Source organism: Ruegeria sp. R14_0, from assembly GCF_017743975.1.
GTDB lineage: Bacteria > Pseudomonadota > Alphaproteobacteria > Rhodobacterales > Rhodobacteraceae > Ruegeria.
Map to the genome: position 1 here is coordinate 57,385 of NZ_JAGHRC010000006.1, position 115,343 is coordinate 172,727.

The 115,343-nt window shown below is 56.0% G+C and carries 99 protein-coding genes and 1 pseudogene (2 of these 100 only partly in view); 43 read left to right on the forward strand and 57 right to left on the reverse strand.

Annotated features, from left to right (window positions below; all coding sequences use genetic code 11):
- Positions 1–361: the end of an SDR family oxidoreductase gene (locus J7416_RS16470; protein ID WP_209226337.1), read on the forward strand. The gene continues 368 nt to the left of window position 1, outside the view; 361 of the gene's 729 nt are visible here — the last part of the coding sequence; its start codon lies off the left edge, out of view; the stop codon is at positions 359–361.
- Positions 362–409: 48 nt separating this feature from the next.
- On the opposite strand, the gene J7416_RS16475 is transcribed toward J7416_RS16470, so the two are convergent.
- The gene (locus J7416_RS16475; RefSeq protein ID WP_209226339.1) at positions 410–1,165 is read right to left on the reverse strand and encodes an N-acyl homoserine lactonase family protein; all 756 of its coding nucleotides are present in this window, start codon (positions 1,163–1,165) and stop codon (positions 410–412) included.
- 41 nt (positions 1,166–1,206) lie between these two features.
- On the opposite strand from J7416_RS16475, the gene J7416_RS16480 reads away from it, so the two are divergent.
- The 3 genes from J7416_RS16480 (at position 1,207) to J7416_RS16490 (ending at position 4,313) form a co-directional block, all read left to right on the forward strand.
- A complete protein-coding gene (locus J7416_RS16480) occupies positions 1,207–2,325 on the forward strand; it encodes a pyridoxal phosphate-dependent aminotransferase (protein ID WP_209226340.1) in 1,119 nt (372 codons plus the stop codon).
- Positions 2,326–2,513: 188 nt separating this feature from the next.
- Positions 2,514–2,987, forward strand: coding sequence for a DUF427 domain-containing protein (locus tag J7416_RS16485; protein ID WP_209226341.1), 474 nt, complete (start codon positions 2,514–2,516; stop codon positions 2,985–2,987).
- Positions 2,988–2,993: 6 nt separating this feature from the next.
- Positions 2,994–4,313: an AarF/ABC1/UbiB kinase family protein gene (locus J7416_RS16490; RefSeq protein ID WP_209226343.1), complete on the forward strand. Its 1,320-nt coding sequence runs from the start codon at positions 2,994–2,996 to the stop codon at positions 4,311–4,313.
- A gap of 11 nt (positions 4,314–4,324) precedes the next feature.
- Here J7416_RS16490 and J7416_RS16495 read toward each other — a convergent pair whose 3' ends face one another.
- The 5 genes from J7416_RS16495 to J7416_RS16515 all read right to left on the reverse strand — a co-directional run bounded on the left by J7416_RS16495 (position 4,325) and on the right by J7416_RS16515 (position 8,716).
- Positions 4,325–4,723, reverse strand: a complete 399-nt coding sequence (locus J7416_RS16495; protein WP_209226344.1) for a DUF4149 domain-containing protein — start codon at positions 4,721–4,723, stop codon at positions 4,325–4,327.
- Between the two features lie 28 nt (positions 4,724–4,751).
- Positions 4,752–5,591, reverse strand: coding sequence for an isoprenylcysteine carboxylmethyltransferase family protein (locus tag J7416_RS16500; RefSeq protein ID WP_209226345.1), 840 nt, complete (start codon positions 5,589–5,591; stop codon positions 4,752–4,754).
- Positions 5,588–6,034 (reverse strand): DUF393 domain-containing protein, encoded by a 447-nt coding sequence (locus tag J7416_RS16505; protein ID WP_209226346.1) that lies wholly within the window; start codon positions 6,032–6,034, stop codon positions 5,588–5,590. The genes J7416_RS16500 and J7416_RS16505 overlap by 4 nt, the downstream gene beginning before the upstream one ends.
- 333 nt (positions 6,035–6,367) lie before the next feature.
- Positions 6,368–7,696, reverse strand: coding sequence for an MATE family efflux transporter (locus J7416_RS16510; protein ID WP_209226347.1), 1,329 nt, complete (start codon positions 7,694–7,696; stop codon positions 6,368–6,370).
- 255 nt (positions 7,697–7,951) lie between these two features.
- Entirely contained in the window at positions 7,952–8,716 is a 765-nt protein-coding gene (locus J7416_RS16515; RefSeq protein ID WP_348540284.1) for a helix-turn-helix transcriptional regulator, read from the reverse strand.
- Between the two features lie 105 nt (positions 8,717–8,821).
- Here J7416_RS16515 and J7416_RS16520 point away from each other — a divergent pair, with 105 nt between their 5' ends.
- Positions 8,822–9,250 (forward strand): hypothetical protein, encoded by a 429-nt coding sequence (locus J7416_RS16520; RefSeq protein WP_209226350.1) that lies wholly within the window; start codon positions 8,822–8,824, stop codon positions 9,248–9,250.
- 39 nt (positions 9,251–9,289) lie between these two features.
- On the opposite strand, the gene J7416_RS16525 is transcribed toward J7416_RS16520, so the two are convergent.
- From J7416_RS16525 to J7416_RS16535, 3 genes are all read right to left on the reverse strand, one after another.
- A complete protein-coding gene (locus J7416_RS16525; protein WP_209226352.1) occupies positions 9,290–9,538 on the reverse strand; it encodes a hypothetical protein in 249 nt (82 codons plus the stop codon).
- A gap of 241 nt (positions 9,539–9,779) precedes the next feature.
- Positions 9,780–10,364, reverse strand: coding sequence for an NAD(P)H-dependent oxidoreductase (locus tag J7416_RS16530; RefSeq protein ID WP_209226353.1), 585 nt, complete (start codon positions 10,362–10,364; stop codon positions 9,780–9,782).
- An 11-nt stretch (positions 10,365–10,375) separates the two neighbouring features.
- On the reverse strand, positions 10,376–11,308 hold the full coding sequence (locus tag J7416_RS16535; RefSeq protein WP_209226354.1) for an alpha/beta hydrolase: 933 nt from the start codon (positions 11,306–11,308) through the stop codon (positions 10,376–10,378).
- A 162-nt stretch (positions 11,309–11,470) separates the two neighbouring features.
- Here J7416_RS16535 and J7416_RS16540 point away from each other — a divergent pair, with 162 nt between their 5' ends.
- A complete protein-coding gene (locus J7416_RS16540; protein WP_209226355.1) occupies positions 11,471–12,361 on the forward strand; it encodes an AraC family transcriptional regulator in 891 nt (296 codons plus the stop codon).
- Positions 12,362–12,525: 164 nt separating this feature from the next.
- Here J7416_RS16540 and J7416_RS16545 read toward each other — a convergent pair.
- The 4 genes and pseudogenes from J7416_RS16545 to J7416_RS16560 form a co-directional block, all read right to left on the reverse strand.
- Positions 12,526–12,916, reverse strand: a pseudogene (locus tag J7416_RS16545) (tyrosine-type recombinase/integrase).
- Between the two features lie 196 nt (positions 12,917–13,112).
- On the reverse strand, positions 13,113–13,928 hold the full coding sequence (locus J7416_RS16550) for an alpha/beta hydrolase (RefSeq protein WP_209226357.1): 816 nt from the start codon (positions 13,926–13,928) through the stop codon (positions 13,113–13,115).
- Positions 13,925–14,599, reverse strand: coding sequence for an RraA family protein (locus J7416_RS16555; protein WP_209226358.1), 675 nt, complete (start codon positions 14,597–14,599; stop codon positions 13,925–13,927). Before J7416_RS16555 ends, J7416_RS16550 begins: the two co-directional genes overlap by 4 nt.
- 3 nt (positions 14,600–14,602) lie before the next feature.
- A complete protein-coding gene (locus tag J7416_RS16560) occupies positions 14,603–14,974 on the reverse strand; it encodes a cupin domain-containing protein (protein ID WP_209226360.1) in 372 nt (123 codons plus the stop codon).
- 164 nt (positions 14,975–15,138) lie between these two features.
- Here J7416_RS16560 and J7416_RS16565 point away from each other — a divergent pair, with 164 nt between their 5' ends.
- Positions 15,139–16,068, forward strand: coding sequence for a LysR substrate-binding domain-containing protein (locus tag J7416_RS16565; protein ID WP_209226362.1), 930 nt, complete (start codon positions 15,139–15,141; stop codon positions 16,066–16,068).
- A 414-nt stretch (positions 16,069–16,482) separates the two neighbouring features.
- On the opposite strand, the gene J7416_RS16570 is transcribed toward J7416_RS16565, so the two are convergent.
- From J7416_RS16570 to J7416_RS16595, 6 genes are all read right to left on the reverse strand, one after another.
- Positions 16,483–17,790, reverse strand: coding sequence for a TRAP transporter large permease subunit (locus tag J7416_RS16570; protein WP_209226363.1), 1,308 nt, complete (start codon positions 17,788–17,790; stop codon positions 16,483–16,485).
- On the reverse strand, positions 17,790–18,290 hold the full coding sequence (locus J7416_RS16575; protein ID WP_247744340.1) for a TRAP transporter small permease: 501 nt from the start codon (positions 18,288–18,290) through the stop codon (positions 17,790–17,792). The genes J7416_RS16570 and J7416_RS16575 overlap by 1 nt, the downstream gene beginning before the upstream one ends.
- A 62-nt stretch (positions 18,291–18,352) precedes the next feature.
- Positions 18,353–19,360, reverse strand: coding sequence for a TRAP transporter substrate-binding protein DctP (gene dctP / locus J7416_RS16580; protein ID WP_247744355.1), 1,008 nt, complete (start codon positions 19,358–19,360; stop codon positions 18,353–18,355).
- A gap of 99 nt (positions 19,361–19,459) precedes the next feature.
- Positions 19,460–20,071 carry a 3-isopropylmalate dehydratase small subunit gene (gene leuD, locus J7416_RS16585; RefSeq protein ID WP_209226366.1) on the reverse strand — a complete coding sequence of 204 codons (612 nt, stop codon included), beginning with the start codon at positions 20,069–20,071 and terminating at the stop codon, positions 19,460–19,462.
- Complete coding sequence (leuC, locus tag J7416_RS16590; protein ID WP_209226367.1) at positions 20,071–21,477, reverse strand: 3-isopropylmalate dehydratase large subunit; 1,407 nt, start codon at positions 21,475–21,477, stop codon at positions 20,071–20,073. Before leuC ends, leuD begins: the two co-directional genes overlap by 1 nt.
- On the reverse strand, positions 21,474–22,277 hold the full coding sequence (locus J7416_RS16595; protein ID WP_209226369.1) for a GntR family transcriptional regulator: 804 nt from the start codon (positions 22,275–22,277) through the stop codon (positions 21,474–21,476). Before J7416_RS16595 ends, leuC begins: the two co-directional genes overlap by 4 nt.
- Positions 22,278–22,423: 146 nt before the next feature.
- Between J7416_RS16595 and J7416_RS16600 the strand changes: the two genes are divergently transcribed.
- The 12 genes from J7416_RS16600 to J7416_RS16655 all read left to right on the forward strand — a co-directional run bounded on the left by J7416_RS16600 (position 22,424) and on the right by J7416_RS16655 (position 37,903).
- Positions 22,424–22,990, forward strand: a complete 567-nt coding sequence (locus J7416_RS16600; protein WP_209226370.1) for a tautomerase family protein — start codon at positions 22,424–22,426, stop codon at positions 22,988–22,990.
- Positions 22,987–24,681 carry a hydantoinase B/oxoprolinase family protein gene (locus J7416_RS16605; protein ID WP_209226371.1) on the forward strand — a complete coding sequence of 565 codons (1,695 nt, stop codon included), beginning with the start codon at positions 22,987–22,989 and terminating at the stop codon, positions 24,679–24,681. The genes J7416_RS16600 and J7416_RS16605 overlap by 4 nt, the downstream gene beginning before the upstream one ends.
- Complete coding sequence (locus J7416_RS16610) at positions 24,678–26,738, forward strand: hydantoinase/oxoprolinase family protein (RefSeq protein WP_209226373.1); 2,061 nt, start codon at positions 24,678–24,680, stop codon at positions 26,736–26,738. Before J7416_RS16605 ends, J7416_RS16610 begins: the two co-directional genes overlap by 4 nt.
- Positions 26,739–27,359: an isochorismatase family cysteine hydrolase gene (locus tag J7416_RS16615; RefSeq protein WP_209226375.1), complete on the forward strand. Its 621-nt coding sequence runs from the start codon at positions 26,739–26,741 to the stop codon at positions 27,357–27,359.
- Positions 27,356–28,222 carry an isocitrate lyase/phosphoenolpyruvate mutase family protein gene (locus tag J7416_RS16620; RefSeq protein ID WP_209226376.1) on the forward strand — a complete coding sequence of 289 codons (867 nt, stop codon included), beginning with the start codon at positions 27,356–27,358 and terminating at the stop codon, positions 28,220–28,222. Before J7416_RS16615 ends, J7416_RS16620 begins: the two co-directional genes overlap by 4 nt.
- A complete protein-coding gene (locus J7416_RS16625; protein WP_209226594.1) occupies positions 28,206–29,573 on the forward strand; it encodes an FAD-dependent oxidoreductase in 1,368 nt (455 codons plus the stop codon). Before J7416_RS16620 ends, J7416_RS16625 begins: the two co-directional genes overlap by 17 nt.
- A 686-nt stretch (positions 29,574–30,259) precedes the next feature.
- Positions 30,260–31,672: a sodium:alanine symporter family protein gene (locus J7416_RS16630; protein WP_209226377.1), complete on the forward strand. Its 1,413-nt coding sequence runs from the start codon at positions 30,260–30,262 to the stop codon at positions 31,670–31,672.
- Positions 31,673–31,676: 4 nt separating this feature from the next.
- Complete coding sequence (locus tag J7416_RS16635) at positions 31,677–32,636, forward strand: glutaminase (RefSeq protein WP_209226378.1); 960 nt, start codon at positions 31,677–31,679, stop codon at positions 32,634–32,636.
- A gap of 436 nt (positions 32,637–33,072) precedes the next feature.
- Positions 33,073–36,384 (forward strand): adenylate/guanylate cyclase domain-containing protein, encoded by a 3,312-nt coding sequence (locus J7416_RS16640; protein ID WP_209226380.1) that lies wholly within the window; start codon positions 33,073–33,075, stop codon positions 36,382–36,384.
- Positions 36,374–36,586 carry a hypothetical protein gene (locus J7416_RS16645; protein ID WP_209226381.1) on the forward strand — a complete coding sequence of 71 codons (213 nt, stop codon included), beginning with the start codon at positions 36,374–36,376 and terminating at the stop codon, positions 36,584–36,586. Before J7416_RS16640 ends, J7416_RS16645 begins: the two co-directional genes overlap by 11 nt.
- Before the next feature lie 197 nt (positions 36,587–36,783).
- Positions 36,784–37,290 (forward strand): ClbS/DfsB family four-helix bundle protein, encoded by a 507-nt coding sequence (locus tag J7416_RS16650; RefSeq protein WP_209226382.1) that lies wholly within the window; start codon positions 36,784–36,786, stop codon positions 37,288–37,290.
- Positions 37,291–37,579: 289 nt separating this feature from the next.
- The gene (locus J7416_RS16655; protein ID WP_209226384.1) at positions 37,580–37,903 is read left to right on the forward strand and encodes an antibiotic biosynthesis monooxygenase; all 324 of its coding nucleotides are present in this window, start codon (positions 37,580–37,582) and stop codon (positions 37,901–37,903) included.
- 244 nt (positions 37,904–38,147) lie between these two features.
- On the opposite strand, the gene J7416_RS16660 is transcribed toward J7416_RS16655, so the two are convergent.
- From J7416_RS16660 to J7416_RS16680, 5 genes are all read right to left on the reverse strand, one after another.
- On the reverse strand, positions 38,148–38,372 hold the full coding sequence (locus J7416_RS16660) for a hypothetical protein (RefSeq protein ID WP_209226385.1): 225 nt from the start codon (positions 38,370–38,372) through the stop codon (positions 38,148–38,150).
- A gap of 78 nt (positions 38,373–38,450) precedes the next feature.
- Positions 38,451–39,473: an adenylate/guanylate cyclase domain-containing protein gene (locus J7416_RS16665; RefSeq protein WP_209226386.1), complete on the reverse strand. Its 1,023-nt coding sequence runs from the start codon at positions 39,471–39,473 to the stop codon at positions 38,451–38,453.
- Positions 39,474–39,476: 3 nt separating this feature from the next.
- Complete coding sequence (locus J7416_RS16670; RefSeq protein WP_209226387.1) at positions 39,477–39,836, reverse strand: group 1 truncated hemoglobin; 360 nt, start codon at positions 39,834–39,836, stop codon at positions 39,477–39,479.
- 90 nt (positions 39,837–39,926) lie between these two features.
- On the reverse strand, positions 39,927–40,757 hold the full coding sequence (locus J7416_RS16675; RefSeq protein WP_209226389.1) for a class I SAM-dependent methyltransferase: 831 nt from the start codon (positions 40,755–40,757) through the stop codon (positions 39,927–39,929).
- 74 nt (positions 40,758–40,831) lie between these two features.
- Positions 40,832–41,644: an alpha/beta hydrolase gene (locus tag J7416_RS16680; RefSeq protein ID WP_247744341.1), complete on the reverse strand. Its 813-nt coding sequence runs from the start codon at positions 41,642–41,644 to the stop codon at positions 40,832–40,834.
- 286 nt (positions 41,645–41,930) lie between these two features.
- On the opposite strand from J7416_RS16680, the gene J7416_RS16685 reads away from it, so the two are divergent.
- From J7416_RS16685 to J7416_RS16700, 4 genes are all read left to right on the forward strand, one after another.
- Positions 41,931–44,162 carry an ATP-binding protein gene (locus tag J7416_RS16685; RefSeq protein WP_247744342.1) on the forward strand — a complete coding sequence of 744 codons (2,232 nt, stop codon included), beginning with the start codon at positions 41,931–41,933 and terminating at the stop codon, positions 44,160–44,162.
- On the forward strand, positions 44,155–44,868 hold the full coding sequence (locus J7416_RS16690; protein WP_209226392.1) for a response regulator: 714 nt from the start codon (positions 44,155–44,157) through the stop codon (positions 44,866–44,868). The genes J7416_RS16685 and J7416_RS16690 overlap by 8 nt, the downstream gene beginning before the upstream one ends.
- Before the next feature lie 631 nt (positions 44,869–45,499).
- Complete coding sequence (locus J7416_RS16695) at positions 45,500–47,167, forward strand: DUF1963 domain-containing protein (RefSeq protein WP_209226394.1); 1,668 nt, start codon at positions 45,500–45,502, stop codon at positions 47,165–47,167.
- 467 nt (positions 47,168–47,634) lie between these two features.
- The gene (locus J7416_RS16700; RefSeq protein ID WP_209226396.1) at positions 47,635–48,279 is read left to right on the forward strand and encodes a glutathione S-transferase family protein; all 645 of its coding nucleotides are present in this window, start codon (positions 47,635–47,637) and stop codon (positions 48,277–48,279) included.
- On the opposite strand, the gene J7416_RS16705 is transcribed toward J7416_RS16700, so the two are convergent.
- The 9 genes from J7416_RS16705 to J7416_RS16745 all read right to left on the reverse strand — a co-directional run bounded on the left by J7416_RS16705 (position 48,280) and on the right by J7416_RS16745 (position 59,398).
- Entirely contained in the window at positions 48,280–49,716 is a 1,437-nt protein-coding gene (locus J7416_RS16705; protein WP_209226397.1) for an MmgE/PrpD family protein, read from the reverse strand. It abuts the gene before it with no gap.
- Between the two features lie 5 nt (positions 49,717–49,721).
- Positions 49,722–50,786 (reverse strand): AbrB family transcriptional regulator, encoded by a 1,065-nt coding sequence (locus tag J7416_RS16710; protein WP_209226398.1) that lies wholly within the window; start codon positions 50,784–50,786, stop codon positions 49,722–49,724.
- On the reverse strand, positions 50,783–52,291 hold the full coding sequence (locus J7416_RS16715; protein ID WP_209226399.1) for a tripartite tricarboxylate transporter permease: 1,509 nt from the start codon (positions 52,289–52,291) through the stop codon (positions 50,783–50,785). The genes J7416_RS16710 and J7416_RS16715 overlap by 4 nt, the downstream gene beginning before the upstream one ends.
- Positions 52,292–52,303: 12 nt before the next feature.
- Positions 52,304–52,765, reverse strand: coding sequence for a tripartite tricarboxylate transporter TctB family protein (locus J7416_RS16720; RefSeq protein ID WP_209226401.1), 462 nt, complete (start codon positions 52,763–52,765; stop codon positions 52,304–52,306).
- Positions 52,766–52,828: 63 nt separating this feature from the next.
- On the reverse strand, positions 52,829–53,785 hold the full coding sequence (locus J7416_RS16725; protein WP_209226402.1) for a tripartite tricarboxylate transporter substrate binding protein: 957 nt from the start codon (positions 53,783–53,785) through the stop codon (positions 52,829–52,831).
- Between the two features lie 122 nt (positions 53,786–53,907).
- Entirely contained in the window at positions 53,908–54,591 is a 684-nt protein-coding gene (locus J7416_RS16730) for an FCD domain-containing protein (protein WP_209226404.1), read from the reverse strand.
- A 312-nt stretch (positions 54,592–54,903) separates the two neighbouring features.
- Positions 54,904–55,986, reverse strand: a complete 1,083-nt coding sequence (locus J7416_RS16735; protein WP_209226406.1) for a Fic family protein — start codon at positions 55,984–55,986, stop codon at positions 54,904–54,906.
- A gap of 966 nt (positions 55,987–56,952) precedes the next feature.
- Entirely contained in the window at positions 56,953–58,020 is a 1,068-nt protein-coding gene (locus tag J7416_RS16740) for a ParB N-terminal domain-containing protein (RefSeq protein ID WP_209226407.1), read from the reverse strand.
- Positions 58,013–59,398, reverse strand: coding sequence for an AAA family ATPase (locus J7416_RS16745; RefSeq protein WP_209226408.1), 1,386 nt, complete (start codon positions 59,396–59,398; stop codon positions 58,013–58,015). Before J7416_RS16745 ends, J7416_RS16740 begins: the two co-directional genes overlap by 8 nt.
- 579 nt (positions 59,399–59,977) lie before the next feature.
- On the opposite strand from J7416_RS16745, the gene J7416_RS16750 reads away from it, so the two are divergent.
- Complete coding sequence (locus tag J7416_RS16750; RefSeq protein WP_209226410.1) at positions 59,978–61,237, forward strand: replication initiation protein; 1,260 nt, start codon at positions 59,978–59,980, stop codon at positions 61,235–61,237.
- An 18-nt stretch (positions 61,238–61,255) separates the two neighbouring features.
- Here J7416_RS16750 and J7416_RS16755 read toward each other — a convergent pair whose 3' ends face one another.
- From J7416_RS16755 to J7416_RS16765, 3 genes are all read right to left on the reverse strand, one after another.
- Positions 61,256–63,562, reverse strand: a complete 2,307-nt coding sequence (locus J7416_RS16755; protein ID WP_209226411.1) for a Tex family protein — start codon at positions 63,560–63,562, stop codon at positions 61,256–61,258.
- A gap of 74 nt (positions 63,563–63,636) precedes the next feature.
- Positions 63,637–64,659, reverse strand: a complete 1,023-nt coding sequence (locus J7416_RS16760) for an Ldh family oxidoreductase (RefSeq protein ID WP_209226413.1) — start codon at positions 64,657–64,659, stop codon at positions 63,637–63,639.
- A gap of 74 nt (positions 64,660–64,733) precedes the next feature.
- Positions 64,734–65,678 carry a cytochrome c family protein gene (locus J7416_RS16765; RefSeq protein WP_209226414.1) on the reverse strand — a complete coding sequence of 315 codons (945 nt, stop codon included), beginning with the start codon at positions 65,676–65,678 and terminating at the stop codon, positions 64,734–64,736.
- Positions 65,679–65,726: 48 nt separating this feature from the next.
- On the opposite strand from J7416_RS16765, the gene J7416_RS16770 reads away from it, so the two are divergent.
- Genes J7416_RS16770 through J7416_RS16780 form a run of 3 tightly spaced genes read left to right on the forward strand, consistent with a single transcriptional unit; the run spans position 65,727 to position 68,184 of the window.
- A complete protein-coding gene (locus tag J7416_RS16770; protein ID WP_348540285.1) occupies positions 65,727–66,299 on the forward strand; it encodes an RNA polymerase sigma factor in 573 nt (190 codons plus the stop codon).
- Positions 66,296–67,045: a hypothetical protein gene (locus tag J7416_RS16775; protein WP_209226416.1), complete on the forward strand. Its 750-nt coding sequence runs from the start codon at positions 66,296–66,298 to the stop codon at positions 67,043–67,045. Before J7416_RS16770 ends, J7416_RS16775 begins: the two co-directional genes overlap by 4 nt.
- 59 nt (positions 67,046–67,104) lie before the next feature.
- Positions 67,105–68,184 (forward strand): helix-turn-helix domain-containing protein, encoded by a 1,080-nt coding sequence (locus J7416_RS16780; RefSeq protein WP_209226417.1) that lies wholly within the window; start codon positions 67,105–67,107, stop codon positions 68,182–68,184.
- Here J7416_RS16780 and J7416_RS16785 read toward each other — a convergent pair.
- On the reverse strand, positions 68,157–69,047 hold the full coding sequence (locus tag J7416_RS16785) for a LysR family transcriptional regulator (protein ID WP_209226419.1): 891 nt from the start codon (positions 69,045–69,047) through the stop codon (positions 68,157–68,159). The two genes, J7416_RS16780 and J7416_RS16785, sit on opposite strands and share 28 nt — an antisense overlap.
- A gap of 107 nt (positions 69,048–69,154) precedes the next feature.
- Here J7416_RS16785 and J7416_RS16790 point away from each other — a divergent pair, with 107 nt between their 5' ends.
- From J7416_RS16790 to J7416_RS16800, 3 genes are all read left to right on the forward strand, one after another.
- Positions 69,155–70,039 (forward strand): phytanoyl-CoA dioxygenase family protein, encoded by an 885-nt coding sequence (locus J7416_RS16790; RefSeq protein WP_209226420.1) that lies wholly within the window; start codon positions 69,155–69,157, stop codon positions 70,037–70,039.
- A 128-nt stretch (positions 70,040–70,167) separates the two neighbouring features.
- Entirely contained in the window at positions 70,168–71,292 is a 1,125-nt protein-coding gene (gmd, locus tag J7416_RS16795; RefSeq protein WP_209226421.1) for a GDP-mannose 4,6-dehydratase, read from the forward strand.
- A gap of 7 nt (positions 71,293–71,299) precedes the next feature.
- Entirely contained in the window at positions 71,300–72,277 is a 978-nt protein-coding gene (locus J7416_RS16800; RefSeq protein ID WP_209226423.1) for a GDP-L-fucose synthase, read from the forward strand.
- A 34-nt stretch (positions 72,278–72,311) separates the two neighbouring features.
- Here J7416_RS16800 and J7416_RS16805 read toward each other — a convergent pair whose 3' ends face one another.
- From J7416_RS16805 to J7416_RS16835, 7 genes are all read right to left on the reverse strand, one after another.
- Entirely contained in the window at positions 72,312–73,388 is a 1,077-nt protein-coding gene (locus J7416_RS16805; protein WP_209226424.1) for a DUF2793 domain-containing protein, read from the reverse strand.
- Between the two features lie 218 nt (positions 73,389–73,606).
- The gene (gene galU / locus J7416_RS16810; protein WP_209226425.1) at positions 73,607–74,500 is read right to left on the reverse strand and encodes a UTP--glucose-1-phosphate uridylyltransferase GalU; all 894 of its coding nucleotides are present in this window, start codon (positions 74,498–74,500) and stop codon (positions 73,607–73,609) included.
- A 311-nt stretch (positions 74,501–74,811) separates the two neighbouring features.
- Positions 74,812–76,617, reverse strand: a complete 1,806-nt coding sequence (locus J7416_RS16815; protein ID WP_209226426.1) for an ABC transporter ATP-binding protein — start codon at positions 76,615–76,617, stop codon at positions 74,812–74,814.
- Between the two features lies 1 nt (position 76,618).
- Positions 76,619–77,548 carry an ABC transporter permease subunit gene (locus tag J7416_RS16820; protein WP_209226428.1) on the reverse strand — a complete coding sequence of 310 codons (930 nt, stop codon included), beginning with the start codon at positions 77,546–77,548 and terminating at the stop codon, positions 76,619–76,621.
- A 10-nt stretch (positions 77,549–77,558) separates the two neighbouring features.
- On the reverse strand, positions 77,559–78,482 hold the full coding sequence (oppB, locus tag J7416_RS16825; protein WP_209226429.1) for an oligopeptide ABC transporter permease OppB: 924 nt from the start codon (positions 78,480–78,482) through the stop codon (positions 77,559–77,561).
- A gap of 66 nt (positions 78,483–78,548) precedes the next feature.
- A complete protein-coding gene (locus tag J7416_RS16830; RefSeq protein WP_209226430.1) occupies positions 78,549–80,177 on the reverse strand; it encodes a peptide ABC transporter substrate-binding protein in 1,629 nt (542 codons plus the stop codon).
- Positions 80,178–80,577: 400 nt separating this feature from the next.
- Positions 80,578–81,813: a lytic murein transglycosylase gene (locus tag J7416_RS16835; protein WP_209226431.1), complete on the reverse strand. Its 1,236-nt coding sequence runs from the start codon at positions 81,811–81,813 to the stop codon at positions 80,578–80,580.
- 176 nt (positions 81,814–81,989) lie between these two features.
- On the opposite strand from J7416_RS16835, the gene J7416_RS16840 reads away from it, so the two are divergent.
- From J7416_RS16840 to J7416_RS16865, 6 genes are read left to right on the forward strand one after another with little or no spacing between them, the layout of a single operon-like run.
- Positions 81,990–82,952, forward strand: coding sequence for a cytochrome ubiquinol oxidase subunit II (locus tag J7416_RS16840; RefSeq protein WP_209226432.1), 963 nt, complete (start codon positions 81,990–81,992; stop codon positions 82,950–82,952).
- Positions 82,949–85,039, forward strand: a complete 2,091-nt coding sequence (locus J7416_RS16845; protein ID WP_209226433.1) for a cbb3-type cytochrome c oxidase subunit I — start codon at positions 82,949–82,951, stop codon at positions 85,037–85,039. The genes J7416_RS16840 and J7416_RS16845 overlap by 4 nt, the downstream gene beginning before the upstream one ends.
- Positions 85,036–85,668, forward strand: a complete 633-nt coding sequence (locus J7416_RS16850) for a cytochrome c oxidase subunit 3 (protein WP_209226434.1) — start codon at positions 85,036–85,038, stop codon at positions 85,666–85,668. The genes J7416_RS16845 and J7416_RS16850 overlap by 4 nt, the downstream gene beginning before the upstream one ends.
- Positions 85,661–85,987, forward strand: a complete 327-nt coding sequence (locus tag J7416_RS16855; protein ID WP_247744344.1) for a cytochrome C oxidase subunit IV family protein — start codon at positions 85,661–85,663, stop codon at positions 85,985–85,987. The genes J7416_RS16850 and J7416_RS16855 overlap by 8 nt, the downstream gene beginning before the upstream one ends.
- Before the next feature lie 33 nt (positions 85,988–86,020).
- Positions 86,021–87,004: an HlyD family secretion protein gene (locus tag J7416_RS16860; protein ID WP_209226439.1), complete on the forward strand. Its 984-nt coding sequence runs from the start codon at positions 86,021–86,023 to the stop codon at positions 87,002–87,004.
- Positions 87,001–88,524, forward strand: a complete 1,524-nt coding sequence (locus J7416_RS16865) for a DHA2 family efflux MFS transporter permease subunit (protein WP_209226440.1) — start codon at positions 87,001–87,003, stop codon at positions 88,522–88,524. Before J7416_RS16860 ends, J7416_RS16865 begins: the two co-directional genes overlap by 4 nt.
- On the opposite strand, the gene J7416_RS16870 is transcribed toward J7416_RS16865, so the two are convergent.
- Together J7416_RS16870 and J7416_RS16875 are read right to left on the reverse strand one after the other, a co-directional pair.
- Complete coding sequence (locus tag J7416_RS16870) at positions 88,521–88,883, reverse strand: CrcB family protein (protein WP_209226442.1); 363 nt, start codon at positions 88,881–88,883, stop codon at positions 88,521–88,523. The two genes, J7416_RS16865 and J7416_RS16870, sit on opposite strands and share 4 nt — an antisense overlap.
- Complete coding sequence (locus tag J7416_RS16875; RefSeq protein ID WP_348540286.1) at positions 88,880–89,287, reverse strand: CrcB family protein; 408 nt, start codon at positions 89,285–89,287, stop codon at positions 88,880–88,882. Before J7416_RS16875 ends, J7416_RS16870 begins: the two co-directional genes overlap by 4 nt.
- A 216-nt stretch (positions 89,288–89,503) precedes the next feature.
- Here J7416_RS16875 and J7416_RS16880 point away from each other — a divergent pair, with 216 nt between their 5' ends.
- The 3 genes from J7416_RS16880 to J7416_RS16890 all read left to right on the forward strand — a co-directional run bounded on the left by J7416_RS16880 (position 89,504) and on the right by J7416_RS16890 (position 93,602).
- Positions 89,504–91,084 carry an FMN-binding glutamate synthase family protein gene (locus J7416_RS16880; protein ID WP_209226443.1) on the forward strand — a complete coding sequence of 527 codons (1,581 nt, stop codon included), beginning with the start codon at positions 89,504–89,506 and terminating at the stop codon, positions 91,082–91,084.
- Between the two features lie 62 nt (positions 91,085–91,146).
- The gene (locus tag J7416_RS16885) at positions 91,147–91,686 is read left to right on the forward strand and encodes an RNA polymerase sigma factor (RefSeq protein ID WP_209226444.1); all 540 of its coding nucleotides are present in this window, start codon (positions 91,147–91,149) and stop codon (positions 91,684–91,686) included.
- Entirely contained in the window at positions 91,683–93,602 is a 1,920-nt protein-coding gene (locus J7416_RS16890; protein WP_209226445.1) for a VWA domain-containing protein, read from the forward strand. The genes J7416_RS16885 and J7416_RS16890 overlap by 4 nt, the downstream gene beginning before the upstream one ends.
- A gap of 45 nt (positions 93,603–93,647) precedes the next feature.
- On the opposite strand, the gene J7416_RS16895 is transcribed toward J7416_RS16890, so the two are convergent.
- From J7416_RS16895 to J7416_RS16910, 4 genes are read right to left on the reverse strand one after another with little or no spacing between them, the layout of a single operon-like run.
- Entirely contained in the window at positions 93,648–94,298 is a 651-nt protein-coding gene (locus tag J7416_RS16895; protein ID WP_209226447.1) for an ABC-type transport auxiliary lipoprotein family protein, read from the reverse strand.
- Positions 94,295–95,611 carry an MlaD family protein gene (locus J7416_RS16900; RefSeq protein ID WP_209226448.1) on the reverse strand — a complete coding sequence of 439 codons (1,317 nt, stop codon included), beginning with the start codon at positions 95,609–95,611 and terminating at the stop codon, positions 94,295–94,297. The genes J7416_RS16895 and J7416_RS16900 overlap by 4 nt, the downstream gene beginning before the upstream one ends.
- A gap of 14 nt (positions 95,612–95,625) precedes the next feature.
- Entirely contained in the window at positions 95,626–96,432 is an 807-nt protein-coding gene (locus J7416_RS16905; protein WP_209226449.1) for an ATP-binding cassette domain-containing protein, read from the reverse strand.
- Between the two features lies 1 nt (position 96,433).
- The gene (locus J7416_RS16910; RefSeq protein ID WP_247744345.1) at positions 96,434–97,546 is read right to left on the reverse strand and encodes an MlaE family lipid ABC transporter permease subunit; all 1,113 of its coding nucleotides are present in this window, start codon (positions 97,544–97,546) and stop codon (positions 96,434–96,436) included.
- 249 nt (positions 97,547–97,795) lie between these two features.
- Here J7416_RS16910 and J7416_RS16915 point away from each other — a divergent pair, with 249 nt between their 5' ends.
- The 3 genes from J7416_RS16915 to J7416_RS16925 all read left to right on the forward strand — a co-directional run bounded on the left by J7416_RS16915 (position 97,796) and on the right by J7416_RS16925 (position 102,021).
- On the forward strand, positions 97,796–99,328 hold the full coding sequence (locus tag J7416_RS16915) for a sulfatase-like hydrolase/transferase (RefSeq protein WP_209226451.1): 1,533 nt from the start codon (positions 97,796–97,798) through the stop codon (positions 99,326–99,328).
- A 129-nt stretch (positions 99,329–99,457) separates the two neighbouring features.
- Positions 99,458–101,323 carry a PAS-domain containing protein gene (locus J7416_RS16920; RefSeq protein WP_247744346.1) on the forward strand — a complete coding sequence of 622 codons (1,866 nt, stop codon included), beginning with the start codon at positions 99,458–99,460 and terminating at the stop codon, positions 101,321–101,323.
- The gene (locus tag J7416_RS16925; protein WP_209226454.1) at positions 101,323–102,021 is read left to right on the forward strand and encodes a response regulator transcription factor; all 699 of its coding nucleotides are present in this window, start codon (positions 101,323–101,325) and stop codon (positions 102,019–102,021) included. The genes J7416_RS16920 and J7416_RS16925 overlap by 1 nt, the downstream gene beginning before the upstream one ends.
- Before the next feature lie 49 nt (positions 102,022–102,070).
- Here the strand turns inward: J7416_RS16925 and J7416_RS16930 are convergent, their stop codons facing one another.
- From J7416_RS16930 to J7416_RS16950, 5 genes are all read right to left on the reverse strand, one after another.
- Entirely contained in the window at positions 102,071–103,381 is a 1,311-nt protein-coding gene (locus tag J7416_RS16930; protein ID WP_209226455.1) for an HlyD family type I secretion periplasmic adaptor subunit, read from the reverse strand.
- A complete protein-coding gene (locus J7416_RS16935) occupies positions 103,365–105,512 on the reverse strand; it encodes a type I secretion system permease/ATPase (RefSeq protein WP_209226456.1) in 2,148 nt (715 codons plus the stop codon). Before J7416_RS16935 ends, J7416_RS16930 begins: the two co-directional genes overlap by 17 nt.
- Complete coding sequence (locus J7416_RS16940) at positions 105,509–106,858, reverse strand: TolC family protein (protein ID WP_209226458.1); 1,350 nt, start codon at positions 106,856–106,858, stop codon at positions 105,509–105,511. The genes J7416_RS16935 and J7416_RS16940 overlap by 4 nt, the downstream gene beginning before the upstream one ends.
- The gene (locus J7416_RS16945; RefSeq protein WP_209226459.1) at positions 106,858–107,667 is read right to left on the reverse strand and encodes a SapC family protein; all 810 of its coding nucleotides are present in this window, start codon (positions 107,665–107,667) and stop codon (positions 106,858–106,860) included. Before J7416_RS16945 ends, J7416_RS16940 begins: the two co-directional genes overlap by 1 nt.
- A gap of 62 nt (positions 107,668–107,729) precedes the next feature.
- Positions 107,730–111,551: an Ig-like domain-containing protein gene (locus J7416_RS16950; RefSeq protein ID WP_209226462.1), complete on the reverse strand. Its 3,822-nt coding sequence runs from the start codon at positions 111,549–111,551 to the stop codon at positions 107,730–107,732.
- A gap of 210 nt (positions 111,552–111,761) precedes the next feature.
- On the opposite strand from J7416_RS16950, the gene J7416_RS16955 reads away from it, so the two are divergent.
- Positions 111,762–113,813, forward strand: coding sequence for a dockerin type I domain-containing protein (locus J7416_RS16955; protein ID WP_209226463.1), 2,052 nt, complete (start codon positions 111,762–111,764; stop codon positions 113,811–113,813).
- Positions 113,814–113,827: 14 nt separating this feature from the next.
- On the opposite strand, the gene J7416_RS16960 is transcribed toward J7416_RS16955, so the two are convergent.
- The gene (locus J7416_RS16960; protein ID WP_209226464.1) at positions 113,828–115,144 is read right to left on the reverse strand and encodes an HlyD family type I secretion periplasmic adaptor subunit; all 1,317 of its coding nucleotides are present in this window, start codon (positions 115,142–115,144) and stop codon (positions 113,828–113,830) included.
- On the reverse strand, positions 115,144–115,343 hold the 3' end of the coding sequence (locus J7416_RS16965; protein WP_209226602.1) for a type I secretion system permease/ATPase. 1,498 nt of this gene lie beyond the right edge of the window; 200 of the gene's 1,698 nt are visible here — the last part of the coding sequence; its start codon lies off the right edge, out of view — the gene reads right to left on this strand; the stop codon is at positions 115,144–115,146. The genes J7416_RS16960 and J7416_RS16965 overlap by 1 nt, the downstream gene beginning before the upstream one ends.

The following is a 115,343-nucleotide window of genomic DNA, read 5'->3' on the forward strand; positions in this document are numbered from 1 at the left end:
ACGCGAAGGCATCAAAAAGATTGTAAATATCTCATCGAACGGGGCTTACAATTTCGATGTGTTCGACCCTCCGCACTACCGGGCGTCCAAAGCGGCGTTGGATACTCTTACGAAAGATCTCGCCCGTCGATACGCACAGGAAAAGATCTGTGTGAATTCTCTGGCTCCTGCCATGACTGAGACACCGTTGTTCAATGTCTTGACTGAGGAAGTCTTGGAGAAAGCCGTCAGTGCCATGCCGCATGGTCATGCGATGCTACCTGAGCAAATCGCCTCTTGGGTCGGTTTTCTCATTTCACCGGCCGGTGATGTTTCCAGTGGGAATGTGATTATTCTGAACCAAGGGCGCGACGTCAGATAACCCCTAGGTGGACCGTTGCATTGATAGAAAATGGTTCACTGGGTGGGATCATCTGTAGACTTCTGGTGCTTTCTTCAAAACAGGCCACTGCTTTGGACAATGCCCATAGATTACAAAGGCATCTCGCTCGGATGCCAGACGCATCAACCTGTCCGCGCTAGCAATCGCTGCATCCTCGTCCCAAGACCCAGCAAACTTTTCGTCGATTTCTGCTGGTCGGGAAATCGCATCACTGGTCAATAAAATCGCCCCTGACGGAAGATCGACCATTACCGCGATCTGGCCAGGCGCATGACCGGGTGCCATTAAAACGAAGATACCCGGCCCAATCTCTAAGTCGTCATCAATAACCAGGTAATCCTGCTCGGGCCATTCCATCGGCCGCATATCGCCCCAATACAAGGGGCGAGGTAAGGCTCGCTCGGCAGAGGAGATGAGAATGGGACTGTTTGGAAAGTCGCCCAATGCCCCGATATGGTCGATATGGGTGTGCGTACAAATCTGTAATGTAATGTCTGACGGAATGAGCCCGAGTTTTGCCAGTTGTGCGCGTGGCAGATTGTCTGGTTCGCACTTCAGGACTTCGCCGAACTCGAACAAACGATCTTCTTTGACTGCGGCGTCGGTATCGGTCGCGTATTTTTCAGGAAATCCAGTGTCGATGAGTATTGCTTCTCCCAAATCTGTCCGGATCAGAAACCCGCAGATCCCTATGATACGGCCAGTGGAATGGACCTTGAACAGACCGTAGTCCAAAACCGCAAGGTCAATCGGTCGCCCTTTGACAAATCCCTTTGCTTGCACAGACTCTCTCCCGGATTGACTACAAGGATTTTGAGTAGAGCATGAAAGTCAAGATACACACACTTTTTCAATACCTACTGGATACCACGGAAGCGGATCCAGAAGCTTTCGTTGGGTTTTCCTTGTCCGAGTCGCCGCTTTTGGGTGAGTTCATGGATGCGCTGGACCCAGCTCTGCCATTGGATTGGAACCAACAGAGCTTTCGGGGTCTGCCTGATTTACGACGGCATGTTTTGGACCGCGCCGGCTTGTCTGATGTTTGCAAGCCAGACGACGTTCTGATCACCGCAGGCGCCGCGGAAGCTAATTATCTTGCATTCATGCAATTGGTCCAATCGGGCGACGAAGTCGTAACGGAACGCCCGGGTTGGCCACAAGTGGGCGTATTGGCAGAGGCCGTCGGCGCAACGCTAAAAGTTGTCGACCGTGAAGAGAGTGCTGGTTGGGTATTGCCTCTAGACGAAGTTGAGGCCGCAGTAACAGCGCGCACGCGGCTCATCTTTATAACCAACCCCAATAACCCCACTGGGCAGTTGATGACCCAAGCGGAGCTGGAAAAGCTTGTTCAAATGGCAGATCGTGTCGGCGCATGGTTGGTCGTTGACGAGGTTTATGCCGGATTGGAGTGGGTCGGATCCCGCGCCCCTTCGATTGCTGGTTTGTATCCTAGGGGTATCACGACAGGCAGCGTTTCCAAGGCACTGGGGCTCCAAGGGCTGCGAACTGGCTGGATGGTTTGCCGTGATCCCGATTTGATTTGGGATGCCATCATTCTGCGAGAAAACTCTAGCGAGATTATGAATATTCTCGGCGAAGTCATCGCCGAAATCGCCTTAAGGCCTGACCGATATAGTCAGGCTTTGAAAACTGCGCGGGCAGCTGGGATGAAAACGCTGGAACGCCTGGACTGGTTTGTTGCCGATCAGCCCAGCCTCGATTGGGTCAAACCTCAGGCTGGATTGATTGGTTTGGCACGGCTCGATGGGATTGATGGCGACGTGTTCGCCAAACGCTTGCTCGCCGATCCATATCGGACATTTCTTTTACCGGGTTCGTCTTACGGGATGCAGAACCACATCCGGCTGGGTGTCGGAGGAGGTGCTGCTGCCAACCTCGACCTTGGCCTAGAGCGCATGGGCGAACTGTTGGCGAACTGGTAGATTTAGGACACTCATTTCGGTTTCTCGGCCTGCAACGCCGATCAAAGAGTGCTGCCCGGGCAAAGCTGACATTGAGCGTCTTGATGGTGCAAGTTCACCTGCCATGCGCTGGAAGCTTTTCCGCTAGAATAGCGCTGGTTGCGCGCTAGCTCGGAGATGGAAGAAACGATTTATAGCCAAGGTTCGAAATGACAGGTTGGACAACTGAAAACGTCCAAGACTACCCGCGACCACCTGCGCTGCGGGCAGTGCCCCATCGGGTGCGGATTGAGCTCGGCGGTCAAACAATCGTGGAAACCGATCAGGCCTTTCAGGTTCTCGAAACCCATCACGCCCCCACGTATTATATTCCGCCGCAAGACATTGATGCCGTTCTGACAAAGGCCTCGGGTAGATCATTCTGTGAGTGGAAGGGTGTTGCGAGCTACTGGGACGTTCAGAGCGGGGCAGCTGCGGCTAAGAAAGCTGCGTGGAGTTATGCTACACCAACCATCAAATTTGAACGGATTAAGGGCTATCTCGCCTTTTACGCCGGGCTTATGGACGCTTGTTTTGTTGGTGAGTACCGGGTGATCCCGCAACCCGGGGACTTCTATGGAGGTTGGGTCACCGAAAACTTGAAGGGTCGCATAAAAGGCGCTCCGGGCACGGAATTTTGGTGAGTATTGATGACCGACCCTAAATCCTCACCAACCCCTTTGGCAGTTCCTACAAGCCGTTTGGTCCGTGTTGCCGGTTTGAGCAGCATGACGGCAGGTATCGCAGGGAACATGGCAGCACGCGCCCTAAGAGAGATCGGTCGCGGTGCGCGACCCGATATGCGTGGTTTGTTGATGACACCCGGCAACGTGACACGAGTCGCGGATCAACTTGCTCGCATGCGAGGCGCCGCGATGAAGGTGGGTCAGTTGATTTCGATGGATGCAGGTGAGGTCTTGCCGCCTGAACTGGCTGACATCATGGCGCGTTTACGAGATCAGGCGCATTTCATGCCGCCGAAACAATTGCGTGACGTCCTGAACCGAGCTTGGGGTCCAGATTGGCGAAAATCCTTCCAAAGCTTCGATGTAAGGCCCATAGCGGCAGCGAGCATCGGGCAAGTGCATCGTGCAACTATCAAAGATGGGCGCGATGTGGCGATAAAAGTGCAATATCCCGGTATCGCGCGCAGTATCGACAGCGATGTTGCGAATGTCGCGACTCTGGTTCGGATGTCGGGTCTACTCCCAAAGAGCTTTGATCTGGACCCGTATATTCAAGAGGCGAGCAGTCAACTGCATGAAGAAACCGATTATGAACGCGAGGGACAGCACCTGCGCCATTTTGCTGACCTCCTGCAGAATGATGAAGCGTTTGAAATCCCGGAGTTCTTTCCGGATTGGAGCACTCCCGAAGTACTAACGATGTCCTTTCTGGAAGGTCGTCCTATCGAGGCCGTGAGTGATGCGACCAGCGCGGAACGCAATCGAGTCTCGGAAGCCTTGGTCAATCTCACGCTGCGCGAGGTTTTTGAGTTCGGTATCATGCAGAGCGACCCAAACTTTGCCAATTACCGATACAACCCATCCAATGGGAAAATCAGTCTCTTGGATTTTGGCGCGGCCCGCGCACTGCAACCATCTGCAATAGATGGATATGTGGATCTGTTGCGTGCCGGTTTGCTTGAAGACGGCGCGGCGCTTCGCAAGGCTGCCATGCAACTGAAGCTTATTGAAGGTGATGGCCCATTTGACGACCGGATCCTCGGAATGATCCGCAGCGTTTTCGAAGCAATTCTATCTGCGAATGAATTTGATTTCTCCGACCGAACTCTTTCCCAACGCCTGAACAAGGAAGGCATGGCTTTGGCTGAAGCCGGCTATGTCCCGCCCCAGGTGCCAATCGACGTTCTTTACCTTCAGCGAAAGATTGGGGGAATGTTCTTGTTGGCCACTCGATTGAATGCCGCGCTGCCCGTGAAGACGCTGATTGAAAAGTACGTCATATGAAAGGCCACGATTCACGCCAAACCAGAAAGTCGAACGATTACAAAACCCGCGGCTCCGATATGAACCAGTGTGATTAGGACAGAAAGCGTGTGCAGCAGCTTGAAACGGTGAGTGTCGCCCGTGTCCGTAGCGTTATTGATTGCGGGCATCAGAACCTGCCGTGCGAACACCGTTGTCACAGCAATAACTCCCATAATTGCGCTAGACACTGAATCTCTGGCGATGAGCAGGATAGTAGCTGCGCCTGCCGTGGCCATGACAAATAGGTAAAAGTGGGGGAAGGCCCGCCTTAAAAGCGGTCCTGCCGTCTCCGCTGGGAGCGCGTTAAAAACAAACGCCGCGAAACCGAACGAATAGAGTACCGTTCCACCAAACATAAGCGCAGTGATGAGTAAGGCGAGTTCAAGCATTTGTAGTCATCCCCTGATTAATCACGGCTCATAAATCGACGCGTCTCTCCGGCCGCATGGTGCTGCTGCTGGCGCATCGTGGGATCGCATAAGGAACATTGTCTCTATAGTCTCGGAAACGCTGACCATATAGCTTCTCAAATCGCCGCTCTTTTAGTTTCGGCGCAGCAAGACAGTAACTTGTCAGCGCGACGGCGAGGGCAAGCTGGTCTGGGGTCCACACTGGCACCGTCCAAAGCGTCAACGCAAAGGCGACGTAGATTGGCTGGCGTATCACGCGGAACAACCCGGTTGTGGGCATGACTGGGAAAACTGGTTTGGCGTTTCGCATTAACGACATCCAGCCCAATGCGCCTGATTGAACCTCGGCCCCGGCATCCCAGCTGGCTTTAATCAGTAACGCCCAAGATGCTACATAGAGCGCGCTAATCAGGTAGAATGCCCAACCCTCTGCCTGCCACCAGATGACACCTGTGGGGGTCCAAAGCGCAAAGAGCGCAAGCAGCTGAAGCGAGGCGATGATTGCATACGTGGATGTGCTCAACGTCGCGCCATGGGGACTTGGGACAAGGCCAGAGAGCCACTTCTTGCCGGAGCCTGACAAGAGGAATGAGTGCGTCACCGGAAATTGCAAAACCAAAATGGCGTTGACGAATGCTGCGGTTGGCCAAGGCACAGCTCCAATGCTTTTGCTCATGCCAAAAAACATGGCCACCACCATCGCAAGAACGGCGGCGGCAAAGATGGTGTGAGTGATGAATCCAAAACACAGGGCGAGTATGATGCGACCGGTGCCAGGAGCGGGCTCGAAAACCCCTTTCACGAGCCAGATTAGCCGTTTGAAATGACTATCGCCGGGGCTGATCATGAAAGCGTATCTTTCCGGCTGACCGGCTTTGCTCCGACCCAAGATGCGATCCGCGAGAGCATCGGCCTAAGCGGCAGGAAACCCCGATACGCAAGCTCTAGCAAAGGCAACATCCCCGGTAATCTTGCGATACGCGCCATCCAATGCCACTTGGGTAAAGCGCCCCATAGCTCTGTGAAACCGCGCGCGCCCGAAACAAGTTTTCCATCCGCTCGTCGTACATGAAACCGACCCATTGCATCTTGCCGCGTTAGATCGTCACCAAGACGCACATCAGGATTTGAGACGTCAACAAATCGCAGTCGATCAGCGCCCTTGCACGAGGCATAATGCTCGATCTCAACGGAACAGAGCGGGCAAGATCCGTCGTAGTACACCGTAGCGCACGCGTGATCGGCTCTATCCGATTTGACTGCAACCTCAACTCGTTCCGTTTTGTGCATTGTCTTCGACCTCTACCAGCGGGGTGAGCCAGATCTTCCTGAAGAGCTAGCGCAAATGCTGAAGAAACGAGGGCGCAGCAGCGGCAACTTGGTGTGGTACAAGGCCGCAACTTTCGGAGCAGCTGTCCAAATTCAAAGGCGGAACTGCCCGCAACTGGAGACTGCAAAGCCAAATTGTGAATCTCTGCTTTGTGCCGCAATCGCGGGGTCCGAACCCGATCTCACGTATTACACCTAAGGCCCAAGATGTCTTAGCCCAATGATCTGGTAAGTCATATCACTCCACTGCGAAGTGGCTCGCGGTTGGGTTTCCCGAATCGATCTACCCTAAATTCAAACTCGAGTTAGCGCCCAGAACCGCAAGGGCAGGGCGACGGCTGCTGCCACCAGACCCAGAGTATAACCAATCCAGACGCCGACGGCTCCGAGACCAAAGAGGAAACCCAGTGCATAGCTGGCCGGCAAGGCAAGCGGCCAATAGGCCGTCAGGGTAATGATCGTTGGCAGGCTCATGTCTGACATTCCTCTCAGCGCGCCCAACGCAGTTCCTTGAACGCCATCCGCAACCTGCAGTAGAGCCACGATAAAAAACAACGTGACCGCCAGGTCAATTACGGCCGGGTCATCCGACATCGTTTCCGCCAGCACTCGGCCAGCAGCAATGAAGACGATTGCGGCAACCGCCTGCCAGAGCGTGACCATCACAAAAGATGCTTTGAGGATCGGCCTGAGCCTTTCTTGACTTCCTGCACCGACTGCAAGACCCACACGGATCGAGGCGGCACCCGCCATGCCAAGCGGGATCATATAGGCCAGCCCCGCAAGCGCGTTGACGATCTGATGGGCGGCCAGCGCCTCGGCCCCCAACCAGCCCATCATCAGGCCCACCACAGCGTAGGCTCCGCCTTCACCCGCATAGCCAAGACAGAGCGGCAGGGCGTCTTTGGCCTGTGACCAGACATCCGCCCATGCAACGGTCACCCGCTGGCGAAAGGCGGCCAGCCCAGGCGCGCGTATCAACACATAGATCCCGGCAACCAGCGACGTACATTGTGAGAGTATGCTGGCCAGACCAGCGCCCAGAATTCCAAGATCAAGGATGTGAATGAAGGCATAGTTTGCGGGTACGTTGAACAGGACGCCCAGATAAGACAGCGCCACAGCCGTCCAGGGCCGTCCAACGGCGTCGAACAGAGCCTTCAGGCCGAAAAACAGAGTGAAAGGCACGATCCAGATTGCCATCGACATCCAGTACGGCAGCAGGATCGCCAGAACCTCCTTCGGTTGACCCAAAGGCCCAAGCAGCGGATAGAGTGCGATCATCACCAATGCCGCGGCGCCGCCGCCCAGAAGGCACAACAACAGCCCGCTGCGCAACGCCAGAGCAACACGCGCGGCATCGCGCGCGCCCTCGGCTTGGCTAATCTGTACGGAAATAGCGGTGATCACGCCCCAAAGAGCGGAAATCAGGATGATCAGAACGGCCGTGGTCACACCTGCCGCCGCCAGCGGGACTGTTCCGAGCGGAGAAATCATCGCCGTATCTACGACACCTATCAAAAGTGCGGCGGCCAGCCCGACCATCAACGGAACGGCCAACCGGATCAGCGGCGTGAACTCGGCGCGGGTGGGCGCCTGCGAAATCAGGATTTGGTCTTTCATGGGTCACCTGCCGGAAAAGATCCGGCGAAAAAGTCGCGATAAGGAGCTTTATGCTCGGAATGACGAGGGGCTGTTCAGCCCTGCGACGGGAACACCATGAAATTGGTCCTTTTTGGGACAAGTTAACAGGTACGGTTCTAGGGGAAGAATTATTCTGCGTCCAGATCGCTTTTTTGGCCTGTTTTCCTAACTCTGCCCAGGTCTAGAATGAGCGGGGTTCACCAGGATGTGGTGGGAACCTGTCCAGACTATCATCTAATTGGAAGCGGTATGGTCTAGGTCGTGCAGAAATTGGGCACTTTGGTCGTCGGCCGGAAAAAACAGCTCAATTTTCATATCGTCTAGCGTGACGTCCGTGACTGTGCTGAATTGCGCAACGGTTCCAAACATGGAAAGCCGCTGAGCACCAAAACGGTAGATCGTGAAAATTGTCGGCCCGATCACCGCGTCGCGACGGGCATGTCCCTGTTGCGATAATGTGTGCGCCGCTGCATCCAGTTCGGGTATACCGCCTGCATTTGCGCTTTCGGCACGCAGCCGCAACATGGTGTGATGCGCGACCTCGGGCCAGTTTTCGACAAGCTCAGGCATCAGCGGGCTGATCAGCAGGTCCAGCAGGCTTTGCCCTTCGCTGATCCCCAGCGGCTTGAAAAGCCTTTGCGCACCGCTGTTGAGCATTACAACCGTCCAGAGCCGATCTAACACCATTCCCGGGTAAGGGGCATGTTGCTGCAAAGTCCATTCGACCGCATCTCGGATAGGCGACATCGCCGCGTCATCAATTGGCGTTGCCGCAAATCGCGGGGCAAACCCTTCAGCGCGCATCATCTGATTGCGGGTATCGACCGGTAGATTCATGACCTCGGACAGGTGAAGGATCATATCCGGGCTGGGTCGGGACCGCCCAGTTTCAAGAAAAGAGATATGGCGTGCGCTGACCTCAGCTTCGACCGCAAGGTCTAGTTGGCTCATTCTGCGTCGCTTGCGCCACACTTTCAGCATGTCGGGATAGGGTGTCATGACCTGAGTCTAGCAAGGGTTCGAACAGAATTCACTTACCTCTGAGGTAATTGAGTTGCCCACGCCGCACGTCGCATGAAGGACGCATACCGAAAGGAGAAAGTCATGACCCAACAACAGTCAGCAATGCGAATTTCCGGTGGTGTTCTAGTCGCAACCGGGGCGCTTCTTGCGCTAGCCGCGCTTCCGTTTCTTCATATCGTTGCGCATATCTTTCTGCAAATCGCGTATTGGCCAATTCACGATGTTCCCGCGGAACTGATGGTTCCGTCGCCTTTACTGCTGGTGATCACCGGTGGCCTGACCGTTGGCTTGGGGGGAATGCAGTGGGCGCTGGGAACTTATGTTGCTCCGGTTTCAGCGGCAGCCGCGACCAAGACCGCACAGATTGCGGCGTGGTCTTGGTTTTGCGTCGATAGCTCAGGCTCCGTTCTGGTGGGTGCACCCTTCAACGTCGTTCTGAACCTGTCATTTCTGGTCTTGATCTTGATGTCCTGCCGACCCCGGACGGCAAGCGAACACGCAACACCCTGATGCGATGCGGCATCTATTGGGATAGAAAAGAAGTACCGGCTATTCCAGAAAACCGTCGATGGTCGAGGTGACTTCAACGGCGGTTTCCACATCGGACATGCGGGTGTTCTCAAAGGCGCTGCCGCTTTCGATACTTGGCCTGAGCCGCTTACATATGGGCAGGATCTCCTCTTCGGACCAGCCGGCCTTGGTTTTTTGCAGGTTGCAGGACAAGTGCGAAACGATCTCTGCGGCGGCCTTGAACAAACGGCTACGGTCGAAGGAAAGGATGCAGTGCGTCGGTACCAATCGTCTGAAAAGGTGCGACGGGGCTTCTGCGGGATCTGTGGATCTGCGATCCGATCTACCGCGCCTGGACGGCTAGGCGCAAACAACACTTACTTGCAGTCACGTTTCCGACTTCTCATGGCCTTGCTGAACAGTAGGCTGAGGCGGTTGCAACTCTGCTTCTGGTAATTCAGAGGAACGGCGGGGCCGCACATTGGCACCCATCGCCCTCCTCAATCCGGTCGGATGAGGCCTATTGCACCTAGAAATTCTCGCCTAGATGTGCCGTCAGGCGTTCAAAATCCGCTTCGATTTCTGGGTTCTTCATCACATCGTAGCACGCGAATGTCGGCAGAGCCTCCATTGCGAAGAACCGAAAGTTCATGTGCATTGGGAGCCAGAGATCGTCGACGCTTTTGCCTTGGAACAGGTACTGTGAGGGATCGTCGAAGGCTTCCCGCGGCGCGTTGAAGGTCAGCGACAGCATGTACTTCTTCCCAACCAAAGCGCCACCGGATCCGTATCCCTCCTTCGGGGCCTTCGAGCTGCGTCCGTCATAGAGGCAAAGCGCTCCGGCCATACCGGCCGTATAGACCTCATCCATGAACTTCTTCATTGGCCATGGAACGCCCATCCAGTTGACCGGTGACTGCACGATGATCACATCTGCCCATTGGTGCTGCTTCAGCTCTTCCTCGACATCCCAGGCCTCATCGGTCGAGGTGGCCTTGACCTCATACCCCTTCGCAGTGAGCTGCTCGGTCATGCGGCGGACGATTTCTCCGTTGAGTCCGCCAGGGGCGAACTCATAGTAGTGGTGGGCATTGATGATGTATGCATTTGGCATCTCAGACACCCTCAGTTCATGTACTTGTCGAACCACGCGACCATGCGCTCGGGGTGCTCGCCGAAGTAATTGTAGCCATCGAAACGGCGCGTGGTGCCTTCGATCCAGAACATCTCCTTTTCATTGGTGCCGAGAAGGTCAAATGTCTTCTGACCGTCCTCTTGCGTCGTCCAAGCGTCGTCTTTGACCTGCACCACAAAGGTCGGGACCTTCACAGCGCCTGCGAAATCATGTGGTGTCATTTCAGCATTGGTGAAGCCGCCGAGCTTCTTTTGCTCGAAATCCATTTGCTCCATGTACTCGCTAACGCCCTGCAGCTTGGCAAACTCGCCCATGAGCGAAGTCATCGACACGACCAGCGGGCTCAGCATGCAGAGAACGTTCTCAAACATATCAGGTCGGCGTGACATGGCCTCGTACTGGGCGTTGCCACCGGTGCATTGGCTGTAAAGGCCGAGCTTCATCTTCGACAGCTTGGGATCGGAGTCGACATAAGCCTTCGCCCCGACGCAGTCACGCCATTCATAGCGACCGATGCCGCAAATGCCGCCGTTTGCTGCGCCAGAATTGCCATGGTTTCGTAGGTCATAGGCAAGAACGTTGTAGCCAGCGCGTGCGAGATGCGCGATATGCGCGACAAAGTCGATCTCGATGTCGTCGACGCCGCTCCACGGCTCGCCCCAATGGCCCGTAAAGCCAGATCGGCTCATGGGCATCGGGTGGTTCATAATGATCAGCTTGTCGCTCTCGCCACCTACAGCAGGCACATACCAGCCTTCGAGCGGTGTGCCATCGTCGGATTGGAAAGTAATGTCTTGCCACTCAGGGATACCATGATCGGCAGGCGTCTTGTGCACCGGGGTGCGAAACATCGGCTTGACCGCGAAGTTCGCGAGGTACTTCACAACAGTAAGCTTTTCTTCAGGGATTTGTGCATCTGGCATTGTGGCCTCCTTGTCTCTGATGACCGGGAGGTAGGCGCTGCCGCCGTAGTGCGGAATGTCAGCGGCTCTCAGGAATCTGTCAGATTCTATCATTTTCTTCGCTGAGACCTAAAAACGCCCAAGTGTTCTGTTAAGTTACGCGACAAACAAAGAGAAAATGTCATGCACGATGCTCTCACCGGCGCAGCGGATGCGCTTCTGACACGATACCGGAATTGCACGCCGGGCGGCTTCAACGACACGGACTTTGATCATGTTCGCTTCTTCTTTACGGACCGGGCGATCCCGCGTGAGCCTCTGCATTATCCCCCTGGTCTAGCCATCATGCTGTCAGGCAAAAAGATCGGTTTCCTGAACGGTCGGCGTTTTGAATATGGCGCGGGATCCTATCTTGCGTTGGGCCTGCCGCTGGTTTTCGAGTGCGAAACGCAGGCGTCACCGGATGTACCGCTGTGCGGTCTCTTCATCTCGCTATGCCCAACTACGCTGTCAGAGTTAAGCACCGTCGTCCCTATTCGGGCCCAGACCCGTGCAGATCTGTCAACGCATCAGGGTGTCGAACCCTTGCAGGTACAATCCCCCATGGCTGACGCCATCGCGCGCCTGGTGCACCAACTCTGTACGCCACCGCAAGCGCAAGCCTTGGGCTCAGGCACAATTCGCGAGGTATTGTTCCACGCCCTGAGCGACAATCATGGCCGAGTGCTGATGGCCCTGACGCAAATGGGTCAGCCGGAGGCGCGCATCGCGGAGCTTTTGCGGTGGGCCGAAAACCAGGATGAAGCACGGCTAGACACAAATGCGCTTGCTGCCCGTGCCGGAATGAGCCCGGCGACATTGCATCGCTATTTCAGAAGCGTCACCGGCTATCCACCATCGCAATATTTCAAACGACAGAAGTTGCTCCGCGCTAAGGGTTTGCTGAGCGCACAGGGTTTCACGGTGGCTCAAACGGCTCATACTATAGGCTATGGGGACCCAGCAAATTTCAGCCGCGACTACCGCAAACTTTTTGGGCATCCTCCCAGCCAGGATCGGCAAGGTGCGCTCTAGCCTTCGAGCGGATCTCCAGTCAAATCCGTTCCGCAAAACGCGATGTCAACAGGTTGAAATTCTCGCAGATGCGGCCAATGGCGGCTTTGCCGCGCTGCATTGCAGTGAAAAAGCTGAGCAATGAACGGCAGCTCTCGGCCGCCCGCGAGAGCGACCTGTGAGTGTTAAATCTCAATGGCTTCAGCGATGGCCAAGGCATCCTCGAGTTCGACGCCGAGATACCGGACTGTACTGTCCATCTTAGTATGGCCAAGAAGAAGGTGAACAGCGCGTAGGTTTCCGGTCTTTTTGTAGATCTGAGTGACCTTTGTTCTCCTCATAGAATGGGTTCCGTAAGCGCTTGCTTCGAGGCCGATCGATGTGACCCAATCGCGGACAATCTGTGCATATTGCCATGTTGAAGAGCGCAAGATCGCGATGGTTTTCGGCAAGCTCGAGGCGAACTCGGTTTGCCCAGACATGCTTTGGTTTCAGCGGTCGCTTCTGGCCGACGATGCGTCCTGTGTTCCAAGCTGGGCGAAGAGCACGAATGGCAGGTAAATTTGGGGTTTCCATGGTTGATCCTCCGGTCCGCCATACCCGCCCACAACGACAACCCGACGTTGACCGAAAAATTTTATCACGGAATGCTGCGCTGCCTCCGAGGTCTGCGATGAGCCCATTGTACCCAATGCGGCGCGACGCATGCAGGTCAGCTTCAGAAATACTTTATCATACATAGGACCGCAGCAATCATTCGTTGCAAACGAGGTTACTGCGTAGCCTCGCTACGGGTGATAAACTGGCTAATTCGGCGCCACATTTCAGGTGGGTTCGCGTACATCGGAAAATGGCCGCAGTCCGGAATTTCAGCGAGTTCCACGCCTTGGGCCGCAATGTGGGGCAAATAACTCAGAGAAGCATTCTGATCACCGTACATGAACATCTTCGGGCACGGCAGGCCGAGAAACCGTTCCATCAGCCCAGCATTGTCCGACAGATCGACCATCGAGGTGAAGATACCGCGCACCGCCTCTGGGCGTACTTTATGCGCCAGACTGGCGGCATAGAGTGGGCTCGACCAAGCAGGTGCCCCGCGGGCGCGTTCGATGAAGTCATTCATAAACGCTTCGGGGCTTTCAGCCGGGTGGTCATGAATCTGACGGCTGAGGAAACAGTCCTCGGGCGCGATGTTGCCTTCTATGTCGCAAAAACTCAGGACACGGTCCGGATAGGCGCTCGCCAGCATCAAAGCCGTGAGGCCACCCATTGAATGGCCCACAAGATGAAAGCGATCGATCCCCTCCGCGTCCAGCATGGCAAGGGCGGTGTTGACGAGAAAGGGGATGTCAACGCGGCTGAGGTCGTCACAGGACGTCCGACCGCATCCCGGGGCGTCATATGCCAAGATCCCGCGCTGATCGAAGTCCCGGTAGCGTTGAATATCTGCGTAATCCTCTTTGGTCGAGCCAAAGCCGTGCAGGAATAGTATAGGGGCTTGCTCGCCCTTTCGTCGGAGTGCGGAGACATTCACTTCAGTGCCATCAACGTAGAGCCTGCGCATGGTTTGCGGACACTCGGGACTCATCCGGTTTTCCTTTCCAAACGCGTGACCTCGGGTATGCCATAGATTTCTGCGAGCGTACCGCCGTTATCAAGCGCAGCCAACGCACGGGCTTCCTTCGCCTTCAAAGATCGATATGCGCCAAGTACGATTTCGACACGAGACAAGGGAACGATTGTCACACCGTCCCCATCCGCCACCACAAGGTCACCGGGGCATACGGCCACGCCGCCGCAGGCAATTGGGCCGTCTATTTCGCCCCCAAAATTCTTGTGCGGGCCGGCGGGAACGGTCCCTCGGGTAAAACATGGGAAGGCACTGGCCGTAATATCGGACCGGTCGCGCACGGCCCCGTCAATGACCAGCCCCGCGATGCCTTTCCGCCGCGCCGCTTCGGTCATCAACCCGCCCCAAACGGCGTTGCCCAGAAAACCTCCCGCATCCGCAACCAAGACATCGCCTCGCTCTACCAGATCAAGCGCGGCATGCAGTGCACTGTTGTCACCCACGGTGCAACGGACTGTGCGGGCCTGACCAACCAGGCGCATGTTCGGGGCCAGTGGCTGGATACCCCCCTCCATCGCCTGCGCCCGGTCAAGACAATCAGAGACAGCGGCGGCCTCCGCCCCTGCCCAAGCGGCCATTTCCTCGGTGGAAAGCCGACGGAACTCGGCCATGTGCTGCGTAACCGGCACGGCTCAGCCTGCTCCGAACCCGGAACCAGGCTTGCGATATTCATCGCGCGGCGGCGCAAAGATATCCAGAACGCGACATCCATCGGCGCCTGCGCGCATCGTGTGCGGTACGCCACCAGGTGTGCGCCAGAAATCGCCCTTTGCAAACGGGATTTCCTGGTCACCCTGAACTCGGATACCAGACCCTTCAAGACACATGCCCCATTGTTCTTCCGGGTGCTGGTGCAGGCTTCCAGATGCGCCCGGCTCGACCGTGACGACGGAAATCATCGCCTGATCGCCTGGGTAGATATGCGCTGACAATCCGTCCGCCAGTTGCCGTACGATCGCGTCACTGCAATCATCAATATTGTGGAATTCCGGGTGTTTGGTCATGGCTCGTTTTCCTTGCCTGACAGACAGCAGGCGGTTTGGGGAGGCAGGGCAATGCCTGACGTTTCCAAGGATCTGCCCGAGATTTTGCCACATCATGTCTAAACTGGAAAATCCTGTTAAAAGATTTCTGTGATAGTTTTTGCGAATGAAAGGGCATGGTGAAAATGCAGGTTGATTTTCGGCTGAACCGTCAATTGTGGATGTTTTTGGCCGTTGCCGAAGAGGGACATTTCGGGCGTGCCGCCGAGCGGCTTGGAATGACGCAACCACCTTTGTCTGAACATATCAAAACGCTTGAGGCTGCGCTTGGTGTGACATTGTTCGACAGATCCAGACGCGGCACAAAACTCACGGCTGCGGGAGTGGCGCTTTTGCCAGCCGCGCGAAAATTCATGGATCAGGTTGCGGATCTGGAGCGCACCGTCAGAGAGGTCGCCGCCGGTCAATCCGGGATTCTGAACGTCGGGGCCATAACCTCGGCCATGACCGATATCATACCGCAGTGGATGTGCAGCCTTCGCGAGGCCCTTCCGCATCTGACAGTTTCAATCCATGAAATCGACAGTGTCGAGGCTGCACCGGGCTTGATCAGCGGCGCTTTGGATATGGCATTCTATCGTTTGGATGGCGCTCCCGGCGACGGTCTTGATGCGTTTCCAGTGACCTTCGACAAGCTATGGGTCGCGATGCCTGCCGATCACCCTGACGCAGGTGCGGAGCAAGTACCTTTGTCCGATATCGCTGACAGCCCCCTTGTCATGTCGTCACGAAAGGTGAGCCCCGTCTATTTCGACAGTATCGTATCGGCGTGCCGGCTGCATGGGTTGAGCCCGAGGATACTGCACGAGGTGCGTTCCATTTCCTCGCAACTCGCGTATGTCAGTTGCGGACAGGGATTGGCACTTGTACCGGGGTCAATGAGGCGTTTGGCACCTGAAAACGTTCGGGTCGCGCCGTTGGCTGAGGACATCTCAATCGTTACAACCGCGGTTGCCTGGCCCGCAAACAGGCACGCGCCCATGACAGATCAGGCTGTGGACGTGTTGCGGAGTTTGATGTCGGAAGAATATCAGGCGTCGGAGCATGAAAGTTGAATCGTGCAATTGAAATGATTTGACACCGGTCTGGGCAAGGTAAGCCTCAAGCTTTCAAGAGCCATTCTTTTAGGCAAACCTGACTTTCGTGTCGACGTCGCGAATAGCCGCTAAGTCCCGCAAGGCGGTCGTTCAGCGGAATTAACCGAACGTCTGCTTCGAGCCCGTTGCTGCCATTCGCCAAGCTTCCCGCTTTCGCATGTGCAGCACGCCGCAATCCAGCGCATTCCGGACGTTCCCAGTCGCTTTACTGATTGTAGGACTGCGGACAAAGCTGCCGTTTGAATTTATTCAAAGCGAGTTCAGCGCGGATTGCTTACAGAGTCTTGCCTGTGCGTCGTCGTAAAAAACGTCCGCACTGTCGATCAGTGGCCTTTGCAAGGGCATTCATCCATCTTCCACAAAAAAACTGCCTCACAAGGACGGCAGGAACAAAGCCAGGTTTGGGAAAACGATCAATAGAACGACCAGCAGGATTGAGCAGAAAATAAACGGGAAAGCGGACGTATAGATTTCGCGCATCGTTGTGCCAGGCGGTGCGACACCTTTCATCACAAACAGCAACAACCCAAATGGTGGCGTGGTGAAGCTGATTTCGAGCGAGAGCAACATGATCAGACCGAACCAGATCGGATCAAACCCGAGTGTCTGCGCCAGTGGAAAGAAGATTGGCACGGTCAGCAACATGATCGAAATCTGTTCCATGAACATGCCAAGTAACAACAAGACAGCGAACATCACCGTCAGCATGGCCAATGGAGCAAGTTCAAACGCGATGGCCCAACTCACCAGTCCTCGCGATGCTCCGGAGAATGCCAAAAGCTGGCTGAACGTGGCCGAGCCGAATACGATCAAATAGGCCATCAGCGTGACCTTGAGAGCGCCGATGACCGACTTTTTGATCGCCTCCCACGAAAGGCAACGAAAAATCGCGGCCAGGATCAATACGCCTAATGCGCCAAACGCTGCTGCCTCGGATGGGGTGACAAAGCCACGGATCATCAAGACGATAATCACGACCATGACACCAACCATCGGCACGACCTCAGTCATGAGCAGTTTCAGGCGGTACGCCAACGACATGGGCTCGACGTCGTACGCAGGAGCCGCCTCGGGATCCAACCGAGTCTGGAGCCAGATCGTGCCGATGTAGAACAAGGCGAGTATCAGACCGGGAATGACTCCGGCTATCAGCAGTGCTGCGACATCTATCTGCGCAAGCGTGGCCAATAGAACGGCAAGCGCCGAGGGCGGGATGATGATCGCCAAACCACCGGTTCCCAAAATTGGTCCAATGCTCATGTATGATTTGTAGCCGCGGCGGTTCATTTCGGGGACCATGAGCGACCCCAAAAGCGCGGTTGAGCCCATCGACGACCCCGACAACGTTGAAAACGCGGTGCCGCCTAGAACCGTCACATAACTCAGCCGTCCCGGCAGTCGGCCAAGCAGTTTATCTATCGCGCTGAACATGCGCCCACCCAACCCGGTGTGGAAGAATATCTCACCCATCAATAAGAATAGCGGGATTGGCATCAACGCGTATTTGGTCAATGCGCCCAGCCCGTTGTTGAGGAGTTGCGTGACGCCACGCTCCCCCCCCATAAAGACCCAGGCCCCCAGAATGTTGGCTGCAAGAAAAGCCAGTGCCACGGGCATTCCGATGGCCATCAGGAACACGATCGACCCAAGCAGCAGGGCAAGCGCTTCGTACCACTCCATTATTCGTGTATCCCTGCTTCTCCGCTGTGCATCAGCTCAGGCCCGCAGACAAAGCGCGAAAACTCGACCGCCATCATTCCAAACGATAGCGGAAAGGCGATCGTCAGCATCCATCGGGGGAAATAGTAAGCGCGGGTGTCATAGTCCCCGCGCTCGATATTCGTCAGGACCAGATCAGCCCCTTGCCAGGCGAGGATCAGGCAGACCAGCACGCAGGCGGCTGCCACCGTACGGCTGACAATCCGGCGCAAACCAACAGGCAGCGCGGCCGTCACCAGTTCGATGTGGACGTGGCCCTTTTCCCGTACCAGCCAAGGCGCGCCCAGCATGGTCATGTACAACAGCCCGTATTCTGCAGACGTAAACAGCCAAGCAAAGGGTTGCAGCCCGGCATTTCGCATCAGAACTGACGTGATGACGGACAGCATCAGCCAAACCAGCAATAGACCAGCGATAATGGCCATGCCAAACAGCACTGCGTCGTAGATCCTTTTCATCATCCCGCCTGCTCTGCCCCTAGTAGTGAAAGGCCCGCCCGTCTGGGACGGGCCTGTCGGTGGTCTTAGTTCGCAGCGTCGAGATTGTAGAACAGTTCGATCAGGCGATCATAGTTATCGGTGCCGCCGGGCTGCTCGGCCATAAGGCCCTTCATACGCTCCCATGTCTTTTCTCGGGCCGCAGCAAGGTAGTTTGCCTTTGCCTCCCCTTCCAGCGTGACAACCGTCATGCCTGCAGCGTCCAGGGCCGCAAAGTCTTCGTCACGTTTGCTGCGCAGGGCTTCAACACTGTCTTTTTCGTGTTGGATCGCAACGTCTTGCAGGATCGTGCGCGCCTCTTCAGACAGCGAGTTCCAGCGATCAAGGTTCACAATGACGCCGAGATCAGTCGAGAAGAAGCATGGTTCGATGCGGTAGTTCAGGAACTCGTTCCACTTCAGGTCAATCAAGCCGATCTGGGTCCAGCCTGTCGCATCAACGACACCACGCTGCAGGGCCGAGTAGACCTCGCCCGTGGGCAGGTCGATTACTTGCGCACCAAGGTAATTGGTGAAGAAAGCGTTGTAGACGTTGTTGCCGCGCAGCTTCAACCCTTCGACTTCCAGATTGCCGTCAGCATCGAAACTGGGTTCGTTACGGGTCCAAAGGTTGTAGCAGACTCCGCTGTCGAACCAGCCGAGGTATTTCAGGCCCATTTTGTCCTGATGAATCTGGTCGATCAGTTCCGTTCCGCCATTTTCGCGGGTCTCGATCGCGGTCAGGTTCGACGCGACCATCGCATCTTTCTCGGGCAGCGCACCACCGTAGAACGAGCCCGGCGTGTAAACCATGTCAACGATCCCGTCGCGCACCGCATCGGGCTGTTGGAACATGCCAATCGCTTCCGGCCCGCCGCGCACATCGATCTGAATGACCCCTTTGCCCGCTTCGTTTACCTTGTCGACAAAGTCCAGAAAGCTTTGGGTATAGATCAGCGTTTCGGGAAAGGCGTGAACCGCCGAGATCGTTTCTTCGGCTTTGGCCGTTCCGGCGACGATCACGGCCCCTGCCAAAAGGCCAGCCAATGCGTTCATCTTCATATTTTTTCCTCCACGTGTTTCAGGGGCATTTTCCTGGTTTCCCCTAATTTCAGGTCTCTTGACCCGTATTGCGTCGTCTTTGCGCGACGTGTCCTATTCCGGTTTGTTCGGCCAGGCCCAAGGGGCGGCCTTGTTGCGGTTATCCCTATGAGCACTGATCGCTTGCGTATGTTGCTGGGTCAGATCGATGTCGTCCCAGCCGTTGATCAGCTTCACACGCCATCCTTCGTCCAACTCAAAGGTCAGTGTTATGTCCCCGAGGGTCAGGCGGCTCTCGGTCAGATCAATCGACGCAAGGCATGGGGCATCTTTCAGCGCCTGCTGCAGTTGCGCTACCTTCTCAGCGTCGACACGAGCGGGCAGGAGGCCGTTGTTGATGGCGTTGTTTGCGAAGATGTCGCCAAAACTGGGTGCGATGACCGCGCGAATGCCTGCGTCGACAAGCGCATAAACCGCCGCCTCGCGCGACGAGCCGCTGCCAAAGTTATGTCCGGCGACCAGAATGCTGATCCCCTCATGGCGGTTCAGCGGGAAATCCGCCGACATCTGTTCCTTGTCGTCCCGCCGCATGTCGTGAAGCAAATAGCGGCCATACCCCTCACTGCGCGGGACTGACATGAAGCGCGCCGGGATCAGTTGGTCCGTGTCGATGTTATCGAACGCCAGTGCCAGGGCCTGCCCCTGTTGAGTGCTCCACCCCGCCATTACGCCGCCCTGCCCTGCAAAAGCGGCCTTACATCCGTAATTGTACCCGTTACGGCCGCTGCGGCGACCATCGCCGGGGACATCAGATGCGTTCGCGCGCCCCGTCCCTGACGTCCTCTGAAATTGCGGTTGGTTGAGGATGCACAGCGCTTGCCCTCGGCCACAACGTCGCCATTCATGCCAACGCACATAGAGCAACCTGACGCTGCCCACTCCAACCCGGCATCTTGGAATATCCTGTCCAACCCTTCGGCTTCGGCCTGGGCCTTTACCCGCGCCGAACCGGGCGCGACAAGCCCCGGTACACGCGCCTGGCGCCCAGACAACACCAGAGCAGCCTCGCGAAGATCTTCAATCCGCCCATTCGTGCAGGAGCCGATAAACACCTGATCCACCGGGATACCGTCCAAAGGCTGCCCCGGCCTCAATGCCATGTACTCCAATGCTTCTTGTGCTGAATTTGACTTTGCTGGATCAGTGGCGTCTGGACTGGGGATGTTGGCCGTTATGGGCAGGGCCTGTTCCGGGCTGGTGCCCCACGTCACGGTTGGTGCGATGTCAGCTGCGCTCAGCGTAACCTCGCGATCGAAAACTGCCCCTTCGTCCGTGGTCAGGCCGCGCCACGCCTGTTGCGCTCTTTGCAGATCTGCGCCCGAAGGCGCGTATTCGCGCCCTTCGAGATAGGCAAACGTGATCTCATCCGGCGCGACCATGCCAAACCGTGCCCCGCCTTCGATTGAGAGGTTGCACAGTGTCATGCGCCCTTCCATCGACAAATCCCGAATTGTCTGACCTGCATACTCAATCGCGTGGCCCTGCGCACCGCCGCTGCCCAACTGCGCAATCCAGTTCAGGGCAATGTCCTTGGCAGTGACGCCGAACCCCAAATGCCCCTCGACGCTTATGCGCATGGCCTTGGGTTTCCTCTGCCAGACCGTCTGCGTGGCCAAAACATGCGCAACCTCTGTCGCCCCGATGCCGAAAGCCAATGCGCCAAATGCCCCGTGAGTGGATGTGTGGCTGTCCCCGCAATTGATAAGCAGCCCGGGCAATGTCAGACCCAACTCGGGCCCGATTACGTGAACGATGCCCTGCGACGGGTCGCTCAGATCAAAAAGTCTGATGTTGTGGTCCGACGCGTTGTTTCGCAAGGTTTCGATCATCCGGGCGATCTTTGGATCGGCGATCCGGTCTCGGTTTCTTGTGGGCGCGTAATGATCTGCCACCGCAAACGTAAGGGCAGGTTCAGCCACGGATAAGCCGCGTTCTGCCAGCTTGGCAAAGGCGTGATGAGACCCTTCATGCACTAAGTGGCGATCAACCCAAAGTAGCGACACACCATCCTCGCGCCTCAGAACCTCGTGCGAGGCCCAGAGTTTATCGAGCATGGTGCGCGGCGCGCTCATTTCCCGGCCTCCTCGCTGCGTCCGATCGCAGGCTCCCAATGCCGGGATGAACCGGTTCCCACACGCGCCAAAGGCATCTCGAGCCGAAACATGTCAGAACGATAGAGGCCAGATAGATACTCGACCCCATTTCCTTCGACATCCCGAACGATGCGCTTAAGCGATAGCAGAGCTGAGCCGACAGCAACGCCCAATGCCTCAGCCACGTCAGGCCCCGCCAATGTTGCGGAGACGGTCTGATGCGCCTGTTCAATCTGCACGCCGCTGCGCTCCAGAAGTTTGAACAGCGGAGTCGTGGCGAGGTCACTTTCCGAGTAGTTCTGCGCAATCACAGCGGGCACATAGGTCGTCAGATGCGAAAACGGGACGTCATCAGTCAAACGCACCCGTGTTGCGATCTGCACCTGATGGTCGCTCGGAAGCCCCATGGCCTTCGCCACCACCTCCGGAGCTTTGCCGTACGAAAACGATAATAGCCGCGCGGTTGTGCTCTGCCCCATTTCGACCAGCTGCGGCATGAGCGTGTTGAAATCCATCGCTGCGGGTGCACCCAGGGTGGATTGGCCGGAAACCCGGGTACCACTACCCGCCTGACGCTCGATCAGGCCATTGCGTGAAAGCGCGTCCAGCGCTCGCCGTATCGTCACTCGCGAGACGCTGAATTTTTCGGCCAGCCGCTGCTCACCGGGTAGTGTTTCCCCCGCCGAAAGCTGGCCTTCGGTGATTTGATCGTGCAGATGCAGGTAGACGCGTTGCGCCTTGGTCCCGTCCGGTAGATTGGCCGCGTTGATCTTGTTCACCCGTTGATTCCTCTATCACAGCACCTTCAATCGTAAAACCGGAACTTGGAAAATCAAGCTTTAGTATTATTGCTTCTCGAAAAATAGTCTTACAATTGTTTAGCAAGCTGTATTACAGATAATACAACAACCGGAGGAATTTTTGCATGCCGATCGTCGAACTGCATGTGATCGAGGGCTATAGCACACAAGAAAAACAACGACTTGGCGTGGCGCTGACCAATGCTGTGCGATTCGTAGTGCCAGCTGCGCCAGAGCTTGTGACCGTCGTGATCCACGACACTTCAGACCAGAACTACTATCGCGGCGGCAAGAGCAGACAGCCTGCTCGAGCCAAAAAAGACCCCGAGCACATCGTGCGCGCCTTCCTGGCCGGAATGAGTGATCGCGCGTTTGAAAGCGCCCGGAAAAGGCTCAGCTCGGACTTCGTGATGCAGTTTCCCGGAACCGCGCCCATGCGAGATCTTGAGGACCTCAAGAGTTGGGCGGCAAACCGGTATCGCCGTATCGCGAAAATCTACGAGGGGTTCGACGCGATGCAAAGTGATGGCGACGCTGCGATCGTTTACTGCCGGGGAACGTTGTCCGGTGAATGGACCGATGGTTCAGCATTCGAAGGCATTCGCTTCATTGACCGGTTCGAGATTCAGAACGATCTGATCACACGTCAGGATGTCTGGAATGACATTGCAGAAACAAGGGCGCAAGCATGAGCGAGATTGACCCAATTACCCTTTCTGTACTTGCAGGCCGCATGGAACAGATCGCCGACGAAATGGACGCAACCCTATTTCGGGCGGCCTTTAATCCGATCATTGCCGAGGCGCATGACGCCAGCCATGGTCTGTATTCTGCAACAACGGGCGACACTCTGGTTCAGGGTAAGTCCGGACTGCCGATCTTCGTGGGTGTGATGTCTTTTGCCGTGAAAGCGGTGATTGAAAAGGCCGCCGCGGACGGGGATCTGGAAGATGGCGACATCTATATCTTCAACGACGCACATATCGGCGGAACACATTTGTCGGATATGCGCCTTGTGCGTCCCTATTTCCACGATGGCAAGTTGTTCTGCTATCTCGCGTCAGTTGGGCACTGGCACGACGTGGGCGGTGCGGTGCCGGGAAACTATAACCCGGCGGCGACCGAAGTTTTTCAGGAAGCCTTTGTTCTGCCGCCGGTAAAACTGGCGCGTAAAGGTGTGGTTAACCAGGACATTATCGACATTCTGCTGCGTAATACCCGCCTACCCCAATCAGCGTTGGGGGATTTGAACGGACAACTGGGTGCACTGGATCTTGGGGTCCGTAGGATGGACGAGTTGCTGGACGAATATGATGCTGAAACAGTCTCAGCCGCTCTGGAAGCGCTCAGCGATCGGGCCGAGGTGCTTATGCGATCTGAGTTGCAGGACTTGCCGGACGGTCGGTGGGAGGCCGAAGATTTCCTAGACAATGACGGTATCACAGATGATCCGCTTCGCATCAAACTGGCGCTTGAGATCAAGGGCGATCAAATGGCGTTGGATTTCACGGGCTCGTCTCTGCAATGCGCCGGGCCTGTAAACATCGCCCTGCCCACGACCGTTGCAACCGCCTATGTGGCTGTTAAACACGTTTTTCCGGCGCTGCCTGCCAACGCTGGCGTGATGCGTCCCATCGAAGTCATCGTGCCCGAAGACAGTCTTTTGGCGGCCGAGTTCCCTGCCCCGACAGGTGGATACACAGAAACAATTCTGCGAATGATCGATGTTGTATTCTCGGCCTTTGCCAACGCCGCACCGGATCGGGTTGTCGCCAATGCCTACGGGACAATCAATGCGCTTTCTATCGCCGGGAAACGCTCGAACGGACAGCCATGGGTGATGTTCAGCTTTTATGGTGGGGGGCACGGCGGCTCGGTCGAGAGCGACGGGCTGAACCACGGTAACGCTCCGATCTCGACGGCGACGATCCCGCCGATGGAAATTCTTGAAGCCGCCTATCCGGTGATGTTCCGCCAGTGGGCTCTGCGCCCCGACAGCGCAGGTACAGGTGCGCATCGCGGGGGGCTGGGCGCTGTCTATGAAATTGAAGTTCTTGAGGAAAACGGCGCTCAGGCGTTTCTGTTCGGCGAACGCGGCAAGTTCGCGCCGAAGGGTATCGCCGACGGTGGCGACGGAGCCATGAATGTCTTCACGTATGAACAAGACGATGGGTGGGAGGCACCGCCACTGGTTTCAAAAATGAGAGGGATCGAATTGAGGCAAGGACAAGCGGTTCGCCTTGAGACACCCGGCGGTGGCGGCTATGGCTCTGCGGGCCACCGCGCTCCTGCAGCGATCGCCAAAGATGTGGCTCGGGGTCTTGTGAGTGCCGAACAGGCGGATCAGGTCTACGGCACCACATGGCGGGAGGTCCCGCTATGACCAGACGCATGATCGGCGTGGATGTGGGGGGCACGTTCACGGATGTTTTTGTTCTGAACGAAGCAGACGGCAGCGCAACCGTCGCCAAGGTTCCAACCACACGCCCGGATCAATCAGGTGGATTCCTAGACGGGATCGGGCGCGAGGTCGACGATCCGTCCGAGATCTCAGTAGTGGTACACGGCACCACTGCGGGCACAAATGCTCTGCTGGAACGCAAAGGGGCCAAGACTGGAGTGATCTGTACTGAAGGTTTGCGGGACGTCTTGGAGATGCGCCGAAGGGACCGGCCGCGCACCTGGGGGTTGCGCGGGGATTTTGAACCCGTTGTGGATCGCCGCGACCGTCTGGAGGTGCCGGAACGTACACTGGCGGATGGCACCATTCGCACACCTGTCGACCTGGTTGCCGTGCGCAAAGCAGCAGAGCACTTGCAAGAGCAAGGATGCGAAGCCATCGCAATCCTGTTCGCCAATGCCTATGCCAACCCTGAAAACGAAGCCGCCGCTGTCGCCGCCGTGCGCGAGATTTGGCCAAACCCGCATGTATCAGCCTCGTCAGAAATCCTACCGGAAATCCGTGAATTCGAAAGGTTCTCGACCACGGCGCTTAATGCCTATCTGCAACCCGAAGTCTCAGGCTATCTGACCCGCCTTGAAAACGCCCTACAATCCGGCGGGTTCGAAGGCGAGTTCATGATCGTGCAGTCCAATGGTGGGGTCATGGGGGTCAACACCGCGTCCCGCCTACCGGTGCGTACGGCACTGTCTGGTCCGGCGGCGGGTGTGATTGCTGCAGGCTACATTGCGCAATCTGCTGGTTTCGACAATGTGATTACGGGGGATATGGGCGGCACCAGTTTTGATGTCTCGCTGATATCACAGGGGCAGACGATGTTGTCGGCCCAGACCTCCATCGATTTTGGGATGGTTGTGCGCAGCCCAATGATCGAAATAACAACCATCGGCGCAGGCGGAGGATCAATCGCCTGGGTCGATAAGGGTGGATTGTTAAACATCGGCCCTGAAAGCGCGGGATCAAATCCCGGTCCTGTTGCCTACGGTCTGGGAAATGATCGCCCCACAGTGACGGATGCCAATGTCGTGTTGGGTCGCATCGATCCGGACAACCCAATCGGTGGCAAACTGGAAAGGTTGGACGTGGAGGCCGCTGGCAAAGCGATCGACATCCACGTCGGCGAACCGCTCGGTTTGTCCAGGCTTGAGGCCGCCGAGGCTATCCTGCGCGTCGCCAATTCCCGTATGGCCGGAGCCATCCGTCTTGTAAGTATCGAGCGCGGCTTTGACCCCAAACGTTTTGCCTTTATGCCGTTCGGCGGTGGCGGAGCATTGCACGCAGGAGCAATGCTGGCCGAAGTGGGGATCGCCCGCGCAATCGTTCCGCGTTATCCTGGTGTCACCTCGGCACTAGGCTGTGTGATCGCCGACATGCGGCAAGATTTTGTACAGACGATCAACACTCTGGTCACGCAGTTGGACAAAGCTGCATTGGGAGCATTCATGCAAGAGCACGTGGACCAGGGTATGGCACTGCTTGACGCATCGCGGACCACCTTCGACAAGCGTGAGATCTCATTCGAGCTGGACATGGCCTATGTGGGTCAAACGCATACCGTGCCGGTGCCGCTGATCGTTACGATGACAAACGGCAAGGTTACACCGCCAAGCAAAGCCGACATCGAAGAGGCCTTCGATACGGCCTATCAAACCAACTATGGAAGACTGCTGAAAAACGGCGTGCGGCGCATATTGAATCTGCGCAGCGCTGTAACGGGCAAGCGACCGAAATTCGATCTTTCTTCCCTTGCTCCCACAACAGAAGGCAGTGCCACGCCCTCGTCGACGCGGAAAGTTCACTTCGGAGATGCCTGGCATGACACAGCTATCTATGATCGCTTGTCGCTTCCGGTTGGCACGTTAGTCAAAGGTCCCGCCATTCTGACGCAACCGGACACGACCGTCCTTATCGAACCGGATTTTCAAGGGCGCGTGGACTCCTTTGGCAACACGATTATCGAACCAAGGGAGGAGGACTGAATGAGCGAACCGGAAACCTGGGAGCCGCGCAAGACGGCGCTGCTGACTATCGATCTTCAGAACGACTTTATTCATCCTGAGGGAGCCTATGGCCGGGCTGGCCAGTCGGCGCAAGAAATCGCGGCTCTTCCCGCACGCATCGCGCCCTTGGCGCGAAAGTTGCAAGCCGCGGGCGGACACTATTTTTCGGCCCAGTTCACACTTGTACCCGACCGCAACGGCGAACCATTGATTGCGCCACACCTGAAGAAATTGCGTCCGTTCCTGACCAAGGGCGACTTCGCACCGGGCGGGTTTGGTCACAGTTTGGTCGATACATTGCAACCCTGCGATTTCATCATCGAAAAGGTTGCCTACTCGGCCTTCTATCAGACTCGGCTGGAGTATCTGATGCGCGCTTTGGGTATCGAGAACCTGATCGTCGGGGGCATCGTGACCAATGGCGGCGTTGCCTCAACTTTGCGCGATGCGCATTTGCGGGATATCGACACCGTTATGCTGACAGACGGATGTGCCGCCTTTCGGCAAGAGGTTCATGACGCAACACTCCTGTCACTGGGCACCGTCACGCATCAGCGAAATTGCGATCAAATATTGAACTGGTTGGAGGGAGCCAAATGAGCCTTAAATCCCGACTGGCAAAGAAAGAAATTCTGGTTGCACCGGGTGTGTATGACGGTTTGACGGCTTCGCTGGCTGAAAAAGCTGGCTTCGAGGCGCTATATCTGAGCGGCGCAGCTGTTGCCTACACGCGACTTGGCCGTCCCGATATTGGGCTATCCACGGCGTCCGAGATGGCGGACACGATGACGCTGATCGCCGATCGGGTCTCGTTACCCGTTATCATCGACGCCGATACCGGCTTTGGAAACGCATTGAACGCTCAGCGTACCATGCGACTGTATGAGCGAGCCGGTGCATCCGCACTGCAAGTTGAAGATCAGACCTTTCCGAAGCGCTGCGGTCATCTGTCGGACAAATCCCTTATCCCGACGCAGGAAATGGCTGGAAAGATAGCAGCGATGGCCGACGCGCGCGCCAGAAGTGAAACGCTAATCATTGCCCGCACGGACGCCATCGCTGTTGAGGGGTTCAGCGCAGCTATTGAGCGCGCGGAAACTTATCTTGAAGCTGGTGCGGATGTGCTTTTCCTCGAAGCGCCCCAAAGCCGCGAGCAGTTGACGTCCATCGCTGACCGGTTTGCTCCACGCGTTCCCTTGTTGGCGAACATGGTCGAAGGCGGCGCGACCCCGATACTTGGTGCTGACGATCTGGAGGCACAGGGTTTTTCCATCGTCATTTTCCCCGGCGGGATCGTCCGGGCTTTGGCCAAAACCGCTCAGGCCTACTATCAGAGCCTGGCAGAGAATGGCTCGAACAAGCCCTTCGCGCAGAATATGTTCGACTTCGGCGGTCTGAACGAAGTCATCGGAACCGCCGAGATGCTCGATGCCGGGGCCCGATATGATGACGCCCAAAGTTGAGAGTGTTGCACCCGACCGGTTCGATCTGAAGACCGGCACCCTGATCATCGGCGCGGGGGCTTGCGGTCTGGTCGCGGCCCTGTCGGCTTCGGAGGCGGGACAGGACGTGCTGGTGATCGAAGCCGATCCGTTTCCAAGCGGTTCAACCGCGTTGTCCGCCGGGTTGATCCCTGCTGCTGGAACAAAAATTCAAAAGGCCGCGGGGATCATGGACGATGCGGTACTCTTTGCCAGCGACATTCAGTCGAAGGCCCACAGCGAGAACGATCAAGCTCTGGTCGAATTGTTGACCATCAATGCCGCCGAAGTCATCGACTGGCTGTCTGAACGCCACGCCCTGCCCTTTTCGCTTGTCACGGATTTTGACTACCCCGGTCACTCGCGCCGTCGGATGCACGGGCTGCCGACACGCTCGGGACAAGAGTTGATCGACGCGCTTCGCAGCTCCTGCGAGCGAGAAGGTTTGGACATCATCTGCAATCGCCGCGCGACAACGCTGTATCGGGATCAGGACCAGATTTCAGGTGTTGCCGTGACCGGCCCGGACGCAACAGTCGAAACCATTGCCTGCGACCGGCTTATCCTCGCCTGCAACGGTTTTGGTGGCAACCCCGCCCTCGTTTCCGAGCATATGCCGCAAATCGAAGATGCACTGTGGTTCGGGCATAGCGGTAACCGAGGTGAGGCTGTTCTATGGGCAGAGGGGCTGGGCGCCGGGCTGCAAAACCTGGGAGCCTACCAAGGCCATGGCAATGTCGCGCACCCACATGGAATCCTGATAACCTGGGCGGTGATTACCGAAGGCGGCATACAGGTGAACCGCGACGGTCATCGTTTCTGGGACGAGTCACAAGGCTATTCTGAGGCCGCCCGCGCGGTACTGGCGCAGCCCGACGGGGAAGCCTTCGCCATCTTTGACGGCCGCATCGCGGCCATTGCGCGCCAGTTCGAGGATTTCAAGCGCGCGGAAGAGACAGGCGCGATCCGGTCCGCTGATACAATCGAAGACGTATCGAAGGCACTGGGCCTACCATCTTTGGCTTTGAAGCAAACAATTCGAGAAATACCCATTTGCGGCACGGATCAATTCGGCCGGTCTTTCAACACGCCACGTTTGGCGACGCCTTATATGGGCGTCCGCGTCACAGGGGCCCTGTTTCATACCCAAGGCGGTTTGCGCGTTGATTCCTCTGCGCGCGTCCTCAAAGAGGACGGTTCCGCATTCACCAACCTCTATGCAGGCGGCGGCGCGGCTGTTGGTGTGTCGGGCAAGGCGGACAGCGGGTATCTTTCCGGAAATGGCTTGCTGAGTGCCGTTGTGTTGGGTCGCATAGCTGGGTTGAGTGCGTGATGCCAAGTTTGTGCATTTTAACTATCGGAACCGGTCGTGTCGTTCTGTCTGGGAGCTAGACCTTCGAAGGCGGTTTGATGGTGTTCGGAAGAATAGGTTGGCCTGAAGGCAATGACATGGTTGCAGAACGCGAAGCAACTGCCAGCCTTGTTTAGCGGGCGGATTTTCACAATGACTTGCACATAGTGGCCGCGACTTGGGCGGAGCCCGCCGCCGATGGATCAGAAGGCCGGACGATGTATGAGGCGTTCTACCCACTGTATGTATCCGATTACCCAGTTCTGGCCGCTGACGTTTAGCGTCTTTAGAACTCCAGCTTCAAAGCAGACAATGCGCTCGTGTTTGGGTGAGATTGCGGTTCAATCTGTGTCGACCGGAAAACCAATATGAAACCCAACCGAATGACCCACCAAGGCTGCTTCTCGCTAATTCAAAGGTAATGTGGGAAGGTCGCCCTCGGACTCAAAGGAAATACTCGCTGTACGTAGTATGAGCGACTGCTAAGCGGATTACCAAATGGTTATGTAACCTTAAGCCTGTGCCTCATCTTCAGTGCTACGCACGTCAACCGTTTAGTGATACCGCGCAGCTTATCCCTGACAATTTTCGCATCTTCGTGCATGATGAAAAACTAGGCAGACTGTTTTTGTCTTCCGGGAAGTGCTTGAATTATCAAGAGGCTCGCTATGGAAGTATTAGTTAATGGCATAAACACGGTTCTTTGGAACTACGTATTAATTTACGGACTTCTTGGAACCGGTATCTTTTTTACAATTCGTCTTGGCGCACTTCAGTTTCTTCATTTTGGGGAAATGGTGCGCGTACTCACATCTTCGAAGAGCACGGACAAAAGAGGGATTACTCCGTTTCAAGCGCTGACAGTAAGTTTGGCTTCACGTGTCGGCACTGGAAACCTGGCTGGCGTAGCTGTGGCCCTGACCTTAGGAGGTCCGGGCGCCATCTTTTGGATGTGGATCGTAGCATTGGTTGGAATGGCCACGGCTTATTCTGAAAGTACTTTGGCCCAACTCTATAAAGTCACATCCTCCAACGGCAGGTTCAGAGGAGGCCCAGCGTTCTACATGGCCAACGCCTTGAATGCACCTTGGGCCGGAGTCATTTTTTCGATTTGCCTGATAGTCAGCTTTGGTTTGGTTTTTGTCGCGGTCCAATCCAACTCGATCGCTGAAGCTTTCGAGGGCGCTTTCGGGTTGAACAAATTGGTCGTTGGCGTAGCGCTAGCCGCAGCCGCAGCGGTGGTCATATTCGGTGGAATTAGAACCATCGCAAAGTTTGCCGAGATCGTTGTACCGCTCATGGCAGGTCTATACCTGTTGCTTGCCTGTGTTGTGGTAGTCCTGAACATTTCCGAAGTACCCGCTATGTTGTGGTCGATTGTTGCAGGGGCATTTGGCCTTCAGGAAGCTGCCGGAGGCGTGACAGGCGGCGTCATGGCTGCTGCCCTTAACGGCATAAAACGGGGACTTTTCTCTAACGAAGCGGGCATGGGCTCAGCACCGAACATTGCGGCGGTTGCCACACCTGATCCGCACCACCCTTCCAGTCAAGGCTTCGTTCAGGCATTTGGGTGTTTTGTGGATACGATTTTGGTCGCTACCGCAACTGCATTGCTAATTCTTTTGTCGGGCGCAATTGAAATTGATGGACCTACGGGAATGCGACTGACTCAAGACGCGGCCGCGGTCCATCTCGGCGAAATCGGTCGCCACTTTATCGCGATTGCTATCGTCTTTTTTGGCTTCACATCCATACTTGGCAATTACTCCTATGCCGAAAACGCAATGACGTTCCTAAAGTTGGAAGGCAAACTGCCGATTTACATCTTGCGATTGGGCTGCCTTGCAATGGTTGTTTGGGGCGCTGTGCAAGCTGTTGCCACAGTGTTCAATTTCGCGGATGCGGCCATGGGGATAATGGCAACCATCAATTTGGTGGCAATAGTGCTCCTGTCTGGCACCGTATACAAATTAACGGTGGATTATTTTTCGCAACGCCGACAGAACCTTGAACCTCGCTTTATCGCAAGCAAATTTCCCGAACTTGGTAAGGGCGTAGATCACACTGTCTGGACGGAGTAGATCCATGCCGATACTCAAAACCACCGATAGCGAAAGGCTTCAGGAAGTCTTGGACGATATCGCAGATCGCATTGCCGGCATGTCCGAAAGGGGGAAAGTGGCGCAATACATTCCAGAACTGGCCACAGTTGATCTGAACCAATTCGGTATTGCCATTGCACCAATCAACGGCCCGCTAATTTCCGCTGGGGACGCGAGCACGCTGTTCTCAATTCAGAGTATCTCAAAGGTGTTCTCTCTCACATTTGCGCTGCAACAGGTTGGTGCCACTTTGTGGCAAAGAGTCGGCCGGGAACCTTCCGGCGATCCATTCAATTCAATCGTTCAGCTTGAACACGAACGCGGAATCCCAAGGAACCCGTTTATCAACCCGGGTGCGATCATAGTGGCCGATGTTCTGCTTGAAGACCGTTCTTCTGATGAAGCAGTCAACGACCTTTTGGCATTGTGCCAAGAGCTTTCGCAGGACAACTCGATCGAGATCGATGCGTCAGTTGCAGAGTCTGAGATGCGAACTGGGTCCAGAAACCGCGCGCTTGCGCATTTTATGCAGGCAGAAGGTAACCTTAAGGCACCCGTAGAAGATGTTCTGTCTCTGTACTTTCGCCAATGTAGCATTGCGATGTCTTGTGAACAGTTAGCATTGGCGGGCCGCTTTCTCGCTGCAGCGGGTCAAGATCCGGCCACCGGTGCCACAGTATTGTCCGCACAGCGAGCCAGAAGAGTAACCGCACTGATGATGATGTGTGGTTCTTACGATGCCTCGGGTGAGTTCGCCTTCCGTGTTGGCCTTCCAGCGAAAAGCGGTGTTGGTGGCGGAATCTTGTGCGTTGTACCTGGCATCGCATCTGTTGTCGCCTGGAGCCCCGGGCTCGACCCAAAGGGCAATTCCCATTTGGCATCCATCGCATTTCAGGAGTTAGTTCGTGCCACAGGCTGGTCTATCTTCGGGCCAAGTACGTAAAAGAGATTGCGTGAACTGCGTTAAAACGAAATGAATTCCACTTCGATGACTGACGGGTAACACGTGGATAGCGAAACGTGTCCCCCAATTTCCCGGTTCAATCTACAGTGTCTATTCGCGCAAGAGTTTTGCAAGGCGATTGCCCAAACCAAACTTAGGAGCGAAATACGCCACGTTTGAACGGCTAGGATTTGAGGCCGGCGGCACTGCTTACCCATGGAATAGGAAACGTTGAAAAGGGCATCAGGTAAGGTGACTTCAGTAAGCGGGGCGTCCTGTTCAAAACCGAAAGCCTGCACTGGGCTTACTGCGGTCGTACGCTGCAACTTGCTTGAACGTTAGCTCTGCGGACGACGCTGACATTGCGAGGTGCCGGTAATGGACGCGATCAGGTCTTACCTGCTAGGCTGTTCTCATAAGAAAGAACAGGGACAACATGGAACTGGATGTGCGCACCTGGCTCGAAGGTCTAGGCCTCGGTGAATACGCCTCTGCCTTCGCGGAAAATTTTGTAGACGCGCAGGTTCTTCCGCATTTGACCGAGCAGGACATAAAGGACATCGGCGTCACAGCAGTAGGCCATCGACGGAAACTGTTGAGCGCAATAGCAAAACTTGGCGAACTCTCGCAGGAGACTACGGAAAGCCCGCGGCGGAGACCGGAAGCAGACAAAACACCACAGCATACGAGTGAGCGGCGACAAGTAACTGTACTGTTCGCAGACATCTGCGGGTTTACCAATCTGTCCTCGTCCCTCGACTCTGAAGAAGTTCATGAGTTTCTTGGGGCGTATTTCGAGATTGCCGACGGCATTATCGGCGACTTTGGCGGAACGGTGGATAAGCACGTGGGCGACAGCGTTATGGCGGTGTTTGGAGCGCCGATCTCGCATGGAAATGACGCGGAAAGGGCCGTGCTCGCTGCACTTGCCATTCAAGATGCGATGCCCGGCATCTCAGAGCAAGTGGGACGATCGCTCAAAGCCCATATCGGCATTGCAAGCGGGGAAGTTGTTGCATCCGGCGTTGGGCCAGACAGGCATTATACGGTTATTGGAGATTCAGTTAACCTGGCCGCTCGACTGACAGATAAGGCTAAGGCTGAAGAGATCTATATCTCCGACGTTGTACGCCAAGCATTATCAGCGATGATTGCGACCACCGAGGTAGGAGACTTGTCCGTAAAGGGACTCTCAAACCCGGTAAGCGTGTATTCAGTACAAGGCGGTCAAAACTCCATAGAGCCACAAAGCGCGCGTCCGTTTCTGGGCCGTATGGCGGAGGTCCAGCAGTTCCGCATTGCAATGGATGTTTGTAAGACTGCCAACAGGGGGCAGGTCATCCAAGTTCGGGGCGATCCCGGAATTGGCAAATCGCGTCTAACGGATGAGTATTGCCGACTCGCCGGCGAAAATGACTTTGAGAGTCACCGCAGTCTTATCCTAGATTTCGGTGTTGGTCAGGGGCAAGATCCAATCCGCTCATTGGTCTCTGGCCTTCTCAAGTTATCCTCAGAAGAAGGCCTTCAACAGAGGCAGGCGGCAGCCAAGACCGCGATTTCGAACGGGTTTGTTACCCCTGGAAATGAGGTCCATCTCAACGATCTTTTGAACCTACCTCAATCGCCAGAGAACCAGGCGCTTTATGACGCTATGGACAATCTAACCCGGAACTCCGGCAAAATTGGCACGGTCGTGGAACTTGTCCTCGCGCTCAGTGCACGCGATCCAATGCTCATCGTTTTCGAGGATATCCATTGGGCAGACAAGCTGGTCCTAAAGCAAATAGCTGGCTTGGGAAACGGCGTTGCCGACGCACCTGCCATAATCGTTCTGACGTCGCGGATCGAAGGCGATCCGATTGACCCAGCCTGGCGCGGTTCCCTCGCAGGCACGCCGTTTATGACCTTGGACCTTGGACCTTTGAGCGAGGCCGATGCCTTTGGGATGGCCGCAAATTTCGTAGATACGACAAACCAGTTCGTTCGGTCATGCGTGGAACGGGCGGCAGGCAACCCCTTGTTCCTCGAGCAGTTGCTCACAAGCGCCCAAGAGGCAGGGGATGTTCAAGTGCCGGGATCTGTTCAGAGCATTGTGCAAGCAAGGCTCGACCGACTATCGGCGGCCGACAAGATGGCCATTCAAGCTGCCTCTATTCTCGGTCAAAGATTCACGCTCCCATCTTTGCGGCATCTGATTGGCAATAGTGACTATGACTGTGGCACATTGGTGGGGCATCAGCTGATCCGCGAGCGCGGTGAGGACTTTCTATTTGCTCACGCGCTTGTCCGGGATGGCGTATACAGTTCTTTGCTTAGAGCGAGAAGAAACGAGCTGCATCTTTCTGCTGCAGACTGGTTTGCGGGGAAGGATCTGCCCCTGTATGCCGAACACTTGGAACTCGCGGGCCATGAGGATGCTGCGCAAGCGTATTTGCGAGCCGCAGAGTCGCTGCAATCGGCATTGCGGTTTGAGACCGCGCAGAGGCTTGCGGAGCGTGGCATACCACTGGCACAGAACTCAGAGGTGTTGTTCAGGTTGCATTGTCTTTTGGGTGAATTGCTGCGCGATTTAGGTGAGCCAGAGGAGTCGATTGATGCCTATCAAGCTGCCCTTATTCGTCAATCCGATGATACCGAAAAATGCATGGCCTTGCTCGGAATTGCTGAAGGTATGCGCATAGTTGAACGCATCGACGAAGCGATGAACCTAGTTGATGAAGCGCAACCCATTGCTGAAGAATCTGAGTTGATGGAAGTCTTGATGCGCCTACATCACTTACGGGGAAACTTGCTGTTCCCAAAAGGCGATATTGCCGGGTGTGAGGCGGGGCATCAGCAAAGCATCAGATATGCAAAACGTATCGGTTCGACCGAGGGCGAAGCAAAAGGACTTGGCGGATTGGGCGATGCTGCTTATGTCGCCGGGCGGATGCGCACATCGCATGATATGTTGTCTCGTTGTGTAGAAATCAGTCGCGAAAATGGATATGGGCGCACGGAAGTCGCAAATGCAGCCCAAATCTGTCATACGAAGATTTACTTATTGGAACTCAAGGAAGCTTTCGAACAGGCTCGAAGAACAATCGATGCTGCCCACCGAGTTGGACACGATCGCGCCGAACTGAACGCAGCCGCCGCGGCGTTGTTTGCTGCTGTTGAACTCAGTGACTGGTCATCCGTAGGAGAGTTTTGCGAGCACGTTATGGTGCTAGGTGAAGCTCTGGGGTCTGTAAGGTTCAGCCAGGAAGGAATGGCCTTCAAAGCCGTTTACCTCAACGCGATTGGCCGGCACGAAGAGGCCATTGCCTCTATAGATCAAGCGATCGCCGGCGCAAGAGAATTGGGGATGGCCTTCGGAGGTCCGAGAATGCTTGGGCACTTGATCCGCATCAATAGCGACAAGGGAGCTCAGGACCAAGCTATATCGGAGGCTAAAGAAATAATCTCCAGGGGTTGTGTGGGGCACAATCAACCGTTCTTTTATCGCGATGCAATAGAAGTTATGGTGCTTCGCCAGGATTGGCAGGAGGTTCTCAGGTACGCCGCATTACTAGAAGCATTTTCTGATCAAGAGCCTCTTCCCTGGAGCGACTTTTATGTGGCACGAGCGCGGGCGCTCGCTTCTCACAGTTCGCAATCGAGTACCTCTGAAAGCACCGTTGTCTTGAAATCTATTCGTCATCAAGCAGAAGGGTTGGGTCTTGTTTCATCTTTGCCCGCTATCGATCAAGCGTTGAATGCGGGGTAGCGTTGGCTTTCAGATTATCGTCGCTTGGTTCTTCGAAGAGCGTACTTTGGCTTTTTGCACTCAAGGCGATGGCGCAGAAATCAATGACTGTTTGGGCGACTGCTTTGGGCTCGATGCGGACTTCGGAGGCGTTGCAGCATCCAGGTCCGAGGAAACATCCGGCACCGACAAACGCGGCCCAATCCTGCCGTTGGCCAAGTGATCAAGATGCCGCGTCCGCGCCCGCTTTGCGGTCATTCGCTGCAAGTGCGAACTCCCGGCTCTGTCGAACTCAAACATCGCCGCACAAAGTGTGATTTCGCTGCGTCGGCGCGAGTGACCGCAAAGTCGGCGTTGGAAACATTGATTGCGTTGCGCCAGATCAATAAAACGACCGTCTGATTTGACTAATGGTGGGTCATGCCCGCAGCAACGAACAAAACCGATTTGCTTGCCGTGTTCGATAAGGATCTGGCCAAGCTACGCAAAACGCTCGATGGCGTCGACGAAAAAAACGCATATTTGTCGGCCCCCGATGACGACACCACGATCAAGGGTGTAATCGCGCATCGCACCCATTGGATGGGGATGTTCCACGGGTGGTACGAAGACGGCGTTGCGGAGCGCGAGGTACATGTGCCAGCTAAGGGCTACAAATGGAACCAGCTCAAGGAATACAATGCTGCGCTGTATGCTCTAGGCAACGAAACTCCTTGGGAGGAACTGCTCTCGGCGTTCGAGGCCGCTTGCGACAAGCTGCGCCGCTTTGTTGAGACTCAAGATGACGCCCTGCTATACACCAGTTGCGTGTTTTCATGGACCGGCAAATGGACCCTAGGTCGGTTTGCTGAAGCGTCCGGTCCATCACATTTCCGATCCGCCAATACTTACATCCGAAAGGCGCTGCGTAGCGCTCGCAGAGGATAGTTTTTCTCGCCGCACATTTGACATTTAAGTTTGTGAGACCAAATAAGGCGGCTGCGCAATCCAAAGAGGACAGAGGCACTTCTTCGCCAAAACTGCAGTTCATCCGAACCGCAGCAACGGTTGCTTCGGGCTCAACTCTGACGTCGGCAAAGAAGAAACCTCCGGTATCACGGTGCGGTTTTGCGCGGGTTTTCATAAACAATTGAAACACAAAGCTCTCGACTAGATATTTCGCTGAAACGTACAAGCACTAGAGTGAACCAAGAGTGACTAAGAATAGGTGTTTTTGATGATAGTTCGAATTTGGCAAGGGTGGACATCACACGACGATGCAGATGAGTATGAGCGTTTACTCACACTGGAAATTATCCCGAGCATTGAAGCGAAGGGCATTTCTGGGCTGAAAGAGGTTGAGGTCTTTCGTCGGGAGACTGACATCGAAACGGAGTTTATGACTAAGTACGTTTTCACTGGAATAGAGGCTTTGAAGGCGATGGCGGGTGAGGAGTTGGAGAAGGCCTATGTACCCTTAAATGCACGGAAACTGCTCAAACGATTTGAAGCAACTGCAAGGCACTTCGAGAAGAGATTTTTAGGAGTGTATACTGGCTGAGCCATGCGCCGCCGCCAGCGGCGGATCCTTCGGAAAGGATCGAAAATCAAACCAATTGAAGCACGTCCCGCCCCAGTTTCGCATGCCGCCCACATGCAAGCGCTCGCCGGATGTTCGATGGCATATCAGCGCCGCTCTGAACACCCGTAAGACTATCAGCCACCAGCTTACATTGGACTGCCCGTCAGGCCCTGCGTAGCCGTAGAACATCCAGTCTCCGTGGCCATTCACAGTCTTGGATAGCTCAGTCTATCGCAGTATGAAGCATGGCATGAGCTAATTCATCGGAAGTTACATTGATGGACGGCATCAGCCCTTGGAGCGGTTTGAAGAGGTAGTCGGCCATCTTCCACGTGTTCCTCGGCCCTGTCGGCGCAATATAGACTGGGCGAAAAGCGAATTTCCGTTCGAGGTCGTATGCAAACAGCTTGCTCTCCGCTTCACCCTTTATCTTCAATGCAAAGGACATGCCGCCACCATCTGGCCCACCCGTGTAACGAGTGGTCTCCGTGTCCAGCCTCTTCTCTACCGCGCCATAGGGATGAACTTAGTTTTCGTCGGCAAGGCGCCAAACACCTTGCTCCCCAAATCCTCGAATCATTTTTGGTCCGATTTCTTCAAGTTTGAACTGTTCCTTAAGAACATGAGCAACTTGGTCTTGAACAGTGATCTGCATCGGTTCGGAAAACTCTTGAAGCCGGGATGCCAAGTTCACGGCTGGCCCAAAGATGTCGTATACATACTTCTGAATCCCTACGACGGAACCAACGACAGACCCGGAAGCCAGTCCAATTCGGCAACGCCATTGATGCGGGTGGCTCAGGTTGCGGCGGTTTAGATAACGCACAAATCGTATGGCCGTATTGGCAATGGCTTTGGCATGATCTGGGGTAGGATCGGGCAGACCGGCAACAGTGATATAAGCGTCCCCGATCGTTTTGATGCGTTCGCAGCCGAACTGCTCACCAATACGATCAAAGGCAGTGTAAATGTCGTTCAGTTCGGTGACCGTAACGCTTGGATCTTGCGAGGCGACCATTTCCGTGAACCCCACAAAGTCGAGCATCAGGACAGACACAGGATCATAAAGCTGGGGCGTGACCACGCCAAATGTCTTGTACTCTTCATAAACCGAGCGCGGCATCAGGTTCAGCAGCAGTTTTTCCACCTGCTCCTTTTCACGTTTCAACTCGCGTGTATTCCGTTCAACCATCATTGAATAGGAGTCGATCATCGACTCCAGTTCTTTGATGCGGGTGATATTTTGGCAGACAAGAACCAGCACATCCTCATGCGCGACCGTAAAGTCGAGTGCGATCACCAGGGTTCTACGCTTTTTCTTGAAACTGATTTCAGACGAGTATCGCCCCGTCTCTAACAGGCTTTTCTGCACCGCATCGGCATCAAGATCGGGGAAAAGCTGCTGCAAGTGGTGCAATGGGGTATCGCCGCTGAACCATTCATCAAACGTGTCATTCCGGAAACCAAACTGCAGCGTTTCACGGTTTAATAGTGCGACGCCCACTCCTATCGCACGCAGCAGCTGTTCATTTATGGCTTCAATAGTCATGGTTTACCTAACAATCAGGGGCCGGCGCTTTCCGAATTCCGCGACAACTACAGCTACGTCTTCTGCCGCCACGTTGTGTTTTTCCAATGCATCTTTCAACACCGTTTCCAATTCATCGAAATGGACGTGCTTGATGCACAGGTGAGAATGCAACTGGCGCAGCTGGTTGTCCGTGTAGGACGCCGGGCCGCCAAGAAGCGAAGCAATGAACTTTGTCTGATGATCGACCATACGGCTCATGTCGACACTGTCGAAAAAGGGCCCGACCTCATCATTGTCCAAGAGTATGTCGTAAAACGAGATCACGATCTTGCTGATCTTTGAAAACCCGCCGTATTTCTCAAAAAGTGTGCGTTCAGCCATCTCAAAACCCTTTTCAAAAATCGGTCAAACAAAGACAATTCTCACCGCTCTTTGGCCCAAGGACCTAAGAGCGGTGAGTGCATCGTTCATTTAGCGGCGCTGGACGATAACCTCAGCATACTCAGACGAAATGCACAGCGAGTCATTGGTCGAGACGTCGAACTTCTCGATCAGTGCCATGATGTCGTGGCGCAGTGCCGCCTGCCCTTCTGTATCCAGAGCATCAAAGGCTTTCTGCATCGGTCCATAGAAAGTCCGAAAAAACTCCAGAAAGTGTTCCGTCGATCTGTAACGGAACATGAAGTTCTTGCGCCGGAATGAAACGATATCGCAATTGGTTCCAAAAGCGTCCTCGACCCAGTCCTGACTTCCCCACAAAGCCGGAGAATTTACGCCAGCTGGCGGAGGAACATGTTTGCCGATGGTTTTGAACAGCTGGCCAATGAAGCTATCGGGCGTCCAGTTTGCCATACCTATCTTGCCACCTGTTTTCACAACGCGTTGAAGCTCTGACGCAGATTGCAATTGGTTTGGTGTGAACATCACCCCGAAAGTGGATACGACGGCGTCAAACGATTGATCCGTGAAGGGAAGCTTTTCCGCGTCGGCAACCTTGTATGTGACGAACAGACCTTCGGCCTTTGCGCGCTGGCTGCTGGCCTCTAGCAGGGCTTCGACGTAGTCGGTCGAGGTGACATCGCAAAAGCGCCGTGCAAAGGCGAGTGTGGCGTTGCCGTTTCCTGCCGCGACATCCAGTACTTTGGCGCTTGGCATCATATCCATGGCCTCGGCAAGTTCTTCTCCGGTGATCTGAAGGGTTACGCCCACTTTGCTGTAATCACCTGATCCCCATGCCACGTTTTGCTTGGCTTTGATTGCTGCAAAGTCCGTTGTGGAATCGATTGTTGTTTGAATACCCATTATTTTTTCCTCTTGGTTTTTTCTGGTCTTTGCCCAGCAGTTGAATTGAAGGCCGCGTTATCGAATGCGGGCGGTTAAGCAGCTTGCCGTTTGGGCCAGCTGATGTTCACCACGGGCCGCTCAGCGCTGGCCACGTGCTCAAGAATTCTCGAGTTGATCCACTCTGGCTGGAAAACCGGCGCCATATGCCCAAGCTCTGGCAACAGGGCTATCCGCGAATTTGGTAATGCCTTGGCAATCGCCACTGATGCGCGTTGCGCGATCTCCGGAGACTCCAGGCCCGTCATCACCAATGCGGGAACCACAAGTCGTGAAAGCTCGGCCAGGTCCCAGGTTTCCGCAAACCCGTTGGCAAAATCTGTCATGATCGACGTGATCTGCTGCGCAAATCGGGATTGGGCCGCAACGGGCAGCGCATCCCAGAACCCCTCTTCGTTCCAGAAGTCCAGGAAATGACGCATCCCTGCTGCGGCATCACCATCTGCAGCGGCTGCCGTCACCATGCCGGACAACATTTGGATTTGCGCAAACAGTTGTTGGCTGACCTCGTCGCCGTGCTTAAGAAAGTGAAACGCGGCAGGTTCATAGACCGTCAGGCTTTTCACAAGATCAGGACGCATCAGCGCGACCTTGATGGCAATGCCGCCACCGTTGGAATGTCCGACAAGATGTACCGCGCGGCCCAGGGCCTCAATTTCCCCGATCACGGGAACCGCAGAAACAGCAGCTCCTTTCTGAGAGCTGTCACCGACCAAAGGTGCTTTGCCATAGCCGGGCAGATCAAAAGCATGAACCTCGAAGCGATCTTCTAGATCGGTAGCCAGTTGGCTCCATTGCGCGCCGTTCGATGCAGAAGAATGTAACGCGACAATCGGTGCGTTGGTCATATCTGTTGGTCTGAATGAAATAGTCATCGTACTTACCCAATTGCATTTGCTATGGGCACAAACTGACCTTCCATTGTTTCAATGTGATTTCTGAAATCGGGGCTTAATGTTTCAGTTGTAGCTCTGTGAAGTGGGTCACACAGCGCGCTATCCGCTTCGAAGACAAACAGGATTCCCACTAACACTGGAACGAAACCGCGCAGTCTGAAACAATTGAAACACAAGACGCTGATTTTGAAATGGCACTGAAACAATGATATCTTAGAAGATCAGGATGATGACGGACATGGCAAACGATCTCGAAGAAATCGAGAGGGCAAGAGACCTTCTGCGCGACGCCATTGAGTCTCTCAAGGAGGGGTTCGCCCTCTATGATGATGACCGTCGCCTTGTCATGTTTAACCAGCGCTATGCCGAGATGAACAAAGGTATCTCGGACATGCTGAAACCCGGTCTAGATTGGGAAATCCTGATGCGCGAGACAGCGCGCCGGGGTATTTACGCCGACGCCATAGGCAACGAACAGCAGTGGGTTTCGGACAGGTTGGCCAATGGGATCGAGTTCATACAGGACTTTGAACTGACAGAAACTGACGGACGGACGTATCTGGTTTCTGTACACCCAACCAAACTCGGCGGTTTTGTAGTCACACGCGAAGACATCACCGCCCGAAAGCAAGCAGACGTCGAAGAGCGGGACGGCGATCTTTTGATCCGAAAGGTATTGGATGCCAGCTCAGCGATTGTGACGATGGCGCGGATTGGCGACGGACAATTATTGTATCGCACACCCGCCGCCCGGCAGTTGTTCGGCCCCTCCAGGTCAGCGAAAGAGCATTATCTGAACCCGGAAGAGCGCGCGGATTTTATCACGCTGCTCTTGGCCGACGGGCATGTAAATGACTACAAGCTTGATCTGGTGAACGCGCAAGGAAAGACATTTCCCGCCTCAATCTCTTCGCAGTTGATCGATTACAAGGGCGAAGAGGTCATCGTAACCAGCATCATCGATCTCACTGTCCAAAAAGAGGCTGACGCCCTTATCCGCCAAGTTATGGAGGCTTACCCGGTCGCCATTAACATGACGCATGCCGACACGGGCAAAGTGCTTTTCGCCACACCGGAAATCAAGGCGCTGTTCGGAGATAGTGAAAGCTCCAAGTCGTATTATGCTGACCCCAAGGAACGCGATCGGTATCTGAAGGACCTGCGACACGCGGGTTCGCTTAAAGACAGGCGCATGAAATTCATCGACATTAATGGACGAACATTTTGGGGCGCGGATTCTTCGCGCCTTATCCAGTTCAATGGCGAAGAAGTCATCGTCTCTAATACGCGCGATCTGACAGACGAGCTGGCAATTGAAGCCGAGCTTGAAAAGCAGCGACAGTTGGTGTTCCAAAACGAAAAGATGTCCGCCCTTGGAGAGCTACTTGCAGGCGTTGCGCATGAGCTTAACAACCCCCTTTCAGTTGTTGTTGGCCACGCGCTCATGCTGAAAGAAGAGATCAACGACCCCGGTTTGACTGTCAGGATAGAGAAGATAGGTAGCGCCGCAGAACGGTGCGCGAAGATCGTGAAGACTTTTCTGGCAATGGCACGTCAGCAACCCAGCAAGATCGAGCAGGTCGATGTGCCCAGCTTGATCGAAACAGCAGCCGATGTCGCGGGCTATGGCAGTAAATTCGATGAAATCCAGATCACCCTCTCCCTGCCCGCCGATATTCCCCCAATTGCCGGGGACGCTGATCAGCTGACGCAAGTCATCCTCAACCTGATTATCAATGCCGAGCAGGCCATGACCTCAACCAACACTGGCGACCAGATCACGATATCAGCCGAAAACAAGCCGAACACAGAAATGGTAGAGATTACGGTCAAGGATAATGGACCCGGAATCCCCAAAGCCATTCGCCCCCGCATATTTGAACCGTTTTTCACCACGAAAGAAGTCGGCGACGGGACCGGGATCGGATTGGCGTTCTGTCATCGCATTGTCCTGTCTCACGGTGGCCAGATCAGGTTGGACCAGACCGATAACACCGGTACTTGCTTTCGGATTTTCCTACCCGTGGCAGTGCCGCAGATAGATGACAATGATGAGCCGATCGAAACCCCTTCGTCCCCTGTTAAGCAACGTGTCTTGGTCGTGGATGATGAGGTGGAAGTGGGTGAGTTGAACGCTGAAATCCTTAGAAGAGAAGGGTTTCACGTCGATTTCGTCTCGTCCGGTCAAGAGGCACTGCACCACCTGCAGGCTGCCAAATACGATGTATTTCTGAGTGATCTGAATATGCCGGGTGTTGACGGACGCAAAATTTACGAAGCGTTGGTAACGCGTTTCCCCGATATGCTGACACGCACGGCGTATATTACCGGTGACACGATGGGAGAAAACTCGCTGGGTCTACTCAAAGAGTCCGATCTTCCTTTCCTGGAAAAACCTGTCTCACCCTCAGAGCTCAGAGCGCTTGTCGGAAGGCTGCTCACCGGCCAGGAAGACGAAACTGATGGATGATCAAAAGGCGCATATCCTGGTTTGCGATGATGAGATTGACGTGCGCGAAATGCTTCAGGAATACCTGAACAAACGCGGCTATAAGGTCTCGGCAGCCTCAGGCGGTGGAGAACTTCGCGCCATCGTTTCAGCCCAAACTGTGGATGCCATAATCATGGACATCAACATGCCAAAGGAAGATGGCCTTTCCATTCTCAGATCTCTTCGCCCCGAAAACGCGACGCCGGTGATCATGCTCACGGCGGCGGGCGATGTTGTGGATCGGATTATCGGCTTAGAAATGGGGGCCGACGATTATCTGGGCAAACCCGTCGACCTTCGAGAGCTTGAGGCCCGGATCAAGGCAGTCCTGCGTCGCAGCGCCATCAATGAAACGGCATCCGTCGCAACCGCTGACAATGATGGAGCGCGTTTCGGGGACTATACGTTGGACAAAAAAGCCGCGAAGCTGCTTGCCCTGGACGGGTCCGAGGTCCAGCTGACTGCGATGGAATACAGTTTGCTCAAGGTGTTTTCAGATAACAAAGGACGCGTGTTGAATCGGGACCAGCTTTTGGAACAAGCGCATGACCGGTCGTGGGACCCCTTTGACCGCAGTATCGACATACGGATATCCAGATTGCGCCGAAAACTCGAAACCAACCCCGAAAAGCCGGAAATCATCAGAACCGTTCGCGGAATTGGATACTTGTACGATCCAAAGTAAACTTGGTTGTCGATCTCAAATTTAAGCTGTTCAACTCCGTTCAGCGAGTGGTTGGCCCGCGATCCGATTGTTTGCTGACAACGTAGCGAACGACCCATTGCTGCAACCTATTTTTGGTCACTCTTGGCAACACTGTCGGCGGGGTGGGAGGAGTGGCCTTGGCCTATTGGTTTGCATTTCTTGGCAGTAACAAACAGTAAAAGCCGGGTTTCGAGGATACCCTCCCGATACAGTCAAGGCGACTGTCATTGCGCCGAGTGATAACGGCAAAGTGATCTTTGGCGACGAGACGGACAACCACCGCATTCGCCCTCGTCCCGATACTTTCCTAAATGTGTTCGAACCGCGAGGCAGCGTCCGGGCATTTCAGCGGCGTAGGAATGTTGTGACCCAACACTAAGTGCGGCGTATCACAGCTCGGCACTTTAAGGGCCGCCGGCTCGTCTTTGTAAAAACCACTTTGTGAGCATTGCAGTCATTGGAACATCACGCAGAACGGCCCAAAGGAGACATTCAGAGTACCGTGCGGATGCCGCATCGGCAGCCCGCATTACCGCCATTCGCTGCATGAGCCAATCCAGAAGCCTCTCCAACTCATCTTGCACGGACTAAAGCATTGGATCGTTGCATATTGAGCAGCGAAGTATTGGGCAAAATCCGATCCCATTTGGCATATGTACAACAGGCACCTTTAGCGGATTGGTTGATCGCTGGATTTCACCCTTCGGTTGAAACTAGGGTGCCGTATTGTATCAGCAATCGGGTATGGAAAATGCAGCGTCTTTATCAGCTCATTCAATATGTTGCACCAATCGTTGGGCTTGCGGGCATCACAATGATTATCATCGGTGTTCAAGGGGCACCGCGGAACTGGACGCTGGTCCAGCAAAGCCTACCACTCGTGATTTTAGCACTTGTTTTCCGGCCACAGCGTGGCCATCCAATGTACGATCTAATGGGCATGCAGGGCCGCTCTCGCAGGCCAGCAGTAAAGCCTGAAGACACTCCCGAAGCAAAAGAAGCCAAGGCTTTTCTTGCCGAGGTTATGGAACAGAACTTGGCCGTTTTGGCGCACGAGCCAGGTGATTTGGCGCACCATACCGCACCCGCAAAATTGGTTCCGCTACTGCCTGGAGCTAAAGAGCGAAGCCGAAGCTGGATTGGGGGTGCCCCTATGCTGCCTGAAGATATGGAATGGCCCCAGGTTAACAGCCTACCGATGCTGTTTGTTGCACAGGTTGCGCTTGATGAGCTGCCTGAGGGCATCTGGGGCGGTTTGGCGCCGCGCGATGGCTGGCTGGCTTTCTTTATGCCGTCAGAAGGGCGTGTAGATGATGACTCCCGCGTCTTTCACCTGACCGGCCCGGTTGAGCCGCGTGATTGGCCGGACGTGCCCCATTCTTTCTATTTTGGTACAAGCGGCGACAAAGCACGGGAGGCTCTGGCGGCGGTGGGATTCTCTGTTGCCCCGCATCCTCCGCGCTTTCCAGTGGCTGTCCAGCGCCATGAAGGGTCGACGGAAAGAAGGCGCTCGGTCGAAGCCGATGACAATCAGCGCTTTGCCATCCAGGAAGACTATGATCCTCGGTCTTTGATATATCGTCCATTCGACACCATCAGCGCCCGTGGCTTTGTTGCCAGCCTGCTGGCCGGTCAGCATCAAGCATTGAAAATTCTGGCCGGAGACATCGAACGAACAGAGCGCAATCTGCAAAAAAGTGAAAACGCAGAGGACCAGGCGGAAATGCGGAAAAGCCTTGCGAACGATCAGCAGGAACGTGCAACCCGCGACGCGGCAGTCGCCGCTCTTGAGGACGTCCATAGCAGGCTTGTGGCAAGACCGGACAGTTTGCTGGACACGGGCGCGACAGACGCTTTGATTGCCGAACTCGACCAGATTGAAATTCGCCGCCCCCAAAGAACCGATGACGGGACTAAATGGATATCACACTCTGTAATCGACGAGTTTTGGGCGCGTTCAGTCAGCCGAGAAGTCTTCGAAATACAGCTGCAAGAAGCCATGCGCACACACCCCGAGCGCGTATCCGATTCAACAAGGGCTCGCTATGAAAGGCTCTGGCGTTTTGACCAAGAACACCAATACGCCACTATGGGAGGTCCCGTGCATAGCGGCTTCATCTACTCGCGCGCGCGCAATCCCGCCTTTCTTTTGGAGGTTCCCTCAAGTGATCTTGTGGGCTGGATGTTTGGCGATGTCGCAAGCCTTGGTATGTTCATTGATCCAAGTGACATGAAGGCTGGCCGCTGGGACAAAGCCTGGGGTGATATTCTCAACTGAGAACAACCAGGTGAAGTTTGCCTGTGTAGTGTTGCATTGATCGGGTTTCAAAATACTTGCTGTTGTTTGTCGCTCAGCGCTCGTCAATATCAACTCATTTCGAGTTGGAGCCAATGCGGAATTTCCCCATCCGATTGCGCTTGACCGTTGAGGGCGGCCCAGAGCCGACATTGAACAATGCCTGGAAACACTGCATTCGCAGCCCGCAAACCTGCATTTCGCCGAGCGCGTTAATTCAAGGCTCAACTGAATTTGCAGATCACACAACAACACTGGGTTTCGACTCTTGGTAAAAAGACCCACCGATGATTGTTCAAAGCGGGATATGGTGGCGCCGATCTGTATACTGTAGTCGGTCGTTGTTCACCTCCAAACAGGCTTTGCCGCGCTATGGCCCAACGTCATTGGCCTGCCTTTTTAGCAACAAGCAGTATCTATGTACGGCGCAATCAAGATGAGAATATGCGATGTTGACTATCTACGGCAGGACAACCTCCAGCAATGTGCAGGCCGCTATGTGGTTGGTCGCTGAACTGGGCATCGATTTCAAAAGATATGACGTGGGTGGCGAATTCGGCGGCAATCGGGAGCCTCAGTTTCTGGCGAAGAACCCGATGGGCCGGGTGCCAGTGATCGAAGACAAACACGTCACTCTTTTTGAGAGTCAGGCTATCTTGCGCTATCTCGCGGCAAAGCATAGGGCAACAGACCTGTGGCCCGAGAGGCCCGCCCAACGGGCGCCTATTGATCAATGGATGGAATGGTCCAAAGTGAATGTGGCTCCTGTTCTAATCTATAAAGTTTTTTGGCAACTTGTGCGCACCAACAAGGCGTACCGGGACATGGACCGCCTTTCCGAGGGTATTGAGGAGTTGCAAATGCTGATGCCAATCGCCGAGGCCCAGATAAAACGCCACGGATGGTTGGCGGGTCCTAAGATGTCCCTTGCCGACATCTCTTTTGGCACGCAACTATTTCGCTACTTTACAGTCCCGTTCGATCGATCGGACTTACCGGCCTTGCGCGCCTACTACGACCGGTTGTGCACGCGCCCGGCTTACGCCGAGCACGTGATGGTATCCTACGAGTCGTTGCGAGTCCCGGGCGCTTGATCACCCTTCGGAGGTCATTAAAGCGGCCAAGGTTTCTCCGGCATTTTCCAAATTGAGGACGTCCCAAGCTGCGCGTAACAAGCTATCTTGTTCGGCGTCTGTAAGGACGCCCTCGCAACAGGACCGTGCTTTGGCTTCGACTTCGGCGTCTGTCAGCGGGTTTTCCGGTCCGCCGCGATAGCGCTCGTCCGCCCAGCCGGCGATCTCACGTCCATCTTTCAAACGGATAGTAATGCGTGACCGCATTTTGTCGAAACCTTGTGCTTCGATTTCAGGATCCAACTCGGTCCGGACCCGACGCTGCATCTCTTGCATCGGGTCTGAGCCAACAAATGCGTCCGAGAACTCGATCTTGCCCGCTTTACGGGCCAAAGCGATCATCGACAGCGCTGCTGGCAGCGAGAATTTTGCCTGCAAGTGATTTGACGCAATTGGATAGCGGATGGGTTTGAGGATATTGGTGCCTGCGTAGACAGTTACCGTGTCGATATCTTCGGGTTTGATATCCGCATCCGTGACAAGGCGCAGCATCAGATCAATCGTTGGGTGTGTCAGCACTCCGCACGGATAGGGTTTGATTGACACGCCGGGTTCAACAATGGTCCAGGTTCTGCCAAAACCCTGCGAGATTTTCTCTGGGCTTGCACCACCACCCTGTACAGCCATGAAACCCCACGGACCATCCAGAGCTTGCGGATCGGCCGTATAGCCGCGCGCGGCCAAAAGGGCGGCCGTGATCCCGTTTTCGGCGGCGCGCCCCACATGCAGTGGCTTGGTCATAGTGCCGAAATTGCAGCGGATACCGGCGGCAAAGCTGGCTGCAATTCCAAACCCGTGGCGCAAGGCGTCGCCTTCAAGACCCAATAGTTTCGCGGCAGTTGCATATGCTCCGAAGTGTCCGACTGTGCCGCTGGAGTGCATGCCTTGCATGTAGTGTTGTGGCAGCATCCATTCCGAGATTTTGCACTCCACTTCGAAACCGGTGAGAAACGCCAGCATGAAGTCCTTGCCAGACACATCGCCCAGCTTCTGTGACATAACAATAGCGGCAGTAAGCGGGGGAATGGTTGGATGCGTGAGTAGGCCATAGATGTGAGCCGGATCGACGCTGACCTGACTGTCATCCCAGTCGTGGGCGTGACCTGCCGTGCCCAATACCCGCGCTGCCATTGGCGCCGGAACCTTGGCGTTGCGCCCCAACAGCAGAGCATCCTCACGCCCGCCGTAGTCCAACGCCTCATCAACAAGAATATCTATGGTGTGCTCTTCGGAGCCCGCAACATAAAGGCCAACGCCGTCCACAAGACAGCGCGTGCCGATGCGCAAAGCCTCTTCGGGGATGTCTTCAAAACGAACCGTTTCGACGAATTCTGCGGCTTCGGCCGTGATGTTGGTATCCTGCGGCATTTCTGCAAATGCGTTTTGCACAGCTGACATGGGTGTCATCCTTTCGGGGTAAGGGAAGTATTTGATTTTGATAGGACAGTACGCCAGACGACTCCGGCGCTTGCGTTAACCAAGACAGCACGAACCGCCTGAAACGCGGCGACTAGCGCGACGTTCTGACCCAGTACCTTTGAAGTCAGAACCATTTCTGCCATTCCGCCGATCGAGAAACAGAGGACGAGCGTTGGCAGGCTTATGGGTGTAACAAGGCTCGCAGTCGCGGCGGCAATGGCCATGCCCACCATGATGACGAGAAGAACGGGAAAACCGACAGCCAGCGCCCGGGGTACGGAAGAGAGGCGATCGCGCCGAAACCTTGCACCTAGCGAGACACCGACAAGAACTTGCACGCCAGCCATAAGGGGCGCAGGCATCCGTCCACTTGAAAAGCCCAAGGATGAAAGCAACCCGACCGCAACCAACGCGCCAAGCAACCATGCCGCAGGTAATCCGAGTTGGGTGGCGGCCCATCCACCCGTCACCCCGACGAGCAAGACCAAAGCCAGAGGGGACCAGCTTAGCGTCGCTGCGTCGTTCACAGTTTTGATTGACGAAGGGAAGGCAGCATACAGCGCCAAGGGCAAAAGACCCACGACCATTGCTACACGCACCGCATGTAACGACGCGACAATGGTCCGATCGGCACCATGGGTTTCGCCCACATTGGCCATTTCGATCACCCCGCCGGGCAACAGCGAAAAAAATGCTGTGCTGCGGTCCATCCGCCCAATGCGTGCAAGAAGCGGTGTCATAAGCACCGCGGCCGCAATACCCAAGCAAGCGGCAACAAACATCACAGGCGCCCAGACCAGTAACACTGCCGCAACATCCGGGGTGATGGATAGCCCGACGCCAGCCCCCAATGCTGCCAGCGAAACGCTATAAAGCGGTTTTGGAACAACGACCTCGACATTGCACATGGCAAAGCAACCGGTGACCACCGCCGCACCCATGAGCCAGCCGAGCGGGAGGCCAAGTGCCTCCCACAGGCTGCCCCCGAGCGCGGCGGGCAACAGAGCCAGTAGAAAGCCCTTGGTTATGCCGAGATCGTTCCGGGTCACTCGTTCAGGTCTCTGTACACGGGCGCATCCGCGCGACGGCGACCTTTCAGCCAGTTGCTGAGCGGTGACGACGCGATACTGAGGATAGCCAGCGCAAAGAAGAACAGCGCGATCGGCCGCGTAAGGAACTGACCCATGTCCTGGTCGAACAGGATCATGGACTGGGCCAGAGAGTTCTCGACCAGATGCCCCAGCACGAGTCCCATAATGATCGGCGCGGGTGAGAACCCGGCGCGGTTCAGGAAGTATCCGACCAGACCGGCGACCAGCATGATGTAAACGTCGCTCATAGACTGTCCGACACCGTAGGCACCAACCACGCAGAGGCAAAACACTGTTGGCCAGAGGAACTGGCGCGGGATCAGCGAGATGCGCGAGAAATGCTTGGCACCAATTAGGCCGAACCCGAGGAACACGAAGTTCGCGATCAGCATTGCGAAGAAGATCGCATAGAGCAGGTTCGGTTGGTTCTCGAACAGGTACGGACCGGGGCGCAGGCCGTGGATCTGTAGACCGCCCAGAATGACCGCTGCTGTTGCCGAGCCCGGAATTCCGAGCGCCAGCGTCGGCACCATCGCTCCACCGGTCGCTGCGTTGTTTGCGGCCTCAGGACCGGCAACGCCTTCGATCTCACCTTTGCCGAAATTGTCCTTGTTCTTTGACCAACGCTTGGCCTCGTTATAACCCATCATCGCAGCGACAGTTGAGCCTTCAGCAGGAAGAATACCCACAAACGTCCCCAGACCGGAGCTGCGCAGTATGGTCTTCCACACCCGCTTGAAGTCATCGATTGTCGGCAGTTTCAGCGCAGACATGCTGAACCGTTCCAGCGGCGTATCCTTTTGCCCCGCCTGATCCAGCAGTTCGGCCATGGCAAACAGACCAATCAGAACGGGGATAAAGCTGATGCCTTCGTAAAGCTGGGGCACCCCGAAGGTGAACCTCTCGACACCGGTGGTCAGGTCAACGCCAACGGTGGCAAGCAGAACGCCAAAGGCGCCACCGATCAGGTTTTTGACTGCAGATTTGCCGCTGATCGACGCCAGCATCGACAAGCCAAACACGGTCAGCGCGAAATACTCTGGTGGACCAAACCGATAGGCAATCGTTGCCAGCGCAGGCGCAGCCAGGATCAGTACGATCAAAGAGAAAATACCGCCTGCAACACTTGCAACGGCCGCCATGCCGAGCGCCTTGCCTGCCTCACCATTCTTGGCCAGCGGATACCCGTCGAACGCGGTCGCCGCCGCAGGCGGTGCACCCGGCGCATTGATGAGGATCGCTGTGATGCTTCCGCCGAACGTTCCGGCACAGTAAAGCGCAGCAAGCATTGCGATTGCAGGGATTGGCTCCAGATAGATGGTAAATGGTAGCAGCAAAGCGACTGCCATTGAGCTCGACAATCCCGGAAGGGCGCCGACCAGAACACCTACGATTGTCCCTACCATGATCAGTAGCAGGGTCGTGGGCTGAATGATTTCAAGAAATCCGCCAAGAACGTCCATGTTTTCCTCCCTTCAAAGCCCAAGAGCCGCGAGCGGGCCCATGGGCAAACGCAGGCCAAGCAGCATTTTGAAGACCACGTAGATTGCGACCGGCACGCCGACGGCAAAAGCGACAATCGCGCCGTAGTTTCGCGCGCCCCACATCACCGGCAGAACCAGGCAAACGCAGAAGAACACCAGCGGCACACCAAGGGTTGGGAACAGGATGGCTGCCAAGCCAAGCACAGTCGCCGTTGCCGGCATTTGCCAGGGCGGCACTTCGCCCAGGGCCTCACCGCCATTTGCAAGACTTTGCAGGATCATGATGACGGTCAGAACAGCAATCACACCAAGGATCAGGCGCGGCATATGCGTTGCGGGCATGCCCTGCGCCATACCAAGAGGGTCCGTGTCAAAGGTGGTCGTGACCCACCAAAGGATTGCCGACAGAACGAGGATCAGCCCGCCTGCGACAAGGTCGCGAGAGAGTTTCATGGGGTTCCTTTCCACTGGAACGAGTGACCGTCCGCCAGAGCGGCGGACGGTCGGGAGGAGGCCTTACTTGCGCAGGCCCAGCTCTTCGAGGGTCGCGTAGATGTTGTCGTACATCTCACGGATCTGGGCATCCCAGACCTCAGAGCCTGCAACTGAGCCCGCATCGAGGCCAATGCCTTCCAGGTAGGCCTGGTACGTGCCGTGCTCCATGCCTTTGATCAGCTTCTCTTCAAGCATAGTCGCCCGATCTTCGGGGGTGTCTGCCATCACAATGACGCCCCGTACTGTCGAGAAATTGACGCCATCGATGCCAAGCTCGGCCATAGTCGGCGTATCTGGCAGAACGCCCAGACGCTCCTGCGCCATGATCGCCAGCGGAACGAAATCACCAGATTCGATTCCATCGACGGCCTCACCATAATTCAGGCCAGCAGCTTGAATGTTCTTGCCCATCAGGTTCGTAATCATGGCACCACCGCCATCAAAGGGAACGTAAGCCACCTTCGCACCTGATTTGTTAGCGAAGGTCATCGCGGCGATGTGGTCAATGCCGCCAGCTTGAGTTCCGCCCCATTTGATGGGCGAGGACTTGGATGCCTCAATCAACTGCTCAAGGCTCTCAATACCTGTGTCTTTGTTTACGACTACAATGATCGGGTCATCCGTCGAACGGGCGATCCCCTTGATGTCGTCTATGCCAATCGGCGCGCGGCCCCGGGCCATAGTAATCAGATGTGTGGGGGTAATCGCCATCAAGGTGTGACCATCAGATGGCTTGCCTGAGGCATAACTCATGGCGACGGCACCTCCGCCCCCTTTCTTGATCTGCACAAAGGCATCCACACCAAGTTCTTTACGCGCACGAATTAGCATCGTCCGCGCGGTCGTGTCTGTCCCGCCTCCTGCAGATGCGTGAGTTACAACCTCAATCGGCTGTGACGGATATTCCTCTGCCGCCGACGATGTAGCAAGCGCCGCCACGATCATCGCACCAGCAGCGATACGAGAAAGTGTTTTCATGGTGTCCTCCCATTGATTTCGACCAGCCGGATACGGCCGCTAACTTCAGTGGGTATCATTGCCGACTGTAAACTGTCAACAGTTTTCAATTATGGATCTCAACCATGGCGTCTCGGAGAACTTTAAAGAGACGCGATCAGACGCGTAAGGCCGTTGGAAACATGCTCGCGCAGTGCGTTGTTTGCCGCAGAAGCATCACGTTGTGTCAGCGCGGCGACAATTTTTTTATGTTCGGCATTTGAAACCTGAAGGTTACCTTCCTGAACAAGTCCACGTCTTCGCAACAAGTGAAGCTGGTTGACAATTTTCCGGTAGGTATCTTCAAGCGAACTATTTCGGGCCGCGATCACCAGAGCATCGTGGAACTGCAGATTCAGTTTGTAATAGTCCGCCGTATCGCCCTTATCCGCCGCCGTCTGCATCTGATCCACAAGACCACTTAATTTTGCAATTTCAGCATCATCTGCGCGCTTAACGATCAATTCTCCGGCAAGCCCGGCAATGGCTCCTCGAAGCTCATACAGATCTCGTGCTTCATCCAGAGATACTTCACGCACATACATGCCTCGGTTGACCTTACTGGTCAGAAGCCCTGCCTGTTCAAGACTTCTGCACGCTTCACGGATCGGCCCACGGCTTATTCCGAGACGTTCGGCCAGCGTACTTTCATTGATCCTGTCACCCGCAACCAACTCTCCGGACACGATCATTTCTTCGATAGCATCAACGGCAATAGAGGTAATGGTATTCGCTTTCCGTTGACTGATTGCTTGGGTGGCAGAATTTGTTGATGTTGAACTTCTCATAGCAATAAATGTGTTCCTTCAACCGTTAACTGTCAACAGTAAGCGCGACCAACTTGAAATTGGAACCGGTTCAACATTGGACCCCATAATTCGTCTCTCGCGGATATTCATAACTCGAAGCGGCGTGTCTTTGCGCTTTGGTGACTTTGGCACCCGAATGTAAATGACCGCTATAACAGATTGGCGAGATTGCTCTCGCAGATGCAGCGAACTTCCGCTTCCCACCCTTCGTGCAAAAATCATCCAACGCCTCTCAGCCTCTTCCAACTTCGCATTGAGACTAGTTGCTCCAGAAACTCTGCAATGCCCTTTCTAATAGTTCAACCAATAGACCGTCGAACGCCCGCCTGCCTTAGACCGTTTCAACGCGCCCAGTGCTTCCATTGAGCGTAAGTCTCTGGTCGCAGTGGCTGTCGAGGCACCGCTGATCTTGCGGAATGCCTTGGCGCTGATGCCTAAGTCAACGCGCGCGGGGCCTTGTTCGAATAACTTGCGCACGACATGTTCCTGCCGTGCATTGAGCAGCTGAGTGAACCGCAAAAAGAACCGGTTGCGTCTCAAGACAAATTGCGCTTCTTCCCTGGCAAAAACCGACGCATTTTCTAACGTTTGTAAAAACCAAACTATGAATTCGGTTGCGTCGATGCCCCCCCTGCCCTCTTTCCGGCCTGCCTGTAGAGCGTGATAATACGCTTTCTTATCTCGCTCGACCTGACGTGAAAACGAAAAAGACAATGCACATTGCTGGGCAAAAACAAATTCAATCAGCGCCCGGCCAATTCGTCCGTTTCCATCAGAGAATGGGTGGATGGATTCGAACCAAAGATGCGCCAGCGCTGCCTTTATTGGCACTGGTGTTCCCCGATCTTGCGCCAGCCAGGACAGAAACACATTCATTTCCTGCTCCAGACGATCGGGCGGTGGTGCTTTGTACAACACATCATTGGATCCCACGACTGCTGAGCGGACGATTTCCAGATCGAAACGACGCCAGCGACCCAAATCTTCCAGTTCAATGCCAAAGAACAACAACCGATGCCAATCGAACAGTGTGTTCGCCTCTAGGGGTCCCATCGTTGAGCGCGCAGCCGCCATCAACTCGGCGACCGCATCAGATCGGCGCGTAATTTCCCGCCTGTCGCGGTGCTTCAAAGACGCAACAATCGATGCCTGGATTTCGGTTTCGTTCAAGGGCACGCCTTCGATTCCAAAAGACGACATGACCTCTTGGGCGATTTGCGAAAGATGAAACTCCTCCCGGTCAGTATTCGGAAGCCCATCAATGAGGCCGGTGATTTCACCGACCTTTTGGGAGGATGTCGCCAAGTAAGGTTCTACCCGCTCACGGTCATAAGTGAACTTGGGCCAGTACTTTGATTGCCAAACTTGTGCCATGAGGAGATTAGTAAGCACATTCCAATCAATATTACCACAATTTTGATCTGAACAATAGGTTAATTCAGGTCATCCGCGGCTAGGGTATCGTCCGCGAACCGAGGCGATTCCACTTCGAGACCGAAAGGATCGCGGAATTGAAAGTACGTAGGCCGCCGCTCCGAACTACAGAATGGACAGCATGTGGCAACGGCTCGAAGGTGTTGTTGATCTCCAAAACAACGGTTTGTCGTGCACAAAACCTTGCATGCCCGCATGTTTGATAGCGTGGCCCTTCACATACATCCCAATGCCGGATGTGTCACTTGGACGGTGCCATTAGTGTCACCGGGCCCGCTGCCCTGTCAGCCTCGGTCAAATGTGGGAACCAACTGGACCAAAGCTTGGGATCGCGCCTGTGCAAAATGGGGTGCACCTGGGTCCAAGCATCCGCGCTGCTCGAATCGGGCGCAGGTGGTTTTGCCGAGCGAAAAAGTCTATGAAACCACTGCGCCGTTATTAACTTTGTGTTTGGATACTGGTAAGCAATTTGCCCCGATTTTGGCGGGCAGATCGCTGATGCCTGTGATATTCTCCAGTAGTTGGACAGTTTTACAGGCGACCCAGGTTTCAGCACCTGTCGCCTTTGTTTGGGCAGCCTTTCAAGGAAATCATGTTTCAACCTGTTTGCTGACAATTCGACGGGAACAAACGCCAGATAATGCATGTTCGTCAATCGGCCCAAGTGGTTTGCAACACATCCTTAGTCGGCAAAACTGCCCACTAATTTCACTGATGCCCGGCCATCTGAAAAGTTTACTAACGAGCCCTGATCCAAGTGCCTCAAGAGCCCGAACGTTTCCACAGAACAACGTGATAATCGTATAATGATCATTATACTGCTGAAATGCGCATTGCATGATGATGGCGGTTTTGGCTTTTTTGTAGTGCTGTTGCCTTCCTACTTTTTGTAAGGTTCTTCCCATGCTAATTCAGGTGCTTTGCGAGTTGCCTCAACAGTTCATTTGCATCCTCTTCAGATAGCCCTGGTAGTTGGACTCTAATTCGAACTTCGTCCGGTGAAAGTTCACCATGCAAAACCCCACCCCCGTCCAGTTTAACTGGCTTAAGTGGTTTGACCTGCTGTGGGCGGCCTCCTCGTACCTTCTTGGCATGGGGTTGAGGGGAAGCCTTCATCGCATCCTCCAAAACAGCCCACTCCGTCTTTGGGTCGAATACATCTGCCTCAGCGAGGGCCTCTCGTAGTTTCGTTTGTGCTCCTCCTCGCAACGCTGCCGCAAGTTTCAATCCGGCCTTTTCGGAGAGCGCCACAGGGTGCTGCAACAGGTCACCCAGCGCTTCGTGAACCATGGCAAAGCTGCGCACCTTCGAACGTTTGGCTTTCGATGCAGCCGCGAAAAGCACGTCCACGGCGGCTTCTGTCGAATCGAATATCCCCTGCCCTACTGCCAGCACGGCAATACGCCCACGCTCATATGGGCTTAGGTTGGAGCGCAGTTCGTTTTCCTCGACCATCGAAACGTAAGCGCCCTGCCCCGATCCGGCTTCTCGGACGAAAGCTGGAATCGACAAAAATCGCTGATCGGTTTGAGCAAGTCGACGGAACGCATCCAGGCGCCTGAAACCTGAGATCAGACCAAAACCTTCGCCATTCCGTGTCACTTCAATTGGCGTCCTAAGCCCATGGACTCGCAGCGATTCAAGGAGTTCGGCCATCGCTTCTTCGTCTTCGACCATTCGATCTCGACGGATGTATTCTGCATCAATTTGATCTAACGGCAGCATCTCGGCGACAAGACCCGCGCTCTGAGCATCCCGCCACAGCGCAGCATCATTTTGGTCTTTGGCCAGCGCGACGCGATCTGTGACCGTCGTCATGCCATTCAACGAAGCCGCCTCGGCCGCCACCTGCGCAATCGGCGGAGCGGACGCTGTCGCATCAAATGGATTGAGTGAGGGTTTCGCCGCGAAACCGGCCTCCAGTTCCTCTAGCTTGGCCGTGTCGGGTGTTGCTAACCTTCTGCGTTTAGCCATCTGCCTGTCCTCCAACTTGGGTATCACGCCACCAGCAGCCAATTAGAACCTCTTTGAACTCGGCATATGTCCGGTCAAAAGTTTCCCGGCCGCGTACATAGGTTTCGCGATTAAAATCTCTGTAGTCGGCTTCGTAAATTCCATTCACTTGCTCACCCGCCTGCCCAACGAGAGCCGTGAAATCCTGTCGGTACGCATTCATGAAATCACCGAAATAGGCCTGGATGACATTTGCCATGTCCGTTTGCTGGCTGGCGTCGAACCGCGTGATAATCGCACGGACCACGTCCCATTCGAACTTCAGCTCAGGAAGACCGGCGGCCCTTTGCGCGGCGTTCTCGCCATCTTCGATACTTGCAAACGTAGTGTAGAGCATGTCGAAAAACCGACCGGTTGAGTCAAATTCAAGGAAGGACGCACCGAGGGGGACCAAAAGAATATCTGCCGCTGCCAGAGCATTGATCGTTAGGTACCCAAGAGCAGGAGGAGTATCGAGAAAGACAACATCGTAGTCGTTCAATACACCACTTTCTTCTAAGAAGTTTGTTAGCCCATCCCACAAGGGCCAACTTCGCAAGCCCATCCGCCAGACGGGGATCTGAAATTCAGCCCAATACAAATTCAATTGCGCACCAATCAAATCAATGTTGGGCCAATGCGTTTTTTGAATAACGTCACTCGGGGCTATTTTCAGCGCCTCTTCCAGTGTCTCATCGAGTGGAATTTCAGGCTGTCCGTTCACCTGCCGTATGTGGTTTTCCTCACGCACCGCTTGCGCGTAATCTTTGGCAATAAGAGGGAATACGGTTTGCCATTCATCCGCCACTGAACCTCCAAGTATCGAAGTCATCGATCCCTGGCTGTCCAGATCGATAACGAGGACCTTGTACCCATCCAAGGCCGAGGACATCGCAAGGTGCGCAGCTGTCGAGGTCTTTCCAACTCCACCTTTGAAATTCGCGACCGATACAACCTTTGCCGGCAAACCCTCGGGTCGATATGGCACGTATTCTTTAGTGCTGACACCTTCTGCTGCGAAGTGTTTTCTAAGAACCAAAACGTCTTCCAGCGTAAACCACTTTGACCCGGCCTCGCCTTCACCCTGTGGCAATTCCGGATTGGCCTTTAAAACGCGTCGCAAGTGTGCGGGAGCGACCGGAATAAGGTACTTTGTGATTTCCCAAATTGAAAAGCGGCGCAGACGTTTTTCACCGTCAGGCGCATAACCTCGGCGAGCAAGGTCCTCTCTTCCTTTGGCGCAGAATGCAGCGGCTTTCGCGAATCGTGATGTGCCAATAGGATCGGGAAGCTTTTTTGCTGCACTCTCTGGATCTAGATTTAGATAAGGGGGCAGGGAAGGTGGGGTTGTCTTATTCACTGTCGGTGCCTCAGGTAATGTTCGCCTTGCCGGCGTATATTCGGCAATGTAGCGAACATTTTTGTCCAAAGCTATCCTTAGATATGTGGTTTTCCACAAAAATAGGAAAGGTGCTCGGTTTCGCCACGAAACTTCACGAATTCAAAGAAAAGTAGACAACAAACTAGTTTGATTCTTTTTATCTGTTTAGATTCTTTGATGGCCAATAATAACATAATAACAGTATGTTACATGAAGTTAGGTACCTGTATTCGGTAGCATTGGCACCCGAACACGGTACCAAAGGAACCCAAATGCAGGGGCAGAGGTCCCAGAATCCGGGAACAAGGGAACCGATTCTCGGTTTGTGTAAATTCCGAGGAAAACAGACCCTAAATCGAAGACCGTTAGGCGACTGGGCGGGGTTGGAACTTCCGAGTCGAATCCGAAATAGGGGCATTCTGGGGATAACTTGGGTTGGCGCGCATTAAGGTACCCAAATCCGGGATGTGGGCAAACCTGTATTTGGGTACCCAATTCACATTGCATGGCGGGTACCTTTCGTGCCAACAATAGTGAAAAGAGCAGTCAGGCAGAATCATGCCAGAACCAAAAACCAATATGGAGAATCTCTCAGGCGCATTGCGTCGTGAGACCGTCAAAAAGAATGTCGCCGCGATTCACATCAGTGGCAAGCTGTCGCTGTTGCAGCGAAAGCTATCCAATGTTCTCTTGCTCAATGCTTACGATGCGCTCACGTCGGCGCAGACTCATACAATCGACGCGCGCACCCTAGCGATGATGGTTGGTTATAACTCGAACGATTTTGATACGCTGCGCTCGAGCTTGCGCGCGCTTGCTGAAACAGTCGCCGAATGGGATATGTTGGATGAACAGGGTCGTCAGGAGTGGGGTGTTTCGTCTCTATTGAGTTTTGCCAAGCTGAAGAATGGGGTCTGTGAATATGCCTACTCTCCCGCGCTGGCGCAAAAGCTCTATGACCCCAAGATTTACGCCCTAATAAATGTGCAGATTCAACGGAATTTCAGTTCCGGCCACGGTTTGGCGCTTTATGAAAACTGTTATCGCTTTGTCAGAACAGGGTCCACGGGTTGGTGGGCGCTGGATGTTTTTCGCAAGCTTATGGGCGTCGATGGAAGCGACTATTACGCTAGTTTTAAGCATCTCAATGCCAAAATCATCAAGCCTGCCGTTGCCGAGGTGAACAAAAGCTCGGACATTCTTATTGAACCGGAATTTCAGAAGAAAGGTCGTACCGTCACAGACATCCGCTTTCTGATCAAAGGGAATCCTCAAAAGGCGATGTTCGAAATTGACGACGAAAGGGGCGTTCGCAACCTCGAAACGTACAAGACGCTGCGCAAGCAAGGCGTTTCCGACAGATTGGCGCGTCAGTGGATTTCCGAGCATGGCGAAGACTATGTGCGAGAAAAGCTCGACTATGTCAGTGCTAAAGACGGCGTTAAGTCGACGGTTGGATTTCTCTCAGCGGCGTTACGCGATGATTATCGGTCGGCAGAAAAGGAACCGCCACCACAACCAAGTCCAGAGGCAATTAAGGCTGCGAAAATCAGAACAGCAGAGCAGGAAAGGCAAGACAGGGAATACGAGGCTCGAGCAGCAGAAAGAACAGAGCGCTCCAGAAAGCTCGCGATTGTGGAAGAAGTGGTTTCGCGGCGAAACCCAACTCAAAGAGACGCTGACAAAAGGTTGTTTATGTCCAGCCTCGACAACGATCTCGACCGAGAGCATTTTCGAGCGCATGGCTGGCGCTCGGGGCTGAACGCAACCAAGATTTTTGATTTCTGGGAGGAATTGGAACCAGACGCGTTTACCTAAGTTCTAATACTTCACGGCTCAACGCCGCTTCATAGCATCGCTCAAGGCATCTCCTATCGCGCTATTGCGTGCATTTTTGCCTTTTTTTGCGTATTGCGCATCTTTTCCTTTTGATCCGAAAGGACGCTTCTGTCGCGCTTTGAGTGCTCTATCTTGTTGCGCCGACGCCCCTCCATCTTTTCGCATAGTTAAGCCGATGCGCTTTCGAGGGACATCTACTTCGACAACTGTCACTTTAACGACTTGCCCAGTTTTTACAACGTCATGTGGATCTTTCACAAACCTGTCCGCAAGCTGGCTGACGTGAACTAAACCATCTTGATGCACACCAATGTCGACAAAGGCGCCAAACGCGGCGACGTTCGTGACCGTTCCCTCCAACACCAACCCGGGTTTCAAATCTGTGATGCTTTCAATGCCATCCGTGAAAGATGCGGTTACGAAACTCGGGCGGGGATCGCGGCCTGGCTTCTCCAACTCCGCGAAAATATCCCGCACCGTCGGCAGACCAAAGGTCTCGTCGACAAAATCCTCAGCGCGCAATCTGGTGAGTGCCCCGTCATGCCCCATAATCTTGCGAATGTCCTGACCGCACACGGACACAATCCGTTTCGCAACGCCATAGGCTTCCGGGTGCACCGAAGAAGCGTCTAGCGGTTCTGATCCGTCACGGATTCTCAAAAAGCCCGCGCATTGTTCATAGGCACGCGGACCAAGACGCGCGACTTCCAAAAGCTGATTTCGATTCTGGAAAGCGCCGTTCTGGTCGCGGTGCAAAACGATCGCTTCCGCTAGTCCCGGCCCAAGGCCCGAAACATGCGAGAGTAGGGGGGCGGACGCCGTGTTCAGGTCAACCCCAACCGCGTTTACAACATCTTCGATGACGGATGCGAGTGACTGCGATAGCCGATGTTGATCGACATCATGCTGGTATTGCCCGACACCGATCGACTTGGGTTCGATTTTGACAAGTTCGGCCAAAGGATCCTGCAAACGTCGGGCGATCGAGACAGCCCCACGCAGCGATACATCCAGATCCGGAAACTCCCGTGCGGCCAGTTCCGAGGCTGAATAAACCGAGGCCCCCGCCTCTGAAACGACAACCTTAGTCGGTGTTTTGACCGTTTTAGGCAAAAGCTTCAAAGCTTCCCCGACCATTTTCTCCGTCTCACGGCTTGCTGTCCCGTTGCCGATGGCAATCAGTTCAATCTTGTGCGCCGAGATGAGGTTCAGGATGGCAGCTTGCGCGCCACTTACATCGTTTTTGGGCTGAAAGGGGTACAGAGTGTCGGTGGCAACCACCTTTCCTGTAGCGTCAACAACAGCCGCTTTAACACCAGTGCGAATTCCAGGATCCAAACCCAGTGTGGTCCGTGCTCCGGCTGGTGCTGCAAACAATAAGTCTTTGAGATTACGAGAGAAAACGTGAATAGCTTCCTCCTGCGCCCGACTACGGAGGTCCGCCATTAGCTCAACCATCATAGAGAGTGACAGTTTCACCCGCCACGTCCAGCCGGCCACCTTGCGCAGCCATTTGTCGCCTGGCGCGTCACTGCGCGTATGCAGATGAGCCGCCACCATGGCTTCGGCACGCGCGGCCCCTGCTTCTGGTTCAGGGGCGATATCCAGTGTAACGACGCCCTCTTTCGATGCTCGCAACATGGCAAGCGCGCGGTGCGACGGGGTCTTGGCCCAAAGCTCGGCGTGGTCAAAATAGTCGCTGAACTTTGCGCCGTCCTGTTCCTTGCCCTCGATCACTTTGGACGTAAGCAATGCTTCGCGCTGCATGAAGTCCCGCAACTCGCCTAGCAATGCGGCATTTTCGGTCAAACGCTCAGTTATGATGTCGCGTGCGCCGTTCAACGCATCCTTGGTCGTCGGGACGGCATCAGAAACATAAGCGTGTGCCAACGCCTCCGGATCTGCAGACCGGTCCCCCAGGATTGCATCTGATAAAGGTTCCAAGCCGTTTTCACGCGCAATCATCGCCTTGGTACGGCGCTTTGGTTTATAGGGCAGGTAGATGTCTTCCAACTGCGCTTTGGTTTCGGCCTGCGCGATGGATTTCGCCAGCTCATCCGTCAGCTTGCCTTGATCCTTGATCGAGCCAAGGATCGTCTCGCGCCGCGCCTCTAGTTCACGCAGATAGGTCAGTCGATCTGAAAGCGTCCGCAGCTGCGTGTCGTCCAGCCCGCCGGTCACTTCTTTTCTGTACCGTGCTACAAACGGGACAGTGGCCCCTTCGTCCAACAGCTTGACCGCAGCACCGACCTGTTCCGGTCGGGCGTTGATTTCGGTGGCGATGGTGCGGGCGATGCGGTCCAAGGGGGCCTCCTGAAGTCTGTTCGGAGGATCTTCTTAGCCAGCCCCACAGCCAAGGGAAAGAGGAGATAGGAGCGTTACACCTGCTCGGCCAAAACCAGCAGGTCATCATGCAGGGTTTTTGCTACTTCCACATATCCACGTGCAATATTGCGCGCCCGCGCAGAGAACCGTCTTTGCGAGGGCAGGCGGGCTCCTTGATCGATAATGTCGGCGAACAGATGCTCGGCACGTGCGTCATTCTCGGCGGTGCGGCCACCGCTGAACTGGGCGGGGTCAAAGGCAAGAATGATTTCGCCATGATAGGGCGCGCCGCCCCGGCCTTCGGCATGTTCCATGCTCTCCAGGCTGGTCAGGTCGTCAATCAACGGGCCCGCCAGCAGTTCGATCATGATGGACAGGGCTGAGCCCTTGTAGCTGCCAAAAGTCAGCATCGCTCCGTCCATAGCAGCCTGCGGATCGGTGGTTGGGTTCCCTTCCTTGTCGATCGCCACGCCTTCGGGCAGGGGCTTGCCAGCGCGGCGATACAGTTCGATCTCACCGCGGGCAAAGGCGCTGGTGGCGAAATCAAACGTGAACGGGTCTTTGCCCCGGCGCGGCCAGCTGAACGCCAACGGGTTTGTCCCCAGGCTGCCTCGCGTCCCTCCGGCTGGCGCGACCCAGCTGTGGCTCGGCACCATTGCCATCGCGGCCAAACCTTCTGAGGACAGCTGTTCTACCTCTGGCCACAGAGCCGAAAAATGAAAGCAATGATTGATGGCCATTGCAGCCATACCATGCGCGCGAGTCTTTTCGATCAGAATGGGCAGGGCCTTGCGAAAGGCCAACAAAGACATGCCACCCCGCGCATCCACGCGCACAATGGCATTGTCCGAAGGCGCAACGACAGGGGCGATATGACCATCAATCTTGCCTGCTTTCATTGTGTCATTGCACATGAACAGGCGAAAGAGACCATGAGATTGGCAATCGTCGATCTGACAAGTTGTCAGCATCTCGGTGATTGCGGCGGCATGATCCGGACCAAAACCAGCTTTCGTCAGGATAGACAGGCTCAGATCTTGGATCTCGTTCAATGTCAGTTTGACCGTCTCGCTCATGCCCGGCTTCTCCCTTATCTGAGGTCAGATAAGGGATAGCGTGGTCTAGCGGACAAAGGAAACCCGGTTATCAGTTATCCTTGTGTTTCGGCTTGAATATAGGCAATGACGTTGACGATATCGGCGTCCTTTTTCAGGCCCCGAAACTGCATTTTGTTGCCTGGGACCGTGCCTTTGGGGTCCGCCAGGAAAGCAGCCATCGTTTCAGGAGTCCAAACGATCTCGGATTGTTGCAATGGCTCGGAGTACCGAAACCCATCGGCTTGTCCGGCCTGTGCTCCGAAGATGTTGTGCAGCGAAGGTCCGACAGTGTGGCGATCGGCATCCAACTTGTGGCAGGCGCTGCATTTGCGGAACACTTTCTTCCCGGCTTTGATGTCGCCCTCAACGGCGGCGGCTAAGACGGTAGACTCTTCGGCGGGCGCGGCCTCGGCTTTTTTGTCATCGAGGTTAAAGATCAAGCGTGCGGTTACCGGGACTGTTCGGGTGATACCCGGCAGGTCGGCCAATTGCATCAGCTTATCGATACCAGCATCAACACCTGCATCCTCGGTACCGATGAACACCATGTCATTGGTCGACACCATGACCGAAGTTTCAGAAAGACGTGCGACAAACATCTCGGCATCAAAGTCGACGTCTGTGCCTGCAAGCGAGAGCCGCGCTTCGGCATCGACAGTTGTTGTCTCGCCAACGCCCAGGGCTGAAACCTCTGACATGTCGAAATCAGCCGTCAATGATGCGGTTCCGGCCTTGCGGAACACAAATTCGATCATGCGTTCGTTGCGAATGTCGATGTTTGTTTCAACAGAGGATAAGTCAATTTCGATCTCGACCTTGCCATCCTGGCTCACTTGGCCAGAAATGTTTGTGAAGGAATTGACCTCTCCGATGGTGTCTTTCTTGATCGAGCCATAGGCCAGATGCGAGCCCTCAGGGGCCAGCGTCCACGTCTGTGCCAGAACCGGAGTTGCAACAATTGCCGACGCGATCGTTACTGCTTTCAACAGAAGTTTCATTTCTTTTCTCCAACAGGTATGTAAATCCTGACCACACGGGCCCGGTCCGTGAATGACAAACACATACAGGTCGCGATTTATTCGATGGGTGTCCAAATTAGCTCAGAACAGGCCGTGCGCGGCGCGATCCAGACGTATTCGAAACGTGTCTGGCGGTTCGGGCTGTCTCTTTCCGGGGCGTCGGATGTGGCCGACGATCTTTTGCAGTCTACCTGCCTACGTGCACTGGAGCGTCATCATCAGGTCACCTCGCATGATCGATTGGACAGTTGGCTGATGACGATCTGCCGCTCAATCTGGCTGAATGAGGTGCGCGCACAGTCGGTGCGCAAGGCCCAGGCGCTGTCGGTAACGCCCGAAGCTGAATTAATTTCGGTCGGACCGGATTCAGAAACGAATATTTTCGCCGCTGAGGTGTTTACCCAAGTGATGCAGTTGCCAGAGGCGCAGCGGGAAACGGTTATGCTTGTGTTTGTTGAAGGCTACAGTTACCGCGAAGCCGCTGCGTTACTGGACGTACCGATTGGAACAATCATGAGCCGGTTGTCGAATGCCCGGCAGAAACTGAAAAACGTGATGCAGCATGATGCGGCAGACGCCGTTCGACGGAGTGGCAAATGAAGTTTTCCGACGAGACGCTTAGGGCGTATCTGGAAGGCAATTCGGATGCGGTTGAGGCCGCTGCCATTGAGGCGGCGATTGAAACTGATCCCGAGTTGGAACAGCGTCTTATGGCGTTGGATAACTTTGCGCCTGTGGTCAAAGCGGTGTTTGAAGACATTCCCGCGGAAGTGCCTCAGGTGAATTTGCCCGAGGCCAAGGCCGAGGTCGTCCGTTCGCAATCCTCGGGCGGACCTTGGCGACTGCTGGCGGTTGCGGCCTCGGTTGCTGTTCTTGCGGTATCCGCCACGGTCTGGGCTACGCGCCCTCAGCCGATGGGATGGGCTGAGCAGGCCGCGATCTATCAGTCGCTCTATACGCCAGATACAATCGCATCGCTCGACAACTCTCCGGCGGCGCTTGATGCGCAATTCGCGCTGGCCGAGGCGCAGCTGGGTCGAACTTTGAACCGCGAGACACTTGAGGCTTTGCCTGGGCTGGAACTGAAGCGCGCCCAGGTTTTGTCGTTCAAAGGCAAGCCGCTGATACAGGTGGTTTTTGCCGATGATCAGGGTCAACCGCTGGCTTTCTGCGTCATACGTCAGGGTGAAGGCGCACCGGCAAAGGACGTCAAGCTTGCCGCGCTCAGCGGTCTGGCGACGGCGACATGGGCGCAGGATGGATATGGTTATATGCTCATTGGCAGCAATGAGCAGACCGATCTGAACCAAGAGTTGGACATTCTGACCACAACTTTCGCGGGGTGAGCGGCCGAGCGTCGGAAAACGCCTTGTGAACCGGCCGAATTAACCGAAATATAGCGGGTATGACGACGAAACCCGTGATCCCGGACCCGGATGAGGACGCCGATGCGCTTGGCCCGCGCAGCATCTATGATACGGACCCTTCCGAGGATGACGATCTTTGGTTTCTGCCGCCGGATGAGGAAGACGCGCAAGAGGCCTTCTTGCCTCCCGGTCCGCTGGCCGATCGCCGTCTGCTTTTTGATCCAAGAGACTGGCGCGCGGCACAGGCCGATCTGTCCTTTGAACTGGCGGAACTGGCAGCCACATTCGGGGCGTTGGATGAGCGGCTGCGGGCTGGCCCAAAAGGGTGGCGGCATCGTCTGGCGCTGATGGATGTGTCCGATCTGGGCTGGTGGACGGGCGACAGGATCGGCGTCGACCGGCTCGCGCTATGGGTCGGGTTGCGGATTGGCGCGACGGGTGATGACGTGCAAGCGCTGTTTCGCGCGGGTTGGGCGGTGCGACGACTGACGTCGGGTGCCGGCCCGTCCGAAGGGGGGTGGGAGCCCGGTCTGACCGCATTTCTGGATCGCATGGCGCAAGGCATCGAAGACACACCCGAGACCGTTGCCGACCTGGCAGAGGTTATGAGCAACGCCGAAGGTTTGCATCCCGTCACGCAGGCCGCGATCGCGTTTCATGCATGGCGCGCCCTGTCGCAGGGCATTGGTCAGGATACCGAGGCCGCGATTATTGCGGCACGCCACGCTGCCACGATGGGGCGAGGCGGGGCGATTTTCATGCCGCTGGCACTGTCAGGACCGGGGGCATTGCGCGGGGTTGGGGAACCACAGGAAAAGCTGTCGGCCTGGATCAGAGGGGCAGGGCAGGCCGCGTTGGCCGCGTTATTGCACCTGGACCGGGTTAGCACCTGGGACCAGCGCGCCCGTGAGGCGACCAGTGATCTGAGCGGCCGAACGCCGCCGCTTTTGATCGACGCACTGACCGCATGGCCAATGGTGTCGGCACCGCTTGCCGAAGAACTGACGCAAGCCTCGCGCGCGGCGGTCCAGCGCAACATAGATCGCCTTATGAGCCGCGGTTTGATCCGAGAGGTCACGGGGCAGGGGCGTTACCGGGTTTGGACGGCCGCGCTGTAATCCAGGATCCAGTCGCGGAACGATTTTGCCGCCGGGCGCAATGCCGAGCGGGATTGGTAGATCAGGTGATAGGCTTCCTGACCAGAGACATCGATATCGGGCAAGCAAGGAACCAGCCCGGACAGTTCCATGATCCGGTCTGACGCTGGCGCACGCGCCAAAGCGATCCCGCCGCCATTGGCGGAGAGCTCGGCTGCCATCAGTGAATTGTCGGCAAAAAAGTAACGCGCATGCCCGGCGGGCAGACGCAGATGCTGAAGCAGATGTGGCCAGCCAGCACGGTGCGTCGAAACCTCGATCAACGTAAACTGGAACAAGTCCTGCGGTCGTTGGATCTGATCTGCGACCTCCGGCGGGGCCACCGGATAAAGATGTTCCCGCAATAGCTCGTCACCTTCGGTGCCGAACAGGTTTGGGTTGCCAAAAACGATTTGAAGATCGGTGAAACGATTGGAGAAATCCGTCATCTGGTTTCCGGTCGACAAAGACAGATTGATTTGAGGATGCGCGGCCTGGAACGCTGTTAGCCCCTTCGCGAGAATCCCATGAGCGAATAACAGGACGGACTGCACAAAAAGCCGCTGTTCGGGCGTCTCGCCGAACAAACCCGTTGTCGCGGTTTCAAGCATCAGCAGCGATTGCTGAACCGACGGCAGATAAGCACGACCAGCCTCGGTCAGAGTGACCGAATGTGCATGGCGGTGGAACAGGGGTGTCCCCAACCGTGTCTCCAAGGCCTTGACCTGTTGGCTGACCGCCGCGGCGGACATATTCAGCTGCGCCGCAGCCCGGGCGAAGCTTTCGGTTCTGGCAGCAGCTTCAAAGACGCGAAGCCAGTTCAGGGAAGGGATGCGTGACGACATGCTTTTGAGGCTAAGCTGAACTTAACCTGACGGGCAAGACTCAACGTTCTGCACTATTGATTGGATGCACTAGGCTGACCTGAGGAAACGCGACACAGGTAAACGAGATGCCCGAAAGAACCCTAACGCCCGTCACGGGCCTGACTCAGGCGCAATCTGACAAGTATTGGGAGGACGGATTCCTCTTTCCCCTCACCGTCTTTTCGCAAGACGAAGCTGCAGAGGTTCGGGCCGAGTTGGAGTTGATTGAGCGCGACTGGCTTGCGGCGGACCTGCCACTGCCGCTGAACACTTACAAAAGGGTCAACGCACATTTGGTGATACCACTTGCGGCACGTGTGGCGCTGGACCCGCGTGTTCTGGATGCTGTCGAGGGGGTTTTGGGCCCGGACATCATGGTCTGGTCGGCCGAGTTTTTCATAAAGGAACCAAATACGGCCCACACCGTTGGGATGCATCAGGATCTGACCTATTGGGGGATGGGTGAGACGCCAGATCAGGTCACCGCCTGGATTGCGCTGTCACCTGCCACGGTCGAAAGCGGCTGTATGGATTTTGTGCGCGCCAGCCACAAGAACCCGATCCTGCCGCACAATGACACCTACTCGGACACCAACCTGTTGTCGCGCGGGCAAGAGGTTGCGGTGGATGTCGACGAGGCCGACAAAACACATATCGAACTGGCACCGGGGCAGATGTCTTTGCATCATGGGCTGACGATTCATGGTTCAGGTCCAAACCGATCCGATGACCGCCGTATCGGCCTGGCGATCCGCTATCTGAACCCGAATGCCAAACAGTTGGTCGCCGAGAGAGACTATGCCATGCTGGCACGTGGCGAGGATGGGCAAAACAACTTCGTTCATGTGACGCCTCCGACCCGGCTGTTTTCCGACAAGGCGCTGGCTCTTTATGAAACGGTTCGTCGCGATCAGAGCAAAGCTTTGGCCGAAGGTGCTGCGGGCGAGGTTCCGCTTTATGGTTCGACCTGACACGTAAGCGAAAAGGGGGCTAGTTCGGCTCCAAACCGGCGCCGGACTTTGGCCTTGGGTTGCATTCAGGCAAATATTGCTGTTTCACAGGCTGAACACGCGCAAAGTGAGCATCCTGGAAATCAGCCATGACAAAAACAGCACTCATCACCGGTATTACGGGGCAGGACGGTTCCTATCTGGCCGAGTTTCTGCTGGAGAAGGGATATGAGGTTCATGGCATCAAACGCCGGGCGTCCTTATTCAATACGCAGCGGATTGACCATATCTATCAGGATCCGCACGTGCCCAACCCGCGCCTGCACCTGCATTACGGCGATCTCAGCGACACGTCGAACCTGACGCGTATCATTCAGGAGGTTCAGCCGGACGAGGTCTATAACCTGGGTGCGCAGTCTCACGTCGCCGTCAGCTTTGAATCGCCCGAATACACTGCTGATGTTGATGCGATCGGGACTCTGCGCCTGCTCGAGGCGATCCGGTTCCTTGGCCTTGAGAAAAAGACCAGGTTCTATCAGGCCTCGACGTCCGAGTTGTACGGTCTGGTCCAGGAAACCCCGCAGCGCGAGACCACGCCGTTCTACCCGCGTTCGCCTTACGCTGTGGCCAAGCTGTATTCCTATTGGATTACAGTGAACTATCGCGAAGCCTATGGGATGTATGCCTGCAACGGTATTTTGTTCAATCACGAAAGTCCGCGCCGGGGCGAGACCTTTGTGACGCGCAAGATCACCCGGGGCCTGTCCAACATCGCCCAAGGTTTGGAAGACTGCCTGTATATGGGCAACATCGACAGCCTGCGTGATTGGGGCCACGCCAAGGACTACGTCCGAATGCAATGGATGATGCTGCAACAGGATGCGCCTGAAGATTTCGTGATCGCAACAGGCGTGCAGTACTCGGTGCGTCAGTTCATCGAATGGTCTGCGGCCGAGCTGGGCGTGACGCTGGCGTTCTCGGGCAATGGCGTGGATGAAGTTGCTACTGTGAAATCGGTCAAAGGCGACAACGCGCCAGCTCTGAAACAGGGTGATGTGATCATGCGCATTGACCCGCAATATTTCCGCCCGGCCGAAGTTGATACGCTATTGGGTGATCCGTCGAACGCCAAAAACAGACTGGGCTGGGAACCTGAGCTGACTGTGCAGCAAATGTGCGCCGAGATGGTTGCAGAAGATCTCAAAACCGCCAAACGTCACGCCCTGCTGAAAGAGCACGGTTACGACCTGCCGGTTACGTTGGAAAATGGCTGAGCCAGAGATGCGCAAGATCTATGTAGCAGGTCATCGGGGTATGGTTGGCGGCGCTATATTGCGCCGATTACAGGCGCGCCGGGACACGGGCGAAGCACTGGAGCTTGTGACCCGAACGCATGCCCAGCTGGACCTGACCGATCAGGTCGCTGTCCGTGACTTCATGCAGTCCGAACGTCCCGACGTCGTTATCTTGGCCGCGGCCAAGGTGGGGGGCATTCATGCCAACAACACCTATCCGGCGGATTTCATTTACGAAAACCTGATGATCGAGTGCAACGTGATCCATCAGGCCTTTGCGGCCGGGGTCAAAGATTTGCTGCAACTGGGTAGCTCTTGCATCTATCCACGCGCCGTGCCGCAACCGATGCGCGAAGATGCCTTGCTGACCGGCGTGCTGGAACCAACAAACGAGCCGTACGCGGTGGCCAAGATTGCCGGCATTAAGCTTTGCGAAAGCTATAACCGGCAGCATGGGGTCGACTATCGCTCGGTTATGCCCACGAACCTTTATGGTCCGGGCGATAACTTTCACCCGGAAAACAGCCATGTTCTACCGGCGCTGATCCGCCGGTTTCATGAGGCGCAACGAGACGGGCTGGACGAGGTGGTGATCTGGGGCACCGGAAAACCCCGCCGCGAATTCCTGCATGTCGATGACATGGCCCAGGCGTCTTTGTTCGTTCTGGATTTGCCGCGTGACGTTTACGAGGCGAATACGGATCCAATGCTAAGCCACATAAACGTTGGGTGTGGTGAGGATATTTCGATTGCCGAACTTGCGACTCTGGTGGCAAAAACCACAGGTTTCAAAGGCAAGATCACTCAGGACACCAGCAAGCCGGATGGCACCATGCGCAAACTGATGGATGTGTCTCGACTGGCGGATATGGGCTGGCGCGCAAGCATAAGTCTCGAAGACGGAATTCGAGAAACCTATGCCTGGTTTCTCGAGCAGTCGGACGCGAGCCTCCGCGCCAAGTAACCGCCCGAACGCAAGGTCCGGACGGTCTTGTTGGTCAGAACCACCGACCAACGGCGAGAACCGTCGGAGCCAGCGTTGTGGTGTCGGACGCAGAGGATAGAACTTTTAGTCCGACCTCGGCGTCTGTTGGTTCGTCAAATCCCAGGAATCTGCTCGCTACGCCACCACTGCCGCTAAGGGCCGGGGTCGTTCCTGTCGCGAAGGGTCTTGGGAAACTCCATGTCTGTTGGGCGCTTGCGAAAATAGCACCCTCACCGTTTGTGCAGGCGGTTGTGGCAAGCGTCGCGGTGCAAACCTGAGTGCCGTCGGCAAAGCGGACGTAGTCGCCGTTTGGCGTGGTTCCTTGTTCGATCACAGCACCTGTCGGATTGCCACCGCTTTGTGTAACCGTTCCCACCAGATTGCCAGGCCCATAACCAAAATCGGCCCGCATGAGGCGCCCGGCAGTTGTGTCATCTGCACTGTTTTGAACGGCCGCACCCGAGGCCGATCCGGTTGCGGGATCAAAGCGCAGAGCTTCTGCCCAATTCGACCCGTCCGCCGAAACCTTGATGGAAAAGCCCGTGTCACCTGACAGGCCCATTTCAGCGTGTCCGGTCCAATTTGACTGAAACAACAGCGATGCGGTTTCGCCCGCATCGGCCTTGTTGATCTTCAATTGATGGCCCGCACCCTCATGGCTGAGCAGGGTCGCTGGCGACCTCACAGATAAACGGTTTGTGGTGTCGTGCCCTGTGGCAATGCCGATTCCCGGCAGGTTCTGAGTGGCCGAAGGCGGCTCGACCCAATCCGACCCATCCCACCGTTTCAGACTATTGCTGCTTTGATCCCAAGCGCGCCAGCCCAGTTCAGGCAGCAGGAAATGCCAACTGTTGTCCAGCCAGGCAGCTAACTTTCCGGCATGGCCGGACCAATCTCCGGTAGGCGAGTCTGCAACGGCGTAGACGTCGCCTTGTGCGGGTGCCGGTGGCGGGGTTGTTGCGCTTGTGGACACGACAGTCAGTTGGACGATCAGATCCAAGCGCCGCAAAGCCTCGTTGTGCGTGACGTGCTTTTGCGCCTGCGACGGTTGCAGAAGGGGCAGGTTCAATCGGGGCGAGTTCTGGGACATGGGGCATCCTCCGTTGGCTGTCGGTTCGACACATGAACTGCGGGCCAAACTGCCGTTGCTTTCATGAATCCAGACTGACCGGCGCGAACGGCCGCGTAACGCCATGCTAACGATTGAAGCGAAACCCGTAATAAGGCGCAGAAAATGCTTCTCAAAAAACAAAGGACAAACCGCGTGCATCGCGGTTTGTCCTTTTCACCCTAGATTTGGGGCGTGTTCTATTGAGCGGCCTGGCCCGTTGCGACCACGTCGTGCAAATACTGTCGCAGGTCATCACGCAGATCTTCGCGTGCCAATGCAAACGCTACGGTGGCCTGCAGGAACCCTGCCTTAGAGCCGCAGTCAAATCGTTGACCGTCGAATTTGTAGCCAAAGACCGGGACACCATTTCTGATGTCTTCCGCAATGGCGTCTGTCAGCTGAATCTCACCACCGCTGCCCAGCTTGTTTTGGTTGAGGTTGTACAGCACCGAGGGTCGCAGAACATAGCGACCAATTACGGCAAGATTAGATGGCGCTTCATCCGGTTTTGGCTTTTCAACCATGCCGCGGGCACGAACCACTTGGCCTATATTGTCGCCGACGTCCAACACGCCATACGAGCTTGTCTTTTCAGACGGAACTTCCATCGTGGCAACCATATTGCCACCGGTTTCCTCATAGGCTTCGATCATCTGTTGAAGACAAGGTTTCTGCCCCGCGATCACATCGTCTGGCAGCATCACAGCAAAGGGCTCGTCACCTATCAGACGGCGTGCGCACCAGACAGCGTGACCCAGACCCAGGGCTTTGTGTTGCCGGATGTAGGCAATTGCCCCGCTTTCCATGTTGGTCGCTTCCAAGGTCGCAAGCAGGTCGTCTTTGCCTTTGTCCTTCAGCGTCTGCTCAAGAATCTGGTTGTGGTCAAAATAGTCTTCCAGGGCCGATTTGCCGCGAGAGGTGACGAAAATGAACTCGGTGATGCCAGCGGCACGGGCCTCGTCAATGGCGTATTGGACCAAAGGGCGGTCAACCAAAGTCATGATTTCCTTCGGAACCGATTTTGTCGCGGGCAAAAAGCGGGTTCCCATCCCTGCGACCGGAAAAATCGCCTTAGTGACCTTGCGTGCCATGCTACCTCTCAGCAAAAAGTCTTGTCAGTCTGAATACGTGTCTTTGGTGCAACCTGATATTGTGTGCGTACCGAACAATCAACGCAAACAGGCGAAAATCAGCTTGTTTCAAGAAATCGTGCCACCGTTCAATTCGGAAGTCAAAAGAACCGCCAGAAGCCAAAGATACCGCTGCTGTTTGGGCGGGTCATACTGAATACAAAACCCGAAGAAACATGGGGATTGAATGTCTTTAGGAAACAATTCCGGGAATTGAAATTCAACTGGGAAACCTGCCCCGACAGCGCCGTGTGCTGCGGGGCAGGGAAGCTTTAGGCTGCGCCCATGATCGTTTCCAATGAGTCGTGTTCCGCCACGAAGTGATCGGGCTTTACCTCGCTCAACTTCGGCACATAGCCTGTATCGCCAGCAGCCAGACGGCTCGGTAGGAATCGCAGTGCGGCCTTTGGGTCCATCGGAGACGGCAGCTCGCCCGGTAGTTTCAGGCGTGTGCGGCTGCGTTCCACATCGGGGTCCGGGATCGGAACAGCCGAGATCAATGACTTGGTATAAGGATGGATCGGATCGGAGCAGATCACCTCACCATCGCCCAACTCTACGATCCTGCCGAGATACAGAACCATAATCCGGTTTGACACCGCCCGCACGACCGACAGGTCATGGCTGATGAAGATCATCGACAGACCAAATTCCCGCTGCAATTCGCTCAACAATTCTACAATTTGCGCCTGAATCGAGACATCCAAAGCAGAAACCGCCTCATCACAGATGATCAGCTTGGGTTTGTTGATCATTGCACGAGCAATGCCGACACGCTGGTTTTGACCGCCTGATAATTCGTGCGGGTAGCGGTTGATCATGTTCGCTTTCAAACCGACCCGCTCCATCATTGCGGCGACCATGTCTTTGCGTTCCCGCTCGGTCAGGTCAGGGCGATAGGTTTTTAGCGGTTCGGCAATCGAGGCCGAGATGGTCATCCGTGGATCAAGGCTGGCCAGTGGGTCCTGAAACACGATCTGCAAATCCTTGCGGTATTTGTTCAGTTCGCGCCGCTTCAGTCCGACGATAGGATGACCCAGCCAGCTGACGTTACCGGCGCTGGGTTCGATCAGCTGCAACACAGCCCGAGCCAAAGTGGACTTTCCGCAACCTGACTCGCCCACAACCCCAAGTGTTTCTCCCTTGCGGATATCAAAGCTGACTCCGTCAACGGCTTTCAAAGGGACTTTGTGCCCGAACAAACCGCCGGAAACATGGATCGGGAAATGAACCTTGACGTCGTCGACTTTCAGCAGGGGTTCTTCAACCTTTTCCAGAGCTTTGGGAGCATCACCGGCGTCGATCCGCGGCATTGCCTCAAGCAAGGTCCGGGTGTACTCGTGCTTAGGTTTACGGAAGATTTCGCGCGTCTCACCAGCTTCGACAAACTGACCCAACCGCATGACCTGTACCCGGTCACACATGCGGGCGACAACACCCATGTCATGGGTGATCAGGGCAATCGCGGTCCCTTCGTCCTTTTGCAGGCGCACCATCAAATCAAGAATGTCGGCCTGTACCGTCACGTCTAGCGCCGTCGTCGGTTCATCGGCGATCAAAAGCTTGGGGTTACACAGCATCGACATTGCGATCATGACCCGCTGGCGCATACCACCCGACAACTCGTGGGGGTACTGGTCCAGACGCCGGTTGGCTTCCGGGATGCGCACGCGATTCAGCCATTCCAGACACCGTGCCCGCGCGGCCGAGCCTTGCAAACCCTCGTGCACCTGGAGAACTTCGCGCATTTGTTGCCCGATCCGCAGATGCGGGGTCAGGGCCGTCAGCGGATCCTGAAAGATCATACCTACATCATCGCCGCGGATTTTGTTCAGCTTGTTGATCGGCAGGTTCAGGATTTCCTGGCCGTTCAACATAGCAGAACCCGTTGCGCGCCCGGCAGGGGGTAACAGGCCCATCGCGGCCATGAAGGTCTGGCTTTTACCGGATCCACTTTCGCCCACGATGCCAAGGCATTCGCCCGGATTGATGTCGAAACTGATACCTTTGACAGCCTCGACCACCCCATCAGGTGTTTCGAACTGGACGCTCAGGTCCTTTACGGAAAACAGACTCATATCAGCGATCCTTCGGGTCCAGAGCGTCACGCAAACCATCCCCGATGAAGAACATGGTGATGATAATGGCGACGTAGAAAGTCAGAGGGAAAAGCAGTTGCCACAGGGTTCCATAGCCCATGGTTCCCGCGCCTTCGGCGATCAGCCGACCAAGCGAGGTGTAGGGTTCCGAAATCCCAAGGCCAAGGAATGAGATGAAACTCTCGGTCAGGATCATTTCGGGCACCAGCAGCGAGGCGTAGACGATCACCACGCCCAACAGGTTGGGCAGGATGTGGCGATACATGATGGTGAACTCGCTGACACCAGCGGCGCGCGCGGCTTCGATGAACTCGCGGTTCTTTAAGGTCAGCGTTTGCCCCCTTACAATCCGGGCCATAGTTAGCCACCCGACTGCACCAAGTGCGATGAACAGCATCACGAATGATCGCCCAGCAACGACAAGCAGCAGAATGATGACCAGCGTCGCCGGAATCGCCAGCAGGATATCGACAAAGCGCATCATGGCACCGTCAGTGCGGCCCCCAATGTACCCGGCTGTGATACCGTAGCATGTGCCGACGATCAGAGCTGTGGCGGCACCGATCAGACCCACCAGCAGTGACGTTGTCGTCGCCTGAATAACGCGGCTGTACAGGTCGCGCCCAAGGTCATCGACGCCAAAGTAGTGACCCGTTTCGACGGATGGCATGCCCATGCCGCGCACGTCGCCCATGACGTTCCAGTCGATCTCTTCGTTGTTCCAGACTGCGAAGTAAGGCCCGATGATCGTGAACAGAACGATCAGGCCCAGAATGAAAAGGCTCGCCATGGCGGCCTTGTTGCGGACAAAACGCATACGCGCGTCTTGCCAGAGAGAACGCCCCTGAATGACCGTGTAGTCCGTGACATCTTCGGCCAGTTGGGCGGCTTTTTGAGATTTTCCAAGCATTGCCGGCCCCTCAGTAGCGGATTTTCGGATCGAACCAGGCATAGGCCAGGTCGGTCAGCAGGTTCACGAGGACGGTCAGTACGCCATAAAGGATTGTGACCCCCAGAAGGACGGCATAGTCCCGCGACAGCGCAGAGCCGACATAGGCCTGCCCCAATCCGCCGGTCGAGAAATAGATGTCCACAAAGACGGAACCGGTCAGAACGTAAACGAAGACCGGGCCCAGGTAGGACACCACGGGCAACAACGTTGGCTTGAGCGCATGGCGCCAGATTACGGTTCTGGTGGGCAAGCCTTTGGCCCGTGCGGTGCGAATGAAGTTCGAATTCAGAACCTCCAGCATTGATGAGCGCGTGATCCGTGCGATCGAGCCCATGTATGACGTCGCCAACGCGATCACCGGCATGATCAGGTACTGCCATTGACCGCCATTCCAGCCACCGCCCGGCAGCCATCCCAGCCACAGGGTGAAGGTCAGGATCAGGATCGGGCCCATGATGAAGTTCGGCAGTGCTTGTGCCGCGATGCCCAGACCAACGGCGAAATAGTCGATCCAGCTGTTGTGTTTGATCGCGGCGGCAATCCCCAGCGCGACACCAACGGATGTCGCCGCCAGGAATGAGAGCGAGCCGTAGGTCAGCGAGATCGGGAAACCCTGAGCGATAATATCGTTTACGTCCCGGTCCTTGAACTTGAAGGACGGTCCGAAATCGAAATGCACGACGATGTTGTACAGATAATCCCACAGCTGTTTCCACAGCGGCTGGTCCAACCCGTAGCGCGCCTCGATATTGGCCAGAACCGCCGGCGGCAATGGCCGCTCTGACGTGAAGGGCCCGCCGGGCGCGAAGTGCATCAGAAAGAAACTTGCAACGATCAGCAAAAGGATCGTCGGAACGGCGGCCAATAACCGCCGGATGACATAGGCAAGCATTTCATGCCCCCAATTATTGGCTTTGCCCCGGAAAAGTCTCCGGGGCAAAGCGTGGTCTAAGGATGATTATTCGGCGACTTTGTAGAGGTTCTTGGAGTACCAGTTCTGCTCTACGTTATTGACCGGCCAATTCCCGACATCGCTGTCCATCATGTAGACGCCAGCGTAGTGATAGATCGGGATAACGGGGGTCTCTTGCGCGATGATACGCTCGACCTCGGTGTACAGCGGTGCAGCGTCATCTGCGGTTTTGGCTTCGGCCAGCAGTTCATCAACGCGGGCGTTGTTGTACTTGCCGTCGTTGTAGCCAGAGTCCGACTGCAGCAGGTCAAGGAAGGTCGAGGCTTCGTTATAGTCGCCACACCATGCGCCACGGGCCAGATCAAAGTTCTGGTTGCCGCGCTCTTCCAGGAAGATCTTCCATTCCATGTTTGCCAGCTCGGCGTTGACGCCCAGCTTTTGCTTCCACATCTGGCTCAGCGCCACGGCAACCTTTTTGTGGGCTTCCGAGGTGTTGTAAACCATCTCAAAGCTCAATGGGTTGTCGGGGCCATAGCCAGCTTCGGCCAGCAGTTCTTTTGCCAACTCGTCACGCTCGGCCTGAGACATCGACGCCATTTCGACGTCAGGGACGTCAAAGCCAGCAGTCGCTGCCGGTGCAAAGGTGTACGCCTGCGGCTGACCACCTGCCATGATATTCTCGGTGATGATCTTGCGGTCTACGGCCAACGAAAGGGCCTGGCGCACGTTCGGGTCCTTAAACGCCTCAGGGCCACCATCGGACAGGTTGAACGTGTAGTAGTAGTTACACAGGCGGGGGAAGCTGATTGCCTCTTCCGGGTGCTCTTTTTGCAGACGTGGGAACTGACCAGCGGGCACTTCGGTGCGGTCCAGTTCACCTGCCAGGTAACGCGTCAGCGCGACGTTTTCATCGTTGATGACCAGAGCGACAACTTTTTCGATAATGGTGTTGTCATTGTCCCAGTAGTTTTCGTTCCGCTCACGGACCGAACGTTCCTGCGGCAGATGCTCGGTCAAGACATATGCACCGTTCGAAACGATGTTTTCAGGTTTGGTCCAGGCATCGCCGAATTCTTCGATAACCTTTTGCGGGGCCGGGAAAGTAGTCGAGTGCGTGGTCATCTGCGGGAAATACGGCAGCGGTGCGCTCAGGGTGACTTCCAGCGTGTGGTCGTCGATGGCTTTGACGCCCAGTTCATCAACCGGTTTTTCGCCAGCGATGATCTCGGATGCGTTTTCGATCGACATCAGCTCCATGAACCACGCGTAAGGCGATGATAGGGCGGGATCGACGGCGCGCTTCCAAGCGTAAACAAAATCACCTGCTGTCACCGGATCACCATTCGACCACTTCGCTTCATCGCGCAGGGTAAAGGTATAAACGTCTTTGGTGTCGTTGGTCGTGTAGCCGGTTGCAACACCGGGCACGAGGTTGCCGTCTTCGTCCTGGTTCATCAGGCCTTCGAACAGGTCACGGACAATTTCGGCGCCTGAAACGTCTTCGACGACCTGTGGGTCGACCGAGCTGTGCTCGTCAAGGATACGGTAAGTAAAGGTCTGGTCAGCGGCCAGCGCTTCGCCGGTTTCCGGATGGGTTCCTGCCGCAACTGCAGCGCCGGCGATCATGGTCGAGGTCAATAGCCCCGCCAGAGATGTCCGAATATACTTGTTCATGTGTGTTTACTCCCATTTTTTGGCAACGCGCAGGCACCCCATTGGGATGGCCGCAGGTCACCTTGGTTGTCCGACCCAGAAGCCGACCAGGACCGGTTCGAAATTTGCTTTTCAGATCGCAATGGACACCGCGTCGCAGTCTTTCGGTTTGTAGTCGGGAACGTGTTTGCGAAAGTCGCCTTTCACTGTCGCAGAAGGTGACACCATTTCAAAAAAGGTTAAACCCTTTGCCTTAAAATTGGGCAACCAGAGGTGGATTGTGAATGAAACCGGGGAGGTCTCTGAAATTTTATGCTGAAACGCGCGGGCTTCGTGACATTTTCGTGAACCCTGCAGATTTCAGTTTTCCGGTTTCCGCTGCGTAATGATTCTCAATCGGACAATTCGCTAGGGCGAATCGCTAGCGGGTCAATGCCTGTTGAAGGCTCTTGCTGGGAAAGCAGGTTGCAGCGCGCCCACTTGTCTGTTGCCATCGGCCAATCGACCGCCGCGTCTTGAAGCCGGGCAATCCATCCGCCCCGCCGACATCATGCCCCTCTTGTTCCAGCTTACGCTGCATGGTTGCGATGTCGGACCGGTACATGCCGTCGATCTTGTCCCAGCGCCCGCGAAAATCCGGAACACCGTATTGAATGCGGTCTCCGACATGCCCGACAAACAGGGCGTAAAGATCGCTTTTGTTGTATTCCTTTAGGACATAAAAATTCGGTGTCACGATAAAGGCGGGGCCGAACCGCCCGGCCGGCATCATCAGAAACCCTTCCCCCTTTTGTTCATGCTCGGGAAACGGCTTGCCCGACACGCGCGTGATACCCATCGCCGCCCAGTCCCGAATGGGCAGTCCTTGGTCGGGGCCCTCCAGTGCGCAAGACACTGTTTCCGGTACAAAAACTTCGAAACCCCAGTCGCGGCCATTCACCCAGCCGTGCTGCGCCAGATAGTTTCCGATCGACGCGATCGTATCTTCGTCCGAGGTCCAGATGTCAGCTTTTCCGTCTCCGTTCCCGTCCGCGGCATAGGTTAGATAGTTTGAGGGCATGAATTGCGGTTGGCCCAGTGCGCCCGCCCAACTGCTTTTCATCGCACCCGGCGGAGCGGCCCCGGCCTCGGCAATTTGCAGCGCGGCGATCAGTTCCTCGGTAAAGTATTCCGCTCGGGTGCTCATGAACCCTTTTGTGCCCAGAACGCGAAAGGTGTCATGCCGGATGGGGACCTTGCCGTAACCGCTTTCCCGGCCCCAGATGGCCAGAATGATGCGCGCGGGTACGCCGGTTTCAGCTTCGACGCGGGATAGCGTTGCCGCATGTCGCCGGGCCATTTGCCGTCCGACCGAGGTGGCGCCCTGAACAGAACCTGCATTGAAATACCGCGCCGGCGACCCGAACTCGGCCTGCTTTTGCTTTTTGGGGGTGCTTACTTTTTGGCCAGGTGGCACTAGATCCGGAAGCTTCCAATTGAGCGTAACCCCATCAAATGCCTGTCGCATTGTGTGGCGGGAAACGCCCTTGGCTTTGGCTCTGGGCCAGACCGTTTCGTTCAACCATAGCTGGAATTGCTTTTCGACCGCAGCCCTGTCTTGTGCAGTCGCGTTTGTGGTCAGGCACCAAACGCCCAGGATAAAAACAATCAATCGCATCGGCCAAAGGCTGGCCGTGCTGGGTGGTTAAGTCAACACGGAGATTTGTCTGTGTCTAATGGTGTGGGTGATCACCCAAAATGGCCAAGTCTCTGTTGAACTGGAAAAAACCTTGAGAAATTTCACGCCTCTGTCGATAGTTGGCCCATTGGGACCGCTCAGGAGGGCATTCACGCGTGGCTCTATCCCGCATGTCACATTGGGCACTGTCGGCGCTTGTAGCATCCGCTTTGGGTGTTGCAACGGCGGCCGCTGCAAGCGCAAGCGACAGCTTCATGGATCCGCAAGGTCCGATCGCAGCTGTCCAAAAGGTACACCTTTTGCGAGCGACTGCGCTCATTCTGATCGCAGTCATCCCCGTACTTGTGCTGGTCCCGCTGATCGCCATTCGGTATCGGCGACGCAAGGATGGTCACGCCGTTTATCGGCCCAAGTGGGATTTCTCGGGCCGGTTGGAATTTGTCATGTGGGGTGTCCCGGTCGTAATCGTGGCCCTTTTGTCGTTTTACCTGTGGAAGGCAACTCACCGGCTTGATCCCTACTCTGCGTCTTTTGGCGAAACACCAGCGCTGAATGTGCAGGTGGTGGGGTTGGATTGGAAGTGGTTGTTCATCTATCCCGACCTTGGCATCGCCAGCGTGGGTGAGCTTGGTATTCCCGTCAAACAACAGGTCGCCATGACATTAACGACGGACACAGTGATGCAATCTTTCATGATCCCGGCTTTGGCCGGCCAGATTTACGCTATGCCCGGCATGACAACCAAGCTGCATCTCGTATCGGATGCGCCTGCCACGATGCAGGGCGAAAACACTCAGTACAACGGGCGAGGCTTTACCAAGCAGAAGTTCCAGACCGTCGCCATGCCCGCAGATGAATTCAGCGCGTGGGTGGAAACAGTACGCAGCAATGGTATTGCTTTAGATGATGAAACCTATCGGGTTTTGGCGATGCGGTCAGATCGGGATGAGGTACAGGCCGCATTGGGCACGTCGCAAATGCCGGATAGCGCATTGTATTTCACGCTGGAAGACCGCGATTTGTTCAATTCCATCGTGCATCGCTATCACGGTGGCAAGGCGCTTTCGACCGACCAACAGCCTGGGACAGTGGAATTCGGGCAGGAGGCGCCGAAATGACCAACACCGACTCCGCCTTTTTCGGACGTCTGAGCTGGGACGCGTTCCCGCTAGCCGGACTTATCCAGAATCCCAATACCAATGAGATCGTCGCAAATGCGGCAGCGGCCGTTGTGATCGTGGGTGTCATTATCGTAGTCGGCGCTCTGACATGGTTTCGCCTGTGGGGGCCTTTGTGGCGCGATTGGTTGACCAGTGCCGATCACAAAAAGATCGGTATCATGTATATCGTCTTCGCCATCGTCATGCTGGCCCGCGGGGTGCTGGAGGGCGTCGTTATGCGCGCCCAGCAAGCAGCCGGGCCGGGCGATGGGTTCCTTGAGGCCGAGCATTTTGCTGAGCTCTTCAGCACCCATGGTACGATCATGATCTTTTTCGTGGCCGTGCCTTTTGTTTTCGGCCTCGCGAATTTCCTGATCCCGCTCATGATAGGCGCGCGCGATGTTGCCTTTCCGGTGATGAACCAGATCAGTTTGGGTCTGACCGTATCGGCCGGGATGATGCTGATGGTCTCACTGGTGGTGGGTGAGTTTTCGACAGGCGGCTGGACGGCATATCCGCCTTATACCGGCGCGGCTTTCAATCCGGGGGTCGGCCCAGATTACTGGATATGGGCCATCGTTGTATCTGGCATCGGCACCACACTTACCGGCATTAACTTTGCCGTCACGATCTACAAGCTGCGCGCACCCGGGATGAAGTTCATGCGGCTGCCGATGTATTGCTGGACGATCATCTGCAGCTCAATCCTGATTGTTTTTGCCATGCCACCCCTTGGGGTTGCTGCGCTGATGCTGGCGGCTGATCGGTATCTGGATTTCCACTTCTTCACCAATGACCTTGGCGGAAACATGATGAACTATGCCAATCTGTTTTGGCTGTTCGGTCACCCCGAGGTCTACCTTCTGGTTCTGCCCGCATACGGAATTTATTCCGAGGTTTTCGCGACATTCTCGGCCAAGCGTTTGTACGGTTACAACTCGCTGGTGATCGCCACAATGTCGATTGCGGTTCTGTCATTCACCGTTTGGCTGCACCATTTCTTCACCATGGGCCAAAGCGCGTTGATCAACGCGGTTTTTGGTATCGCCACAATGCTGATCGCGATCCCGACCGGTGTAAAAGTCTATGATTGGATGGCCACTCTGTTCAGGGGGCGTATTCGGTTTTCTGTACCAATGCTGTATGGGCTGGCGTTCCTGATGCTTTTTGTGATCGGCGGGCTGTCCGGTGTCATACTTGCCAACCCGACAGTGGATTATCAGGTCCACAACACGCTGTTTCTGGTCGCCCACTTCCACAACGTTTTGCTGCCCGGTGTGCTGTTCGGGTTGCTGGCCGGATACAACTATTGGTTCCCCAAGGCTTTTGGCTTCCGTCTGAATGAGTTCTGGGGCCGAGTTTCGGTTGCGCTGTGGACGGTCGGTTTCATGCTCACATTCCTGCCGCTCTATTTCGTGGGCCTGATGGGCATGCCGCGCCGATCGTTCAGTTGGGAAGATCCCAGCTTTCATCCATACATGATCGTTGCCGTTATCGGAGCGCTGGTCATTCTTGGGGCCCTGCTGTCGGTGGTCGTTCAGCTTTGGGTCAGTATTCGACAACGGAACGAAACGCGGGTACCGGTCGGAGATCCATGGGACGCGCGCACACTGGAATGGTCTATCCCTGCGCCGCCACCGCCCTATAACTTTGCGATCATTCCGCAGGTCACTGACCGCGATAACTTTGCTGCTGCCAAAGAACGCGGCAATGCGTATCCGTCACCGGATACTTACGAGGACATCTCGGTGCCGCTCAACACCGGGATCGGTTTTATCCTCTGTGTCCTGAGCGGTGTATGGATGTTCGCGCTGGTTTGGTGGATCTGGTGGCTGGCCGTGCTGGCAACCGTTCTTATGCTGAGCGCCTTTATTGCCTGGACATTCAAGACCGAGACCGAACGCGTTATTCCGGCGGAGGAGGTCCGCAGGCAGCATGAAGCCTGGTTGGATTTGGCGCACAGCGCCACACCTGTTGACCGCGACCACGAAACGGCGCCGGAAAATCGTGGCCTTGCCGCCCCCGATCTGGAGGCCGTGACATGAAACGAGCGCCAACGCACAGCTATCCCGGTCTGAACCTTGGACGGCGTCACGCAAGCGCCGACAAAGCCAGCGAGGTCGTCACCTTCGGCTTTTGGGTCTTTTTGATGAGCGATCTGGTCTATTTCGGCCTGATGTTTGCCATCTATATCACCATGATCGACGCCCAGGCCGGTGGTCCGGGGCCGCATGAACTGTTCGACCTGACAAGCATTTTTGCGCAAACCATGATCCTTTTGACCAGTAGTCTCACGGTTGGTCTGGCGATGCTTGCGCTCAAGTACAACCTGCCGCGATGGCGGATCGTGTTCTGGTTCTCGGTCACGCTGGTTTTGGGCCTTTGCTTTTTGGTTCTGGAAATCCGTGACTTCATGGCGATGGCCGAAAAGGGGGGTATCCCGCAACGCAGCGGTTTTCTCTCGGCGTTTTATGGGCTGGTGCCTCTGCACGGGTTGCATGTTGCTGCCGGGTGTCTGTGGCTGGTCGTTTTGGGGATACAACTACGGATTTTCGGCCTGACCGATCTGTTGATGTCGCGCGTGGTGCGATTGGCGCTGTTCTGGCATTTTCTGGATCTGATCTGGATCGGCATCATCACGATCGTTTATTTCGGAGGGCTCACCTATGGATAAACGCAGCGAAATGCACCGCCGCGAACGTCGCCGGTATGTGGTCGGCTATGGCGGGTCGCTATTGCTGACGTTCGCTGTGTTCGGGATCGCTTACCGATACGGGATCGAGACGAAGGGCGTTTATCTGACCATAGCGCTGCTGGGATTGGCGCAATTGATCGTCCAATTGGTCTATTTTCTTCACATCGACCGGCGGCGCAGCAGTCGTGAGGATCTGGACCTTATCCTGTTCTCAACGCTTGTGCTGCTGATCATCATCCTTGGCACGGTCTGGATCATGGGCAATCTGGCCGTTCGGATGCATACCATCCCGATGTAACAGCCGACGAAACCAAATGAAGGGGGCAGGTTCATGAAATCGATAAAGCTCGTCGGTGCCATTTGTATCATAGGCGCGATTGCCGCTGGTCTGTTGCTGTACTGGCGGCATCAAGAGCGTTACCCCTCGACCAATGACGCCTATGTTGGGGCCAACATCATCTACGTTGCTCCACAGGTTACAGGACAGGTGGCTGATGTTCTGGTAGACGAAAACCAACCCGTCAAACATGGGGACCTGCTGTTCACAATCGATGACACGCAGTTCAAGGCGTCGGTCGATCAGGCCAAGGCCAATCTGGACAGCGCGGTGCAACAGGCAGAGTCTTACTCAACGCAGATTGCAGCGGCGCAGGCCTCTGTCGAAAGTGCGCAATCGGCTTACAACACGGCGCAAAGCAACCTGGAACGCGCCAAGGCTCTGTTCGCGACCGGTGATCTGGCGCAGGCATCACTGGATCAGACCAGTTCCGACTTTGCTCAGGCCGCAGCACAGCTGACGACCAGCCAATCCAGCCTGCTTGCTTTGCAAAGCGGTTTGGCGGCCAAACAGGACGATATTCTGTCCTCACAAGCACAGGTAGAGATTGCGCAGGCAAATCTGAACTGGACCAAGGTTTTTGCGTCGGCGGATGGGTGGATCGCCAACCTAACGCTCAGACCCGGTTCGTCCGTTTCTGCCAACGCGCCGCAGTTCTCGATTGTCGAGTCCTCTGACTGGTGGGTCGACGCCAATTTCAAAGAAACGTCCTTGCCGCGTATCCGCCCCGGCCAGCCCGTTGCGGTAAAGGTTGATATGCTGCCCGGTGTGACCCTGACCGGCAAGGTGGCCTCAATCGGGCGAGGGTCGGGGGATACGTTTTCGCTGCTGCCGTCCGAAAATGCCAGCGGGAACTGGGTCAAGGTTACGCGCCGCTTCCCGGTCCGGGTTGAACTTGATCCGACGGACGCGCCGCTGCGCGTCGGGGGCAGCAGCAAGGTAACAGTGGACACCACCGTTTCTCAGGCTGAAAAATGACCTCTACGGCGGCCAGCCGCGTGAATCCGGTGATCGTGGTCGCTGTGGTTCTCAGTGCCATTCTCGAGGTGCTCGACAGCACCATCGTCAATGTAGCGCTGCCTCACATTCAGGCCGCGTTCGGTGCAACGACGGATCAGGCCACTTGGATATTGACCAGCTATATCGTCTCGGCCGTTGTCGTCATGCCGCTGACCGGGTTTGTTGCCCGCCGGGTCGGACGCCGCCGCCTGATCCTGACCGCCGTTACTGGATTTGCCACCATGTCGGTCATGTGCGGCCTGTCGTGGAGCCTGGAGACTATTGTCGCCTTCCGTCTTGCCCAAGGTATGTTTGGTGCGTTTCTCATACCGCTGTCCCAGTCCATACTGTTCGACGCTTTCCCGCGTGAAAAACGCGGGCAGGCGATGGCCGTGTTCGGATTGGGCGTTGTCGTTGCCCCGGTTTTGGGCCCGACGGTCGGAGCCATCCTGACCGAGTACTTCTCGTGGCGGATGGTGTTCTTCGTCAACCTTCCGGTTGCTGCGATGGCCCTGCTGCTGCTGGCCGGAGAGTTGCCCGAAGACGAAACCGAAGAGGTGCGCATCGACTGGGCAGGCCTTGCCCTTTTGGCGGTTGGGATCGGCTGTTTGCAATTCGTGCTGGATCAGGGCGAAACCAAAGACTGGTTGTCATCCCGCGTCATTCAGGTGGCGGTCATCGCCTCTGTTCTGGGGGCGTTGGGGTTCATTGTGCATGTGCTGACCACGGAAAAGCCAGTGGTTGATTTGCGTTTCTTCGCGGACCGGAATTTTGCGCTGTGTAATCTGGTGATCGCTGGTTTTGCCATCTCGTTGTTCGGGGGCATCGCGATCCTGCCGACGTTCGTTCAGAATCTGCTGGATTACCCAGTGATTACATCCGGGCATCTTTTCATCCCACGCGGGATCGCGGCCGGTATATCGATGGTGTTGACCGGTGCGGTTCTGGTGACACGGTTTGATCCGCGTGTGTTGGCCGGGCTGGGAATGTTTCTGACAGCTGTCAGCAATTTCATGATGGGATCACTGAACATGGATGCCGGGTTTTGGGAGTTGGCGTGGCCAGGCGCAGTCAGCGGGCTGGGTATGGGTCTTGTGTTTGTACCCATGTCGATATTGGCCTTCGAGAGCATCTCGAAATCCCGCCAGGACGAAGCCTCGGGCCTGTTCAACGTCACCCGGCAATTGGGCTCGTCGGTCGGAATTTCGCTGGTGGGTACGTGGGTTGTGCGTGGACTGCAAACCAATACCGCGGTCCTTAGCCAGAATGTGACGCCCTATAATCCTGCAGCACAGGCCTATCTTGCGCCGCTGAATCTGACACCGGACAGCGCGCAAGGGGCGGCTATTCTGGGACAGCAGATCGCGGAGCAGGCCGAGCTGATTTCATACCTGACCGTTTTCAACAATCTTGGGCTGTTGGCGTTGGCGACCATTCCGTTGCTGTTCTTCTGCAAGGCACCCAAGCCGGGAACTCAAGCGTCTGTGCCTGCGCACTAACTTAGCAGGAACAGCCCCAAAGCCAGGGCTGCCCAGCACAATGCGAGGCTAAGGACGATATTGCCAGCAGCCAATGCGATGGTTCGTTCGCGTCTCAGTTCCAGCGACTGATAGGCAAAACTGGAAAAGGTCGTGAAGCCGCCGCAAAAGCCGAAGACGAGGCGCTTTTCCTCTTCGCCCATCTCGACCGGGCCACCCAGATATCCGATCCAAAGACCCAGCAACAGACTGCCTAGAACATTCACGATCAGCGTTGAAAAGGGCAGGTCATGTACAACGCGCAGCGCGATCCAGTGGCGCAGGACCGCTCCTAGCCCGCCGCCCAGGCCGAACATGGCGTGCAGATAAAGCTCGCTCATTCAGACGCCCCCCGCAGGTGGATGCGCCGTCCGATCGCCTCACCTAAAATGGCAGCGGCCAGTCCAACCGCAATTTCCAATGTGGCGGCTGAAGATGCGACCCAGATGTTGGACATGGCCAATCGTTCCAGGTCGGCAACGAAAGAGGAAAAAGTTGACAGGCCTCCGCAAAACCCGACTGCACCAAGATGCAGCACATGGGCATGCACGCGGTGGCGCACCGAATACAGCCACCCCAGGATGAAACAGGCCACGACGTTGATGCCGAATGTCTGCGTCAGAAACACCGCGCCGGGGATTGTCACCGAGAACAGCTCGCGCAGCAATGAACCGGCTGCCCCACCGAAAAACACGGCCCCAAACATCAAAGCCGTGGTCCGAACATTCGTTCGATTTTGTTTCACAGACTGCTGTCCTGCCCTGATGCCGTTTGTTCGGGCATAATGGCAGACGATATGCGGATCAACTGCCAGTGACAGGCGGCCCGACTTTCACATGTACGCCCGTTTGCGTGAGCGTGTCCGCAATGTCTTGCAATTCAACGCCGATTTGCCCCAGTTTTGGGACATGACGCGCCCGCTACAGCCGGCCAGAAACCAAGCCATTCCGGGAGAGTACGAATGATTGTACGCAGACTCTACTATGTCCTGACCTATGTGTGTCTGCCGCTGACCTTGCTGTGGGGGTTTTTCTGGCCACCCGCCCATTGGTTGTTGGGACTGCTCATCCCGTACGCCTTGGTCGGCCTGTATGATATGCTGACAACCAAGCACAACGTGCTGAACAACTATCCGGTTCTGGGACATTTCCGGTACATGCTGGAATTCGTCAGTCCGGAAATCCGCCAGTATTTTGTGGAAACGAACGAAAGCGGCCGTCCGTTCAACCGGATCGTTCGTTCTCTTGTCTATTCGCGCGCCAAAGGGCAGGTGGATACCCAGGCCTTCGGCACCCAGTATGACATCATGACGGTCGGTTACCACCGGGCGAACCACTCGCTGGCGCCCAAAGATGTGGACGAAAGCGAAGAACGTGTGATGCTGGGTGGCCCGCAATGCAGCCAACCCTACAGCGCGTCGCGGTTGAACGTGTCAGCGATGAGCTTCGGGGCACTCAGTGCCAACGCGATCCGGGCGTTGAATGGTGGGGCCAAAGATGGCGGCTTTGCGCACAACACCGGAGAAGGCGGGCTGTCCCCGCATCATCTGGCCGAAGGCGGAGACATCTTCTGGCAAATCGGTACTGGCTATTTCGGCTGCCGCACGCCCGAAGGTGGTTTTGACAAGGACAAGTTTGCCGAGAAAGCCAAGAAAGATGTCGTCAAAGCGATTGAGATCAAATTGTCTCAGGGGGCCAAGCCCTCGCATGGCGGGGTTTTGCCGGCAGCGAAAGTAGACAAGGAAATCGCCGAGATCCGGGGCGTGCCCGAACATCAGGACGTTATTTCTCCGCCGATACATTCGGCATTCGAAGGTCCGACGGGGCTAATGCACTTTGTGCAGCACCTGCGGGAAATGTCAGGTGGCAAGCCGATCGGTTTCAAGCTTTGCATAGGCCGCCCGTCCGAGTTTATGGCCATCTGCAAGGCGATGCTGGAAACGGGCATTCTGCCGGATTTCATCACAATTGATGGTTCCGAAGGCGGCACGGGTGCTGCACCTGTCGAATTTACCAACCGACTGGGCATGCCGCTGAACGAGGCGCTGATCTTCGTGAACAACTGCCTGCGCGGTGTCGGGCTGCGGGACAAGATCCGTATTATCTGTTCGGGCAAGGTAGCGACCGGCTACGACATGGTCGAAAAATTCGCATTGGGCGCTGACATGTGCAACGCGGCCCGCGCCATGATGTTCGCTGTGGGCTGTATTCAGGCGTTGCATTGCAATACGAACCGTTGCCCATCCGGCGTGGCCACCCAGGACCCGATACGGGGCAGGGCGGTTAACGTTCCGCAAAAGCGCCAGCGTGTGCACCGATTCCACGATGCGACTCTGGAGAGCTTTCGCGAGCTGTTGGGTGCGATGGGTAAAGAGAAGGTCTCGGACCTGCATCCGGGCGATATTCGCCGCCGCACTGCGGATGAACGGGAACGGTCATACTCGGAACTTTATGCCTTCATCGATGACGGGGTATTGCTGACGGACAACGTTCCGGCCGACTTTGCTGCTGACTGGAAACTGGCCTCGGCCAATCACTTCTAATTTTTTTTGAGGCTATCGCCAAGGATTGACGTTTCCGATCCGTCATACCCATCGTGATGCGCATGACAACATCGGATGAAGACCTGGCCAAAGCCGCTGCAGAAGGGGACGCCGACGCGTTTTCCACCCTTTTGCAGCGCCATTATGATCGGGTTTTTCGTCTGGCCTTTCGACTGACTGGACGGGCAGATCAAGCCGAGGATCTGACTCAGGACATCTGTGCGACTTTGCCAGTCAAAATCACTGGATTCCGAGCACAGGCCAAATTCACGACCTGGCTGTATCGGGTTGTGGTCAACGCGGCCGAGGACGCGCGGCGACGCAATGCCAGCTACAGCCGCGCCGCTGCAGGATGGGGCGATGCCGAACAGATGCGGCGTGCCGAAGCGTCAGATACGGCCGAAGCTTTGGCTTGGTTGCAGCGCGCCATGCGCAGCCTGCCGCCAGAACTGCAAGATACTCTGGCACTGACACTAGAGGACGAGATGACTCATGCCGAAGCTGCCGCGGTCTTGGGGGTGTCCGAAGGCACTGTGTCCTGGCGGATGTCCGATATTCGCAAACGCCTGCGGGCCCTGCGACAAGAGGAATTGGCGCAATGACCGATGATCTCGAAGACTTCAAAACTCTGATGGATGCTGCGACTCCGGCACCGGATGCCGCGCGGCGGGCTGCGAATCTGGAACAGGCGCAGAAAAACTTCGCACAGGCCCAAGGATCCCCTGCCGGAATGCGTCCGACTGTTAAGCGTGGCCTTTTGGCCCGCATGACAGAAGGAGCCAAATCCATGTTGAATTCAATGTCACATCGCGGTGCCCTGACCGCGACCACCGCGATTGCCGCTGTTGCGCTGATCATGATCGTGCCGCAGGCGAGGGACATCGCCATGAATCCGCAATCGCGCAGCGAAAGCCCGGTTGCTGCACCCGAGGTCGATTTTGCAGAGCCCCTTGTCGAAGCCCCGGTGATTGTCGAAGAAAGCGCCGCACCTGCTCAATTCAAGGGCACGGCGCCCCAATCTGATATGGCGAGGCGCATGGCCGAGAGCGGCTTGCGTTCGCGCGTGATCCCTGACGGCGCCAGTTGGGCGCGAGTGGACCCAGAGTTGAGCATTGTCCCCGAAGCCGACACTGAGGCTTTTGCCAACGCTGAAACCAATCCTCTGAAAGTCACCAGCAAAGAGCCGGTGTCCACATTCTCGATCGACGTCGATACGGCGTCTTACGCAATTGTTCGGTCATCTCTGATGCACGGACAACTGCCACCGAAAGAGGCTATTCGGGTCGAGGAGATGGTGAACTATTTCCCGTATTCCTATCCTTCACCCGATGGGGACGCGGCCTTCCGGCCCACGATCTCAGTAACGCCGACGCCGTGGAATGAAGGCACGCAGCTTGTTCACATCGGCATTCAGGGGGCCTTGCCGCAGATCGAGGATCGGCCGCCGCTGAACCTGGTTTTCCTGATTGACACATCCGGGTCCATGCAAGACAAAAACAAACTACCCCTGCTCAAACAATCCTTCCGCCTTTTGCTGTCCGAACTCAGACCGGAAGATCAGGTTTCGATTGTAACCTACGCTGGCAGTGCAGGGCAGGTGTTGGAGCCGACGGCGGCATCAGAACGGAACAAGATACTTGGTGCGCTCGACCAGCTTTCGGCGGGGGGGTCGACCGCCGGGCAAGCGGGGTTGCAGCAGGCCTATCAGGTGGCTGAAAGCATGGCTGCAGACGAAGAGGTCACGCGCGTTATTCTGGCCACGGACGGTGATTTCAACGTTGGGCTGTCTGACCCGGATGCGCTGAAGGATTTCATCGCACGCAAACGGGACAGCGGCACATTCCTCAGCGTTCTGGGCTTTGGCCGGGGCAACCTCGACGACGCCACAATGCAGGCTTTGGCCCAGAACGGAAACGGGCAAGCAGCCTACATCGACACGTTGAGCGAGGCCCGCAAAGTGCTGGTCGATCAATTGACCGGCGCTTTGTTTCCAATTGCTAATGACGTCAAGATTCAGGTTGAATTCAACCCGGCGCAAATTGCCGAGTACCGCTTGATCGGCTATGAGACCCGCGCTTTGCGTCGCGAGGACTTTACCAATGACAAGGTGGATGCCGGAGATATTGGCGCGGGTCATACTGTGACCGCGATTTACGAGGTCACTCCGGTGGGCTCTGACGCGATCCGCAACGATCCCTTGCGCTATGGAACGCAACGCGACGGGGAAGGATTGGATGAGATCGGGTATTTCAAACTGCGCTACAAAAGACCCGGGGAAGACCAGAGCCAGTTGATCGAACGACCCATCTACACATCACAGGGCGAGACGTCTGAAGATGTGCGGTTTTCATACGCAATAGCGGGCTTCGGGCAATTGCTGCGCGGTGGCGTGTATCTGAATGACTGGACCTACGAGGATGCGATTGCGCTGGCAAATGCATCTAGGGGCGCGGACCCGTTCGGCTATCGCGCTGAAGCAGTCACTTTGATGCGGTTGGCAGAAACGCTTTCACAGTGATGTCGGTCAGCGGGGTGCTGCCTCGGACAGCGCCCCGACACGGCGTCAAAATGATCTCTGAGTGCTGGCCGCATGGGAATTGATCCTGCGCACACTCCATTCAACCGCATCTCGCATGGTTTTTCCCAAAGCCTCGTCAAAGGCCTTCACTAGGTCGGGGGTCTCATCACTGGCTGCGATAACATATTCGCGGAACGAGTCCGAGGCGATGATCTTGTCTTCGAACTCATCGATAATCTTGATGTTCATGCGAACTTCGACGCGAATGGCCGAGGATCCGTCAGCCCCCGCGACAACTAGGCCCTGAAATTCCCGCAGATCGGGCACGATGACATAGTCGGCTCGCAGCCCAACGGTCGAGCGTCCGACGGCCGCAACCTTGCCGCTGTTTTCGTAGCTTTCGACAAGTAGCGCCTGAACGATCAAGGGGGCCCGGTCTACCCAACGAGCGCGTGGCAGATACTGCACTTGCAGCGGCGTTGGCTGAATAGCGATTTGATCGGTGTTGACTGCGGCAGTAGCGGTCGGCTCCTGTACAACGATCTGCTTCTGAACGCGCGGCAAGGACGGCGAAAATGTGCTTTTGGGCGTCAAAAGATACAAATCATTCGGCTTAGATGCTTGGCGCAGAGTGCCGAGACCCGAACATGCGCCCAGCGAAACCAGCGCCAGAACCAAAGGAAACAGCCTGATCATTGGCGAAACTCCGATGCTTGGGTTCCCAGCAAAAAGCGTGCCGGGTCGCGTTCCAACTTGTCGACCAGCCGATCCAGGCTGATGACCAGCCGTTGCGACTCTTCTACGAACCGGGTGAATTGTGGAAGACCAACACGCAGGAAGTCGGACAGTTGCCGCCGGTTGTCCTGAACGATGCCATCGATGGTCCCAATCAGGTCGGAGGCAGACCGGGATGCGCTGAGGATATCAGTCGAGATGGCGTCCAGTTTTTCGGTCACGTTGGACACCGTAGTCGCGATCTGGTTGGCAGCGTTGCGGATGTCGTCCATGACAGCGCCGACATCATTGTTGATCACCTCATTGGCCGAGTCGAACGCACGCTCTGCGGATGTCAGGGTGCTGTTTGCTGTCTCCATCGCGGCCGAAACCGATCCGAGTGTTTTATTTGCATTCAAGAACGTTTCTGTGGCCGTTGCCAGTGCAACACTGCCTTCATCGGATAGACCAGTCAGACGTTCCGCCAGGGTCGAAGCTCGTTCGATAAAGGGTTTCACATCGTCACGAATAACCTCGTCCGCCGTCTCAATGGTGGTCTTGGCGCTGTCCAAAGCCGCAGTCGCGGATTCGGATGCGGTCTGCACGCTCTTGAGCGTCTCGGTCCCCGTTTCAAGGGTCGTCTCCGCCGTATCGGCCAGTGTTTCAAGCCGTGTGGTGAAGTTGCCCAATTGCCGGGCTGCACCGCCCAGATCGGTCGAAAGGCTTTCAAAATCCGATAGCGTCTTGTCCAGCCTGCCGGAAGCCGAGGCAAGGTTGTCCAGAATTTCGCTGACGGACTGGCGATTTTTGTCGTCCACGACCTGGTTCAGGCTTTCAAGCAGGGTGACCGCCTCGTCCAGCACCTTTGGGGCCCCTTCGAACAGGGATTGAATAGCGCTGCGTTTGCTCTTGATAACGCTGTTTTCCGGCAAGCGTTGGTCGCCACTTTTGCCACCTGTCAATTCGACATAGCTGACGCCGGTGACACCCAGAGACTGGAGCTGCGCAACGGTTTCTTCGGTGACCGGTATATCGGCGTCGACCTCTAACCTGACCCGAACTTTTGACGGATCGTTATCGTCAAGGTTCAGCGAAATCACCTGTCCGACGGGCAGGCCGTTAAAGCTCACGCCGCCGGCTGCGGACAGGCCTGAGACGTTGTCGAACAGAACATCGTAGTAGGCGTATTGGCGCGACACCTCGAATTTGGCCAGCCAAAGGAAAAAGCCCAAGGCACCAAGGATGCCCGCAATGGTGAATGCACCGATCAGGATATAATTTGCCCGGGTCTCCATAGCCTTTACCTGTCCTACCCCTTCTCTTGCGCCGCGCGGGCCCGGGGGCCGGTGAAATATTCCTGAACCCAAGGATGGTCGACTTTGGTCATTTCTTCAATCGGGCCTTCAACCAGCACGCGTTTTTCTGCAAGAACTGCGACCCTATCGCAAATGGCGTAAAGGCTATCGAGGTCATGTGTGACCATAAACACGGTCAAGCCCAAAGCATGCTGCAACTCACCGATCAATTCGTCATAGGCGGCCGCCCCGATTGGGTCGAGGCCAGCCGTGGGTTCGTCCAGGAACACGATTTCGGGATCCAGCGCCAAGGCACGAGCCAGCGCGGCGCGCTTGCGCATCCCCCCAGACAATTCAGACGGCAGTTTGCCGCAGCTGAGCTGTGGCAGGCCTACAAGGCTGATCTTCAGGTTGCCAAGCGCGCACATCAGACTTTCGCTTAGTCCGGTGTGTTCCCGTAGCGGAGCCATCACGTTCTGTAAAACGGTCAGCGAGGAAAACAGCGCCCCGTCCTGAAAGGCGACGCCCCAACGGCGTTCGATCCGGCGACGTTCCTGCTCGGGGCCATTCAAAACATCAACGCCCAGAACCTCGATACTGCCGGCGGCTGGTTTGTTCAGGCCGACAATCGTTCGGAGCAATACGGACTTACCTGTTCCCGATCCACCGACGATACCCAGAACCTCGCCCCGCCATACATCGAGGTTCAGGTCCTTGTGCACCACTTGGGGTCCAAACTGGTTTGTCAGGCCTCGCACTCGGATGACGGCCTCGCGCTGCGCGTCCGACTTTGAAGTCTGTTCAAGTGTCGTGCCGTCCATGTCAGACCCCCAACACCGAGAAGAAGATCGAAAACAGCGCGTCCAGCGCGATGACCAGGAAGATGGACTGTACCACGGACGCGGTCGTTCTTTGTCCGACACTTTGCGCCGACCCCTTGACCTGCATCGCTTGCCAGCAGGCGATCACACCAATGACCAGGGCAAAGAAAGGGGCTTTGATCATGCCAATGGCAAAGTGCCAGATGCCCGTATTCTCTTTCAGCCGAGTGATGAACATTCCGGGGCTGACGCCGAGGTCGATCCAGCTCATTAACCCGCCGCCGAACAGGGCGGCGATATCCGCAATAAACCCAAGGATTGGCAGCATGATCAAAAGGGCCACGACCCGCGGGATCACAAGTACTTCGACCGGATCCAATCCAAGCGTCCGCATCGCGTCGATCTCTTCCTGAACCTTCATCGAACCGATGGCCGCCGTAAATGCCGAACCCGATCGACCGGCAACAATGATCGCGGTCAGCAAAATGCCCAGCTCGCGCAGAACCGAGATCGAGATCAACTCGACCACAAATATCTCGGCCCCGAATTGTTTCAGCTGGGTTGCCCCTTGAAACGCCAGCACGACACCAATCAGGAAACCCATCAAAGCAACGATGGGGATAGCCTTGAACCCGGTTTCTTCCATCTGCGAAACCAAAGCCGCCTTGCGCAGTCGGCGCGGCATCACGATGGTACGGGCCAAACGGTGCAAAGTCAGACCAAAAAAATTCAACAGTGACAGGCCATCCTTACCAGCCTGCACCGTACGCTCGCCGACACTTGCGACCCAATCAGAGAAACTGCGTTTTTCGGCTTCTGCACCAGGGTCCTCCGGGATTTTTTCCGCCACGGTTTCCAGCAGTGCGGAATGCGCGGGTTTCAACCCCTCGTACTGTACGGTCGCACCATTGGCTCGGGCGCGGCGCGCCAGATCAGCGATAAGCCAAGCACCGCCCGTGTCCAAAGCGCCAATTTGCGACATATCGACGGTCAGCGTTGCGCCATCTGCACGAAACCCGGCAAATGTGCTTTCAACCGTGTCCAACGACTGCGTCAGCAGATCACCCGAGACCCGCAGGTAAACGCCATTGGCGTTCTGGTCCGACTGTATCATTGGCTGCGTCATGGGCGTATGTGATGTCAAAGGGCTTTGACCTGCAACGAATTTTTGCGATGAACCCCGTAATTGTCGCGGGCAATAGCGTTGGGGTGACAATTACCCGGATGCACCTTGGGTCGTCTAACAGTCCCGGTTCAATTGTATGACCGAAAACGTCTTGGCACGCGACTAAACAGTTGCCGGGTCTTTTGATCCGCTACAGAGTTCGCCCGGCACCAAAATGGTGGAATCAGGGAGAACGACATGCCGGACACCAAGAATGTCCTGTTCATCATTATAGATCAATTGCGCGCAGATTGTTTGAACGGCGCATTGGCCGCCCATGTCGATTTGCCAAATCTGCGCGATTTCATGCAGGATTCTGTGACTTTCGAACGCCATTATTCAGTGACCAACCCCTGTGGCCCATCGCGGGCGTCGATCCTGACCGGGCAATATGCGATGAACCATCGCTCGGTGCGCAATGGAACGCCGCTCCGGCACGATACCCCGAACCTCGCGACCGAAATGCGCAAGGCCGGATATCTTCCAATGCTGTTCGGTTACACGGACACCACGGCTGATCCCCGCGTGTATGACCACAATGATCCGATCCTGAAGTCTTATGAACGGCCAATGGCGGGCTTTGAGGAAGTCCTCGAAATGCGGTTGGAGGAATCCTATCCTTGGCGGGCTCACCTGATGGAAAAAGGGTACGCGTTTGATGACTATTGGGACGTTCACAAACCGGTTTCGCCTGACGGTAACGCTCCGCAGTTGAACGATCCGGCCCTCTACCGGGCCGAGGACAGCGATACAGCCTTTCTGACGGATGTGTTTTTGAACAATATGGCCCCGCGTGTCGGCGAAAGCTGGTTTGCGCATTTGACCTATATCCGGCCCCATCCGCCGCTGGTCGCACCGGCACCTTACAACGCTATGTACGACCCGACGAGACTGCCCCAGCCAGCCGGTTTGGCCGACCCGTTGGACGAGCGGACGATGCACCCCTTCTTTGGCCCTGCAATCGACAATTCGACCATCGACGATTTCGTTCTGGGTTTTGACGCTGTTAAACCAACGCTTGAGAATATCCAGTCGTTGCGTGCTGTATATCTGGGCCTTGCGACCGAGGTCGATCACCATATCGGTCGCGTGATCCGGTTTCTAAAGGACAGTGGTCAGTATAATGACACGTTGATCGTGATTACGGCAGATCACGGGGAAATGCTGGGTGATCGGCACAGCTGGGGTAAAATGACGGTCTTTGATGCTGCATATCAGACCCCATTGCTGATCCACATGCCGGGCAATCAGGCGCAGGCCGGGTCCGCAGTGACGGTGCCGACAGAGTCTGTTGATATCACACCGACGATTTTGGACTGGGTTGGCCAATCCATCCCGAATGCAATGGACGGTCGATCCTTGCTGCCATTGCTGCATGGGCAGCCCCCGCAGGATTGGCGCACTTACTCATTCAGTGAGTTGGATTTTTCAGAACCCGAGCAGCCGACCCTCTGGCAGCAGGAATTAGGCACGGGAAACAGCGACTCCTGTCTAGGCATTCTGCGGGACGACCGGTTTACCCTGGTCGAGTTCGCAGCGGATTTGCCGCCGATTTTGTTTGATCACCACAAAGACGGAGAATTGCAGAACGTCGCAGGCGAACCAGAATATCTGACGGATTTGATGCGGCTGAGTCGACAAATGTTGCGACATAGGATGCGAAATATGGATCATACACTGTCGTTGGACTCCATCACAGCCGAGGGTCCAAAGTCCAAATCCCGGTATTGATTCCCCGCGCGGCCAGCCTGCGACCCCAAAGTGTCGCGCGCTTGCCCCCTACACCTGAAATAGATCAGGTGTTACGCATATGTCGCGGAGAGGGTGAACTTGGAAATAACCGAGCAACAGACAAAGTCCATGACGACGGCCGGTCTGAATCTGATCGGGCAGGCACTGTCGATCTATGACAGTCAGTTACGGCTGGTCGTCAGCAACCGGCCGTTTCAGACCATGTTCGATCTGCCGGACCATCTTGTTCAGCCCGGTGCCTTGTTCAGCGACACGATTAGATATCTCGCATCGATCGGTGAATACGGGGAGGTCGAGGATATTGAACAGATCGTCGATCTCAGGGTCAAACAGGCCCTGGCATTTGAACCTCATTACATCGAACGCGTTCGGGCCAATGGTCAGGTCATTTCTGTCGAAGGCGCGCCATTGCCCAAGGGCGGTTGGGTGGCGGTCTATACGGACATTACTGACACGAAGCAGGCCGAAGCTCTGCTGCGAGCACGTTCAGAAGAATTGTCGGACCAATTGCTGGGCAGAGCCGAAGAGCTTTCAGCGGCAAACCGTAAACTGGCGGCGACCAATGCGGCTTTGGAAGAGGCCAAACGTCAACTGACCGAGATCGAAGCGCGCACTCGAATGACCACCGAGATGATGCCCGCCCATATCGCCCATTTGGATGCTGATGGCCGGTATGACTATTCAAACCGTCGGCTCAACTCGGTAATGCCCGGTCGCCCGTCCGAGATTTTGGGCATGCATATCTCGCAGGCTTTGGGTTCCGTGGCCTACAACCGCGTCGAGTCTCATTTGCAAAAGGCCTATGGGGGCGAGGTTTCGGTGTTCGAATTCACAGAAGACCAAGACTCCAGACGCATCCGTGTGTCGTTCACCCCCGATGGCGAAGGCGGTGTTTATGTGATGTCCGTGGATATCACCGAAGAAACCCAAGCGCGGGTTGCACTGCAGCAGACCCGCCGCAGGGCGATGGCTGCGCAGATGACAAATGGCCTTGCGCATGATTTCTCGAACCTGTTGACCATTATTTTGGGAATGCAATCCCGGTTGGAAAGAATGGGCTTGTCCGAAGATGCCCGAGAGTTGGTCGCGGCAACCCAACAGACCGCCCGACGTGGGGGGCAGTTGCTGAATCGCATTGCAGATATGACCGGCAACCGAACGCCACAGCCCAAAGCCACCGATATGCGCGGGTTATTGGAGGATCTGCGGATTCTGGCATCGCCATCCTTGCCGCGCGGGGTTGGTTTGTCCGTGGTCAACACACTGCCTGACAAAGCGCTTATGCTGGACCCGGGGATGGTGCAGGATGCGTTGCTCAACCTTGTTCTGAACGCACGCGATGCTTGCGGAGAGTCCGGGCAAATCACAATCAGTGCTCACACCATTAGCGAGATCTGGGTCGAAATCGCTGTCTCGGACACCGGTCCGGGGTTTTCGCAAGAAGGATTGAAAAAAGCGCTGAACCCGTTTTTTACAACCAAGGGCGACAAGGGGTCGGGTCTGGGGCTTCCGATGGTCTATGATACCGTCAAACTGGCGGGTGGGGATCTGAGCTTGCGAAACACACCATCTGGTGCATCCGTTGTGTTGCGCCTGCCGTACCGACCGGCCCCGCCGGTTCAGGAAGGGTTGGTTTTGTTGGTCGAAGACAGCGATGATCTGCGCAGCCAGTTCCGGGACATGTTGGTCGAACTTGGTTTTGCAGTGATTGAAGCGACCTCGTTTGACGAGGCGTTCGTGCTGACAAAGGACGTAACGGACATTGCCCTTGTTCTGTCGGATATCCGGCTTGAGGGGAACGAAACCGGATTGGACCTGTTGGCGAAACTTGATCCTGCACTGCCCTGCATTCTGATGACGTCCTTGCCCTATTCCGACCCGTTGCATCGGGCGGCGCTGCAACACGCGCCGGTGTTGCGTAAACCATTCACCCAGGCGCAGCTCTCTGCCCTGATCCAAGACGAGGCCGCCTGATGACGCAACCATTGGTGACCATTGTCGATGATGAGCCCGAGATCAGGCGTATTCTGACCGACGCGCTTGAGGATGCAGGGTTCCGAACCCAAAGCTTTTCCCGTGCGCGAGAGTTTGAAGCATCGCTAAAACGGGTCACGCCGGATGTGTGCTTGGTAGATTTGTCTTTGCCAGATACCGACGGATTGGCCTTGGTCCACCGGTTGGCTCTGGAACAAGGCGCGGCGGTCATCATCATATCCGGGCGCGCTCAGGTGCAGGACCGCGTCACCGGGTTGGAGCTTGGGGCGGATGACTACATCACCAAACCTTTTGACCCGGCCGAAGTTGTCGCGCGCGTGCGAGCGCGTTTGCGATCACCAAGGTCGCAGGCCACGCAGTCTGATGTGGCGCGTTTCAACGGTTGGACGGCCTATTTTGACCGCTATATCCTAGAAGACGGGTCCGGGGCCGAAACCCCATTCAGCCACGCCGAGGGCGAAGTGTTGCGGTTGTTCTTGGAAAGCCCCAAGCGTCTGATTAGCCGTGCCCAGATGCAAGAAGCTTTGGGGGGTGCGGCAGGCGACAGCTTTGACCGAGCAATGGACGTTAGGATTTCGCGGTTGCGGACAAAGCTTGGGGAAGACCCAAAGAACCCGAGGCTCATTAAAACCATCTATGGTGCCGGATACATTTTCCTTGGTGATGTAGACTGGTGATGTGGAACGGGCGTTGGCCCGCGCCCTGACACAGAACGAGAGGCGCGCGCTATTCTCGCAGTGCCCGGTCCCTGACCTTGATCACCGGCTGCAGAAGGTAGTCCATCACAGTTTTCTTGCCTGCCAAAATGTCCACTTCGGCAATCATTCCAGGGATGATCTCAACCGCAATACCATTGGCGTCCAGAATGGCATGCCGTGTTTGGATTTCGACGACAAAAACCTCTTCGTCATTGCGTTCTGGTCGCGTGATTGTATTTGCGCCGATGCGAGTGATCTCTCCGTCCAGCGCTCCGTAGCGAGCAAAATCATAGGCCGTGATTTTTACCTTTACGGGCTGCCCCGCATGTAAAAAGGCAATGTCGCCTGGGCGTACGTAGGCTTCGACCAAAAGCGTGTCGTCCAACGGAACGATTTCAACCAGTTCTTCTCCGCTTCGGGCCAACCCACCCAAGGTGGTCCGATGTATTCGGTTCACGATGCCCCTGACCGGAGATCGAACTTGTGCCCGATCCGCGCGGTCCTGTAACGCAGGCAAGGCCGGTCGAAGCGCGGCCAATTCGGCCGTGGTAATTGCCAGGTCGGTCAATGCGGCGCTGCGGAATCTGCTGCGTGCGGCTTTGATCCTGTCATCGATTTCTGCAAGCCCCGTCTCCAGACGGTTGGTGACCGCCACGGCACGAACCTTGCGACCTTCCCATTCCGCAGCGCTCCGGCGCAAGGACAGCAAAGTTGTCGCAGGTTCCATCTGCTGTTTCACCAACGGGGCCATAATCGCGCGTTCCTCCGCCAGGATCTTTAACGTTTCTTCGGCTGTCACTTGGTCGACAAGACCTTCTTCGTACTCTCGATGGCGCTGTTCTCGCTGACGTTCCAATATGGCGATCTCGGCGTTCAACTCCGTCTGACGGCCCCGATACAACGCGGTTTCCGACCTGACCACGTCTGGTGCACCTTCGACGAGGTTGGCGGGGAACGTGAGTTCGGTTCCGTCAATTTCAGCCCGAAGACGCTGAACTCGGGCTACCAGCCCGAAAGCGCGTTGTTCTTCCTGACTCAACTGGCTGTCGATCTGCGTGGTATCGAATTCCATCAACAGCATGCCTTTGTCGACGACCTGACCTTCGGCCACATGCAATGCTTGCAGAACGCCGGGCTCCGTCGCCTCGATCAATTGCAAATCCGCCGACGGCACAATTCGGCCATCCACGCGGGTGACGTCATCCAATTCGGCAAAAGACGCCCATACGCCCGCAGAGACAAAGCATGCCAGGATCGCGATCAGAAGGAGAGAGCCTCGCAGCGGTGAGCGCCCGCGCATCTCGCGCGCCAGCAAGGCAAGATCAGGATGCCGCGACATTCAGGTGCCTCCTCGCGTCGCGCGCATGTTGGTTCAACATACTTTTGGGGCCGTCTGCGCCAACTCGTCCGCGTTCGATTACGATGACCCTGTCGACAAGCGCCAACAGGCTTGTGCGGTGTGTGACGATGATCATCGTTGTGTCAGTGGTTGCCTGTTTCAAGCGCTCGATTACTTCCGCCTCGGTCTTGACGTCCATCGCGCTGGTGGGCTCATCCAACAGCAAGACCGGCGGGCGTCCGATCAGTGCCCGCGCCAGCGCGATGGCCTGGCGCTGGCCGCCTGACAGGCCTTCGCCGCGTTCAGCCAATTGCTGTTCGTAACCGCTCGGATGTCTCGCCACGAAATCCTCGACGCCAGCGACCTGGCCTGCGTGGATCAAGTCCTGATCTTTCGGCCGGACCGCGCCGCTGACGATATTGTCACGGACTGTGCCAGAGAAAAGCCAAATGTCTTGTAGCACCGACCCGATACTGCGTCGCAAATCACCTGGATCAATTTGCCGGATGTCCACCCCGTCCAGCATCACCGATCCAGACGTGGGCTCGTAAAGACCCAAAAGCAGGCGCGCTATGGTGCTTTTGCCTGATCCGATAGAGCCCAGAATGGCCACCTTTTCACCGGGCTTTATGTCGAATGAGATGCCGGAAAGCGTGTCATCCTGCTGCTCGGGGTAGGCAAATTGAACGTCTTTGAAGGAAATCTGACCGTTGATCTTGGGACGGCTGATCCAATTGCGTCCTTCGGGTCGCTCGCTCTCGGCGTGCATAAGAGTGTTCAAGTTTCGGTAGGCGCTGCGGGCTTGATTAACTCTCGTGAGAGTTTGTGCAAGCTGTCCCAGTGGGGCCAGGGCGCGGCCGGTTAGCATCACGGACGCGATCAGCGCACCCATACTGGCTTGGCCGTCAGAAATAAGAAACACCCCATAGAAAACGATCAGGACCTGTGCTGCCTGTTGTGTGAAGCCGGTCAGGTTGAGTGCAAACTGCGTGATCGTGCGGCTGCGGATGCCATGTGAAGACTGGCGCTCTATTGCGTCATCCCAGCGGGCGCGCATTTGCCGGGCCGCGGACGTGGTCTTGATGGTCTCAAGCCCGGAGACGGTTTCAACCAGAACAGATTGTTTTGATTGCCCATCTGCAAAGCTTTTTTCGGCCAGTCGCGAGAGCAACGGCTGAACTGCCAGACCCGAAAGTAAGACGATTGGAACAGCAAGCGCCGGGATCAATGCCAAAGGTCCGCCTACGACGTGAATGACGAATATGAACAGCGCAATAAACGGCAAATCCACCAAAGCGACCAACGTTGCCGACGTAAAGAACTCCCGCAGGGTTTCGAACTCGCGGATGGTGCTGGCCATTGCGCCGGTCGATCCGGTGCGGGACTTCATCTTTATGTTCAGTACTTGGCCGAAAACGCGTCGCCCCATAAAAAGGTCGGCTTTTTGCCCGGCGCGGTCAATAAAGCCAGCGCGCAAGAGCTTTAGGATAAAGTCAAAACCAAGCGCCAGCCCGACTCCGATCGTCAGAGCGATAAGGGATTCAGTCGCTTCGTTTGGAAGAACCCTGTCGTAGACAACCATGATAAAAACTGACGTAGAAAGGCCCAGAAGATTGGCGACAGCTGCGGCCAATACAACCTGTGCGTAAGACCAGCGGTTCGCCAACATCGCAGACCAAAACCAATGCTCCGATGCAGGTGATTTGTCGTTCGCCGGCCCTTCCTTGTGGCTGCGCCGAAACAAGAATGCATAGCCGGTGTAGTGGTTCTTGATGGCTTTTTCGTCGACCTCACCGATGCCTTCGCCTGCTTCGGGATCAAAAACCAGTAACTTCCCGGGTTTTGTGCGACCGTGAAATACGACGGCCCTGTCATTTTCCAATAGAAGCAATGCCGGAACCAGAACTTCGTCGAACTCGGTCAGCTGTCGTGCGCCAAACCCTGCCTGCAACCCGGCGTGATGCGATACTTCCACAATGTCATGTGCATTCAGCTTCCCTGAAGCGTCGGATTGTGCTGCGTGCAAAGCAGCAATGGTGAGAGATCGATCCAAATACGCGGCGATATGCAACAAGCAGGTCTCCAACGATGTAAGCTGCGGCGCGTCAATCGGGGGGTTTGGTGGTGTCATGGCGCAACGTTCCAGTTCGTGATTGAAATGCCCAAGAAATCCAGAATGTCTCCGGTCAGGCTCAGCGCGGCGTAGTTGGTCAGGAAAAAGCTCTGCTCAGACAGAATGAGGCGTTGCTGAGCATTCACGTAGTCCCGCTGCGCATCCAATATTTCGATTAGGCTGCGCCGTCCGATTGTGAACTGGGTGCGCGCTGCAGCCACACTTTCAGCATTTGCCTGAGCCGCCAATCGCGCCGCTTGCAACCGAACCGCTCCGGCCTGCTGATCCGAGCGGATGAAGTCCAGTTCCCTACGAATTTCGCGGATAAGCGTTTCGCGGGCGAACTCGGCTTCTCGGACCTGTGCTTCTGCGGCTGCGATTGCGGCACGGCGCTGACCGGTGCTGTCGATCTCATAATTGAACGACAGGTCGACACCGAAATTTGCATCATTGCTACGATCCCGATCTGCAAAAGCCGCGATCTCAATTCCGGGCTGCCGTCGAGCCACGGCAGCGGTTTGTTCAGCTCGGGCGGCCAGCAAAGCTGCATCAGCGCGACGGACCTGCGGACTGTCCAGGACGATTTGTGCATCGGTCCGCGTTAGTCTTGGCGCCTCAACAGGGGCATCCAGCTGGCCTGGTGGCTGGCCAAAAACTTCGAGAAATTGAGCTTCGGCGCGCTCCGTTCTGGCTGTTGCGTCGGCGAGTTGCGTACGTGCGTCAGCCATACGCGAACGCGCAGTCAGCACATCCGCACTTGATCCAACACCTTGGGATGTGCGCTTGGTGATCTGGCGGACGATTTCTTCGTGCACTTCGACGTTATCGGCCGATATTGCCAAGATCTTGCGCCGGTCCAGCACGACAACGTAGGCTTCGATAGCTGCCAGGGCCAACGACGCTGCAGTCTGCAACTGTCCGCCGCGGCTTTCGAATACACGCGCCTTTGCAGCGGCCAGATCCCCGGAGGCGGCACCGCCATCATACACCAGCTGCGACACCCGCAGGTAAGGCGTGACATCTGCAATATCCGAATTCACGCGCTGCGACCTTGCGTTCATTCCCACTGAGACACGGGGCAAAAAAGCGCCTTCGGCTGCCCTCTGGTTAGCGTTTGCAACGTCCAGCTGGGTCACGCTTTGCGCGAGGTTCGGGTTGGTTTCGACGGCGGCGCGAACCCGCTGCCCAAATTCGCTTTGAGTCAAGCGTGGAATTGCAGCCTGCGCGCCGGTTCCGACCGAGCCTTGGGACAAGGAGCGCTCAACCCCCGTGAGATCAGGTGGGGCTGCGCAAGCGGTCAGGATTGGGATCGACAGCAGCGCAACCCATTTCAATAAGTATCCGCGGTTCAGTACGCGTTTCATCACACCTCCCCGATCAAGCGACGGTCTTCGTTTTGCGCATGGGCCATAGCTGTTAGAAAAAGCGAAACATCTGAATTTTCAGTGTATTGCTTTTGGGTATCGGTCCGCGCTGCCCGCTTTTGTACGATCGAAAACCAAGCAAGATGGGACAGCGAGACCTGATGCGCATGGACGAGTTGAAGAGCACCCGTTTCGAGCAGCGTCAGTTTTTCCGATTGAGACAACGCGTTCAGCCGCTGCATATCGACCCCGAGAGTAGCGGCCGGAAGGTCCACTCCGTCATGAACGGTCAGACGTGTGAAAAGTCCGAGATCCTGCAGGGTCCGGCAAGTTCTACGTGTGGCGAAAGCAGAGGTTTCGCGTGTCTGAAAAAAACTGAGAACCTTCTGTAGTTCCTCGGTCAACTCGCCGGAGTCAGTAAAGAACGGTTCATTGCCGGGACTATCCGTCACCAGGCCAAGAGTTTCGTCGACCATGAGTTGCAGGCTATTTTCATGGCACGGATCAGACCGAACGGTATGAAAGGGCGGGCACCTTAAAGCTGATGGAATGTAAGTGGCCAACCAGCGGCCATTATCGGAAACAAATGGCGTTGGCGTATGTGGTGACAACGACAAGATCGCCACCGGCTCGACCCAATTGTTGGTTTCGTGAAAGACCATCGGGTAGGCGGCTGCGATGTGCAAAACCTCCTGCGCGACAACCGGGCACAAGTGCTGATGCCTTGCGAAATGGAAGGAGGAAAACCGCTTCCAATACCGGTGGCCATACCGGTTATAAGTCACGGGAAACAGGCCATTCTGTGCCATTTTTTACCCCTGGATGGACAATAGAGACCGCCGGTCGCATGAACCGGCGGTCGATGTGGATATCAGGCTGTCGCCCCGGTCGGATCGGTGTGCAGAATATTGTCTGTATTCAACCCACTAAGGTCGTCGAGGCCGGAGAATTGAGCCATTGTCTCTACGGTAGCCGAGGTCGGAGTAGCGTAATCGACTTTGACCAGGACACCGTTGTCTCCGTCTGTTGCGAGGACATAGATCTCGTCCCCTGCCTGAACACCAGTCAGGCTTTCGACGGCTGTTTCGATCGTGTTGACGGTCAAGTCCGCCAAGACCGTGGTCAAGCCTACAAAGCCTGTGTTGACCCCCAACGCGTCTCCGACGCTCAGGTTTTCGACCCCGGTGCCATTGCCACGCAAATTGGCCGGATCAAGACCGCTGAACATCAAGGCGTCCGCCGCGTCCGCCGATGCGCCAAGCGCAAAGCCTGTGATCGTATCCACGCCGTTCGCCGTCGGATCCGCTTCGAAGACAATGACATCGCGACCGGCATCCGAGACATTGATGCCGTCGTCACCATCTTGGCCGCGAACAAAACTGTCCACATCGCTGGCCACAATCGTATCGTTGCCATCCGTGCCCAGTATAAGGGTGGATGGGCCTCCATCTGACGTGGTGATCGTCAGTTCGATGGGTTTCGTTGGGTCCTGGACGGTCATGGTGAACGTCACCAGAGGTTGGTTCAGGTCGGTAAACACTGGCGCAACACCCGCGAAGTTGACGGCTGAGCTGCCTACCGGGTTCGACAGATAAAGGCCAAAGGCGCCATTTCCCGAATCTGAACCATTGTTGAATGTCACAACGGACGGATCAAATCCCAGCTCAACAGTCATGGCCAAGCCCGACGAGATATCGCGATCGGCATCGGCAAATATTTCGAAGGTTATGTTCGACCCGCTGCGGCTGGCTTCGGTGATGACATAGGCTGCAGGCACATGGGCAGTGACCTGGTCGGTTGTTGGCAAGGGATCAGGGCCGCCTGTCACTGTCGCCTGCGCCTGAAAGTTGAGGTCATCACCTGCCGAGACACCGGTGAACTCAGAGGTCGGGACAGTTAATGACCATGTGCCATCTGCGGCCACGGTTGCAGTGCCAACCGAGTTGCTGTTGAGCGTCACACTCACATTTTGACCGGCACTCAGACCTACCGACGTCCCGGACACGACCACGCCCGAACTCTGCGCGTCACTCAGGGACACAGAGTTGTTCAATCCGACCGGATTTACATTCAATAGTGGTCTGAAATCCGTTGCGAGAGTCGTTGTCGCTGGAATTGCGCTGTTTCCTGCGCTGTCACATACGGCGGCCGAGATCGTGAAATTCGTGCTGTCCGCCAACCCTGCAAGGTCTGAAGCAGGGATTGTGACCGTCCATGCACCGGACGACGCGTTGGCGGTATAGTCTTGGCCATCCAGCGTAACGGTCACGGTTTGCCCGTCTTCCGCTGAGGTCGCGCCCGAAATGGTCAGGTCGTTGCCCTGCTCGGCAATGTCCAATACCGATCCGACTGGCAAGGCATTGATCGTCACGGTTGGGGCCGTGAAATCCGTCTGGAACCCGCCATTTGCAGTCGCCGTATTTCCGGCAGCATCGGATACGGATGCCCTGACGTCATAGCTTTCCCCGTCCTGCAGGGCAGAAAGGCTCGCGGCGGGCGCGACGAACGACCAAGTTCCGCTGTTGACTATTGTGGTGTTGCTGATGTCCACCGTCTCATCGGCGCGGACGATTTCGACTGTGATCGTGGTGCCATCAGGCGCATCAGATGTTCCGGAAACGGTCAGGTCAGTGCCCCGTTCCGTTGTGTTCATGACAGCTCCGTCGGACAGGCCGGTGATGGCGATTGAAGGTGCCGTAAAGTCCGTGTCAAAACTGCTGCTTGCCTGCGACGCCGGATTGCCTGCCGCGTCCGTCACATCCGCCGTGACAGTAACAGTCGCGCCATCAGACAAGGCAGCAAGAGCAGCCGAAGGTACAGTCGCCGACCATGATCCGCCCGATACGGTGCCAGTATAGGTTTGTCCGTTTACTGAAACCGTGGCGGTTTGCCCATCTTCGGCGTCGGTCGATCCGTTGATAGTAAGATCTGTGCCCTGCTCAGCGGCATTCAGAACCGACCCGCCGGAAAACCCGTCAATACTGACGGTTGGGGCGGTTACATCCTTCGAAACCGCAACGCTATCTTCGCGGGCGGCGAGCCCGTCCTGGTTGATCACGTTTGCGGTAATTGAAAACGATCCTCCATCTGCCAAGGATACCAAATCGGCTGTGGGTATAGTCACAGACCAGGTATTGCCCGACACAGCACCGGTATAGCTTTGGCCGTCCAGCATGATGGTAACCTGTTGACCGTCGTCGACATTTGCGGAAATGCCCGAGACCGTCAGGTCTGACCCAACATCGACCGCATTCAACACCCCACCGACAGAGAGAGGAGAAATCGCAACCGAGGGGCTGGTCAAATCCACCGGGACGGTCGCCGTTGCAGGCGCTGACATGTTCCCTGCTGCGTCACTGACAACGACTTGTACAGAGGCCGGAATGCCCGAGGACAGGTTGGTGAGATCGGCGACCGGAACGGTCACGGACCAGTTGCCGCCCGAGGCGGTACCAGTGTATGTCTGGCCAGCAAACTCGACCGTTACCGTTTGACCATCGGCAGCAGTTGTCGAACCGCTCAGCTCCAAATCGGTTTGGATGTCAACCAACTCGATTGAACCGCCTGATACCGGGTTCAGCGAAATGGTGGGCGCGGTGAAATCAGTGTCAAAACTGTCGGTTGCTTGTACGGCCGGGTTGCCTGCCTGATCTGATACGTCCGCCGTGACCGTTACGGCTGCTCCGTCCGCCAACGTGGCGAGATCGGCGGATGGAACGGTGACGGCCCATTGCCCGTCTGCAACCGCACCGGTGTAGGATTGTCCATTCAGAGTGACTGTTACCGTCTGACCGTTTTCTGCGTTCGTTGTGCCTGAAACCACGAGATCAGTCGCCATTTCCGCCGCGTTCATGACCGCACCATCCGAAAACCCTGAAATTGCCAGAGTCGGCGGGATGGTATCGATGTCATAGCGAACTGTTTCGACGGAAATCTCTTGCCCGTCGCCGCCCAGGTGGCGCACCGTCACGTCCTGAACCCCTTGCGGCAGGCTGGCCGCCTCGGCAGAAGTCAGAGAGATGCTCCAATCCCCATCTGAATTGAGCGGTACGGTTTTGACCAGCGATCCAATCGTGACTTCAACGGTCTCGGTGCCGTTGGGGACATTTATTTCGGTTCCTGTATTGCTCAACGCTGTTGATTGGACCTGAGCCAGATTGAGGATTGGTGTCACAGGGGTGGGCACGGTCAGCTCGGCGTCATCGCCACCGCCGCCACCGGCCCCCGCAGCGGCCGCGCCTGCCAGACCCAGACCGCCCAAAGCAGCACCCATGCCGCTGATGCCACCACCGGCTGCCGCAGCTCCTCCGGCTTCGGCGAGGCTGAATTGTGCAATTTCAGCAACAGCGTTCTCGGCGATCATGATTGCACCGCTGTCCAACACCTGAACATTCTCGGCGGCGACAATCATTGTGCTGCCATCAGCCATTTTCAGTTGAACATCACCATTCTTCAAAAGCTTGACGGACCGAACACCGGGAATCGTTTCGGCAAACTGATAGGCATAAAGCTCTTCGATCGTGGCCTGTGCCAGCGCAGGCAGGGCCATCAACGTAGAACCAAGTCCCCCTGCAATTCCTCGCCCGACCCAACGACGCATTTTGCCGTCGATCCACTGGCGAATGTGATTTTTGCGACCGGAGTCTGATCCGTCCGCTTTGGATTTGGCGTGAGAATCGTGTTCTTTGGTCATCTTACCCTCATTTGTGGTGTTCACGTCCGCCCGAGGGGGCCAGATTCTGTTCATCTGTCTTTCGCTCTTGTGACTCATGCGGTCGGACCAGGAAAAATTGTGTTAAACTGAAACCGAACTCCGCGTTTTCACCACAATTTCGCTTTGGTTTCGGGCCGGGCATCAGATCATCCTGCAGTCAGTGCCAGGTTTGGCGTGGGGTGATTTGGTATGATGCTTCAGTTCGAAAGCGTGGTTGCAACAGGGAGCGCAGCGCTCGATTCAGGTATCCGTGATACGGCTTTAAAAACGTTTAACGGTGCCACGTATCTGTACAGTTTGACCGGCCCCGGCGGTGGAGTTGCGGTTTGGAAGCTTGTTGACGGCGCTGTTCCGCAATTGGTGGATACCGAGTACTTCAGTGGCACGATCGCATTTCAGGTGGGCGATATGGGTGTGCCGATTTCCGTTGGTGGCAATGACCAGCTTGTTCTGGACATCGACACTGCAAACGGGCTTGTCGGGTATGCATTGAACCCCGACGGAACGGTTGGGACCTTGCGTGAAACCGGGACTTTGACGGGCGGGGGCGATATCTCTGCCTTGGTTGAGCTGTCGACCGGTTCGGGTCGTATTCTCATGTTGTCGCACGAAGATACCGGTCGGATCGCGACTTATAAGGTGAACGGAGACGGTTCGCTGACATCCTCTGGTGTCATCCTGGCACAAGCCGATTCGATGCAAGGCTTAAGGGTCGGATCGGACAACTTCGTCATTGCAACGGACGGCGTGCGCAACACCGTTGCGACCTATCGCGTTGACGGATCGACGGGCACCATAGCCGTGGTGGATAACTCTGAGGCGCTGTCGACGCTGGGGATTGCCGTGCCGACGGCGGTTGAGGTGATACAGGCGTACGGAAGATCATGGATTGTGATTGCCGGGGCCGAAAGCAATTCGCTCAGTGTGATGGAGCTGGGCAGTGATGGTCGCCTGATCCCAACGGACCATGTGCTGGATTCCCTGCATACCCGTTTTGAATCGGTTCAGGATCTTTCGGTTGTCGAAGTGGATGGTCGTGTTCTGGTCGTGGCGGGCGGCGGCGACGATGGGATAACTCTGTTTACCATGACGCCTAATGGGCAGTTGGTGTATTTGGACAGCATTGCCGACACGCTTCAGAGCGGCCTGCAAAATGTCGAGGCTTTCAGCGTCGCGCATGTTGGCGATGAATTGCAGATCCTCGTGGCGTCGCAGCAGGACGCGGGCCTGACTCAGTTGACCGTTGATGTCTCGGAAATGGGGGTCGTGCGCAGCGGGTTTGGCTCTGTCAGCGGGACGTCCGGCGACGATATGCTAAGCGGCAGCATCCTTCCAACAACACTGATTGGTGGGGCCGGTGATGACATTCTGATTGCCGGGCAAGCCGCCACCACGATGACCGGAGGGGCAGGGGCGGATATCTTTGTCATGCAATACAAAACCGAGCCGGTCACAATCACTGACTTTCAAGCCGGGGTCGACCGGTTGGACCTGTTTGATTACCCACTGGTCAGAACGCCTGCACAGTTGACGTTCACCCCAACGGCGCAGGGTGCCCGGATCGAGTACCTGAACGAAACGATTCACGTTTTTTCAGCCTCGGGCGGTTCTCTAAGCAGCGCACAGGTTTTTGGCTCGGGATTTGGCGGCCCTGATCACATTCCCGTCGATTTCGGTGATTTTGGCGGCCTTGAACCGGATAGTTCGGACGGCGTTCAGGGCGCGGTTTCGATCAACTCCGAGACCGCGAACGCCAGTCTCACGGATGCCCAGATCAGGTTCACCCCCACTGGGGGTGCCACCGTCACCGCGCGCGCAGACAGTGACGGGCGATTTGATCTCGACTTGCCCTCTGGCCGCTTTGAGGGCGAATTTGATGTGATCAAGTCCTACTCGACCGCCAGCAAGGACATAAATGCGCTGGATGCGCTGCAGGTCTTGCGGATTGCGGTCGGACTGGACCCAACCTGGGGGCCCGCATCGCCGGAAAACCTGATCGCCGCGGACATCAACCGTGACGGCACGGTGAACGCGTTGGATGCGTTGTCGATCCTGCAAGTGGCCGTTGGTCAGCCAACAGCGGCACAGCCGGAATGGGTCTTCATTGATGCGAACGCCGACCTGTCGGAGATTACGCGCAACAACGTGTCATACAACACCGGTGCCGATGTGGTGGCCCTGGATGGCGTCATCACTGTCGACATGACATCAATCCTGCTAGGAAACCTCGAAGCCCCCTGACGCGGGCGGGGCAATCATTCCCGGAAAGCGCGGTTGAAGTAGTCCGCCAAAGGCTTCACGAGGTACGAAAGCGGTGTTCGCTCATCCGTTTTGATCAGCGTCTCAACCGGCATGCCAGGCAGCAGTTCCTGACCGTTCAAACGTTCGACCTGGCCTTCTTGTGGTACAACCTCGGCGCGATAAAATGTCTGGCCCGTGTTATCATCCGTGAAGGTGTCCGCCGAGACAGTAATGACCTGCCCGTCAATCTCAGGAGTTTCACGTTGGTTGAACGCGGGAAACCGCAACAAGACCGGCTGGCCCACATGCAACTGGTCTACGTGAATCGCATCAACCCGGGCCGCGACCAGCAAGGGTGTGTCCTGTGGCACGAGATACATCATGGGTTCCGCAGGCTGTATCACCGACTGCAGCGCGAAGACCTGGCTGCCATAGACCGTGCCAGAAACCGGTGCGCGAATATCCAGTCGGGACAGGCGTGTGTCCAAGGACAGGCGACGTTCAGCCAGCTCTGAAATCTGCGATTGAATATCCCGCAGGGTCGAGATCGCCTCTTCCCGTCGGGTTGCTTCCAGTTCCACAATCGCAATCTCGGTTCCCGAAATTTGTCCTTTCAGACGCGCAACGGCAGCTTCCAGGCGGCCAATGTCGCCGGTCAGGCTGGCCTCTTCGCGCAGCAGGGCCGACACGCGGCTTGCCTGTGTGAGGCCGCGCTGAAACAGGCTTTGTTGGTCTTCCAGCTCTTCCTGAATCAACTCGACTTGACGGCGCAGCGAGACGAGCTGCGCCTCAGTTCCGGCAATTTCGCTTTCGATCTGAATGGTTTGTTTGCTCAGCTGTTCCGTTTGCTGGTTTAACGTGTTCAGGCGCGCCTCGAACAGACGCTGTTGACCGGCAATCAAATCAGGGTCGATGTTTTCCTGTTGCTGAATCTCGGCCAGTTGAATGGCCAGCGATTCCGCATCCGCACCATCGCGTTCAGCCTCGAGCCGGGCCCGACGGGCCAGCAGCTCGAACAGCTGCGCTTCGACGATGGTTTTTTCGGAAGACAAGAACGTGTCGTCCAGCCGTAACAGCAGATCGCCATTGCTGACAGCATCACCGTCCCGCACGTAGATTTCGCCGACAACACCGCCGTCGGGATGCTCGATCACCTGGCGGTTGCTTTCAACTTCAATAATGCCCTGTGAGACGATCGCGCCGGCCAGCCGAGTCTTAACCGCCCAAAGGCCCAAGCCGCCGACAAGAATACCCAAGGCCAGGAAGCCCACCAAAGCGGGGATCGTGATGCGCCATACTTGGCGCGGAGTTTTTGCCGCTGTGTCCTGCATCAGTTGCTAGCCTTGCTGAGATTGCGCTTGATCGACCCTGCGTTTTGCACGACCGCACCCAACACTTCGTCCCGCGGTCCGGCCTTTACCACCTGACCGCGCTCGACAACCACGAGGTCGTCACATTCTGAGATGGCCTGAGGCCGGTGGGTCATGATAATCGCAGATCTGCCCTCGGCCTTGAGCCCGCGGATCGCGG

Excerpts from the sequence above, each read along its gene's own strand:
- J7416_RS16480 (WP_209226340.1), top strand. The coding sequence starts at position 1,207 with ATGAAAGTCAAGATACACACACTTTTTCAATACCTACTGGATACCACG.
- J7416_RS16485 (WP_209226341.1), top strand. The coding sequence starts at position 2,514 with ATGACAGGTTGGACAACTGAAAACGTCCAAGACTACCCGCGACCACCT.
- J7416_RS16490 (WP_209226343.1), top strand. The coding sequence starts at position 2,994 with ATGACCGACCCTAAATCCTCACCAACCCCTTTGGCAGTTCCTACAAGC.
- J7416_RS16495 (WP_209226344.1), bottom strand. The coding sequence starts at position 4,723 with ATGCTTGAACTCGCCTTACTCATCACTGCGCTTATGTTTGGTGGAACG.
- J7416_RS16500 (WP_209226345.1), bottom strand. The coding sequence starts at position 5,591 with ATGATCAGCCCCGGCGATAGTCATTTCAAACGGCTAATCTGGCTCGTG.
- J7416_RS16505 (WP_209226346.1), bottom strand. The coding sequence starts at position 6,034 with ATGCACAAAACGGAACGAGTTGAGGTTGCAGTCAAATCGGATAGAGCC.
- J7416_RS16510 (WP_209226347.1), bottom strand. The coding sequence starts at position 7,696 with ATGAAAGACCAAATCCTGATTTCGCAGGCGCCCACCCGCGCCGAGTTC.
- J7416_RS16515 (WP_348540284.1), bottom strand. The coding sequence starts at position 8,716 with ATGACACCCTATCCCGACATGCTGAAAGTGTGGCGCAAGCGACGCAGA.
- J7416_RS16520 (WP_209226350.1), top strand. The coding sequence starts at position 8,822 with ATGACCCAACAACAGTCAGCAATGCGAATTTCCGGTGGTGTTCTAGTC.
- J7416_RS16530 (WP_209226353.1), bottom strand. The coding sequence starts at position 10,364 with ATGCCAAATGCATACATCATCAATGCCCACCACTACTATGAGTTCGCC.
- J7416_RS16535 (WP_209226354.1), bottom strand. The coding sequence starts at position 11,308 with ATGCCAGATGCACAAATCCCTGAAGAAAAGCTTACTGTTGTGAAGTAC.
- J7416_RS16540 (WP_209226355.1), top strand. The coding sequence starts at position 11,471 with ATGCACGATGCTCTCACCGGCGCAGCGGATGCGCTTCTGACACGATAC.
- J7416_RS16550 (WP_209226357.1), bottom strand. The coding sequence starts at position 13,928 with ATGAGTCCCGAGTGTCCGCAAACCATGCGCAGGCTCTACGTTGATGGC.
- J7416_RS16560 (WP_209226360.1), bottom strand. The coding sequence starts at position 14,974 with ATGACCAAACACCCGGAATTCCACAATATTGATGATTGCAGTGACGCG.
- J7416_RS16565 (WP_209226362.1), top strand. The coding sequence starts at position 15,139 with ATGCAGGTTGATTTTCGGCTGAACCGTCAATTGTGGATGTTTTTGGCC.
- J7416_RS16570 (WP_209226363.1), bottom strand. The coding sequence starts at position 17,790 with ATGGAGTGGTACGAAGCGCTTGCCCTGCTGCTTGGGTCGATCGTGTTC.
- J7416_RS16575 (WP_247744340.1), bottom strand. The coding sequence starts at position 18,290 with ATGATGAAAAGGATCTACGACGCAGTGCTGTTTGGCATGGCCATTATC.
- dctP (WP_247744355.1), bottom strand. The coding sequence starts at position 19,360 with ATGAACGCATTGGCTGGCCTTTTGGCAGGGGCCGTGATCGTCGCCGGA.
- leuD (WP_209226366.1), bottom strand. The coding sequence starts at position 20,071 with ATGGCGGGGTGGAGCACTCAACAGGGGCAGGCCCTGGCACTGGCGTTC.
- leuC (WP_209226367.1), bottom strand. The coding sequence starts at position 21,477 with ATGAGCGCGCCGCGCACCATGCTCGATAAACTCTGGGCCTCGCACGAG.
- J7416_RS16600 (WP_209226370.1), top strand. The coding sequence starts at position 22,424 with ATGCCGATCGTCGAACTGCATGTGATCGAGGGCTATAGCACACAAGAA.
- J7416_RS16605 (WP_209226371.1), top strand. The coding sequence starts at position 22,987 with ATGAGCGAGATTGACCCAATTACCCTTTCTGTACTTGCAGGCCGCATG.
- J7416_RS16610 (WP_209226373.1), top strand. The coding sequence starts at position 24,678 with ATGACCAGACGCATGATCGGCGTGGATGTGGGGGGCACGTTCACGGAT.
- J7416_RS16615 (WP_209226375.1), top strand. The coding sequence starts at position 26,739 with ATGAGCGAACCGGAAACCTGGGAGCCGCGCAAGACGGCGCTGCTGACT.
- J7416_RS16620 (WP_209226376.1), top strand. The coding sequence starts at position 27,356 with ATGAGCCTTAAATCCCGACTGGCAAAGAAAGAAATTCTGGTTGCACCG.
- J7416_RS16625 (WP_209226594.1), top strand. The coding sequence starts at position 28,206 with ATGACGCCCAAAGTTGAGAGTGTTGCACCCGACCGGTTCGATCTGAAG.
- J7416_RS16630 (WP_209226377.1), top strand. The coding sequence starts at position 30,260 with ATGGAAGTATTAGTTAATGGCATAAACACGGTTCTTTGGAACTACGTA.
- J7416_RS16635 (WP_209226378.1), top strand. The coding sequence starts at position 31,677 with ATGCCGATACTCAAAACCACCGATAGCGAAAGGCTTCAGGAAGTCTTG.
- J7416_RS16640 (WP_209226380.1), top strand. The coding sequence starts at position 33,073 with ATGGAACTGGATGTGCGCACCTGGCTCGAAGGTCTAGGCCTCGGTGAA.
- J7416_RS16645 (WP_209226381.1), top strand. The coding sequence starts at position 36,374 with ATGCGGGGTAGCGTTGGCTTTCAGATTATCGTCGCTTGGTTCTTCGAA.
- J7416_RS16650 (WP_209226382.1), top strand. The coding sequence starts at position 36,784 with ATGCCCGCAGCAACGAACAAAACCGATTTGCTTGCCGTGTTCGATAAG.
- J7416_RS16655 (WP_209226384.1), top strand. The coding sequence starts at position 37,580 with ATGATAGTTCGAATTTGGCAAGGGTGGACATCACACGACGATGCAGAT.
- J7416_RS16660 (WP_209226385.1), bottom strand. The coding sequence starts at position 38,372 with ATGTCCTTTGCATTGAAGATAAAGGGTGAAGCGGAGAGCAAGCTGTTT.
- J7416_RS16665 (WP_209226386.1), bottom strand. The coding sequence starts at position 39,473 with ATGACTATTGAAGCCATAAATGAACAGCTGCTGCGTGCGATAGGAGTG.
- J7416_RS16670 (WP_209226387.1), bottom strand. The coding sequence starts at position 39,836 with ATGGCTGAACGCACACTTTTTGAGAAATACGGCGGGTTTTCAAAGATC.
- J7416_RS16675 (WP_209226389.1), bottom strand. The coding sequence starts at position 40,757 with ATGGGTATTCAAACAACAATCGATTCCACAACGGACTTTGCAGCAATC.
- J7416_RS16680 (WP_247744341.1), bottom strand. The coding sequence starts at position 41,644 with ATGACCAACGCACCGATTGTCGCGTTACATTCTTCTGCATCGAACGGC.
- J7416_RS16685 (WP_247744342.1), top strand. The coding sequence starts at position 41,931 with ATGGCAAACGATCTCGAAGAAATCGAGAGGGCAAGAGACCTTCTGCGC.
- J7416_RS16690 (WP_209226392.1), top strand. The coding sequence starts at position 44,155 with ATGGATGATCAAAAGGCGCATATCCTGGTTTGCGATGATGAGATTGAC.
- J7416_RS16700 (WP_209226396.1), top strand. The coding sequence starts at position 47,635 with ATGTTGACTATCTACGGCAGGACAACCTCCAGCAATGTGCAGGCCGCT.
- J7416_RS16705 (WP_209226397.1), bottom strand. The coding sequence starts at position 49,716 with ATGTCAGCTGTGCAAAACGCATTTGCAGAAATGCCGCAGGATACCAAC.
- J7416_RS16715 (WP_209226399.1), bottom strand. The coding sequence starts at position 52,291 with ATGGACGTTCTTGGCGGATTTCTTGAAATCATTCAGCCCACGACCCTG.
- J7416_RS16720 (WP_209226401.1), bottom strand. The coding sequence starts at position 52,765 with ATGAAACTCTCTCGCGACCTTGTCGCAGGCGGGCTGATCCTCGTTCTG.
- J7416_RS16725 (WP_209226402.1), bottom strand. The coding sequence starts at position 53,785 with ATGAAAACACTTTCTCGTATCGCTGCTGGTGCGATGATCGTGGCGGCG.
- J7416_RS16730 (WP_209226404.1), bottom strand. The coding sequence starts at position 54,591 with ATGAGAAGTTCAACATCAACAAATTCTGCCACCCAAGCAATCAGTCAA.
- J7416_RS16735 (WP_209226406.1), bottom strand. The coding sequence starts at position 55,986 with ATGGCACAAGTTTGGCAATCAAAGTACTGGCCCAAGTTCACTTATGAC.
- J7416_RS16740 (WP_209226407.1), bottom strand. The coding sequence starts at position 58,020 with ATGGCTAAACGCAGAAGGTTAGCAACACCCGACACGGCCAAGCTAGAG.
- J7416_RS16750 (WP_209226410.1), top strand. The coding sequence starts at position 59,978 with ATGCCAGAACCAAAAACCAATATGGAGAATCTCTCAGGCGCATTGCGT.
- J7416_RS16760 (WP_209226413.1), bottom strand. The coding sequence starts at position 64,659 with ATGAGCGAGACGGTCAAACTGACATTGAACGAGATCCAAGATCTGAGC.
- J7416_RS16765 (WP_209226414.1), bottom strand. The coding sequence starts at position 65,678 with ATGAAACTTCTGTTGAAAGCAGTAACGATCGCGTCGGCAATTGTTGCA.
- J7416_RS16775 (WP_209226416.1), top strand. The coding sequence starts at position 66,296 with ATGAAGTTTTCCGACGAGACGCTTAGGGCGTATCTGGAAGGCAATTCG.
- J7416_RS16780 (WP_209226417.1), top strand. The coding sequence starts at position 67,105 with ATGACGACGAAACCCGTGATCCCGGACCCGGATGAGGACGCCGATGCG.
- J7416_RS16785 (WP_209226419.1), bottom strand. The coding sequence starts at position 69,047 with ATGTCGTCACGCATCCCTTCCCTGAACTGGCTTCGCGTCTTTGAAGCT.
- J7416_RS16790 (WP_209226420.1), top strand. The coding sequence starts at position 69,155 with ATGCCCGAAAGAACCCTAACGCCCGTCACGGGCCTGACTCAGGCGCAA.
- gmd (WP_209226421.1), top strand. The coding sequence starts at position 70,168 with ATGACAAAAACAGCACTCATCACCGGTATTACGGGGCAGGACGGTTCC.
- J7416_RS16800 (WP_209226423.1), top strand. The coding sequence starts at position 71,300 with ATGCGCAAGATCTATGTAGCAGGTCATCGGGGTATGGTTGGCGGCGCT.
- J7416_RS16805 (WP_209226424.1), bottom strand. The coding sequence starts at position 73,388 with ATGTCCCAGAACTCGCCCCGATTGAACCTGCCCCTTCTGCAACCGTCG.
- galU (WP_209226425.1), bottom strand. The coding sequence starts at position 74,500 with ATGGCACGCAAGGTCACTAAGGCGATTTTTCCGGTCGCAGGGATGGGA.
- J7416_RS16815 (WP_209226426.1), bottom strand. The coding sequence starts at position 76,617 with ATGAGTCTGTTTTCCGTAAAGGACCTGAGCGTCCAGTTCGAAACACCT.
- J7416_RS16820 (WP_209226428.1), bottom strand. The coding sequence starts at position 77,548 with ATGCTTGGAAAATCTCAAAAAGCCGCCCAACTGGCCGAAGATGTCACG.
- oppB (WP_209226429.1), bottom strand. The coding sequence starts at position 78,482 with ATGCTTGCCTATGTCATCCGGCGGTTATTGGCCGCCGTTCCGACGATC.
- J7416_RS16830 (WP_209226430.1), bottom strand. The coding sequence starts at position 80,177 with ATGAACAAGTATATTCGGACATCTCTGGCGGGGCTATTGACCTCGACC.
- J7416_RS16835 (WP_209226431.1), bottom strand. The coding sequence starts at position 81,813 with ATGCGATTGATTGTTTTTATCCTGGGCGTTTGGTGCCTGACCACAAAC.
- J7416_RS16845 (WP_209226433.1), top strand. The coding sequence starts at position 82,949 with ATGACCAACACCGACTCCGCCTTTTTCGGACGTCTGAGCTGGGACGCG.
- J7416_RS16850 (WP_209226434.1), top strand. The coding sequence starts at position 85,036 with ATGAAACGAGCGCCAACGCACAGCTATCCCGGTCTGAACCTTGGACGG.
- J7416_RS16855 (WP_247744344.1), top strand. The coding sequence starts at position 85,661 with ATGGATAAACGCAGCGAAATGCACCGCCGCGAACGTCGCCGGTATGTG.
- J7416_RS16860 (WP_209226439.1), top strand. The coding sequence starts at position 86,021 with ATGAAATCGATAAAGCTCGTCGGTGCCATTTGTATCATAGGCGCGATT.
- J7416_RS16865 (WP_209226440.1), top strand. The coding sequence starts at position 87,001 with ATGACCTCTACGGCGGCCAGCCGCGTGAATCCGGTGATCGTGGTCGCT.
- J7416_RS16870 (WP_209226442.1), bottom strand. The coding sequence starts at position 88,883 with ATGAGCGAGCTTTATCTGCACGCCATGTTCGGCCTGGGCGGCGGGCTA.
- J7416_RS16880 (WP_209226443.1), top strand. The coding sequence starts at position 89,504 with ATGATTGTACGCAGACTCTACTATGTCCTGACCTATGTGTGTCTGCCG.
- J7416_RS16885 (WP_209226444.1), top strand. The coding sequence starts at position 91,147 with ATGACAACATCGGATGAAGACCTGGCCAAAGCCGCTGCAGAAGGGGAC.
- J7416_RS16890 (WP_209226445.1), top strand. The coding sequence starts at position 91,683 with ATGACCGATGATCTCGAAGACTTCAAAACTCTGATGGATGCTGCGACT.
- J7416_RS16895 (WP_209226447.1), bottom strand. The coding sequence starts at position 94,298 with ATGATCAGGCTGTTTCCTTTGGTTCTGGCGCTGGTTTCGCTGGGCGCA.
- J7416_RS16900 (WP_209226448.1), bottom strand. The coding sequence starts at position 95,611 with ATGGAGACCCGGGCAAATTATATCCTGATCGGTGCATTCACCATTGCG.
- J7416_RS16905 (WP_209226449.1), bottom strand. The coding sequence starts at position 96,432 with ATGGACGGCACGACACTTGAACAGACTTCAAAGTCGGACGCGCAGCGC.
- J7416_RS16910 (WP_247744345.1), bottom strand. The coding sequence starts at position 97,546 with ATGATACAGTCGGACCAGAACGCCAATGGCGTTTACCTGCGGGTCTCG.
- J7416_RS16915 (WP_209226451.1), top strand. The coding sequence starts at position 97,796 with ATGCCGGACACCAAGAATGTCCTGTTCATCATTATAGATCAATTGCGC.
- J7416_RS16920 (WP_247744346.1), top strand. The coding sequence starts at position 99,458 with ATGACGACGGCCGGTCTGAATCTGATCGGGCAGGCACTGTCGATCTAT.
- J7416_RS16925 (WP_209226454.1), top strand. The coding sequence starts at position 101,323 with ATGACGCAACCATTGGTGACCATTGTCGATGATGAGCCCGAGATCAGG.
- J7416_RS16930 (WP_209226455.1), bottom strand. The coding sequence starts at position 103,381 with ATGTCGCGGCATCCTGATCTTGCCTTGCTGGCGCGCGAGATGCGCGGG.
- J7416_RS16935 (WP_209226456.1), bottom strand. The coding sequence starts at position 105,512 with ATGACACCACCAAACCCCCCGATTGACGCGCCGCAGCTTACATCGTTG.
- J7416_RS16940 (WP_209226458.1), bottom strand. The coding sequence starts at position 106,858 with ATGAAACGCGTACTGAACCGCGGATACTTATTGAAATGGGTTGCGCTG.
- J7416_RS16945 (WP_209226459.1), bottom strand. The coding sequence starts at position 107,667 with ATGGCACAGAATGGCCTGTTTCCCGTGACTTATAACCGGTATGGCCAC.
- J7416_RS16950 (WP_209226462.1), bottom strand. The coding sequence starts at position 111,551 with ATGACCAAAGAACACGATTCTCACGCCAAATCCAAAGCGGACGGATCA.
- J7416_RS16955 (WP_209226463.1), top strand. The coding sequence starts at position 111,762 with ATGATGCTTCAGTTCGAAAGCGTGGTTGCAACAGGGAGCGCAGCGCTC.
- J7416_RS16960 (WP_209226464.1), bottom strand. The coding sequence starts at position 115,144 with ATGCAGGACACAGCGGCAAAAACTCCGCGCCAAGTATGGCGCATCACG.